This is a genomic window from Actinotalea endophytica (assembly GCF_025717005.1).
Lineage (GTDB): Bacteria > Actinomycetota > Actinomycetes > Actinomycetales > Cellulomonadaceae > Actinotalea.
In genome coordinates this window covers 363091-476450 of the sequence record NZ_JAOVZU010000001.1, presented here as the reverse complement: position 1 = coordinate 476450, position 113360 = coordinate 363091, and the positions used below count along the sequence as shown (strand labels likewise).

General features: G+C 73.5%; 110 protein-coding genes, 1 tRNA gene and 1 pseudogene (1 of these 112 running past the window's edge). 42 read left to right on the top strand and 70 right to left on the bottom strand.

Features of this window, described 5'->3' with window-relative positions; genetic code table 11:
- The 3 genes from OEB99_RS02305 to OEB99_RS02295 all read left to right on the top strand — a co-directional run.
- A protein-coding gene (locus OEB99_RS02305; RefSeq protein ID WP_263508053.1) for a hypothetical protein crosses the window boundary here: on the top strand, nt 1-337 show its end. Its footprint begins 1268 nt before the window's first position; the window shows 337 of its 1605 coding nt (coding positions 1269-1605); the start codon falls outside the window, past its left edge; its stop codon occupies nt 335-337.
- Nucleotides 338-764: 427 nt separating this feature from the next.
- Nucleotides 765-1154 carry a DUF2510 domain-containing protein gene (locus OEB99_RS02300; RefSeq protein ID WP_263508052.1) on the top strand — a complete coding sequence of 130 codons (390 nt, stop codon included), beginning with the start codon at nt 765-767 and terminating at the stop codon, nt 1152-1154.
- A gap of 84 nt (nt 1155-1238) precedes the next feature.
- Nucleotides 1239-2921, top strand: a complete 1683-nt coding sequence (locus OEB99_RS02295; RefSeq protein WP_263508051.1) for an ABC-F family ATP-binding cassette domain-containing protein — start codon at nt 1239-1241, stop codon at nt 2919-2921.
- 78 nt (nt 2922-2999) lie between these two features.
- On the opposite strand, the gene OEB99_RS02290 is transcribed toward OEB99_RS02295, so the two are convergent.
- From OEB99_RS02290 to OEB99_RS02280, 3 genes are all read right to left on the bottom strand, one after another.
- Nucleotides 3000-5180: a DEAD/DEAH box helicase gene (locus tag OEB99_RS02290; RefSeq protein ID WP_411910642.1), complete on the bottom strand. Its 2181-nt coding sequence runs from the start codon at nt 5178-5180 to the stop codon at nt 3000-3002.
- Nucleotides 5181-5382: 202 nt separating this feature from the next.
- Nucleotides 5383-6444 (bottom strand): NADH:flavin oxidoreductase/NADH oxidase, encoded by a 1062-nt coding sequence (locus tag OEB99_RS02285; RefSeq protein WP_263508050.1) that lies wholly within the window; start codon nt 6442-6444, stop codon nt 5383-5385.
- Entirely contained in the window at nt 6441-7109 is a 669-nt protein-coding gene (locus OEB99_RS02280; protein ID WP_263508049.1) for a TetR/AcrR family transcriptional regulator, read from the bottom strand. The genes OEB99_RS02285 and OEB99_RS02280 overlap by 4 nt, the downstream gene beginning before the upstream one ends.
- A gap of 100 nt (nt 7110-7209) precedes the next feature.
- Here OEB99_RS02280 and OEB99_RS02275 point away from each other — a divergent pair, with 100 nt between their 5' ends.
- The 3 genes from OEB99_RS02275 to OEB99_RS02265 all read left to right on the top strand — a co-directional run bounded on the left by OEB99_RS02275 (nt 7210) and on the right by OEB99_RS02265 (nt 11149).
- Nucleotides 7210-8160, top strand: a complete 951-nt coding sequence (locus tag OEB99_RS02275; RefSeq protein ID WP_263508048.1) for an ABC transporter ATP-binding protein — start codon at nt 7210-7212, stop codon at nt 8158-8160.
- Nucleotides 8157-9788 carry an ABC transporter permease gene (locus OEB99_RS02270; protein WP_263508047.1) on the top strand — a complete coding sequence of 544 codons (1632 nt, stop codon included), beginning with the start codon at nt 8157-8159 and terminating at the stop codon, nt 9786-9788. The genes OEB99_RS02275 and OEB99_RS02270 overlap by 4 nt, the downstream gene beginning before the upstream one ends.
- Before the next feature lie 152 nt (nt 9789-9940).
- On the top strand, nt 9941-11149 hold the full coding sequence (locus OEB99_RS02265; protein WP_263508046.1) for a cysteine desulfurase-like protein: 1209 nt from the start codon (nt 9941-9943) through the stop codon (nt 11147-11149).
- A 17-nt stretch (nt 11150-11166) separates the two neighbouring features.
- Here OEB99_RS02265 and OEB99_RS02260 read toward each other — a convergent pair whose 3' ends face one another.
- Both OEB99_RS02260 and OEB99_RS02255 read right to left on the bottom strand, forming a co-directional pair.
- Nucleotides 11167-11664 (bottom strand): hypothetical protein, encoded by a 498-nt coding sequence (locus OEB99_RS02260; protein WP_263508045.1) that lies wholly within the window; start codon nt 11662-11664, stop codon nt 11167-11169.
- On the bottom strand, nt 11661-12302 hold the full coding sequence (locus OEB99_RS02255; RefSeq protein ID WP_263508044.1) for a zinc ribbon domain-containing protein: 642 nt from the start codon (nt 12300-12302) through the stop codon (nt 11661-11663). The genes OEB99_RS02260 and OEB99_RS02255 overlap by 4 nt, the downstream gene beginning before the upstream one ends.
- Nucleotides 12303-12518: 216 nt before the next feature.
- Here OEB99_RS02255 and OEB99_RS02250 point away from each other — a divergent pair, with 216 nt between their 5' ends.
- Nucleotides 12519-13457, top strand: coding sequence for an alpha/beta fold hydrolase (locus OEB99_RS02250; protein WP_263508043.1), 939 nt, complete (start codon nt 12519-12521; stop codon nt 13455-13457).
- A 73-nt stretch (nt 13458-13530) separates the two neighbouring features.
- On the opposite strand, the gene OEB99_RS02245 is transcribed toward OEB99_RS02250, so the two are convergent.
- Nucleotides 13531-14355: an aldo/keto reductase gene (locus OEB99_RS02245; RefSeq protein ID WP_263508041.1), complete on the bottom strand. Its 825-nt coding sequence runs from the start codon at nt 14353-14355 to the stop codon at nt 13531-13533.
- A 97-nt stretch (nt 14356-14452) separates the two neighbouring features.
- Between OEB99_RS02245 and OEB99_RS02240 the strand changes: the two genes are divergently transcribed.
- Nucleotides 14453-14815 (top strand): DsrE family protein, encoded by a 363-nt coding sequence (locus OEB99_RS02240; RefSeq protein ID WP_263508039.1) that lies wholly within the window; start codon nt 14453-14455, stop codon nt 14813-14815.
- Nucleotides 14816-14961: 146 nt separating this feature from the next.
- Nucleotides 14962-15366 (top strand): spore germination protein GerW family protein, encoded by a 405-nt coding sequence (locus OEB99_RS02235; protein ID WP_263508038.1) that lies wholly within the window; start codon nt 14962-14964, stop codon nt 15364-15366.
- Between the two features lie 86 nt (nt 15367-15452).
- Here OEB99_RS02235 and OEB99_RS02230 read toward each other — a convergent pair whose 3' ends face one another.
- On the bottom strand, nt 15453-16568 hold the full coding sequence (locus OEB99_RS02230) for a hypothetical protein (protein ID WP_263508037.1): 1116 nt from the start codon (nt 16566-16568) through the stop codon (nt 15453-15455).
- 174 nt (nt 16569-16742) lie between these two features.
- On the opposite strand from OEB99_RS02230, the gene OEB99_RS02225 reads away from it, so the two are divergent.
- Entirely contained in the window at nt 16743-17804 is a 1062-nt protein-coding gene (locus OEB99_RS02225; RefSeq protein ID WP_263508036.1) for an aldo/keto reductase, read from the top strand.
- Nucleotides 17805-17879: 75 nt separating this feature from the next.
- Here the strand turns inward: OEB99_RS02225 and OEB99_RS02220 are convergent, their stop codons facing one another.
- Complete coding sequence (locus OEB99_RS02220; RefSeq protein WP_263508034.1) at nt 17880-18347, bottom strand: hypothetical protein; 468 nt, start codon at nt 18345-18347, stop codon at nt 17880-17882.
- Nucleotides 18348-18482: 135 nt separating this feature from the next.
- On the opposite strand from OEB99_RS02220, the gene OEB99_RS02215 reads away from it, so the two are divergent.
- Nucleotides 18483-18863: a YchJ family protein gene (locus tag OEB99_RS02215; RefSeq protein ID WP_263508033.1), complete on the top strand. Its 381-nt coding sequence runs from the start codon at nt 18483-18485 to the stop codon at nt 18861-18863.
- A 4-nt stretch (nt 18864-18867) separates the two neighbouring features.
- Here the strand turns inward: OEB99_RS02215 and OEB99_RS02210 are convergent, their stop codons facing one another.
- The 3 genes from OEB99_RS02210 to OEB99_RS02200 all read right to left on the bottom strand — a co-directional run bounded on the left by OEB99_RS02210 (nt 18868) and on the right by OEB99_RS02200 (nt 21943).
- Nucleotides 18868-20169: a DUF2254 domain-containing protein gene (locus OEB99_RS02210; RefSeq protein WP_263508032.1), complete on the bottom strand. Its 1302-nt coding sequence runs from the start codon at nt 20167-20169 to the stop codon at nt 18868-18870.
- Nucleotides 20170-20285: 116 nt separating this feature from the next.
- Nucleotides 20286-21011, bottom strand: coding sequence for a phosphatidylethanolamine N-methyltransferase family protein (locus OEB99_RS02205; RefSeq protein ID WP_263508030.1), 726 nt, complete (start codon nt 21009-21011; stop codon nt 20286-20288).
- Entirely contained in the window at nt 21008-21943 is a 936-nt protein-coding gene (locus tag OEB99_RS02200; RefSeq protein ID WP_263508029.1) for a sulfurtransferase, read from the bottom strand. Before OEB99_RS02200 ends, OEB99_RS02205 begins: the two co-directional genes overlap by 4 nt.
- 75 nt (nt 21944-22018) lie before the next feature.
- Here OEB99_RS02200 and OEB99_RS02195 point away from each other — a divergent pair, with 75 nt between their 5' ends.
- The 3 genes from OEB99_RS02195 (at nt 22019) to OEB99_RS02185 (ending at nt 24576) form a co-directional block, all read left to right on the top strand.
- A complete protein-coding gene (locus OEB99_RS02195) occupies nt 22019-22711 on the top strand; it encodes an NADPH-dependent F420 reductase (protein ID WP_263508028.1) in 693 nt (230 codons plus the stop codon).
- Nucleotides 22712-23332: 621 nt separating this feature from the next.
- Nucleotides 23333-23908 (top strand): dienelactone hydrolase family protein, encoded by a 576-nt coding sequence (locus tag OEB99_RS02190; protein ID WP_263508026.1) that lies wholly within the window; start codon nt 23333-23335, stop codon nt 23906-23908.
- Nucleotides 23909-23985: 77 nt separating this feature from the next.
- Nucleotides 23986-24576, top strand: coding sequence for a hypothetical protein (locus OEB99_RS02185; RefSeq protein WP_263508025.1), 591 nt, complete (start codon nt 23986-23988; stop codon nt 24574-24576).
- Nucleotides 24577-24679: 103 nt separating this feature from the next.
- Here the strand turns inward: OEB99_RS02185 and OEB99_RS02180 are convergent, their stop codons facing one another.
- A complete protein-coding gene (locus OEB99_RS02180; RefSeq protein ID WP_263508023.1) occupies nt 24680-25522 on the bottom strand; it encodes a DUF4386 domain-containing protein in 843 nt (280 codons plus the stop codon).
- A gap of 146 nt (nt 25523-25668) precedes the next feature.
- On the opposite strand from OEB99_RS02180, the gene OEB99_RS02175 reads away from it, so the two are divergent.
- Both OEB99_RS02175 and OEB99_RS02170 read left to right on the top strand, forming a co-directional pair.
- Complete coding sequence (locus OEB99_RS02175) at nt 25669-26349, top strand: TetR/AcrR family transcriptional regulator (RefSeq protein ID WP_263508022.1); 681 nt, start codon at nt 25669-25671, stop codon at nt 26347-26349.
- Nucleotides 26342-26692, top strand: coding sequence for a YdeI/OmpD-associated family protein (locus OEB99_RS02170; protein ID WP_263508021.1), 351 nt, complete (start codon nt 26342-26344; stop codon nt 26690-26692). The genes OEB99_RS02175 and OEB99_RS02170 overlap by 8 nt, the downstream gene beginning before the upstream one ends.
- Nucleotides 26693-26878: 186 nt before the next feature.
- On the opposite strand, the gene OEB99_RS02165 is transcribed toward OEB99_RS02170, so the two are convergent.
- From OEB99_RS02165 to OEB99_RS02130, 8 genes are all read right to left on the bottom strand, one after another.
- Nucleotides 26879-27817, bottom strand: coding sequence for a glycine betaine ABC transporter substrate-binding protein (locus OEB99_RS02165; RefSeq protein WP_263508020.1), 939 nt, complete (start codon nt 27815-27817; stop codon nt 26879-26881).
- A gap of 86 nt (nt 27818-27903) precedes the next feature.
- Nucleotides 27904-28749, bottom strand: coding sequence for an ABC transporter permease (locus OEB99_RS02160; protein WP_263508019.1), 846 nt, complete (start codon nt 28747-28749; stop codon nt 27904-27906).
- A complete protein-coding gene (locus OEB99_RS02155; RefSeq protein WP_263508018.1) occupies nt 28746-29954 on the bottom strand; it encodes an ABC transporter ATP-binding protein in 1209 nt (402 codons plus the stop codon). The genes OEB99_RS02160 and OEB99_RS02155 overlap by 4 nt, the downstream gene beginning before the upstream one ends.
- A 1-nt stretch (nt 29955) precedes the next feature.
- Nucleotides 29956-30603, bottom strand: coding sequence for an ABC transporter permease (locus tag OEB99_RS02150; RefSeq protein WP_263508017.1), 648 nt, complete (start codon nt 30601-30603; stop codon nt 29956-29958).
- The gene (locus tag OEB99_RS02145) at nt 30600-31463 is read right to left on the bottom strand and encodes an IclR family transcriptional regulator (protein WP_263508016.1); all 864 of its coding nucleotides are present in this window, start codon (nt 31461-31463) and stop codon (nt 30600-30602) included. The genes OEB99_RS02150 and OEB99_RS02145 overlap by 4 nt, the downstream gene beginning before the upstream one ends.
- Nucleotides 31464-31791: 328 nt before the next feature.
- On the bottom strand, nt 31792-32439 hold the full coding sequence (locus OEB99_RS02140) for a hypothetical protein (RefSeq protein ID WP_263508015.1): 648 nt from the start codon (nt 32437-32439) through the stop codon (nt 31792-31794).
- A gap of 125 nt (nt 32440-32564) precedes the next feature.
- The gene (locus OEB99_RS02135; protein ID WP_263508014.1) at nt 32565-33377 is read right to left on the bottom strand and encodes a hypothetical protein; all 813 of its coding nucleotides are present in this window, start codon (nt 33375-33377) and stop codon (nt 32565-32567) included.
- Nucleotides 33374-33913, bottom strand: coding sequence for an RNA polymerase sigma factor (locus OEB99_RS02130; protein WP_263508013.1), 540 nt, complete (start codon nt 33911-33913; stop codon nt 33374-33376). The genes OEB99_RS02135 and OEB99_RS02130 overlap by 4 nt, the downstream gene beginning before the upstream one ends.
- Nucleotides 33914-34019: 106 nt before the next feature.
- Between OEB99_RS02130 and OEB99_RS02125 the strand changes: the two genes are divergently transcribed.
- Complete coding sequence (locus tag OEB99_RS02125) at nt 34020-36224, top strand: putative bifunctional diguanylate cyclase/phosphodiesterase (protein ID WP_263508012.1); 2205 nt, start codon at nt 34020-34022, stop codon at nt 36222-36224.
- A gap of 57 nt (nt 36225-36281) precedes the next feature.
- Here the strand turns inward: OEB99_RS02125 and OEB99_RS02120 are convergent, their stop codons facing one another.
- The 3 genes from OEB99_RS02120 to OEB99_RS02110 all read right to left on the bottom strand — a co-directional run bounded on the left by OEB99_RS02120 (nt 36282) and on the right by OEB99_RS02110 (nt 40783).
- Entirely contained in the window at nt 36282-38108 is a 1827-nt protein-coding gene (locus OEB99_RS02120) for a bifunctional metallophosphatase/5'-nucleotidase (RefSeq protein WP_263508011.1), read from the bottom strand.
- 102 nt (nt 38109-38210) lie between these two features.
- A complete protein-coding gene (locus tag OEB99_RS02115; protein ID WP_263508010.1) occupies nt 38211-39416 on the bottom strand; it encodes a M20 metallopeptidase family protein in 1206 nt (401 codons plus the stop codon).
- Nucleotides 39413-40783, bottom strand: a complete 1371-nt coding sequence (locus OEB99_RS02110; RefSeq protein WP_263508009.1) for an MFS transporter — start codon at nt 40781-40783, stop codon at nt 39413-39415. Before OEB99_RS02110 ends, OEB99_RS02115 begins: the two co-directional genes overlap by 4 nt.
- A 152-nt stretch (nt 40784-40935) precedes the next feature.
- On the opposite strand from OEB99_RS02110, the gene OEB99_RS02105 reads away from it, so the two are divergent.
- Nucleotides 40936-43149, top strand: coding sequence for a putative bifunctional diguanylate cyclase/phosphodiesterase (locus OEB99_RS02105; protein ID WP_263508008.1), 2214 nt, complete (start codon nt 40936-40938; stop codon nt 43147-43149).
- Nucleotides 43150-43204: 55 nt separating this feature from the next.
- Here the strand turns inward: OEB99_RS02105 and OEB99_RS02100 are convergent, their stop codons facing one another.
- The 3 genes from OEB99_RS02100 to OEB99_RS02090 are packed head-to-tail and all read right to left on the bottom strand — an operon-like array spanning nt 43205 to nt 46345.
- Entirely contained in the window at nt 43205-43702 is a 498-nt protein-coding gene (locus OEB99_RS02100) for a methyltransferase family protein (protein ID WP_263508006.1), read from the bottom strand.
- 4 nt (nt 43703-43706) lie between these two features.
- Nucleotides 43707-45395 carry an ABC transporter permease gene (locus OEB99_RS02095; RefSeq protein WP_263508004.1) on the bottom strand — a complete coding sequence of 563 codons (1689 nt, stop codon included), beginning with the start codon at nt 45393-45395 and terminating at the stop codon, nt 43707-43709.
- The gene (locus OEB99_RS02090; protein ID WP_263508003.1) at nt 45392-46345 is read right to left on the bottom strand and encodes an ABC transporter ATP-binding protein; all 954 of its coding nucleotides are present in this window, start codon (nt 46343-46345) and stop codon (nt 45392-45394) included. The genes OEB99_RS02095 and OEB99_RS02090 overlap by 4 nt, the downstream gene beginning before the upstream one ends.
- Nucleotides 46346-46456: 111 nt before the next feature.
- Between OEB99_RS02090 and OEB99_RS02085 the strand changes: the two genes are divergently transcribed.
- A complete protein-coding gene (locus OEB99_RS02085) occupies nt 46457-47221 on the top strand; it encodes an SDR family NAD(P)-dependent oxidoreductase (protein ID WP_263508002.1) in 765 nt (254 codons plus the stop codon).
- 3 nt (nt 47222-47224) lie between these two features.
- Here OEB99_RS02085 and OEB99_RS02080 read toward each other — a convergent pair whose 3' ends face one another.
- The gene (locus OEB99_RS02080; RefSeq protein WP_263508001.1) at nt 47225-48301 is read right to left on the bottom strand and encodes a DsbA family protein; all 1077 of its coding nucleotides are present in this window, start codon (nt 48299-48301) and stop codon (nt 47225-47227) included.
- Nucleotides 48302-48391: 90 nt separating this feature from the next.
- Entirely contained in the window at nt 48392-49507 is a 1116-nt protein-coding gene (locus OEB99_RS02075) for a PrsW family intramembrane metalloprotease (protein ID WP_263508000.1), read from the bottom strand.
- A gap of 272 nt (nt 49508-49779) precedes the next feature.
- Between OEB99_RS02075 and trxA the strand changes: the two genes are divergently transcribed.
- Entirely contained in the window at nt 49780-50211 is a 432-nt protein-coding gene (trxA, locus tag OEB99_RS02070; protein WP_263507999.1) for a thioredoxin, read from the top strand.
- 88 nt (nt 50212-50299) lie between these two features.
- On the opposite strand, the gene OEB99_RS02065 is transcribed toward trxA, so the two are convergent.
- The 8 genes from OEB99_RS02065 to OEB99_RS02030 all read right to left on the bottom strand — a co-directional run bounded on the left by OEB99_RS02065 (nt 50300) and on the right by OEB99_RS02030 (nt 55655).
- A complete protein-coding gene (locus tag OEB99_RS02065) occupies nt 50300-50809 on the bottom strand; it encodes a GNAT family N-acetyltransferase (RefSeq protein WP_263507998.1) in 510 nt (169 codons plus the stop codon).
- 34 nt (nt 50810-50843) lie between these two features.
- Nucleotides 50844-51272 (bottom strand): potassium channel family protein, encoded by a 429-nt coding sequence (locus OEB99_RS02060; protein ID WP_263507996.1) that lies wholly within the window; start codon nt 51270-51272, stop codon nt 50844-50846.
- 177 nt (nt 51273-51449) lie between these two features.
- Entirely contained in the window at nt 51450-51677 is a 228-nt protein-coding gene (locus OEB99_RS02055) for a ferredoxin (RefSeq protein WP_263507995.1), read from the bottom strand.
- The gene (locus OEB99_RS02050) at nt 51674-52942 is read right to left on the bottom strand and encodes an NADH-ubiquinone oxidoreductase-F iron-sulfur binding region domain-containing protein (protein ID WP_263507994.1); all 1269 of its coding nucleotides are present in this window, start codon (nt 52940-52942) and stop codon (nt 51674-51676) included. The genes OEB99_RS02055 and OEB99_RS02050 overlap by 4 nt, the downstream gene beginning before the upstream one ends.
- Nucleotides 52939-53670: a ferric reductase-like transmembrane domain-containing protein gene (locus OEB99_RS02045; RefSeq protein ID WP_263507993.1), complete on the bottom strand. Its 732-nt coding sequence runs from the start codon at nt 53668-53670 to the stop codon at nt 52939-52941. Before OEB99_RS02045 ends, OEB99_RS02050 begins: the two co-directional genes overlap by 4 nt.
- Nucleotides 53667-54716: an FAD:protein FMN transferase gene (locus OEB99_RS02040; protein ID WP_263507991.1), complete on the bottom strand. Its 1050-nt coding sequence runs from the start codon at nt 54714-54716 to the stop codon at nt 53667-53669. The genes OEB99_RS02045 and OEB99_RS02040 overlap by 4 nt, the downstream gene beginning before the upstream one ends.
- Nucleotides 54713-55189, bottom strand: coding sequence for a hypothetical protein (locus OEB99_RS02035; RefSeq protein WP_263507990.1), 477 nt, complete (start codon nt 55187-55189; stop codon nt 54713-54715). Before OEB99_RS02035 ends, OEB99_RS02040 begins: the two co-directional genes overlap by 4 nt.
- Nucleotides 55182-55655 carry a hypothetical protein gene (locus OEB99_RS02030; protein ID WP_263507989.1) on the bottom strand — a complete coding sequence of 158 codons (474 nt, stop codon included), beginning with the start codon at nt 55653-55655 and terminating at the stop codon, nt 55182-55184. The genes OEB99_RS02035 and OEB99_RS02030 overlap by 8 nt, the downstream gene beginning before the upstream one ends.
- 453 nt (nt 55656-56108) lie before the next feature.
- On the opposite strand from OEB99_RS02030, the gene OEB99_RS02025 reads away from it, so the two are divergent.
- A complete protein-coding gene (locus OEB99_RS02025; protein ID WP_263507988.1) occupies nt 56109-57098 on the top strand; it encodes an endo alpha-1,4 polygalactosaminidase in 990 nt (329 codons plus the stop codon).
- Between the two features lie 64 nt (nt 57099-57162).
- Here the strand turns inward: OEB99_RS02025 and OEB99_RS02020 are convergent, their stop codons facing one another.
- Nucleotides 57163-58425, bottom strand: a complete 1263-nt coding sequence (locus tag OEB99_RS02020) for a sensor histidine kinase (RefSeq protein ID WP_263507986.1) — start codon at nt 58423-58425, stop codon at nt 57163-57165.
- Nucleotides 58422-59102: a response regulator transcription factor gene (locus OEB99_RS02015; protein WP_263507984.1), complete on the bottom strand. Its 681-nt coding sequence runs from the start codon at nt 59100-59102 to the stop codon at nt 58422-58424. The genes OEB99_RS02020 and OEB99_RS02015 overlap by 4 nt, the downstream gene beginning before the upstream one ends.
- Before the next feature lie 123 nt (nt 59103-59225).
- Between OEB99_RS02015 and OEB99_RS02010 the strand changes: the two genes are divergently transcribed.
- From OEB99_RS02010 to OEB99_RS01985, 7 genes are all read left to right on the top strand, one after another.
- Nucleotides 59226-59852 carry a hypothetical protein gene (locus tag OEB99_RS02010; protein WP_263507983.1) on the top strand — a complete coding sequence of 209 codons (627 nt, stop codon included), beginning with the start codon at nt 59226-59228 and terminating at the stop codon, nt 59850-59852.
- 85 nt (nt 59853-59937) lie between these two features.
- Entirely contained in the window at nt 59938-61155 is a 1218-nt protein-coding gene (locus OEB99_RS02005; RefSeq protein WP_263507982.1) for a M20 metallopeptidase family protein, read from the top strand.
- Between the two features lie 111 nt (nt 61156-61266).
- Nucleotides 61267-62343, top strand: a complete 1077-nt coding sequence (locus tag OEB99_RS02000; RefSeq protein ID WP_263507981.1) for an ADP-ribosylglycohydrolase family protein — start codon at nt 61267-61269, stop codon at nt 62341-62343.
- A gap of 214 nt (nt 62344-62557) precedes the next feature.
- Nucleotides 62558-62932 (top strand): thioredoxin family protein, encoded by a 375-nt coding sequence (locus tag OEB99_RS01995; RefSeq protein WP_263507980.1) that lies wholly within the window; start codon nt 62558-62560, stop codon nt 62930-62932.
- An 11-nt stretch (nt 62933-62943) separates the two neighbouring features.
- Nucleotides 62944-63060, top strand: coding sequence for a hypothetical protein (locus OEB99_RS19805; RefSeq protein WP_489667137.1), 117 nt, complete (start codon nt 62944-62946; stop codon nt 63058-63060).
- A gap of 181 nt (nt 63061-63241) precedes the next feature.
- A complete protein-coding gene (locus OEB99_RS01990; RefSeq protein ID WP_263507979.1) occupies nt 63242-63541 on the top strand; it encodes a type II toxin-antitoxin system VapB family antitoxin in 300 nt (99 codons plus the stop codon).
- Nucleotides 63541-64239: a LytR C-terminal domain-containing protein gene (locus OEB99_RS01985; RefSeq protein WP_263507978.1), complete on the top strand. Its 699-nt coding sequence runs from the start codon at nt 63541-63543 to the stop codon at nt 64237-64239. Before OEB99_RS01990 ends, OEB99_RS01985 begins: the two co-directional genes overlap by 1 nt.
- Nucleotides 64240-64262: 23 nt before the next feature.
- Here the strand turns inward: OEB99_RS01985 and OEB99_RS01980 are convergent, their stop codons facing one another.
- Nucleotides 64263-65597, bottom strand: a complete 1335-nt coding sequence (locus OEB99_RS01980) for a uracil-xanthine permease family protein (RefSeq protein ID WP_263507977.1) — start codon at nt 65595-65597, stop codon at nt 64263-64265.
- Between the two features lie 190 nt (nt 65598-65787).
- On the opposite strand from OEB99_RS01980, the gene OEB99_RS01975 reads away from it, so the two are divergent.
- Both OEB99_RS01975 and OEB99_RS01970 read left to right on the top strand, forming a co-directional pair.
- Nucleotides 65788-66210 (top strand): DUF4190 domain-containing protein, encoded by a 423-nt coding sequence (locus OEB99_RS01975; protein ID WP_263507976.1) that lies wholly within the window; start codon nt 65788-65790, stop codon nt 66208-66210.
- Between the two features lie 37 nt (nt 66211-66247).
- The gene (locus OEB99_RS01970; protein ID WP_263507975.1) at nt 66248-66736 is read left to right on the top strand and encodes a DUF4190 domain-containing protein; all 489 of its coding nucleotides are present in this window, start codon (nt 66248-66250) and stop codon (nt 66734-66736) included.
- Between the two features lie 67 nt (nt 66737-66803).
- Here the strand turns inward: OEB99_RS01970 and OEB99_RS01965 are convergent, their stop codons facing one another.
- The 7 genes from OEB99_RS01965 to mtnA form a co-directional block, all read right to left on the bottom strand.
- Nucleotides 66804-67742 (bottom strand): TIGR03560 family F420-dependent LLM class oxidoreductase, encoded by a 939-nt coding sequence (locus tag OEB99_RS01965; RefSeq protein ID WP_263507973.1) that lies wholly within the window; start codon nt 67740-67742, stop codon nt 66804-66806.
- Between the two features lie 88 nt (nt 67743-67830).
- Nucleotides 67831-68247, bottom strand: coding sequence for an RbsD/FucU family protein (locus OEB99_RS01960; RefSeq protein WP_263507971.1), 417 nt, complete (start codon nt 68245-68247; stop codon nt 67831-67833).
- Between the two features lie 3 nt (nt 68248-68250).
- A complete protein-coding gene (gene mtnK, locus OEB99_RS01955; RefSeq protein WP_263507970.1) occupies nt 68251-69474 on the bottom strand; it encodes an S-methyl-5-thioribose kinase in 1224 nt (407 codons plus the stop codon).
- Between the two features lie 54 nt (nt 69475-69528).
- The gene (locus OEB99_RS01950; RefSeq protein WP_263507969.1) at nt 69529-70557 is read right to left on the bottom strand and encodes an ABC transporter permease; all 1029 of its coding nucleotides are present in this window, start codon (nt 70555-70557) and stop codon (nt 69529-69531) included.
- Entirely contained in the window at nt 70558-72123 is a 1566-nt protein-coding gene (locus OEB99_RS01945) for a sugar ABC transporter ATP-binding protein (protein WP_263507968.1), read from the bottom strand. It lies immediately after the preceding gene.
- A 61-nt stretch (nt 72124-72184) separates the two neighbouring features.
- On the bottom strand, nt 72185-73297 hold the full coding sequence (locus tag OEB99_RS01940) for a substrate-binding domain-containing protein (RefSeq protein ID WP_263507966.1): 1113 nt from the start codon (nt 73295-73297) through the stop codon (nt 72185-72187).
- 46 nt (nt 73298-73343) lie between these two features.
- Nucleotides 73344-74381 (bottom strand): S-methyl-5-thioribose-1-phosphate isomerase, encoded by a 1038-nt coding sequence (gene mtnA / locus OEB99_RS01935; protein WP_263507964.1) that lies wholly within the window; start codon nt 74379-74381, stop codon nt 73344-73346.
- Between the two features lie 164 nt (nt 74382-74545).
- Between mtnA and OEB99_RS01930 the strand changes: the two genes are divergently transcribed.
- From OEB99_RS01930 to OEB99_RS01910, 5 genes are all read left to right on the top strand, one after another.
- Nucleotides 74546-75262, top strand: coding sequence for a GntR family transcriptional regulator (locus tag OEB99_RS01930; protein WP_263507962.1), 717 nt, complete (start codon nt 74546-74548; stop codon nt 75260-75262).
- 92 nt (nt 75263-75354) lie between these two features.
- Nucleotides 75355-77310, top strand: coding sequence for a bifunctional aldolase/short-chain dehydrogenase (locus OEB99_RS01925; protein ID WP_263507961.1), 1956 nt, complete (start codon nt 75355-75357; stop codon nt 77308-77310).
- 87 nt (nt 77311-77397) lie between these two features.
- The gene (locus OEB99_RS01920; RefSeq protein ID WP_263507960.1) at nt 77398-77775 is read left to right on the top strand and encodes a cupin domain-containing protein; all 378 of its coding nucleotides are present in this window, start codon (nt 77398-77400) and stop codon (nt 77773-77775) included.
- A gap of 91 nt (nt 77776-77866) precedes the next feature.
- Complete coding sequence (gene lsrF, locus OEB99_RS01915; RefSeq protein ID WP_263507959.1) at nt 77867-78751, top strand: 3-hydroxy-5-phosphonooxypentane-2,4-dione thiolase; 885 nt, start codon at nt 77867-77869, stop codon at nt 78749-78751.
- Nucleotides 78751-79404 carry a class II aldolase/adducin family protein gene (locus OEB99_RS01910; RefSeq protein ID WP_263507958.1) on the top strand — a complete coding sequence of 218 codons (654 nt, stop codon included), beginning with the start codon at nt 78751-78753 and terminating at the stop codon, nt 79402-79404. Before lsrF ends, OEB99_RS01910 begins: the two co-directional genes overlap by 1 nt.
- Nucleotides 79405-79663: 259 nt before the next feature.
- On the opposite strand, the gene pflA is transcribed toward OEB99_RS01910, so the two are convergent.
- Nucleotides 79664-80542 (bottom strand): pyruvate formate-lyase-activating protein, encoded by an 879-nt coding sequence (gene pflA, locus OEB99_RS01905; RefSeq protein ID WP_263507957.1) that lies wholly within the window; start codon nt 80540-80542, stop codon nt 79664-79666.
- A gap of 486 nt (nt 80543-81028) precedes the next feature.
- On the opposite strand from pflA, the gene OEB99_RS01900 reads away from it, so the two are divergent.
- On the top strand, nt 81029-81625 hold the full coding sequence (locus OEB99_RS01900) for a hypothetical protein (protein WP_263507955.1): 597 nt from the start codon (nt 81029-81031) through the stop codon (nt 81623-81625).
- Between the two features lie 565 nt (nt 81626-82190).
- Here OEB99_RS01900 and OEB99_RS01895 read toward each other — a convergent pair.
- The 10 genes from OEB99_RS01895 to OEB99_RS01850 all read right to left on the bottom strand — a co-directional run bounded on the left by OEB99_RS01895 (nt 82191) and on the right by OEB99_RS01850 (nt 94677).
- Nucleotides 82191-82868: an FHA domain-containing protein gene (locus tag OEB99_RS01895; RefSeq protein WP_263507954.1), complete on the bottom strand. Its 678-nt coding sequence runs from the start codon at nt 82866-82868 to the stop codon at nt 82191-82193.
- 293 nt (nt 82869-83161) lie between these two features.
- Complete coding sequence (locus OEB99_RS01890; protein WP_263507953.1) at nt 83162-84439, bottom strand: VWA domain-containing protein; 1278 nt, start codon at nt 84437-84439, stop codon at nt 83162-83164.
- The gene (locus tag OEB99_RS01885) at nt 84436-85602 is read right to left on the bottom strand and encodes a PP2C family protein-serine/threonine phosphatase (RefSeq protein ID WP_263507952.1); all 1167 of its coding nucleotides are present in this window, start codon (nt 85600-85602) and stop codon (nt 84436-84438) included. Before OEB99_RS01885 ends, OEB99_RS01890 begins: the two co-directional genes overlap by 4 nt.
- Nucleotides 85587-87779, bottom strand: coding sequence for a serine/threonine-protein kinase (locus OEB99_RS01880; protein ID WP_263507951.1), 2193 nt, complete (start codon nt 87777-87779; stop codon nt 85587-85589). The genes OEB99_RS01885 and OEB99_RS01880 overlap by 16 nt, the downstream gene beginning before the upstream one ends.
- Nucleotides 87779-88891, bottom strand: coding sequence for a hypothetical protein (locus OEB99_RS01875; RefSeq protein WP_263507950.1), 1113 nt, complete (start codon nt 88889-88891; stop codon nt 87779-87781). The genes OEB99_RS01880 and OEB99_RS01875 overlap by 1 nt, the downstream gene beginning before the upstream one ends.
- Nucleotides 88888-89862, bottom strand: coding sequence for a glutamate ABC transporter substrate-binding protein (locus OEB99_RS01870; RefSeq protein WP_263507949.1), 975 nt, complete (start codon nt 89860-89862; stop codon nt 88888-88890). Before OEB99_RS01870 ends, OEB99_RS01875 begins: the two co-directional genes overlap by 4 nt.
- Complete coding sequence (locus OEB99_RS01865; protein ID WP_263507948.1) at nt 89859-91046, bottom strand: hypothetical protein; 1188 nt, start codon at nt 91044-91046, stop codon at nt 89859-89861. Before OEB99_RS01865 ends, OEB99_RS01870 begins: the two co-directional genes overlap by 4 nt.
- Before the next feature lie 113 nt (nt 91047-91159).
- On the bottom strand, nt 91160-92713 hold the full coding sequence (locus OEB99_RS01860) for an AAA family ATPase (RefSeq protein ID WP_263507947.1): 1554 nt from the start codon (nt 92711-92713) through the stop codon (nt 91160-91162).
- Complete coding sequence (locus OEB99_RS01855; RefSeq protein WP_263507946.1) at nt 92710-93414, bottom strand: hypothetical protein; 705 nt, start codon at nt 93412-93414, stop codon at nt 92710-92712. The genes OEB99_RS01860 and OEB99_RS01855 overlap by 4 nt, the downstream gene beginning before the upstream one ends.
- A gap of 24 nt (nt 93415-93438) precedes the next feature.
- Nucleotides 93439-94677 (bottom strand): toxic anion resistance protein, encoded by a 1239-nt coding sequence (locus OEB99_RS01850; RefSeq protein ID WP_263507945.1) that lies wholly within the window; start codon nt 94675-94677, stop codon nt 93439-93441.
- A gap of 200 nt (nt 94678-94877) precedes the next feature.
- Here OEB99_RS01850 and OEB99_RS01845 point away from each other — a divergent pair, with 200 nt between their 5' ends.
- Together OEB99_RS01845 and OEB99_RS01840 are read left to right on the top strand one after the other, a co-directional pair.
- Nucleotides 94878-96413 (top strand): sodium-dependent transporter, encoded by a 1536-nt coding sequence (locus OEB99_RS01845; protein WP_263507944.1) that lies wholly within the window; start codon nt 94878-94880, stop codon nt 96411-96413.
- A complete protein-coding gene (locus OEB99_RS01840) occupies nt 96410-96538 on the top strand; it encodes a methionine/alanine import family NSS transporter small subunit (RefSeq protein ID WP_263507942.1) in 129 nt (42 codons plus the stop codon). Before OEB99_RS01845 ends, OEB99_RS01840 begins: the two co-directional genes overlap by 4 nt.
- Nucleotides 96539-96543: 5 nt before the next feature.
- On the opposite strand, the gene map is transcribed toward OEB99_RS01840, so the two are convergent.
- A complete protein-coding gene (gene map, locus OEB99_RS01835) occupies nt 96544-97323 on the bottom strand; it encodes a type I methionyl aminopeptidase (protein ID WP_263507941.1) in 780 nt (259 codons plus the stop codon).
- A 22-nt stretch (nt 97324-97345) separates the two neighbouring features.
- Nucleotides 97346-97945: a DUF1684 domain-containing protein gene (locus OEB99_RS01830; RefSeq protein WP_263507940.1), complete on the bottom strand. Its 600-nt coding sequence runs from the start codon at nt 97943-97945 to the stop codon at nt 97346-97348.
- A gap of 124 nt (nt 97946-98069) precedes the next feature.
- Here OEB99_RS01830 and OEB99_RS01825 point away from each other — a divergent pair, with 124 nt between their 5' ends.
- On the top strand, nt 98070-99092 hold the full coding sequence (locus OEB99_RS01825; protein WP_263507938.1) for an LLM class flavin-dependent oxidoreductase: 1023 nt from the start codon (nt 98070-98072) through the stop codon (nt 99090-99092).
- 64 nt (nt 99093-99156) lie between these two features.
- Here OEB99_RS01825 and OEB99_RS01820 read toward each other — a convergent pair.
- Nucleotides 99157-99247 (bottom strand) — tRNA-Ser (locus OEB99_RS01820).
- A 94-nt stretch (nt 99248-99341) separates the two neighbouring features.
- Between OEB99_RS01820 and OEB99_RS01815 the strand changes: the two genes are divergently transcribed.
- Nucleotides 99342-100229, top strand: a complete 888-nt coding sequence (locus OEB99_RS01815; RefSeq protein ID WP_411910649.1) for a Sir2 family NAD-dependent protein deacetylase — start codon at nt 99342-99344, stop codon at nt 100227-100229.
- 84 nt (nt 100230-100313) lie between these two features.
- On the opposite strand, the gene OEB99_RS01810 is transcribed toward OEB99_RS01815, so the two are convergent.
- Both OEB99_RS01810 and tadA read right to left on the bottom strand, forming a co-directional pair.
- Nucleotides 100314-100688 (bottom strand): carboxymuconolactone decarboxylase family protein, encoded by a 375-nt coding sequence (locus OEB99_RS01810; RefSeq protein ID WP_263507936.1) that lies wholly within the window; start codon nt 100686-100688, stop codon nt 100314-100316.
- 166 nt (nt 100689-100854) lie between these two features.
- The gene (gene tadA / locus OEB99_RS01805) at nt 100855-101289 is read right to left on the bottom strand and encodes a tRNA adenosine(34) deaminase TadA (RefSeq protein ID WP_263508277.1); all 435 of its coding nucleotides are present in this window, start codon (nt 101287-101289) and stop codon (nt 100855-100857) included.
- A gap of 66 nt (nt 101290-101355) precedes the next feature.
- Here tadA and upp point away from each other — a divergent pair, with 66 nt between their 5' ends.
- Nucleotides 101356-101991: a uracil phosphoribosyltransferase gene (gene upp / locus OEB99_RS01800; protein ID WP_263507934.1), complete on the top strand. Its 636-nt coding sequence runs from the start codon at nt 101356-101358 to the stop codon at nt 101989-101991.
- Between the two features lie 723 nt (nt 101992-102714).
- On the opposite strand, the gene OEB99_RS01795 is transcribed toward upp, so the two are convergent.
- The 8 genes from OEB99_RS01795 to OEB99_RS01760 form a co-directional block, all read right to left on the bottom strand.
- Entirely contained in the window at nt 102715-103584 is an 870-nt protein-coding gene (locus OEB99_RS01795; RefSeq protein ID WP_263507932.1) for a prenyltransferase, read from the bottom strand.
- Between the two features lie 17 nt (nt 103585-103601).
- Complete coding sequence (locus OEB99_RS01790; RefSeq protein WP_263507931.1) at nt 103602-103910, bottom strand: lycopene cyclase domain-containing protein; 309 nt, start codon at nt 103908-103910, stop codon at nt 103602-103604.
- A complete protein-coding gene (locus OEB99_RS01785) occupies nt 103910-104287 on the bottom strand; it encodes a lycopene cyclase domain-containing protein (protein ID WP_263507930.1) in 378 nt (125 codons plus the stop codon). The genes OEB99_RS01790 and OEB99_RS01785 overlap by 1 nt, the downstream gene beginning before the upstream one ends.
- Entirely contained in the window at nt 104284-106095 is a 1812-nt protein-coding gene (gene crtI / locus OEB99_RS01780; RefSeq protein WP_263507929.1) for a phytoene desaturase family protein, read from the bottom strand. The genes OEB99_RS01785 and crtI overlap by 4 nt, the downstream gene beginning before the upstream one ends.
- Nucleotides 106092-107030 (bottom strand): phytoene/squalene synthase family protein, encoded by a 939-nt coding sequence (locus OEB99_RS01775; protein WP_263507927.1) that lies wholly within the window; start codon nt 107028-107030, stop codon nt 106092-106094. The genes crtI and OEB99_RS01775 overlap by 4 nt, the downstream gene beginning before the upstream one ends.
- Nucleotides 107015-108121 (bottom strand): polyprenyl synthetase family protein, encoded by a 1107-nt coding sequence (locus OEB99_RS01770; protein ID WP_263507925.1) that lies wholly within the window; start codon nt 108119-108121, stop codon nt 107015-107017. Before OEB99_RS01770 ends, OEB99_RS01775 begins: the two co-directional genes overlap by 16 nt.
- Nucleotides 108118-108660, bottom strand: a complete 543-nt coding sequence (gene idi, locus OEB99_RS01765) for an isopentenyl-diphosphate Delta-isomerase (protein ID WP_263508276.1) — start codon at nt 108658-108660, stop codon at nt 108118-108120. The genes OEB99_RS01770 and idi overlap by 4 nt, the downstream gene beginning before the upstream one ends.
- Nucleotides 108661-108747: 87 nt before the next feature.
- Nucleotides 108748-112695 carry a sigma-70 family RNA polymerase sigma factor gene (locus OEB99_RS01760; RefSeq protein ID WP_263507924.1) on the bottom strand — a complete coding sequence of 1316 codons (3948 nt, stop codon included), beginning with the start codon at nt 112693-112695 and terminating at the stop codon, nt 108748-108750.
- Between the two features lie 394 nt (nt 112696-113089).
- On the opposite strand from OEB99_RS01760, the pseudogene OEB99_RS01755 reads away from it, so the two are divergent.
- A pseudogene (locus OEB99_RS01755) lies at nt 113090-113360 on the top strand (hypothetical protein); the annotation flags it as partial.

Below are 113360 nucleotides of genomic sequence, written 5' to 3'. Positions count from 1 at the left end.
AGGGTCCGCCGTCATCCACTGCGGCGAGGTCCACGCGTACTCAGGGAAGCACAGCCCGTTCGCAATCCGGCGCAGCTACCCCGACGGCACGCCGCGCTGGACGCTAGACCTACCCGGCACCGCGACGGGCGCCGTCGAGGTGGACGGCGTCATGGCCGTCACCACGGTCAACGGATGGCTCGTGCTCGCCGACGCCGCGACAGGTGCACTCCACGAGTCCACCGAGCTCCACATCGACACGTACCCCGTCGTGCCGCTGTCGGTAGGCACACTCGGAGACAGCCGGCTCGCCATCGGGCTCCTCGACGGGCGGATTCTGCGAGTCGAGCTGGGCTGACGTCCGACTTCCCCCGGTAGCAGTTTCGGTAGCAGTCTGTCTCCAGACCGACCCTGCCGCGTCCTGCCGCCTCCGTCCGCGCACGCCGCTGACCTGCGCGAACACATCCGCCCGTACCCGCCCGACACCCCTCCAGGCCACTTGGAAAGCGTGTTGGGTTAACAGCCCTCGGGGGTTCGAATCCCCCATCCTCCGCTCTTGGATGTGACGAAGGGCCCGTGACCTGCGGCGACGTGGGTGGCGGGCCCTTCGGCGTTGGTGGGTCGGGGCGTCTCGCAGCCTCGGCGGGGCGCCTCACGCTCTGCACCCCCGGACGGGTCGAGCCAGAGTGGCGCCACGACGCGCCGGCGCCACGGGCACACGCCTGAACTGTGGAAGGCTGCCCGCGGCAGGAGCTTGATCGGCATCGGACGAATTCGAGGTTGCCTTGGCTGAGACCCAGGCGGGGTGGTACGACGACGGATCCGGCACGATCCGGTGGTTCGACGGGCAGAACTGGACGGAGCACGTCCAGCCGCCACCCACGACGCCGGGTGGTCTGGGTGGCATGATCGCGAGGATCGAGGCCGACGCGACGTCCGGAGGCCGGCCCCGGCCGGCTCCGCAGGGTGCGGCCTACGTCGTGCTTCAGGTAGTCCTCAAGGAGAAGTTCTGGGGAACAGGCTCGGGGAACCTGACCGAGCTGGAGTCCGTGATCAACAGGCAGGCTTCACTTGGGTACCGGCTGCACACGATCAGCACGGCGGCGTCAGGAAGCTCGGGCCTCGGCGGCGGAGACCGGATCCAGGCGACGATGGTCTTCGAACGACTCTCGTAGCGCGGCCCTAGTCGCGCCGGGCCACCAGGCAACCGCGACTATCCCCTTGGGCCCCGCCCACCCGCCGCGCCAGACTCTCCCCTCATGGGTCACGTCGAGCTCGCCGGCATCCGCTACGAGCTCCCCGACGGCCGAGTCCTGCTGGACGACGTCGCGTTCCGGGTCGGCGACGGCGCCAAGGTGGCCCTGGTCGGCGCCAACGGCGCAGGCAAGACCACCCTCCTCCGCATCGTGACCGGCGAGGTCGCCGCGCACGCCGGGGCCGTGACGCGCTCGGGCGGCCTCGGCGTGATGCGCCAGCTCGTGGGCCACGGCGGCGACGACCAGACGGTCGCGGACCTCCTGCTCTCCCTGGCCCCGGACCGGGTCCGCGCGGCGCAGGCCGCCGTCGACGACCTCGAGCTCGCGCTCATGGAGACCGACGACGAGGCGACCCAGCTGCGCTACGCCACGGCGCTCGCCGAGTACGCCGAGGCCGGCGGGTACGACCTCGAGGTGGTCTGGGACGTGTGCACCACGGCCGCGATGGGGGTCCCGTTCGACCGCGCGAAGTACCGCTCGCTCGGCACCCTGAGCGGCGGCGAGCAGAAGCGGCTGGCCCTGGAGTACCTGCTGCGCGGCCCCGACGAGGTGCTGCTCCTCGACGAGCCGGACAACTACCTCGACGTACCCGGCAAGGCCTGGCTCGAGGAACGGATCCGCGAGTCCGCCAAGACGATCCTGTTCGTCTCGCACGACCGCGAGCTGCTCGCCAACACCGCGACCCGGATCGTGACCGTCGAGCTGGGCGCGGCAGGGAACCTGGTGTGGACGCACCCCGCAGGGTTCGCGAGCTACCACGAGGCCCGCGAGGACCGCTTCGCGCGGTTCGAGGAGCAGCGTCGGCGCTGGGACGAGGAGCACACGAAGCTCCGCAACCTCGTCGCGATGTACAAGCAGAGGGCCGCCTACAACGACGGCATGGCGAGCCGCTACCAGGCCGCGCAGACCCGGCTCCGCAAGTTCGAGGAGGCCGGGCCGCCGACCGAGCAGCCTCGTGAGCAGCGGGTGCGGATGCGCCTGGGCGGCGGCCGCACCGGCAAGCGCGCCGTGGTGTGCGAGGACCTCGGGCTCACCGGGCTCATGCGGCCGTTCGACCTGGAGGTCTGGTACGGCGAGCGGGTCGCGGTGCTCGGCTCGAACGGGTCGGGCAAGTCGCACTTCCTGCGGCTGCTCGCCGGCGGCGGCACCGACCCGGAGCGCGAGCACCTCCCGGTCGGCGACGTACCGCCCACGCCGGTGCCGCACTCAGGCCGTGCGCGGCTCGGCGCCCGCGTGCGTCCCGGCTGGTTCGTGCAGACCCACGACCACCCCGAGCTCGTCGGCCGCACGCTGCTGGAGATCCTGCACCGCGGCGATGACCACCGGACCGGGCTCCCGCGCGAGCAGGCCGCGCGCGTGCTCGACCGCTACGAGCTCGCGCGGTCCGGCGAGCAGCGGTTCGAGACGCTCTCCGGCGGCCAGCAGGCGCGGTTCCAGATCCTGCTGCTGGAGCTGTCCGGCGCGACCCTCCTGCTGCTCGACGAGCCGACCGACAACCTCGACCTGCAGAGCGCTGAGGCGCTCGAGACCGGGCTGGCCGCGTTCGAGGGCACCGTCCTCGCGGTCACGCACGACCGGTGGTTCGCGCGCGGGTTCGACCGCTTCCTGGTCTTCGGCGCGGACGGCGAGGTCACCGAGTCCGACGAACCCGTGTGGCACGAGGGCCGGGTGCGGCGAGTTCGCTGACGAGCCGCCGTCCGCCGGCCACGGTCACCCGCAGGCCTCGGCCCTCCGACGGGTCCGACGCCGCCACCGATCGCCGGCTCAGCCCACGCCCTCCGCGGCGAGCGCGTCCGTGAGCAGCCCGACCAGCGCCTCGAGCTGCACGTCCGTGGACGACTCCCCTTCCTCCTCCGGCAGCCCGTCGAGCGCACGCCCGGCGAGCCCGGCCTTGCTGTCGATCAGCGTGGCGATCCGGGAGTCGATGGTCTGCGCGGCGATGATCCGCCACGCGGTCACGGGCTCGGTCTGGCCGATCCGGTGGATCCGGTCGATCGCCTGGGTCTGCTCGGCGTCGGTCCAGGACAGCTCGGCGAGCACCATGTTCGACGCGACCTGCAGGTTCAGCCCGACGCCGGCGGCCATCAGCGAGCAGACCGCGATCTGCACGTCCGGGTCGTCGGTGAACGCCGCGATGTTCTTCTCACGCGCCTTGCGGGTCTGCTCGCCGCGGATCGAGGCGTAGCGCAGGCCGCGCTGCTCGAAGGCGCGCTCCGCCTCGTCCATGACGTCGATGTGCTTGGCGAAGAAGACCACCTTGCCGACGCTGTGGGCGAGCTGGGCGGCGTAGTCGGCGGCCAGCCCGGCCTTGGCCTGGCCGATCCGGCGGACCATCGTGAAGACGTTCTCGCCACCGGCCTTCGAGCTGGAGTCCTTGAGCTCACCGGCCGCGACCTTGCGCGCGAGGTCGAGGTCGATCCCGACCGGCACCTCGTCGGGCGGCCGCGACGCGAGGGCTGCCCGGTAGCGCCGGACCAGCCGGGCGGCCAGCTCGGCCTCGGCGGCGCGGATCGAACGCCCGGCCGCGCCGTCGAGCTCCACCGGGAGGTCCGCGACCCGCCGGGCGGGGATGTCGGCGACCACGTCGACCTTGCGGCGCCGCACGATGCCCTGGTCGATCACGCTGGCCCGGGCGGCCCGGTAGAACCCGGGGTCGGCCGGGGTGAGCCCGGTCTCCTCGAGCGCCTTCATCAGCCGCCCGAGGGGCATGGTGTCGTCGATCCAGCCGAGGAACTGCCAGATGGCGCGGAAGTCCTCGATGTCGTTGATCAGCGGGGTCCCGGTCAGCGCCATGAGCAGCGGCCGACCGGTGCGCTCGCGGATCTGCTCGGACAGCGCCAGGACGTGCTGCGAGCGCTGGGAGGTCTTGTTCTTGATGAAGTGGGCCTCGTCGACCACCATCCCGCGGAACCCCAGCCCGCCGAGCCAGCCGACGTGCCGGTCCAGGAGCTCGTAGTTGACGATCACGATGTCCGCGAACGCGTCGACCTGGTCGCCGTCGCCGTGCACCACCGTGGGCCTGCGCCCCGGCGTCCACAGGCCGGCTTCGTGCGCCCAGCTCCCCTTGACCACGTTGGGCACCACGACCAGGAGCGGGTAGGCGTCGGCCGCCTGCGCGGCGAGCAGCGCCTGGGCGGTCTTGCCGAGCCCGGGCTCGTCGGCGAGCAGGAAGGTGCGATGGCCGCGGGCCGCGGCCTCGACGACCCGGGCCTGGTGCGGCATCAGCGCGGCGCCGCGGAGGGTGGTCACCGTGGCGGGCTCGGGCAGCGCCATGCAGGCCGGGGTCCCGTCGGTGCCGTACTCGAAGGACCGGAACAGCGGCTCGAGCAGCTCCCAGCCGGCCAGCCGCCGGGCACGCGTCGCGACCCGCTCGGCCGCGGCCTCGAAGTCCGGCGCCAGGAACGGGTTCGCCAGCTGGCGCTGGATCACCGAGCGTGGCACGACCTGCTTCTCCGCTCCCGGGGCGGGCGTGGGCGGCGGGGCGGGCGCCGGCTCCTCGGGCACCTCGAGCCCGGCGGCGCGCAGCACGGTGGCCTTGAAGGCGAGCGCGGCGTCGGAGACCCGGGCGTCCTCCGCGAGCAGCTCGAGCAACGAGGTGTCCCGGGCCGCGGTCTTGGCCAGCATCGTCGCCACCCCGTCGAGGCGCTTGAGCTGCTTGGTGCGGTGCGACTCGGACTGGGTGTCGGCCATCACCCGCGCGCGTTCCTCGCGCACCAGCAGCGCGACGACCTGGAACTTCGTGCGCACCGCGGGGCGCGTCGGCGGTCGGCGCACGGCGCTGTCGACCTCGTGGGCGATGTCGGCGAGCACCGGGATGAGCCCCTGCTCGTCCGGGTGCGGGGTGCGCCGGCGCTGGGTACCGCTGTCGGGACGCGGAGCGCGCCGACGCTGGGAACCGCCGTCAGTGCGCGCGGCACCCGACCGACGTTGGCCTGGCCGTGCCACTTCTCCTCCTTCAGGTCGTGCGCGCCGCGACTGCGGCACCTCGCGTCTGCGCGCACTCACGCCGATGGTGGCATGCCACCGGGCCACTCGGTGAACCGCAGCGGGTCTGCCTGCCCGGTCCCTCGGCCATCGACACCCGAGCGGCCCACCGGCATCTTCGCAGAACAAGCCCGACCGGGACCGGCGCGTGCTCGATCCTGCTTCAGACCCGTGCCCGAAGATACTGGTCCGGCCAGTACACGTCCGCACCGAGCTCCGCGGCCGCGCGCTGGGCGAAGCTCGGGTCGCGCAGCAGCTCACGGCCGAGGAACACCGCGTCGGCACGCCCGGACGCGACGATCTGCTCGGCCTGCAGCGGGTCGGTGATCAGCCCGACCGCAGCGACCGGCAGCCCGGACGCCTCCTTGATCCGGGTCGCGAACGGCACCTGGTAGCCGGGGCTCGGGCTGAGCTGCTGGTCGGGCGAGTTCCCGCCGCTGGACACGTCGACCAGGTCCACGCCGCGGTCGGCGAGCGACTGCGCCACCCGCTCCGTCTCGTCGAGGTCGAGGCCGCCGTCCACCCAGTCGGTGGCGCTGATCCGGACGAGGACCGGCTTGCCCTGCGGCCACACCGACCGCACGGCGTCGACCACGTCGAGCAGCAGGCGACTGCGGCCGGCCAGGTCCCCGCCCCAGGCGTCGGTGCGGTGGTTCGTCAGCGGCGACAGGAACTGGTGCAGCAGGTAGCCGTGCGCGGCGTGCACCTCGGCCACGTCGAAGCCGGCGTCGAGCGAACGCCGCGCGGCGTCTGCCCACACCTGCGGCATCGCGGCGAGCTCGTCCGCGGTGAGCTCGCGGGGCGCCGGCCAGTCCGCGTACCCGACCGCCGACGCGCCGACGGTCGGCCAGCCGCCCTCCTCGACGGGCACGTAGCCCCGGCCGAGCCACGGCGCGCGGGTCGACGCCTTGCGCCCCGCGTGGGCCAGCTGGATGGCGGGCACCGCGCCCTGGGAGCGGATGAAGTCGGTGATCCGCCGGTAGTCGGCGGCCTGCGCGTCGTTCCAGATCCCGGCGTCCTGCGGCGAGATCCGGCCCTCGGGAGCGACCGCCGTCGCCTCACTCATCACCAGCCCGGCACCGCCCCGCGCGAACGATCCCAGGTGGACCAGGTGCCAGTCGGTCGGACGGCCGTCGACCGACGAGTACTGGCACATCGGCGAGACCCACACCCGGTTCCGGATCGTCGTGCCACGCAGGGTCAAGGGCGAGAAGAGGGTGCTCACCTGGACGGCAACCGAGTCGGACGGCTCGATGTTCCGCCCGGTGCCGGGGTCGGCGTGACCGGTGCGCCGACCTGCAGCCCGCGCTCGAGCAGGTCGAGGCACCGGTCCAGCACGTCGCGCAGCGGTCCGGCGAAGCCGGTGCCGTGCCAGTGGTGCAGCCCACCGAGCAGTGCGCCGACCACGACGTGCGAGAGCACCTGGACCTCGAGGTCGTCGGTGGGGCGCTCCAGGCGCGCCGCGAACACCTCGCCGAGGGTCTCGGACGCGGCGTAGACCTGACCGGCGAGGGCCACCTCGAGCGCGGGGTTGGACATCACCAGGCGCATCTGGCGGCGGGTCCGCTGCTCGTCGTCGCCGACGAGGCGACCCATCACGGTGCGCAGCAGCTGGCGGGTGAACTCCAGCGGTGTGCCGGCGTCGACGGTCGCGAGGCGGGCGTCGGAGGCGTCGAACTCGAACTCCCCCAGCAGGACGATCTGCTCCTTGGTCCCGAAGTAGCGGTACACGCTGCTGGGCGAGATGTCGGAGGCCTCGGCGATCTGCTCGACGGTCACCGCCTCGTAGCCGCGCTCGTCGAAGAGGTCCAGGGCCACGGCCTGGATCCGCGCCATGGCGGCGGTCCGCTTGCGGTGCCGCAGGCCGTCGTCCTGCCCCGGGTCGGTCATGCCCCCAAGGGTACGACCCTGACCCCCACTACCAATTGACAGTCACTCTCAGTGAGAGTTACATTCAATTGACAGTCACTATCAGCGCAGGAGGTCCGTCATGGACGACGTCATCCGGATCCGCAGCCTGGTCAAGTCCTTCGGGCGCACCCGTGCGCTGGACGGCGTCGACCTGACCGTCACGCGAGGGGAGGTGCACGGCTTCCTCGGCCCGAACGGGGCCGGCAAGTCGACCACCATCCGGGTGCTGCTGGGCCTGCTGCGCAAGGACGCCGGCGAGGTCTCGCTGCTCGGACGCGACCCGTGGCGCGACGCCGTGCCGCTGCACCGCCGGCTCGCCTACGTCCCCGGCGACGTGCACCTGTGGCCCAACCTCACCGGCGGCGAGGCCATCGACCTGCTCGGCGAGCTGCGCGGCCGGGCCGACCGGCACCGCCGCGACGAGCTGGTCGAGCGCTTCCAGCTCGACCCCACCAAGAAGTGCAGCACCTACTCCAAGGGCAACCGGCAGAAGGTCGCGATGGTCGCCGGGCTCGCAGCCGACGTCGAGCTCTTCCTGCTCGACGAGCCGACCAGCGGACTGGACCCGCTGATGGAGACCGTGTTCCAGGACGTCGTGCGGCAGATGCGCGACGACGGCGCGACGGTGCTGCTCTCCAGTCACATCCTCGCCGAGGCCGAAGCCCTCTGCGACCGGATCTCGATCATCCGCGAGGGCCGCGTGGTGGAGACCGGGACGCTCGCCGAGCTCCGGCACCTGACCCGCACCTCGGTCCACGTCACCACGCAGCACCCGGTGACCGACCTCGCCACCCTGCCCGGCGTGAGCGCCGTCATCGCCGACGACGACCGCTCGGCCCAGCTCGAGGTGGAGTCCGCGCAGCTCGGCACCGTGATCGAGCACCTCGGCCCCCGCGGAGTCGTCTCGCTCACCTGCTCGCCCCCCACGCTCGAGGAGCTGTTCCTCCGGCACTACGGGACCGAGCTCAACGGCAGGCACCGGCGCGACGAGCTCGTCACGGCCGGCACCGCGGGATCGGAGGAGTCATGACCACCCTCACCGGGACGACCAGGCTGATCCGCCTCGGCCTGCGCCGGGACCGGATCCTGCTCCCCACCTGGATCGTCGCGATCGCCGGGCTGGCCGGCGCCACGGTCGCCAGCTACACGGCCATGATGAGCGACGCCGCGCAGCGCCTCGCGACCGCGACCTACGCGGCCGGGAACCCGATCGCGCGGCTCATGGACGGCCCCGCCTCCGGGACCGACCTCGGCGCCATGTCGATGGTCGAGTCGTACCAGGTCCTCGCGATCCTGACCGCCCTGATGAGCGCCCAGGCCGTCGTCCGGCACACCCGCCAGGACGAGGAGACCGGGCGCGCCGAGCTGCTCGGCTCGGCCGTGGTGGGCCGGCACGCACGGCTGTCCGCCGCGCTGGCCATCGCGCTCGGCGCGAACGTCGTGCTGGGCCTCGCCGTCGCCGGGGCGCTCGTCGCGAGCGACCTGGGCCTGACCGGTGCGCTGGCGTCCGGGCTCGCGGTCGCCGGCGTCGGATGGGTCTTCGCGGGCATCGCCGCGATCGCCGCGCAGGTCTTCGCGACCGCGCGTGGCGCCAACGCCGCCGTCGGCGCAGCACTCGGTGCCGCGTTCCTGCTGCGCGGCGTCGGCGACGTCCTCGGGCACGTCGCGGACAGCGGGGTCCAGGTGATCAGCGCCTGGCCGTCCTGGCTGTCACCGATCGGCTGGGGGCAGCAGGTGCGCCCGTTCCAGGAGGACAACTGGTGGATCGCCGGGCTCTTCGTCGGCCTGACGGTCGCGCTCGCATCCGTCGCGTTCGCCCTCGCCGGCCATCGGGACGTCGGCGCCGGCATGGTGCCCGCCCGGACCGGACCCGCGTACGCGGCGCCGGCCTTGGGGTCGAACCTCGGGCTGGCGTGGCGGCTCCAGCGGGGCACCCTGCTCACCTGGCTCGGCGGCCTGGTCGCGCTCACCGCGGTGTTCGCGTCGGTCGCCGACAGCGCCGAGGACCTCGTCGCCGAGAACGACCAGCTCACCGAGATCCTCGCGCGACTCGCCCCGCAGGGCACCGTCGTCGACCTCTACTTCACGCTCACCATGGCCATCATCGGCATCGCCGCAGCCGGGTACACCGTCCAGGTGCTGCTCCGGATGCGCGCCGAGGAGACGACCGGACGGCTCGAACCGGTGCTCGCCACGGCGGTGCACCGCCGGGCCTGGATGGGTCGCCACGTGACGATCGCCTTCGTGGGCACGGCCGCGATCCTCGCGCTCTCCGGTCTCGCCGGCGGCGTCGTCTACGGCGCGATGACCGGACGCTGGGCAGACGGCATCAACGGGCTGGTCGCGGCCGGGCTGGCGAACGCCGCGGCGGCGCTCGCGCTCGGCGGCTTCGTGGTCGCGGCGTTCGGGCTGGTCCCGCGGTGGGCGGGTGCGCTCGCCTGGAGCGCCCTGACCGCCAGCCTCGTGGTGGGCCAGCTCGGCGCGCTGCTCGAGCTGCCACAGACCGTGCTCAACCTGTCGCCGTTCACGCACGTCCCGGCGATCCCGGCCGAGGCGTTCTCCGCCACGCCGGTGCTGATCCTGCTGGGCGTTGCGGCCGCGCTCACCGCCGTCGGGATGCTGGCCTTCCGGCACCGCGACGCGGGGGCTGTCGCCTGACCGGCCGCCGGCCTCGGCACGCAGAGCCATCCGTCGGGCACGAGCCGGATCGTCCCCGCGCGTCGGCGCAGACACCGGCGCGCGGGGACCGGAAGGATGGGCCCGGCGACCCACCTCGGGGACGCACCCCCGCTCGAGTGAGGACGACTCGCATGCCCCTGGACAGCCTCGACGTCGCGGCGCTGCGCGCGACCTTCTCGTCACTCCAGCACGGGATCGCGCACTTCGACGCTCCCGGTGGCACGCAGACCCCGGACGCCGTGGCCGACGCGATCCGTGACGCGCTGGTCCACCCGCTCGCGAACCGGGGCCGGGGCAACCTCGCCGAGCGGAACGCGGACGACATCGTGCACGCCTGCCGCGCCGCCCTCGGCGACCTGCTCGGCGTCGACCCCGGCACCGTGGTCGTCGGGCGCAGCGCGACGTCGCTGACCTTCGAGATGTCTCGGGCGATCTCTAGCACCTGGCGCGAGGGCGACGAGGTCGTGATCACCCGCCTCGAGCACGACGCGAACGCCAACCCGTGGCTGATCGCGGCCGAGCGGCGTGGGGCCACGGTGCGATGGGCCGACTTCGACCCGGCCACCGGCGAGCTCGACGTCGACACCGTCGCCGCGCAGCTGTCCGACCGCACCGTGCTGGTGGCCGTGACCGCGGCGTCGAACCTCATCGGCACGATGCCCGACCTCCCGGCGATCGCCGAACGGGTGCACGAGGTCGGGGCCCTGCTGTACGTCGACGGCGTGCACTACACGGCGCACGAGCTCGTCGACGTGCCGGCGCTCGGTGCGGACTTCTACACCTGCTCCCCGTACAAGTTCCTCGGGCCGCACTGCGGCGTGGTCACCGGCCGGCGCGACCTCCTCGAGGGCCTCCGCCCGGACAAGCTGCGGCCCGCGACCGACGTCGTCCCGGAGCGGTTCGAGCTCGGCACGCTGCCCTACGAGCTCATGGCGGGCGTCACGGCGGCAGTGGACACCCTGGCCGGGATGGTCCCCGGCGAGGGCACCCGGCGCGAGCGCCTGGCCCGCTCGATGGCCGCCGCGCACGCGCACGAGGACGCACTGCGCGGCCGGATCGAGGCGGGCATCGCCCAGCTGCCCGGCGTGACGGTCCGTTCGCGGGCGGCCCGCCGGACGCCGACCCTGCTGCTCACCTTCGCCGGGCACGACGCGGCGGACGTCACCACCCGGCTCGCCGCAGCGGGCGTCAACGCGCCGTCCGGGAACTTCTACGCCTACGAGGTCTCCCGGCACCTCGGCCTCGGCCTCGCCGGCGGGCTTCGCATCGGCCTCGCGCCGTACAACGACGACGAGGACGTCGACCGGCTGCTGGCCGCGCTGGGGGCGGCGCTGAGCTGACGCCGGCGGGCCGACCGTCAGTTCGGCTCGAGGCAGAGGATCGCGTCGCCGAGATCGAGGTAGGTGTCGGACGTGTACGGGCACTCATCCGGGCTCGCCGTCCGGCCGACGGCGACGTAGTCGGCCTCGGCCGAGCTGCACGGCACCTCGTGCAGCCACTCCGAGCTCCCGCCCCAGCACGAACCTGCTCCGGGCTGGTTCGACGACGAGGCGAGACCCGCCCACGCGGCGAGGCCGATGCCGACGACGACCACGACCGCGCCGACGACGATGAGCCGGTTCCGCAGGCGCACGCTGCGCGCCTCGGCCTGGGTCGGGCGAAGGGTCGTCGACGGCAACGCTGCGTGCTCCCGCCCGGCAGATGCGTCCGGCAGCCAGAACGCCCAGCCCTCGGGCGCGCTCGGCCACGCCGGGTCGACGAGATGGCCCCGTCGCGGGTCGAACCCGGCCGGCGCCGCCCAGCCCGGGGGCGGGTTGAACAGGACCGACGCCCCCTCGGGCGGAGCGGGGATCACAGATCACCACCGGCCGCGGGCGCACCGCTCTGCACGTGCTGCCGGATCCCTGCGAGGTGCGCGGGGCTCACGGCAAGAGCTGCCGCGACGTGCTCGATGGCGAGCCCCGCCGACGGGCCCGCATGCGGCAGCCGGGCAACGAGCACGATCATCCGCCGCAGGAACTCCTCGCGGCCCTCGATCGTCATCTCGGCAGCGATCGGCCGGAGGTACGCGGCGACGGCGCCGGGGTCGGCGAAGAACGAGACGTCCGCCGACAGAGCCTCTCCGTCGTACCCGTCCCGCACACCCGGGGCCGAGGCGAGGGCCAGCAGGCCCTCACCGACCGTCGTGTCGTCTACCGGTGGCGACAGCGACACCAGGTGCGCGACCACGGCGCGATTGGCGAGGCCCTGGTGGTGCGCGAAGACCTCGAGCGTCGTGACGTCGAGCACTCGCTCGGTGAAGGCCGTCCGGCACCGGGAGCACTCGACGCAGGTGCCCAGGTCCTTCAGCGGGATGATCGGGATGAAGAAGATGGTGAACCAGCGCCGCAGGGCCAGGTGCTTGTAGTCGGTGTCACCACCGCACTGCGGGCAGAAGAACCTGCCGCTCCCGAGCACCTTCCGAATCGCGCGCCAGCCCCAGATGATGATCACGTCGCCCCCTTCACGCCTCCGCTGCGCCGCATCCTGGCAGAGGCCGGCGTGGCGGATGCGCGATCCCGGCGACCATCACCCCATCTGGCTAGTCCTGCTCGGTGAGCGCCGTGCCGCCGGCCCGCACGGGCCGACTCGGCGGAGCGCCCGTCCCGTTCGTCCCTTGTTCGCCTCCACCCGGCGGGGCAGGCTCGACACGAGGGCGAGGTGCGCAGGATGCGGCTCACACGGACGGTTCTCACCTCGATGGCAGCGGTGGCGCTCGCCGCGATCATCCTGAGGGCGGCGACCCGGCGCCCGGTGCCGGCGGCACAGACCGGGACGTTCGCGAACGGCATGAGGTACGCCGTGTGGGACGGCGGCGACAAGACGCTGCTGGCCATCATGGGCGGCCCGGGCAGCGCGCTCCCCTCGCCGCGCGAGCTCGCCATGATGGCCGGGTCGTTGCGGCCGTACCTGGACGACGGCTTCACCGTGTGGACAGCGACGCGACGGCGCGGGATGCCCACCGGCTACTCGGTCGCGGACATGGCGGCCGACTACGCCGAGGTCATCGAGACCGAGCTGGGCGGGAAGGTCGACGTCGTGGTCGGCGAGGAGCTCGGCGGGCTGATCGCCCTCCAGCTGGCCGCGGACCGTCCCGAGCTCCTCGACCGCCTCGCCGTCGTCCGCACCGCCTGGCAGATCACCGAGTGGGGCAAGGACGCCGACGGCCGGTTCGGTGAGGCGCTCAGCGCCGGCCGGTTCTCCGACGCCGGCGCCGCGGTGCTCGAGGAGATCGTCCCGGGCCCCTCCTGGGCCACGCTGCGCCGATCACTCGGCCCGCTGATCGGCCGTTGGCTCGCCACCCGCGACTACGACCTCGCGGACGTGCTGGTCGAGACTCGCGCGGAGCAGGCCTACGACGGCCGCGCCGCGCTGCCTCGGATCGACGTGCCGGTGCTCATCGTCGTCGGTGGGAAGGACCGGGTCTTCGCGCCGGCGCTGGCCGCCGAGACGGCGGAGCTGATCCCGCGGTCCAGGCTCGTCGAGTACCCGACGGCCAACGGCCTGCGGACCGCGTCGAGCCCGCAGGTTCCCCGCGACGTGCTCGCATTCGTCCACGGGCCTGCGCCGACCGCCAGCGCGCGCGAGGCGACCTTCGGCTCCCGGTAAGCAGCGTCACCTCGACCTGCCTACCGGAGGGCGCCCGCCCGGCCCGCCGGACGCTCCGGCGTCGCGTTGCGGGCTACATCTCCTCGTGGGTGTTCGGGTCGCCGCCGAAGAGCCGGCCGTCCGGGCGCCCGAGGCCCGTGATCGCCTCGACCTCGGCGTCGCTGAGCGTGAACCCGTCGAGGTCGAGGTTCTCGCGCTGCCGGCCAGGGTCGCCGGACTTCGGGATCGGCACCGAGCCGATCTGCTGGTGCCACCGCAGGATCACCTGCGCGGGCGTGACCTCGTGCGCGGCTGCGGCCGCGACCACCGGGGCCGTCTGCTTGACCGGGGCGCCCTTGCCGAGCGGGCTCCACGCCTCGGTGACGATGCCGTGCTCGGCGTGGAACGCCCGCAGCTCGACCTGCGGGAAGAACGGGTGCAGCTCCACCTGGTTCACCGCGGGCATCACGCCGGTGGCGTCGGCCACACGGTCGAGGAACTCGGGCGTGAAGTTGGAGACCCCGACCGAGCGAACCCGGCCCTCCTCCTTGAGCCGGACCATGGCGCGGAACGTCTCGACGTACTTGCCGACACTCGGGTTGGGCCAGTGGATGAGGTACAGGTCGACCGTGTCGAGGCCCAGCGCGGCGGTGGAACGGTCGAAGGACGCGAGCGTCTCGTCGTAGCCGTGGTCGCGGCCGGGAAGCTTCGTCGTGACGACGATCTGGTCGCGGGGCACGTCGGTGCGCGCGACCGCGCGGCCGACGGCGTCCTCGTTGCCGTAGTTCACCGCGGTGTCGATGAGCCGGTAGCCGAGGTCGAGGGCGCTGAGGACCGCGGCAGTCCCCTGGTCACCACGCAACGGGTAGGTGCCGAAGCCGATGCTGGGGATGGTCGTTCCGTCGTTCAGTGAGGGCATGCCGCGACGGTACGCCTGAGTCGCGCGACGACGCGTCCTTGATGCCGCCACCCCGCGTTCGCCGTACCGTCATGACCTCCGGACGAAGGAGACCGCCGTGGCGCACCTGCTCTTCCCCTGCTCGCACGCCGCCGACGACCCCGAGCGCGCGACCATCCCGCTCAACGCGGCCTGCGTGGCGGCCGCGGCCGGGCACGAGGTGACCGTCGTCTGCACGGTCGACGCCGTGCACCTCGGCACGCTCGGCGGCGCCGACGGGATCGCCGCACCCGGGATGACCCCGGTCGCCGACCTCGTCACGACGCTCGTCGCCGCTGGCGGCGAGCTCTGGCTCTGCTCGGCGTGCACGGGGCCGCGCGGGATCACCGAGGCGGACCTGCGCGCAGGCGCCACGATCGTCGGGGCAGCCACGATCGTCGAGGCCGTCGCCGCCGGGGCGCAGAGCATCACGCTGGCCTGAGGAGTGCCGGGTTCCTGGCCGACGTCCCCCTGGGATCTCGCGGCCAACGGGGCCGGTGTCGCGATCGCACTCGCCGTCGACGCCCTCACGAGCAGAGCGCCAGACTGGAAGGATCGATCCGGCGAGACGCACTCACGAGGAGACACATGAACGTGGACGAGCTGGTGAAGGGCGCGCGGGACGCGCTGACCGTGGGGCGAGTGTTCGGCGAGCCGATCGAGCGCGGCGAGGTCACCGTGATCCCCGTGGCCAAGGCCATGGGCGGGTCCGGTGGTGCCACCGGCGAGGGCTCGAAGGGCGACGGCGGCGGTGCCGGCGGCTTCGGCCTCAAGGTCAAGCCGGCCGGGGTCTACGTGATCGAGAACGGGCACGTGCGTTGGATCCCCGCGGTGGAGCCGGCCCGGCTGCTGCTCGCTGCAGGCCTGACCGCGGCAGCGGTCCTCGCCGCGACCGGGCGGCTGGCCAGGGCCCGCGACGCCCGCACCGCACAGATCGTCCGCGCGGCCCGGCTGGCCAAGAAGATCGCCGCCGCGAAGGCACGCCGCCGCTGACGGCCGGGAGCGACGGCGCGGGCTGTGACCGGTGCGGGCCGCACGCTCCGGCACGGGCTGCGACGGCCACGGCCCGGCCCGCCGCCCTACCCGGCGCCGGCGGGGATCCTCGGAGGCCTCGGCACCCCGGTCCCGCCCTTCGACGAACCGAGCTGCCGGACGTCCACCGCGGCCGCCTGCGCCGCGAGCGCGTCAAGGCGATGCAGCACCGCGTGCACGCGAGCCGTCGCGAAGGGTGAGGGTCGCCCCTTCTGACCGAACGAGAAGGCCTCGAACCCACGGAAGCACGACTGAGGAGTGACGCGACCCTCCGTGTCGAGGTTGTACGCGGCCACACAGGCCATCAGCTCGGCCAGCGACCGACGGTCGCCCTCGTCGCCCTCGTCGCCCCACAGCTCCGGGTAGCGGCCGAGCACGTCGAGGACACCCAGCGCCGAGTACCAGGTCGCAGGCCACTTGACGACCTTGAACTGGTATCCGTGGCCGAACATGTAGGGCTTCGCGCCGGCCCGTTCGCGCCACACGCCGAGCACCACGCGCGCGGCCTCCAGCACCTGTGCGGGGCGTCGTTCGCGCGGGAGCCACGACCAGGCGCGCAGGGCCTCGAGGGTGACCTGGGGACACACGTCACCTCGCCTGCCCGGACCGCGGAACCCGGTCACCGGGTCAGGTCGGCACGGCCACGCGACCCCCTGCGCGGTGTCCGCCAGATCCTCGAGCGTGAGCTCGAGCGCGCGCTCGACCCGCGGGTCCGCGCCCCGGCCGTAGCGCATGAGCACCTCGGTGATCGCGTGGGTGTCGCACAGCAGCGAACCCCAGGTCACCTCGGTCGCACCGCGCCCGACCACGCCCGCCGCGAACCGTCCGTCCGGAAGCCGGCACTCGAGCATCGCGTCCAGGGTGCCGTCGACGCGCGGGTCGTCCCCCGGGCCGACCCCCAGGTCTGCGAGGAGCGTGAGCAGGTTCGGGGTGTACGCCGGGCTGTTGTGCCCGGACGCCGAGACACCGGCGGACCAGTCGCCGAGCCGCTGCAGGAGCGCCTCGGTCCCCGGGTCGGCCAGCATCTGGCGACGGTCCGCGGTCGCACCGGCCGGGTCGTCCAGCACGGCGCTGCGCACGACCCACCTCGCGGCGGGCTCGTCGGAGTCCAGCACCCACGCGAGCGCCGCGGCCCGGTGCGGGCTCAGGTCGCCACCCGTCATGGCTCCAGCGTGCCCGCGCGTCGTGCGGCCCACCAGGGTCCGCTTGCCCAGCCGCCGGACGGGCCCCGACGCGGAGGACCTGCCGAACGGACCGTGGAAAACCACCTGAACGGGCGACAGCCGTCCCGGTGACGTCCCAGAATCGGGCGTCCCGGCGCCACTACCCTCCCGAACATGCAGCAACGGCAGCTCGGACGCTCAGGCCTGCGGGTGTCCACCATGGCACTGGGCACCGCGACGTTCGGCGGGGTCGGCGGCTTCGCCCGGGTGGGCAGCGTCGAGACCGACGAGGCGCGCTCGATGGTCGACGCGTTCCTCGAGGCGGGCGGGAACCTGATCGACACCGCGGACGCCTACTCCGACGGCCGGTGCGAGGAGATCGTCGGCGAGGTGCTCGAGGGTCGTCGTGACGACGTCCTGATCGCCACCAAGGCGCGCTTCGCGATGGGCGCCGGCCCCAATGACGCCGGGCTGTCCCGCCACCACCTGATCCGCGCGGTCGAGGCCAGCCTCACCCGGCTGCGGACCGACCACATCGACCTGTACCAGCTGCACGAGTGGGACGGCGTGACGCCGGTCGAGGAGTTCGCGTCCGCCCTCGACGACCTGGTGCGGGCCGGGAAGATCCGCTACGTCGGGGTCTCGAACTTCGCCGGCTGGCAGCTGATGAAGTCGCTGGCCGCGCAGGACGCCCACGGGTGGACGCGGTTCGTCAGCCAGCAGATCAACTACACCCTCCAGTCCCGGGACGCCGAGGCCGAGCTGGTGCCCCTGTCGGTGGACCAGGGCCTCGGGATCCTGATCTGGGGTCCGCTCGCCGGTGGCCTGCTGAGCGGCAAGTACCGCCGCGACTCGTGGCCCAAGGAGGGCCGCCACCTCACCGACTGGGGCGAGCCGCCGGTGCGCGACGCCTACCGGCTGTACGCCACGGTCGACGCCCTGACCGAGATCGGCGAGGCCCACGAGGTCTCGGCGGCGCAGGTCGCCCTGGCCTGGCTGCTCGCCCAGCCTGCGGTCACGTCGGTGATCCTCGGGGCGCGCCGGCTGGACCAGCTCACGGACAACCTCGCCGCGGCGTCGCTCACGCTGACCACGAGCGACCTGGCGCGGCTCGAGCAGGTCAGCCGGCCGTCGCTGCCGTACCCGCAGTGGCATCAGGTCAAGCACGCCGCGGACCGGCTCGGCCCCGCCGACCTGGCGGGCCTGCGACCGTACCTGGGGCCGTCGCAGGGCTGAGGTCGCGAGGTACTCGGCCGGGTCGAGGACTCAGCCGGGTCGGAGGCCCCGGGGCGCACCGATCGTGCCGCGGCGTCACGCGGCGTGGACGGTCGTGCGGTGACGCCCGGCGAAGAGGCCGGCCAGGACGATCGCGGTCCCTGCTGCGAGCAGGACGATCGGTCCGAACAGCTGCGGGCCTCGCTCGTGGTCGGCGATCCAGGCCTCCACCTCGGCCCGGTCACCCTCGACCACGACCACGCGGGCCTCGGTCTCGGCGTAGAGCTGCGCGTCCTCCTGTGCGCCGCGGAACAGCTCCTCCGGGTCGGTGCCCTCGACGCTGCGCAGGACCACCCAGGTGTCGCCGTCGGCCGGCTCGACCCACACGTCGCCCAGCGCTCCGGTCACGCTCATCGCGCCATCCGTCTGGCCGACCACGAAGTCGCCGTAGGGCGGCGCGACGATCTGATGGCCCCAGCTCTGCTCCAGGGACACCCACACAGCTCCGACCAGCGCCAGGCCGAGCCCGGCCAGGACCATTGCCAACCTCAGCAGACGGGGCATCGTCGCCACCTCCAGCCGTACCTCAAGTCTCCCGCCGCCCCGCGGGCGACGGCAGAGCAGGACGTCCCCGGTCGCGCGCGCCGGGCCGTCGAGTGCGAGCGGACCCGCGTCGGCCGGACGCCCGATACTGGACCGGTGAAACCGACGCGCTGCCCGTGCGGCACCGGCCTGCCGTATGCCGAGTGCTGCGGGCCGCTGCACTCGGGCGGGCGGGCGGCGAGCGCCGAGGCGCTGATGCGGTCCCGGTTCAGTGCGTTCGCGCTGGGCGACGTGGCCTACCTGGAGCGCACCTGGCACCCGTCGACCCGTCCGGCGGACCTGAGCCTGGACCCCGAGCTGGGGTGGTACCGGCTCGACGTGCTGCGCACCGAGCGGGGCGGTCTGCTGGACGACGCGGGCGTCGTGGAGTTCCGGGCGTACCACCGCTCGCCGGCGGGACGGGGCTCGATGCACGAGGTCAGCCGGTTCGTCCGGGAGAGCGGTGCGTGGTTCTACGTCGACGGCACCACGTCCTGACGCGTCAGCCGCGCGGGCGGTACGCCTCAATCGCTTCGAGGATGAGCCCGGCGGCGGCCTGCACCGGGGCGACGTCGCCCTCGTCGGCGGTGGCCTGCTCCGCGCTCACCACCACGAGCCGTACCTGTGCCTCGATGTCGTCGAGCCGCTGGGCGTCGTCCCGCGCTGCGTAGGCGCAGGTCTCGAGGAGCCGCAGGAGCGCGGCCATCACGGTGGGCTCGCGCCCGCCGGCTCGGCGCACCAGCCCGCACATCGTGGCCAGGTACTCGCCGAACCGGCGGCTCGGCACGACGACCACCACGCCGCCGGATCGTCCGACCTGGGGCCCGAGCGGGCGGACGGCGAGCGTCGCGAAGATCACCGCGAGGTGGTCCACGGCCTGCACCGCCGTGTAGGGGTCGTTCACCGCGGGTGACAGCGCCTTCGAGGCGACGTCGACGAGCTGGCGGATGCCGATCGCGACGTCCTGCTGGCGGGTGCGCTCGAAGCCGATGCCGACGGCCTGGTCGAGGGCGCGCTCGATCGCATGGGCGTCGGGCGGCGGGTCGTCCTCGTACGGGGTCCAGACCAGGGCCAGTGGCGTGCCCGCGACGACGTGCTCGCCGACCCGTCGGGTCAGCGTGATGCTCACGCGGTGCTCGACGGCCACCGGGAGGAGCAGCTCGGGGTGGGCGGTGTCGACGTAGCCGGACAGCCGGGCCGGGACCGGGACCGCCCACGGTGCGGGTGCGGGTACGTCGTCGGCGATCTCGTCCGGCAGCCGGCGCGCGACTCGCAAGGCGTCGCCCTGGACGCGCTGCATGATCGCGTCGACCTGGATCGAGTGCGACAGGTGGTCGGCGAAGTACACGACGGCTGCCATGCTCACGAAGAGCAGCGCGATCGCCCCGCTGACCGCGAGCCGCGGGAACGTCTCGGTGTCGGCGCCGACGCCGACGGTGAACAGGCCGGCGGCGGAGTAGGCGAACGTCGCCATGAAGACGCTCAGCACCACCTGGTTGGGCCGGTCGCGCAGGAAGTTGCGCAGCAGGCGCGGGGAGAACTGGGTCGAGGTCAGCTGGAGTGCGACCACGGACAGGCCGAGGACCAGGGCGATGACGGTGACGACCGTCCCGGTGATCGCGACGAGCAGCTCCCGCGCCTGGACGCTGGAGCCGCGGAACGCGAACGCCTCGAGCCACGAGCCGGGCGCCGGCTCGATCGACGCGACGGTGAACCCGACGAGCAGCGCGACGTTGCCGGCGAGGAACGGCAGCACCCACAGGGCGGCCCCGAGGTACTCGCGCACCGATTCCCGACGTCGCACGGCGCCCTCCTCCGGGCCCCTGCCCCACCGCAGCGTGGGGCTCGCCACCAGGATGGCACCGTCGGCGCGAGCGAGCGCCGGGTCGGCGAGGCGGGTCGGCGACGCGGGCCGGCCGATCAGCGAGGCGGCGAGCTGCTCAGCGGTCGGCCACCGTAGATCACCTGCATGTCGGGTCGCTCGGTCGCGACGTAGTGCACCCAGATCAGCGCGTGCTGCACGGCGGCGGCGACCAGCGCGGCGCGCGAGCCGGCGGCGACGGCGATCGCCCAGAGCAGCAGGAACGCGAGGGTGTACATCGCGTTCGGGACGTGGGCGAACGCACCGCGACGCACGAACGGCTCGTCGAACCCGGGAACGAAGTGGTCGACCCCGAGCGCCCGCCGCGCACCGAAGAACAGCACCACCGACGCGAGGGTCCACACGGCCGGGGCTGCCAGCAGCGCGGCGGCCACCCAGCTCACGGGCCCGGGCGTCCAGAGGGTTCCGCGGTCGGCCACCGCGAGCCCGACCATGGTGACGGGGCGCAACGCGAACAGCACGAAGAAGCCGAGTCCGAACACCCGCAGCGCCCGGTCGCCGAACCGGCGGGTCCAGGTGCGGTGGAGCAGCTCGCTGCGCCAGGCGGCCCACACGTAGAGCTGGTGCACCACCGGCACCGCGAACGCGGCGGCGAGCCAGGTCGCGCCGGAGAGCCCGAGCCACGAGCCGGTCGGGTCGGCCACCCACCAGCCGAGGACGACGAGCACCGCGGAGGCGCCCAGCTGGAGGCTGAGGCCGTCGGAGTACCGCAACGGGCGCACGTGCGGGTCCGGACGCTCGGGGCGGTTCGGGCCGGCCGTCACGTCTCGGGTCCGGTCGCGACGGGCCGCGAGGCGTCCCGCACCCAGTGCGACCACGATCCCGGGTAGAGGGCCAGGTCGAGGCCGGCCTCGTGGCCGGCGAGGACGAGCTGCGCGGCGGTCACGCCGGACCCGCAGTACGCGGTGATCGGGCCGGCGTTCGGGCTGTCGTCGATCCCGGCGCTGCTGAGCATCACGTCCCGCAGCTCGCCGGCGGGCAGGTACCGGCCGTCGGGGGCCTGCAGGTCGGTGGTCGGGCAGCTGTGTGCGCCGGGGATGTGGCCGGCGACCGGGTCGACCGGCTCGACCTCCCCGCGGAACCGCTCGGCCGCCCGGGCGTCCAGCAACGAGCCGACCGTTCCGGCGAGGACCGCGTCGACGTCGACGGTGGGCATCGAGCCGAACCGGACGACGACGTCGGATGGCGCCGGTTCGGCCGGCACGTCGCCTTCGCTCGCCGTCGTGCCGGCTCCGGCCGAACCCGCCGGAGCAGTTCCGGCTGCGGGCGAACCCGACGCACCGGCAGCGGGCTCGCCCGACTCGACGGGACCGCCGGCCGCGAGCCACGCGACGTGCCCGCCGTCGAGCACCCGCACGTCGGCGTGCCCGGCCCAGCGCAGGCACCACCAGGCGCGCGCGGCCGCCCCGCCCGCTCCGCCGTCGAGGACCACGACGCCGCGGCCCGGCACGATCCCGACGCGACGCATGAGGCCGGTGAGCTGCTCGGCGGTGGGCAACGGGTGCCGTCCGTCGTCGCCCGGCGGCGAGGCCAGCTCGGCGTCGAGGTCGACGAACACGGCGCCGGGGATGCGCGAGGCGAGGTAGCCGTCCCGGTCGGCCCCCGCGAGCGTCCAGCGGACGTCCAGCACGAGCGGCGGGCGGTCGGTCGCGAGCGCGGAGCGCAGCTCGTCGACCTGGACGAGGGCGGAGGTCATGGCGCCACTCTAGGAGCCGCGGCAGGCGGAACGTCCGGCCGGGAATGTCTCAGCCGGCGGGCTGTTGGCACGGTCATGACGACCTGGGGATTCATCGGTAGCGGCAACATCGGTTCGACCGTCGCGAAGCTCGCCGTGGCGGCGGGGCACGACGTGATCATGAGCAACTCGCGGGGCCCGGAGACGCTCGGCGAGCTCGTCGCCGAGCTCGGCCCGAGGGCGCGCGCCGCGGATGCCCGCACGGCGGCGGCCGAGGGTGACGTCGTGGTGGTCACGATCCCGCTCGGGTCGTACCGGGAGGTCCCGGTCGCCGAGCTCGAGGGCAAGGTCGTGATGGACACGATGAACTACTACCCGCAGCGCGACGGCGTGATCCCCGAGCTCGAGGACGAGTCGACGACCACCTCCGAGCTGCTCCAGGCTCATCTGCCGGGCTCGCGGGTGGTGAAGGTGTTCAACAACATCGCGTTCGTGCACCTCGCGACGCTCGGCCGGCCCGCGGGTCCGGACCGCAGCGCGCTCGCGATCGCGGGCGACGACGAGGCGGCCAAGGCCGATGTCACGGCGCTCCTCGACGAGCTCGGCTATGACGCCTACGACCTCGGCCCGCTGTCTGAGGGCTGGCGCACGCAGCGCGACACCGCCGCCTACGGCTCGATCTACGCCGCCGACCCCGCCGCGTGGTTCCAGTCACCGCCGAAGCAGGCGGGCACCGACGACGTCGCCGCAGCAGTCGCGCTCGCCCAGCGCTACCGCGACATGCGCTGACGGACCCGCGCGGCACGGCCCGACACCCGACCCACCCGGTGCCGACGTCCGCAGTCCCGCACCAGCCCGTGGCGACCGGCTCGATGGCGTCTCACCGACCCGCACCAGTCGAAATGCGACCGACCCGGTTGTCCACCTCGCCGACCCGCATCAGCCGACACCCGACCCACCCGGTGTCCACCCCGCCGACCCGCATCAGCCGACACCCGACCCACCCGGTGTCCACCCCGCCGACCCGCATCAGCCGACACCCGACCCACCCCGGTGTCCACCCCGCCGACCCGCATCAGCCGACACCCGACCCACCCGGTGTGCATCGCACAGACCCGCATCAGCCGACACCTGACCTACCCGGTGTCCACTCCGCTGTCCCGCATCGAAGGACGCGGAACTCGGCGCAACACACCCACACCCCGGCGTATCGGACGACACGAATGTCGGAGGGTGCGGGCATGCTGGTGCGTGCGGATGTGCGGCGGCTGCCGGCGGCGAGACCCGTCCGCCACGCCGGTCCGCGGGTCCGATCCGCGACGCCGGTCCGGCGGTCCGGCGGTCCGGCGGTCCGGCGAATCATCTGCGCACGCGCCATTCGGCGGAACCTGTTCGAGAGAGGTTGGCACTATGGCTGAGGTCGTCCTGTTCCACCACGTCATGGGCCTCACCGACGGGGTCCGCGCCCTCGCCGAGCGATGGCGCGACGCCGGGCACGAGGTGCACGCACCCGACCTGTTCGAGGGGCGGGTCTTCCCGACGATCGAGGACGGGTTCGCGTACGTGCAGTCGGTCGGGTTCGGCACCGTGATCGGTCGCGCGGCCGACGCCGTCGAGACGCTCCCCTCCGGCCTGGTCTACGCCGGCATCTCGATGGGCGTGCTCGGCGCGCAGAACCTCGCGCAGAACCGGGCCGGTGCTCGCGGTGCCGTACTTCTCGAGGCCTGCGTCCCTCCCTCGGAGTTCGGCTCCGCCTGGCCCGCCGACGTCCCCGTGCAGGTGCACGGCATGGACCACGACCCGTTCTTCGCCGAGGAGGGCGACATCGACGCGGCGCGGGAGCTCGTGGCGAGCGCGAGCGACGGCGCACTGTTCACCTACCCGGGCGACGTGCACCTCTTCGTCGACAGCTCGACGGGCGGCTACGACGCCGCGCAGACAGACCGGGTGGTCGAGCGCGTCCTGGCCTTCCTCGACCGCGTCTGACCGACCTCGACCGCGTCTGACGGACCCGGGGCGCACCGGCGACACGGCACCCGAGCCAGACGTGGCAGGGTGGCGGGGTGACCGACCCCGTCCCCCACGACCTGCGGCTCCGGCTGCCCGACGCCTGGCACGCCGTGGACCTCACCGACCCCGAAGTCCGGCGTGCGTCGCTCGCCGCGCTCGTCACGGCGCAGACCGGGACGGCCGAGGATCTCGAGCCGGTCCGCGACGCGCTGGTCGACCAGCTCGACGTCGCGGCGATGCAGGCGGCCGGGTCCGGTGCCGTGCTGATGGCGTTCTCCACGATGCGTGCCGGCGACACCCCGATCCCGGCGTCCCTCACCGTGTACCGGGTGCCCGGCCTGCGCCTGGACGACGACGGCGTCGCCACCCTGCGCGCCGCGGTCGGGGAGGACGAGAGCTGGTCGGACGGTTCGACCGACCGGGGGCGGGTGGTCAGGCGCGTCCGGGTGATCCAGGACGAGCGGGCCGGCAGCGCCGGGCAGCTCCTCGCCGACTACTGGATCTCCGGCGCCGGACCCAGCGGCCCCCCGCCGGCCGACGACCAGCCCGAGACGTTCAGCCTGGTGTTCGCGACACCCATGGTCCAGCTCGCCGACGCGATGCTCAGCCTCTTCGACCGGGTCGTCGCCTCCGTCGAGGTCTGAGCGCGGCCCGGATCGGTCGCCCGCTCCAGAGCCGCCCCGCCCACGCAGAGCGGCGGGCCCGCCCCCGAGGACGGACCCGCCGCAGACGCCGTGAAGCGTCCCGTCAGCCGGCAAGCCGCTTCGTGCGCAGCAGCCAGAGCGCCATCCAGCCCTCGCCGACCATCGACGGGACCGCCACCACGGCGAGCATCAGCGACGCGATCGCCGGATACCCGGGAAGCACCGAGTGCAGCACGGTGTCCAGCAGGTACGCCGCGCCGGCCGCCAGCAGCAGCCAGGCCATCACCCGCGACGCCAGACCCGAGCGAAGCACCAGCACGCCCAGCAGCAGCAGGTGCACGCCGAACACCGCGAGGCCGATCAACCACGTGTCGTTGAACGACTCCATCGCCAGGGCCACCCGCGCCTCGAGCCCCTCGGCAGTGAAGGCCTCGGCATACCCGGAGTCACCGAGCAGCCGCATCGCGTCCAGGTAGAACACCAGCCCGACCCCGAGGAACACCGTGTAGGTCAGCCGAGACCACGCAGCGAGCAACGAGAGGTCGCGGTTCACGCCGCGGAACACCACGTTCAGGGCCCACGCCACCACCACATCGGCCACGAAGACCACGAGGAACGCCAGGAACCCGACCCGCACCATGCCGAGCGACCCGGCCAGGTTCGCGGTCGTCGCAGCCGCGTCGCCCGCGACCACGAACCGGTCGATCACGCCGAAGTTGGCGATGATCGCCAAGGCGTAGATCACCAGGTAGCCGATGCCGGCGACCCGCGCCGCGCGGGTCGGCGAGACGCTCGGGCCGTCCGCCACGCTCGGGCCGGACTCGATGGGCGCGGCGAGCGAGGCACGAGGTGCGGACGCGGCGGTCGACGCTTCCACCGCCCCGGCACCGGTCGAGACGTCAAGGCCGTTCGAGGACCCTCCACGGGTCCGGGTCGTGCTGGTCATGGCTGCTCCTCAAGGACGGTGGTTCGTACTTAGTACGACTCGATGTCGACGAACGTAACCGTACTTAGTACGATTCGTCAACAGGTCGGCGGGAACCCGACCGCCGGCACCGTGCAGCGACTCGCCCGGAGCCGGGAGGATGGGTCGTGCACGCGACCAGGAAGGTGCACTCGATGGCGGAGCCGATGACCAAGGACCGCGTGCTGCGCGGCGCCCTCGCACTCGCCGACGAGATCGGCTTCGAGGCCTTCACGATGCGACGCCTCGCGACGGCCCTGGGGACGAAGCCGATGACGATCTACCACCACGTGCCGTCCAAGGAGGAGATCCTCGACGGCATCGTCGAGCTGGTCTTCGCCGAGATCGCCCTGCCCCCCACCCGCGACGACTGGCGTGCCGCGGTGCGGGCCAGGTACGTCTCCGCGCGCGAGGTGCTCGCGCGACACCCGTGGGCGCCGCCGTACATGGAGTCCCGGCCGGTGCCCGGCCCGGCGCAGCTGCGCCACCACGACGCGGTGCTCGGCGCCCTGCGCTCCGGGCTCTCGCTCGAGGTGACCGCGCACGCCTACGCGATCCTCGACGCGTACCTCTACGGCTTCGCGATGCAGGAGGCCAACCTCCCCCACCACGGCGAGGAACCGATCGCCGAGATGGCCGGCGAGATGGCGGCAGCCTTCCCCGCGGACCGGTACCCGCACTTCGTCGAGCTCGCCGGGCACGTCGCCACGACACCCGGGTACCGGTTCGGCGACACCTTCGACCTGGGACTGGACCTGCTGCTCGACGCGGTCGAGCGGCTCGAGCGCGAGGAGCGCGCCGATGCCTGACCAACCGCCGCTCCCCGAGGGGCAACCGCCGACCGCGCAGCCGGCGCCAGACGCGCGCCGGCCGAACGCCCTCGACGAACCGTCCGAGGCGGCGACCACCCTCGACGACGCCGAAGGCCTCGACATCGAGCAGTTCGCCGACGCCGCAGCGCTCGAGTCCTGGCTCGCGACGCACCACGCCACCAGCCACGGGATCTGGGTGCGGCTGTACCGACCGCGCTCCGGGCGCCGATCCGTCGACTACGACGACGTCGTGCGGCTCAGCCGGGCCGTCGGGTGGCGCACCGGGACTCGGGTGTCGGCGGACACCGAGTCCTACCTCCAGCGGATCCGGCCCCGCTGAGCCGCCGGCCTCGCTGAGCCGCCAGGCCCGCCGCCGGCCGCCCCGCGCCTGCGAGCGCCGGCCACCGCGGGACGCGACCGACCCCGCAGCCGATCCGCACCGTCCGGCAACGCCACGGGCCCCGGCGGAGTCTCCTCCACCGGGGCCCGTCAGGCCTCAGGCGTCGTCGAGCGGCGCCGATCCGGATCAGCCGATCAGGCCCTCCGAGGTCAGCCAGTCGCGCGCGACGTCGGCCGGGTCGTTGCCGTCCACGTCCACCGACGCGTTGAGCTGCGTCATGGTGTCGTTGTCCAGAGCGGCCGAGATCGGGGCGAACACGTCGGCGATCGCCGGGTACTCGTCCATGGCCTCCTTGCGGACGTTCGGAGCCGGGTTGTAGATCGGGAAGAAGCTCTGGTCGTCCTCGAGCACGGTCAGGTCGTACTGCACGATCCGGCCGTCGGTGGTGAACACCTCACCGAACTCGCAGTCGCCCTCACCGGTCGCCTGGTAGATGGCGCCGGTGGCGAGCTCGGAGATCTGGTCCGACGAGAACGTCGTGCCGTACTTCTCCTCCATGCCCGGCAGGCCGTCGTTGCGGACGCTGAACTCCGACTCGACGCACAGGCCCGGCATGTCGCCGTTGTTGTTGACCTCGGCGAGGTCGCTCAGCGTCGAGATGTTGCCGTACTGGGCGATCGTGTCCTTGTTGGCCGCGAGCGCGTAGGTGTTGTTGAACGGCGCGTAGTCGAGCCAGACGATGTTGTTCTCGGCGAGGTCCTGGTCCTTGACCGCCTGCCACTGCTCCTGGGAGTCCTGGATCGGGTCGGTGTTGCCCAGGTGGGTGATCCAGCCGGTGCCGGTGTACTCCCAGTAGGTGTCGATCTCGCCGGACAGCAGGGCCTGGCGGGTGGCCTCGGTGCCCTGGATGTTGCAGCGGTTCGTCACGTCGGCACCGGCGTCCGCCAGCACGGCGTCGCTGATCTCGCAGAGGATCAGCTGCTCGGTGAAGTCCTTGCCGCCCACGGAGAGCTTCGCGCCGGCGAGCGGGCCCTCCCCGCCACCGGAGGAGCCTCCGGACGAACAAGCGGTGAGCAGGAGAGCGGTGCCGGCGAGCAGGGCCCCGGCGGTGAGGGTGCGATTCACGATGTCCTCTTCGGTGTCGGATGCGTGGGTCAGGGTCGAGGTGATCCGGTCAGGAACACAGCGGGGACGGGGGGTCCCCCACGGGGCTACAGGCCCCGAGGTCGGAAGACGCGCTCGGCGACGGCGGACAGCCAGTCGACGGTGAGCGCGAGGGCGGCGACCAGCAGGGCGCCGACCAGGGTGACGGAGTCGCGGTTGAGCTTCTGCCCCGTGTCGATGAGGTAGCCCAGGCCGCCGGCGTTGATGAACGCGCCGAACACCGCGGTGCCCACGGCGAGCACCAGCGAGACCCGGATGCCCGCGATGATCACCGGCACGGCCAGTGGCAGCTCGACGCGGAACAGGGTCTGGGCGTTCGACTGGCCGAGCCCCCGACTCGCCTCGATCAGGCTGCGGTCCACCCGGCCCAGGCCCACCAGCACGTTGCGCAGCACCGGGAGCACCGCGGCGATCACGATCGCCGTCACCGCGGTCGGGACGCCGAAGCCCATGAAGGCCGGCAGCAGGAACATCACGCCGAGCGGCGGCAGGGCCTGTGCGAACGACAGGAAGGTCAGCAGACCTGGCCGGTACCGCGCGAACAACGGCCGGGAGAAGATCACGCCGAGCGGCACCGCGATGATCACGATGAAGAACACCGACCACCCGGACAGCACCAGGTGCTGCTGGAGCCGCAGGAGCACCTCCTCGGGCGCCAGCGCACGCGCCTCGATCGAGTCGAGCTCGCCGCCCATCAGCACGAGCGCCCCGACGGCGGCGGCCACCGCCACGACGGGTGAGACGACCAGCTCCAGGATGCTGCGCACGCGGTGCCGACGGGCCGCCCGGGCGTCCTCGGCCGCCGCCTCGGCCCGGCGCTGCGCCTCCGCCTCCTCGGCGAGCCGGCGGAGCTCGTCCTGCTCCGCGGTCTGGGCCCCGGAGGGAGCGGTCACGAGCCGTCACCCCCGACCGTCCCGGCCTGCTCGTCGCGCTCGGCCCCGGCGGCGCCCGCGTCACTCACCGCATCCTGGATCGCCTGGTCGGTGTGCTCGGTGACCAGGTCCTCCCAGCGCAGACCGCCGGAAAGACGACCCTCGTCGTCCACCACGGCGACCACCGGCACGTGGTCGGTGAGCATCTGGTCGACCGCCGCGTGCAGGCTCGCGTCGCTGCCGATGGTCACCATCGAGACCTTCTCGTCCTCGTGACCGGGGACGTGGTGCCAGCGACGCGGCCGGCCCGAGCCGTCGACCTCGGCGACCAGGTCGCCCTGGGAGACGCGCCCCTTGCCCGCCTTGGCGACGTCCCGCAGCGGCATGTCGTCGAGCGTCACCAGGGCCAGACGCCGCACCGCGGCGCCGCCGCCCACGAACTCCTCGACGAAGTCGTCGGCCGGCTCGGAGAGCACCTTCGCCGGCACGTCGAACTGGTGGAGCTTGCCGCCGTGACCGAAGACCGCGATCCGGTCGCCCAGCTTGACGGCCTCGGTGAGGTCGTGGGTGACGAAGCAGATCGTCTTCTTCACCTGGTCCTGCAGCGCCAGGAACTCGTCCTGCAGCCGGTCGCGGGTGACCGGGTCGATCGCGCCGAACGGCTCGTCCATCAGCATCACGTCGGGGTCGGCCGCGAGGCCGCGGGCGACGCCGATGCGCTGCTGCTGCCCGCCGGACAGCTCCTTGGGGTACCGGTCCCGGAAGTCCTTGGGCTCCAGGCCGACGAGGGCGAGCAGCTCGTCCACCCGAGCGGTGATCCGGTCCTTCTTCCAGCCGAGCAGCCGCGGCACGGTGCCGACGTTCGCCGCGATGGTCTGGTGCGGGAACAGGCCGATCTGCTGGATGACGTATCCGATGGTGCGGCGCAGCTCGTCGACGTCCACGTCGGTGACGTCCTTGCCGTCGATGACGATGCGCCCGCTGGTCGGCTCGATCAGCCGGTTCATCATCTTCAGCGAGGTCGTCTTGCCGCAGCCGGACGGACCGATCAGCATGACGATCTCGCCCTCGGGCACCGCGAGGTTGAGGTTCCCCACGGCGGGGTCGTGCTGGCCGGGGAAGCGCTTCGTGACGTCGATCAGCTCGATCATCGTCCGCGAACCGTTGGCGCCCCCGTTGGCGGCAACGGCGGGCGCACCGGCGGGGGTAGCGGTGATGTCAGCCATGTCAGCGGATTCCCTTCGAGACGGTGAGACGCTCGACGACCGCATAGACCGCCTCGAGCAGCAGGGCGACCAGCACTGTGCCGACGATCCCCACGATGATCTGGGCCAGGGCGTTGGCGCCCCCGAGCCGGTTGACGCCGGAGAACAGGTACTCGCCGAAGCCGCCACCCTGCGTGTAGGCGGCCGCGACCGCGATCGCGCAGATCACGGTGGTCGTGGTGCGGATCCCGGCCAGCACCACGGGCCAGGCCAGCGGCAGCTTCACGACCGCGATCCGGCGCAGCGGGTCCATCCCCATGCCGCGCGCGGACTCGAGCACGCCCTTGTCGACCGTGCTGAGCCCGGTCACCGCGGTGACGAAGATCGGGTAGATCGCGTAGATGGTCAGACCGATGTACGCGCCGGTCGGCCCGAGCCCGACGAGCGGGATCAGCAGGACGAACAACGCCAGCGACGGGATCGTGAGCGCGAGCGCCGAGGTCGTGGTCACGATCTCCCGCACGATCGCGTGCCGCTCCACGGCCAGCGCGACGATGATGCTGAGCAGCGTCGCCGCGATGATCGGGATCAGCACGAGCTCGAGGTGCTCGCCGAAGCTGATCAGGATGTCGTCCCAGCGACTGGCGACGTAGCTGGGTAGGTCACTCATCGGCTCACCTCCATCGGTGCGTCGTCACGTCGACCGGCGCCGAGCGCCGTCGAGATCTCCGTGGCGCTGTCCAGCAGCGCCTTGGCCGCCTCGCCGAGCCGGGCCCGCAAGCGGTCCACCGGGCCCGACACCACGAGCGACGCGATGATCCGGCCCTGCGCGCCGCGCACCGGCACCGCGATGCCGATCAGGTCCCGGTCGACCTCCTCGACGGCCAGGACGTAGCCCCGTGCCCGGTCCGCCGCGAGCCGGCCGAGCACGTCCAGGGAGTCGTGCGGAGCGTTCGGACCACGACCGCCGACCCCGACCGCCTCGACGACGCGACGGACGGCCACGTCGTCGTGGTCGAGCAGCAGGGCGCGACCCGCCGCGCTCGAGGCGAGCGGGTAGGTGAGCCCGACCCATCCGGTGACCTGCAGCGGCGAGTCGGGCGCGGCCGTGGCAACCGTCATGCAGCGGTTGGCGGTGCGGGTGAACAGCTCCGACCGCTCGCCGAACCGGTCCGCGAGCTCGGCGACCACGCGCTCGCCGAGCTCGACCAGGCGCGCGTCGTGCGCGGCGACGCCGATCGCGAACAGCCGGGCACCGATCCGGTAGCCGGACCCCTCGTCCCGGCTGAGCAGACCCGCGTCCGCCAGCGTGCGCAGCAGGCGGGACACGACGGACTTCTCCAGCCCGGTGCCGCGGGCGATCTCCACCACGCCGGGCGCCGCTCCGAGCGACCGCCCGGCGACGAACTCGAGGACCGCCGCCACGCGCTGCACCGAGCGGCCGTCGCCCGCGCCGTGGCCGTGGAGCTCGGACTCGGCCGGGAGGCCCGCGTCCGGGCCGCGATCCGCCGCAGCGTGATCGTCAGACATTGCTGGGGTCTCCTTCAGGTCTTCCCTGCTGGCGCCGAGGTCATGCCTCGGTCAAGAACGCCTAGAGCGTAGCGGCTCGCGCAACACGAGTTGCACCTAGGCCAACAGGGAACTGTAGGAGCCGGGGCAGTGAGATCGCACCCCAGGGCCGCACTCAGCCGGGAAACGTGACCAGACCGCAACCTCGGCCACCCGCGCGGCGTACCCCGCACAACGCAACGCGGCGCCCTTCCCTGGGGAGGAAGGGCGCCGCGTGCCTCGTCAGTCCGGGCACCCCCGTGCCCGGACCCTCACCGGATCTGACCCGCCAGCGATCCGGTGAGCTGGCTCAGCCGTTCTTGCCGTGCTGCTCGCCGGACTTGCCCGGCGCCTCGGTCGGCGCGCCGACCCGGTCCTGGTCCTGCGTCTGGTCCTGGTCGCCGTCGCAGTCGTTGTCGCACGTGCCGTCCTGGGCCTGGTCCCGGTCCTGGTCCTGGTCCTGCGTCTGGTCCTGGTCCTGATCCTGCGTCTGGTCCTGGTCCTGGTCCGCGTCGGCGTCCGCCGTGCCGGCCCGCTCCGCGGCGCGGAGCTGGTTGCGCTCGTGCGCGGCGGCCGCGATCTGCTGACCGTTCACGCCACCCTCACGCGCCTGCAGCGAGACCCACTCGCCGAACGTGTCGTAGTCCTGCCAGCTGCCGATGTCGGTCGGGTCGTCGCTGGGAGCGTCGGCCGAGTCGTCGGTCGCGTCGTCCGTCGCGTCATCCGAGTCGTCGGTGCCGTCGTCGGTCAGGTCCTCGGCGGGGTCCTCGACGGTCGGGTCCTCGGGGACGTCCGCGACGACGGCCTCCTCGTTCGCGGTGACCTCGTGGATCACCGCGGGGACACCGGCCGCCGCGCCCACCGCGCCGGTGGCGACGGCGATCCCGACGGCCGCCTTCGCGGCCACGTTGAGCCCGGCGAACTTGGCCAGGACTGCGGTCAGTGCCGTGGTGCTCATGCTGTGTCGACCTCCGTCGGTCCGTGGTCGGCGATCACGCCGCTTCCACCGGGGTCATCGCCCGCGCCCCGCGCCGGGATACGGCCTGCCCGGAACTTTCTCCCGGACGGTCCCCGAGGGTCTCGTCAGCCGCCCGAGCGAGCACCCGAACCGGACGTGCCGGTGCCGGTGGTCGTGTCGTCGGTGCCGGTGCTCGAGCCGTGGTCGTCCGAGCTCTGGCCCGGCCCGTCGCCGCCGTCGCCGGAGCTGCTGCCGTTGCCGTTGCCCTGCTCGTCGCCGAGGCCCGGGTTCGTGCCGCCGAGGCCGGGGGCGTCCTCCGACGCACCTGGACCGTTCTCGTCGTGACCCGGAGCGTCCTCGGACGCACCTGGGCCGTCCTCGTCGAGGCCGGGAGCTTGCTGAGCCGGGTCGTCGGTGCGACCCGGAGCCTGGTCCGCGACACCGTGGCCGGGCGGGACGCCGACGGTCGCGTCGTCGTCGGTCGGGTCACCGCTCGGGTCGCCGACCACGGAGGCAGCCGGGTCGGTCGCGGTCGCCTCGTCGGCCGGCTCGCGAACCCCGACCGCCACGAGCACGTCGCCCACGGCGTCGCCGATGCGCTGCGTGATCGCGTGCGGGAGCTCGGTCACCGGCACGCCGTCGCGCACCGCGGCGGCAGCCGCAGTCCCGCCCACCAGCATCGCCGCGGCCACCGCGCTGCCGACGGCCACCTGCGCCACGCGGTGCCGGCGGCGCGGCGGCGCCCCCACCACGCGCAGCCCGGCGCCGTGCTCGAGGAGGTCGGCCAGCGCCGCGCTCGGCTCGGGTGCGACGGCGCTCGCGCGCAGCTCGGCGGCCCACTGCGCGAGGGCAGCGTCCTCCGGCGCCACCGCCTGTCCGGCGATGACGGCCTCGTCCCGAGCGTCGATCACACTCTGGTCATCGTCGTGGGGGCTCACGGGGATACGCCCTCCTTCGCCAGGATCCTGCGCAAGGCGGCCAGGCCGCGGTGCTGGAGCGCCTTGACCGCGCCCGGCGGACGCCCGACGACCACCGCGACCTCGTCGATGGGGAGGTCGGCGACGATCCGCAGCACGAGCACCTCGCGCTGCTCCGGGGTGAGCTGGTCGAGCAGCGCCAGCGCACGTTCCTGCCCGACCCGGTCCAGGGCCTCGACCTCCGCGCTCGCGGCGGTCCGCGCGTCGTCCTCCGGCTCGTAGGGCACCGGTTCCGGGCGGCGCCCGGCACGTCGCCAGGTGTCGACCACCCGGCGGTGCGCGATCGTGAACACCCACGAGCGGAACCCGACGACGTCACCCTCGAACCCCGGCAGGCCCTGGAAAACCGCGATGAAGACCTCGCTCGTGAGGTCCTCGTGCTCGGCGACCCCCTTGGCGCGCAGGTACGCCGACACCGGCCCGGCGAGCTCGGCGTAGATCACACCGAACGCCTCGCCCGAGCCGGCACGCGCGCGCTCCAGCACCTCGGCGTCCATCGCACCAAGGATGCCCGAGAAAGTTGTCGCAGCGGATCCCTCACATCCGGCTGTCGGCGGCCGATCGGACGACGGGGCCAATCCACCCCACGTGGAGGGCAGCGCGGTGCAACGGGCTTGGGCCTGGTACCTGGCCGGCGCGATCACGCTCGTGCTGACCGACGTGCTCATGCCTGCCGGCACCCCGCGCGACGTGCTGCACGTCGTCGTCGCGCTGTCCGGCCCGGCCGCGATGGTGGTCGGCATCCGCGTGAACCGCCCGAAGGCCGCACTCGCGTGGTGGCTGCTCGCGGCCGGGGTGGCGAGCTGGGTGCTGGGCGACGCCGGGCACGCGTGGCTCCCGGGTGCGCTCGGCGCGGCCGCACACCCGGTGTCCGACCTGCTCTACCTGGCCACCTACCCGCTGGTCATGGTCGCCCTGCTGCGCTTCGCGCGGGCCCGCACCACCCGGCCCGACGCGATCGGCCTGGTCGACACCGCGATCCTGATGACCGGCCTCGGGATGGTGACGTGGATCGCGATCCTCCGGCCGGCCTGGCTCGCGGCCGAGCGCCACGACGTCACGACCGTGATCGACCTCGCCTGGCCGGTCGCCAACATCCTCCTGTTCGGCGCACTCGTCCATCTCGCCCAGTCACCCGGGGTCGGGCGGCGCGTCACGATCGGCGTCGCGGTCGTCGTCGGCTTCGGCATCGGCTGGGACATCCTGGACGCGGCCCTCACCGGTCCGGCTCCTGCGGCCCACCCGGTCGCGCTCGACCCGCGGTGGCTGGTCGGCTACCCGATCGCCGGTGTGCTCGCCCTGCACCCCCACATGCGACGCTTCTCCGAGCCCACCGACCCGCGCCGGAGGACCACCCACGTCGGTGCGTTGCTCTACCTCTTCGCCGCGCTGACCGTCGGCCCGGCGATCATGCTCGCGCAGGTCGTGCTCGGTCGGCCGGTCGCGGTGGTGCCCGTCGCGGTCTCCAGCTACGCGCTGATCGGCCTGCTCACCGTGCGGCTGTACGTGATGATCCGGCGGATCGACGGCCAGGCGACCACGGACGAGCTGACCGGCCTGCCGAACCGTCGCGCGCTGCACGCCGCGGCCGAGGCCCTGCTCACCCCCAACGGCGACCCGCACGCGCTGCTCCTGCTCGACCTCGACCGGTTCAAGGAGGTCAACGACACCCTCGGCCACCACGCAGGCGACGCCCTGCTCATCGAGGTCACGACGCGGCTACGTGCCCGGCTCCGCTCGGACGACGTGCTCGCCCGGTTGGGCGGCGACGAGTTCGCGGTCCTGCTCGACCGTGCGGGCGTGCGCGAGGCCCAGCACGTCGCGCGAGACCTGGTCACCGCCCTCGAGGCGCCGATCGAGCTCGACGACCTCGCCGTGCGCACGGCCGTGAGCATCGGCATCGCGCTGTACCCGGTGCACGGGGACGACCTCTCGACGCTGCTGCGCCGGGCCGACCTGGCGATGTACCGGGCCAAGACCCGCGGGCCGATCGCGCTCGCCGGTGACGAGGCGGGCGGGCAGGAGTCGCTGGTCACCGACCTGCGCCTGGCCCTCGCCGAGCACCAGCTGGTGCTGCACTACCAGCCGAAGGTCGACCTCGGGTCCGGGCACGCGACCGGGGTCGAGGCCCTCGTCCGGTGGAACCACCCGGCTCGCGGCCTGCTGTACCCGGACGCGTTCCTCCCGGTGGTCGAGTCGGCCGGGCTGATGCACGCCATGACCCGCGTCGTGCTCACCCAGGCCCTGGACCAGGCGGCCAGGTGGCGGGCGGCCGGCCGCGACCTCACGGTCGCCGTGAACCTCTCGCCGTCCACCCTCGTCGACGCCGACCTGCCGACCGAGGTGTCCACGCTCCTCGGCGCGCGCGACCTACCGGCGTCGGCGCTCCAGCTCGAGATCACCGAGGAGTTCCTGATGGCCGACCGGGCGCGGGCGCGTTCGGTCCTCGCCACGCTGCGCGAGAGCGGCGTCCGGATCGCCGTCGACGACTTCGGCACCGGCTACTCGTCCCTGGCCTACCTGCGGGACCTGCCGATCGACGAGCTCAAGCTGGACCGGTCGTTCGTCCGGCCGATGGCCGACGACGAGCGCGCCGCGGCGCTGGTCTCCTCGACCGTCGCGCTCGCGCACTCCCTCCGGCTGCGGATGGTCGCCGAAGGGGTCGAGGACTCCCGCGCGCTCGCCGACCTCACCGAGATGGGTTGCGACGAGGCACAGGGCTTCTACCTGTCCCGCCCCGTGCCCTCCGACGCCCTCGAGCGCTGGCTCGACGACCGCGACCCGCGGAGCCGCGCGGCCGTCACGTGACCCGCCGAGCCGGGCGGGGCGGGCGTGCACCGGTCCGGCGCACGCCCGCCCGTCGGCTCACGGCGTGATCGTCAGCGGCGACCCTGCGTAGGTGAGCTGCCAGTCCGGGTTCGTCGACGAGAACAGCGTGGGGTCGATCGTGCCCTGCGCGGTCACCCAGTCGATCAGCAGCTGCCGGATCTCCACCAGGCGGTTGTCCACGATCGGCGCCGTGGTCACCCCCGGGAAGCCGCCGCCGCCGGACTGCCGGTAGTTGTTGATCGCCACGACGAACTCGTCGCCGTCGGCCACCGGCGTGCCGCCGTACGCCAGGTCCGTGATCCGCGACCCGACCGGCTGGGACAGGTCGATGTCGTAGGTCAGCGGCGCGTCGAGACCGAACATGACGTCGTAGTTGTAGTCCGGCGTGCCGCTCGGCGCGGTCGCGGTGACGGCGTTGGTGACGTCGTCGGCCGCGTACGTACCCGGCCCGGGGACTGCCTGGAAGTACTGCGCGGACTTCTCCAGGTACGCCTTGACCTCGGCACCGGTGAACCGGATGCCCAGCAGCGTGTTGTCGTAGATGTACAGCCCGGCGATGTCCCGGACCGAGACGTCACCGGCCGGGATCGACGCCGCCCGGTTGAACGGCGCCGCGATCGAGAGCACCGGCAGGTCCGCGTCGGAGCCCGTGAGGTTCGCCTTGACCGACGACGCCTGGACGTAGTTGATGAAGTCCAGGGCTGCGGCGTCCTCGTACCGGGCGGTCGCTGCGGACAGCTCCTCCGTCGAGGTCCCGATCACCGAGTTCACGTAGTCCACGACGGCCTGGTGGTCGTCGGCGAGCAGGCTCACGATGGCCGGGTCCTCCGGGACGGTGTTCGCGTTGAGCACCTGCGAGCTGACGTCGTCGACCGTCCAGTGGCCGCGGTGCAGCGTGAGGTCGATGTCGAACACGCTGAGCCGCTCGCCCCACTTCAGCGGCTCGGACAGCACGACCTCCTTGCCGGTCTGCTGGTTCACCACGATCCGCTCGGGGATCTCCTGGTGGGCGTGCCCGACGAGGATCGCGTCGATCCCGGGCACCTGCTCGGCGACCAGCGTCGCGGCGTTCTCGGGGAACGGCAGGGCGTCGCCGTACGACGACGAGGTGTCCGCCCCGGAGTGCGCGGCCACGATCACGACGTCCGCACCGGCCCGCCGCATCTTCGGCACCCAGACCTTCGCCTGCTCGACCAGGCCCGGGAAGCTCAGCACGCCGTCGACGTTCGCCTTGTCCCAGATGGCGATGCCCGGGTTGGTGAGCCCGAGGATGCCGACCTTGATCGGCACCCCGTTCGACGTGCGGACCCGCTCGATGACGTACGGCTGGAACGCCGGCCGTCCGGTGCGGTCGCTGACCGCGTTCGCGCCGAGCAGCGGGAAGTCGAGCTGGCCCTCGAACGTGCGCAGCACGTCCAGGCCGTAGTTGAACTCGTGGTTGCCGAGCGCGGCGGCGTCGTACCCGATCGCGTTCATCGCGGCCGCCATCGGGTGCTCGGTGCCGTTCGTGATCGGGTCGATCTTGGCGTAGTAGTAGTCGAGCGGGGTGCCCTGGATGGTGTCGCCCGCGTCGATGAGGAGGGTGTTCGCGTCGCCCTTGTCGGCCCGGACCTGGTTGACGAGGGTCGAGATCTTCGCCAGGCCCACGTCGTTGTGAGCGCTGTCGTCGTACTCCGCGTTCTTGAAGTAGTCCCAGTTCACGGCGTTGCCGTGCAGGTCCGTGGTCCCCATCACGGTGAGCTCGAAGGACTGGTCGTGGGTGTGGCCGCGGCCGCCGGCGGTGGCCGGTGCGGCGGCGGTGAGGACGAGTGCGCCGGCCGCGAGGAGGCCGAGCACCCTGGTGCGTCGAGCAGTGATCGTCATGGATCCCCCTTGACTCTGGTCGCCCGTTGTTCGGGCCGAGCCAGCATTCACCCGTCCGGGTGAACGCGACAAGGGGTGCCGGGTGAACGCGACGCGCCGGTCTCAGCCCTCGGCGAGCCGGTCCATCGCCAGCCCGGCGAGCAGCGCGGCGGCCTGCGGCAGCACGCGCTCGTCGAACGTGGCCTGCGGTGCGTGGTTGTACGCGGCCGTCGCCGGGTCCCGGTCCGCGGGCGTCGCACCGAGCCCGAGATACGCGCCGGGGACCTCGGCGAGCACGTAGGAGAAGTCCTCCGATCCGGGGATCGGCCGGGGCGCCTCCCAGAACCCCTGCGCACCGACCAGCGCGGTCGACACGCGCGCGACGCGCCCCACCTCGCCCGGGGTGTTCACGGTCACCGGGTAGCCCGGCCGGTACGACACCTCGGCGGTCAGCCCGTGCGCCTCGGCGATCTTCTCGACCACCCGGGTGAGCCGTCCCGCGACCACCGCGTGGGTCTCCTCGGAGAACGTCCGGACGGTCGCGGCGAGCTCGGCGGTCTCCGGGATGACGTTGTCCGTGGTGCCGGCCGAGATCCGGCCGACCGAGACGACCACCGGGTCCAGCGCGTCGAACTGGCGCGTCACGGCGGCCTGCACGGCGAGCACGATCTCCGCGGCCCCGGTCACCGGGTCGGCGGCCAGGTGCGGCATCGAGCCGTGCCCGCCCCGCCCGCGCACCGTGACGGTCATCGTGTCGGCGGCCGCGAGCATGGTGCCGGGCCGGCTGGCGACCAGGCCCGCGGGCAGCAGCGCCGACGTCACGTGCAGCGCGTAGGCGGCGACCACCCGCTCGCCCGCCGCGTCCAGCACGCCCTCGTCGATCATCAGGCGCGCACCGGCATCGCCCTCCTCGCCGGGCTGGAACATCAGGACCACGGAACCGGCGAGCTCGTCGCGATGGGCGTGCAGCAGCCTGGCGGCTCCGACCAGCCCGGCGGTGTGCAGGTCGTGCCCGCACGCGTGCATCGCACCCTCGTGCGCGCTGCGCACCGGCTCGGCCGAGTCCTCGGTGACCGGGAGCGCGTCCATGTCGGCCCGCAGCAGCACCACGGGCCCGGGCCTCGCGCCCCGCAGCACCGCGACCACCGAGCTCAGCGCCGACCCCGTGCTGACCTCGAGGTCCAGGCCGTCCAGCGCCTCGAGCACCGCGGCCTGGGTGAGCGGCAGGTGCAGGCCGACCTCGGGCACGGTGTGCAGTCGGCGGCGCAGCTGCACCAGGTCGGGGGCGAGGCCGGCGGCCTCGGCGAGCAGGGCGGGCGTGACGGTCATGCTGCGCCTCCCGTGGCGTCGATCGCTCCGGTCCGGGCGGTGGCATCGCCGTCGGTGCCGGCATGGGTCCCGGCCAGGGTGTCGGCCGGGTACAGCAACGAGTAGCGCACCAGCCACGAGCCGACCGCGGAGACGGTCAGGCCGATCGCCGCGTACACCGGGACGAGGGACAGGTGGTCGGCGTCGATCAGCCACTCGGCGACGAACAGGAACGTCCCGCCGAAGAGCGCGATCGCGAGCGCCGCCGGGATGCCGAGCGCCACGGCCCGGATCGGCACCGGGAACAACCGGGCACCGGCCACCGGGGTCACGCCGAGCTGCAGCCCGACGAAGGTCGTGAACGTCGCCGCCGCCACGACGTACGGCACGTGGCCCGCGAGGAACCCGAGCATGAGCGGCAGGACGAGCAGCGCGGCACCGGTGAACCCGACCCGGATCAGGGCGAGCGGGCCGAACCGGTCGGACAGGAAGCCGGACACGATCATCGAGATGACCAGGGCCAGCAGCGCCACGGTGTGCTGCGCGGTCGCAGCCTCCTCGGTGATCCGCCCGGAGTGCGCGGCGAAGCTCGGCAGGTAGATCGAGCCGAAGTACACGCCCATGGTCGAGCCGATGGTGAGCCCGAAGGCGAGCAGCATCCGCGGGAGGTGGGCGACCACCTGCGGCCACGCCGGCAGGTACCCGGCCTCGCGCGCCGAGGTGAACACGCCCGACTCGGGCACGCCGCGCCGGATCCAGAACGCGAGCGCGCCGCACAGCCCGGCGAACGCGAACGCGAGCCGCCACCCTCCGGACTCGACGCCCGCCGTGCCGAGCGCCCCGAGCAGCACCGCGAGCACCACCGTGCCGGCCAGGGTGCCGAACGCGTCGCCCGAGTACGCGAACGCGCCGTAGCGGTGCCGGCGTTCGGCCGGCGCGACCTCGACGACGTAGGTCGCCGCGGTGGCGACCTCACCGCCCATCGCGATGCCCTGGAGGAGCCGCGCGAGCAGCACGACCCCGGCTGCGGCGAGACCGGCCGCGGTGTACGTCGGGGCGATCGCGATGATCAGCGAGCCGAGCGCGATGAGCGCGACGCTCGCGGTGAGCCCGGCCCGCCGCCCGCGCACGTCGGTGATCCGACCCATCAGGAAGCTGCCGAACGGCCGCGCGACGAACCCCGCCGCGAACACCGCGTAGGCGCCGAGCCGGGAGGCCGTCTGGTCGTCGCCGGGGAAGATCTGCTCGGCGAAGTACGGCGCGGCCAGCCCGTAGATCGACCAGTCGAGCGACTCGACGAAGATCCCCGCAGTGCTGGCCACCACGACCCGGGCGCGCGGGGGCGAGACGGCCGGGGCCGCGGGGGCGGCGGTGGTCTCCTCGGTCATCGGGGTCCTCCTCGTGCCGAACGGTCCGTCCGGAGGCTAGCGCCGCGCCCCGCCGGCCGCAGGGCGGTGCGCCGTGCGTCCGGCCCTCGAACCGTGGCACGAGTCACGTCCTCGATCATTTACCGGCCCCGTCCGGCGGTCGATGAGCAGCCGTGATCGTTCGCTGGTCGTGGGCCGGGTTCCTCGCGATCGGCGTTGCGCTGACCGCGGTCGCCGTCGCGCTCCCCGGGACGGTCGTCGCCGACGTCGCGTGGCTGACCGGCGGCCTGCTCAGCGTGGGCGCGCTCGTGGCCGGCCCGCTGCTGCACCGGCCGGTCTCGCCGTGGGTCTGGCACTCGCTCGCGGGCGGCCTGCTGTGCTGGGTGCTGAGCGGCGGCGCGCGGGCGCTGCTGCCGGCCGACGCGGCGGCCGCCACCTGGGCGTCGGGCGTGCTCGACCTCACCGCGATCGCGCTGCTCTGCGCCGGTCTGCTCGGCTTCTCCCAGCGGCACACGCCCGACCACGTGCTGCCGACGCTCGACGCCGCGATCGTCACGCTCGCCGCGTCGATGATGATGTGGATCTTCGTCGCGCTGCCGGCGTGGCGGGCCGAGGCCGGCGCGGACCGCTGGTTCGACGCGCTCCGGCCGTTCGGCTTCGCGCTGCTGTTCGGGGTGTTCTACCGGCTCAGCTACACCGCGGGGCGTGGACGCGTCGCAGCCCGAGGCGTGACGATCCTGATCGGGAGCATCATCACCCTGCAGAGCGTCGCGCACGCGACCGGCCTCGCCGCGCTCGACAACCGGCCGACGACGACCGGGGCGCACTGGATCGTGTCCTTGGTGCTGGCCGGCACGATCGCACTGCACCCGGACATGCGCGGACTCACCGAGCCGACCCCGCCCCGCCGGGAGCGGCCGCACTGGATCCAGGTCGTCGCCCTCACCGGGGCGCTCGTGCTGGGCCCGGGCACGATCGCGAGCCAGGCACTCCTCGGGCAGACCTTCCCGCTGCCGGTCGCGGTGGCGATGTACATGGGCCTCGTCGCGCTGGTGTCGGCCCGGATGATCGTGATGCTGCACCGCGTCACCGGGCAGGCGACCACCGACGAGCTCACCGGGCTGCCGAACCGTCGTGCCCTGCAGCGCCTCGCTCCGCTCCGGTTGGCAGACGGCGAGCGGCACGCGCTCCTGCTGCTCGACCTGGACCGCTTCAAGGAGGTCAACGACTCGCTCGGCCACCACGCGGGCGACACCTTGCTGGCCGAGGTGGCAGGTCGGCTGCGCGACCGGCTGCGCAGCGGCGACCTGCTCGCACGCCTGGGCGGGGACGAGTTCGCGGCGCTGCTCGAGGACGCGGGACGGGAGGAGGCGGCCCGGGTCGCGGCCGCCCTCGTCGCGGCGCTCGAGGATCCGTTCGTGCTGGACGAGATGACCGTGCACTCCGCGGTGAGCATCGGCGTGGCCCTCTACCCCGACGACGGGGCGGACCTGTCGACCCTGCTGCGCAAGGCCGACATCGCGATGTACCGGGCGAAGGGTGCCGGCGACCGGGTCGCGCACGCCGGGGAGAACCGTGGCGTCGACCGCCTCCGGCTGTCCGAGGAGTTCCGCGCGGCGCTCGAGGACGACCAGCTCGTGCTGCACTACCAGCCGAAGATCGACCTGGTCACCGGCCAGGTCTCCGGTGTCGAGGCCCTGGTGCGCTGGCAGCACCCCGAGCACGGCCTGCTCTACCCGGACGCGTTCCTGCCGCGGGTCGAGGAGGCCGGCCTGATGCGGGCGATGACGCGCGTCGTGCTCGGGATCGCGCTGGACCAGGCGGTGGACTGGCGGGCCGAGGGCCGCACGCTGTCGGTCGCGGTGAACCTGTCGGCCAGCAGCCTCACGGACTCCGAGCTGCCCGGCGAGATCGCGGCGATGCTGGCCGAGCGCGCACTGCCCCCGCACGCACTCGGCCTGGAGATCACCGAGGAGTTCCTGATGACCGACCGGGCACGGGCCCGGACGGTACTCACCGCACTGCGCGACCACGGGGTGCGGATCTCGGTGGACGACTTCGGGACCGGCTACTCGTCGCTGTCCTACCTGCGCGACCTGCCGATCGACGAGCTGAAGCTCGACCGGTCCTTCGTGTTCCCGATGTCCGACGACCCTCGCGCCGCGGCGTTGGTCGGCTCGACCGTGACGCTCGCGCACAGCCTCGGGCTGCACATGGTCGCGGAGGGCGTGGAGGACGGCCGCGCCTACGACGAGCTGTTCCGGCTCGGCTGCGACACCGCCCAGGGGTACTGGATGTCCCGACCGCTGCCCGCGGTCGAGCTCGCGCAGTGGCTGGACCGGGCCGAGGTTCCCGCCGAGGCGGCTGCCGAGCCGGTCGAGGACTGAGCGACGGGCCGGCGGACCACTCCCGGCACCGCCAGAGGCTCGGGGCGTCCGCTCGTCAGCGCCGCGGGCGCAGGCCCGGCACGAACCGGGGGGTACGCGCGGCGTAGGCGGGGTAACCGGCGAAGCGCCTGGCGAGGCGCTCCTCCTCCCAGCGCGCCTTGACGGTGATGAGCACGACGAGCGCCACGAACGCCAGTGCCGGCCACCACGCTCCGCGGGCCACCGCGTAGGCGCCGACCGTGAGCAGCAGGCCGGTGTAGATCGGGTGCCGGACGATCCGGTAGAGCCCCCCGGTGCGCAGCGCCGCGTGCCGGTTCGGCAGCGGCACCGCCGTGAGGCCTCGTCCGAGCGCGGTCCCGCCGAGCAGCATGATCGCGACACCGGTGACCATCCCGGCGACGGACAGCCCGCGCAGCCACGCGGGCACGGGCCAGGCGCCGGAGCCCGGCAGCAGCACGACCAGCCCGATGAGCACGAACTGCACCGCGACGAACAGCCGCGCGGTGCGCACCTCCCCGCGGTTGACGCCGTCGGGCTCGGAGGTCGTGCTCACCCGGTCATGATGCCGCAGGCGCGCGACGCCCGCGCGGGGCGGCGGACCGGCCGCCGATCGCGCCGCGCGGCTCCCAGGAGAAGCGCAGCCGGACCACCACGAGGCCGGCCACGAGCCAGGCGAGCAGCGCAAGGAGGTTCGCGACGTTCACGTCGCCGGTGTCACTGGTCGCCCCCACGACGGCCCGGACGAAGGGGCGCAGCGGGAAGAACCCGGCGATCGCGTCGAGCACGGGCGGGAACGTCACCCCGATCACGAAGATGTCGGAGATGAAGGCCAGCGGGAGCAGGGTCCCGAGCGTGAGGCCGACCCCGGCCTGCGCGGTCCGCGCGAACGACGTCACAGCGACGCCCAGCACCGCGAGGCACGCGGACCCCAGAGCGAGCACCCCGAGGGACGTGAGCCACGCGGGCGGCACACCCACACCGAACGCGACCCCGGCCACCACGAACACCGCGACGAAGGTGAGCAGCGCGACCACCACGGCCCCGGCCACCCGACCGGCGAGCAGCGCCCAGGACGGCAGCGGCGTGCCGTGCAGGCGTTTGAGCACGCCGCGCTCACGGCCCTCGACCAGGTCGGTGGGCACGTTGACGTACGCCGTCACGGCGGCGCCGTAGGCGGCCATGGTCGCGGCGAACAGGCTGCCGAGGGTCCGCCCGTCGTCCATGGTCGCCGACCCGCCGCCGTTCGCGGCCGGGATCACGAGGGCGAGCAGCACCGGGAAGATCACCGCGAAGAAGACCGAGGACGCGTCACGGCGCAACATCGTGGTGGTGTGCCCGAGCTCACCGAGCAGGAGGGCGAGCGCGGACGGCCGCCCGGTCCGGGCCACCAGGTCGCGCGGGTGGCGACGCCCGGTGGCGGAGACCCGCACGGTGTCGGTGTCCCGCCGCAGCGCCCAGGTCGCGACCGCGGCACCGGCCAGCCCCCAGGCGGCGAGCGCGAGCAGGTGGTCGAGCTGGAACCCCGAACCCGAGCCGTACGGGTCCAGCGCGTCCGCGAACAGCACAGCCATGTGCTTGAGCGGGAAGAACCAGCCCAGCTTGTCCATCCACTCCGGCAGGGTCGTCCCGATCATGAACACGTCGGAGATGAAGGACAGCGGGATGACCAGCCCGTTCGCGACCGCGACGGTCGTCTGCGGCGAGCCGAGCAGGGCCGCGAGGGCCAGGCCGAGGGCGGCGAAGCACAGCGAGCCGAGCACCAGGGTCACGAGCACCGCGGGGATCGTCCGCCAGAACAGCTGCACGCCGTACCCGGCGGCCCCGACCCCGAGCACCAGCGTCGTCGCGATCAGGCCGAGCACCATCGCGGCACCGATCCGTCCACCGATCGCGACCCAGCCGGGCAGCGGCGTGGCGGCCTGCCGCTTGAGCGCACCGGACGCGCGCGCCTCGGCGAACCCGACCGCCAGGAACGAGAACGTCGCCATCACGACGCCGAACGAGGCGAGCCCTGGGGCGAGGAACTGTGCGAGGCGGACCCCGTTGCGCGCGTCGAGCGTCTCGTTGCCGACCATCGAGGCCAGCAGCACGAAGAACAGCAGCGGGAAGCCGACGCTGAGGATGAGCGTGATCGGCGACCGCCGCAGCGCGGTGAGCTCGTGCGCGACCTGGCGGCCGAGCAACGACGCACCCCCCGGCCGGTGCCCGGTGGTCGGGGTCCGCGCCGGCACCGCGGCCGTCGTCACGGCTCGTCCTCGGCGACGTCGGCTCCGGCGAGGTCCGCGTCACCGGGCTGGTCGGCCTCGTCGACGAGGTCCAGGTAGACCTGTTCGAGGCTCGGCCTGGTCAGCGTGAGGTCGGCCAGCTCGATCCCGCGCTGCACGGCCCACCCGGACACCGCGTGCACGTCCGCCGTGGGATCGGCGGTCCGGACCTCGACCACGGCGCCGGTCAGCTCGACGTGCTCACCCAGGGTCGGCAGGTCGGCGACCGGCACGTCCTCCGGCAGCCGGAACGAGATGACCGCACCGAGCCCGGCCGTCGCGGCGAGCTGGGCGGCGGTGCCCTCGGCCACCACCCGACCGTGGTCGACGACCACCAGCCGGTCCGCGAGGTGCTCGGCCTCGTCCAGGTAGTGCGTGGTGAGCAGGATCGTCGCCCCGGTGTCCCGCAGCCGGTCCACGAGCTCCCATGCGCGGCGCCGGGCCGACGGGTCGAAGCCCGTGGTCGGCTCGTCCAGGAAGAGCATCTCCGGCGACCCGACGATGCCGAGCGCCAGGTCGAGGCGGCGCCGCTGCCCGCCGGACAGGGTGCGCACGCGCGCGTCGGCCTTCTCCTCGAGGCCGACCATCGCGAGCACCTCCTCGACGGCTCTCGGCCTCGGGTACCAGCCCGCGTGCAGGCGCACCAGCTCGCGCGGCGTGAACTGCTCCTCGAAGCCGGCCTCCTGGAGCACCACGCCGATCCGCTCCCGCAGCGCGCGACCACCGGTGCGTGGGTCCATGCCGAGCACCCGCACGGTCCCGGCGTCCGGGCGCCGGTAGCCCTCGAGGATCTCCACGGTCGTGGTCTTGCCGGCGCCGTTGGGGCCGAGCAGCGCGAGGACCTCGCCCTCGGCGATCTCCAGGTCGATCCGGTCGACGGCGACGACGTCCCCGTAGGTCTTGCGTAGCCCGTCGACGACAACTGCACTCATCTCGACCTCCGTCGGGCGAGGACCTGGGGGCGTCGGTGCCCGTCGATGCCTACCGTGGCACAGGCCCCGGTTCGAGGGACACCGGTTCCGGGCCGCTTCTAGGCTGACGGCATGGAGCCGGTGCAGCTGTCCGTGGCAGACCAGGTCGTCCTCGTCACCGGCGCCTCACGTGGGATCGGTCACGACCTGGCGCTGGCGTTCGCGGCAGCGGGTGCGACCGTGGTCGCCGCGGCGCGCCGGGTCGAGGACGTCGCGGACCTCGTCGACGAGATCGCGGCGGGCGGCGGCCAGGCGATCGCGGTGGACCTCGACGTCACCGACCGGGAGTCGATCGACGCCGCGGTGGGTGCGGCGCTGTCCGAGCTGGGCCGGATCGACGTGCTGGTCAACAACGCCGGGCTCGGCTTCAACCACGATGCGCTCGAGGTGACCGAGGCCGACTGGGACCAGATCATGGACGTCAACCTCAAGGGCCTCTTCTTCGTCACGCAGGCGGTGGCGCGGGGCATGGTCGAGCGGGGCTACGGGCGGATCGTGAACCTCGGCTCGCAGGCCGGTCTGGTGGGGATCCGCCGGCACGCGGTCTACTCGGCGAGCAAGGGCGGGGTCGACCTGCTCACCAAGGTGCTTGCACTCGAGTGGGCGCCGCACGGCGTGACGGTCAACGTGGTCGCTCCGACCTACGCCTACACACCTGGCACCGCCGAGCGTCTGGACGACCCGGAGGTCGCCGCCGACGTGCTGGCGCGCATCCCGACCGGCCGGTTCGCCTCGACAGCGGACATCGCGGCGGCCGTGCTCTACCTCGCGTCACCGTCCGCGGGCATGGTCACCGGGACCGTGCTGCCGGTGGACGGCGGCTGGACCGCGCAGTAGCGCTCAGCCGCCCGAGGTGGCGGTGTCGGTCGGGCCGTCGGTCGCGGTGGTGCCGTCGGTGGTCGTGCCGTCCGTCGCGGTGCCGTCCGTCGCGGTGCCGGTGTCCGTGGTCGTCCCGTCCGTCGCCGTGCCGGTGTCCGTGGCCCCGTCGGTCGCGGTCCCGTCCGTCGTCGTGCTGCTGTCGGTGGTCGAGGACTGCGAGGCCGCGTCGATGACCTGCCATGCCGCGGCGAGGGCGTCGCCGTAGGCGCTCGTGTCGTCCGGGGCGCCGTCGTATGCGGTGCCGGCGAGCAGCAGCGTCGTGCCGGAGACACTGCCGACGTCGTACGGCACGGACGCCTCGGCGCGCGCGGTCGCGTCGGTGACCCAACCGGTGAACCTGCCGTGCTGGATGCAGCCGGCCACACCCGCGTCGTCGATGCCGGCCGAGGCGAAGGCACTCACCAGCGTCTCGGTGGTCCACTCGGTGCCACCCGTGAGCAGCGCGTCGTTCGCGGCGAGCGCCTGGTCCGGTGCGAGCTCGGCCACGCACCCGATCGCGGCCGCTGCGGCCACGGCGGACGCCGACCCGTCCGGCGCGATCGGGTGGATCTCGATCGTGGCCGTGCCACCGAGGACGTTCTGGGAGAGCGAGCCCTCGCTGCTGATCGTGCTCCACAGCGTCCCCGCATCCGGGTCCGTGTAGTCGACGTACAGCGTGGTGTCGAGCACGCCGTACTCGCGGTTCTGGATCGAGGCCACCGGCTCGGCGCCCTGCGCGAGCGCGGCAGTGGGGATCGTGTAGGGGGAGGTCCCGTCGCCGCCCACCAGGACACCGTCGGAGAGCATGTTCTCCGGGCCCCGGTTGCGCCCGGCGACCCACGCGCGTCCACCCATCACGGCCACGACGACGACGCCTGCGGCAGCCACCCCGGCGATCGCCCTGCGGGCGACCTTGACCCTGCGTGCGTGCCGCTCGGCCGCGAGCCGCTGCTCGCGTGCGACCTCACGGGCGACGACCTTCCGCTGCTTCTTCGGCAGGCCCCGCAGCTCGGACTTGCTGCGCGCCCGCAGCTCCGCCTTGGTCGTCGTCCTGGCCACGCGTGCCCCTCCTCGATCGCGCCCTGGCCCCGCGACGATCCGCGGGGCCAGGAGTGAGGATGCTCGATGCGCCTGGGAGGACGCTGTGAGCTAGCGGGGGGTGTCCGCGAGGGTGCCGGCGCGCTCGCCGCCATCGTGCTGCAGGTCGTCGACCGGCCAGGCGGGCGGGGCCGGCTGCCCGTGCTGCGGGACCGCTTGCCGGGTGCCCACCTCCGGGATCCCGTACTGCGGCACGCCGTACTGCTGGGCGCCGTACTGCTGCGTGCCGAACTGCTGGATCACGGCCGGCTGCGGCGTCCCGTACTGCTGGATCGCCGGCTGCGGCATGCCCGGCTCGGTCGACGGCGGCTCGGGCTCGGCCGCGGAACGGCGCCACGGGAGGCGCATCGGTCCGGGGACCCGGTGTGCCAGGTGCAGCAGCACCAGCAGCCCGACCAGCCCGGTCGCGGCGACCACGATGCCCATCGCGATCGACGTCACCGAGTCCCAGGCCGCGTGCAGCGCGACGGCGACCGCGAAGGTGGCGACGAATGCGGCGACCGCGCGACCGCGGTGCTGAGCTGTGCGGATCCGCCAGAGCATCGCCACGGTCATGCCGGTCCAGGCGATGTGCCCGGCGGGTGCCGTGACCGCGCGGACCAGCAACGTCGTGTCGACCGCAGTGATGCTGTGTGCCGCGAGGAGCACCTGGAAGCCGTAGCCCATGGTCTCGAGCGTCGCGAATCCCATGCCGGTGGCGATACCGATCAGGATGCCCTCGCGTGGATCGCGTCGACGCGCGAACAGGAAGATCGCGAAGGGCACCAGGAGCTTCGCGGTCTCCTCGATCAGCCCGACCGCGAGCATCGGGATCACGGCCAGGCCGGCCAGCGTGTCGTACTCGACCACGCCGGCGGCGAGGATGCCGATCAGCCCGCCGACGACGGCGGTGAACACGAGCAGGCCCGTGTTCGGGATCACCTCGCGCCGACCGCCGGTGGCGGCGAACACCAGAACCGTGACCGGCACGGTGATCGAGCCGATCAGGAGCAGCGAGGGGAAGTACGACACGTTCTGGGTGTCGATCATCACCCGCAGCACCACGACGTACGCGACGATGCCCGCCGCGAGCACGCCGAGCCAGGACAGCCGTTGCCACAGCGGCCGTCGGGGGTAGGCGACCGGTGCGACCGTGGCGACCGGTGCTGGGAGTGTCATGACTGCCATGGGTGGCCTCCGTCCGGCGAGGGGCCACACGACCTGGGCCTGGTGGCCCCGCTTCGTCTTCCACGTTAGGCACTCCGGCTGGACGTCGGCCGAACGGTTCCTGGACGTCCGGTATGAGCCGGTTCGCGCGCGTTCGGGCGCCCGTCGATCGGCGCCTCCGCCGACGTCGCGATCCCCGGGTTCGAGTGGGACCGCGACACGGTCGAGCAGTTCGGATCCCGCCCGGCCGGCACCTGAGCGAGGCGCCCCGCGCGGGTGCCATCATCGACGACATGGCAGGTCAGGTCAGCGCGTGCCCGGCGTGCGGCACCAAGAACCGGGTCCCGGTCGCGGCGAAGGGCACGCCCCGCTGCGCGTCCTGCAAGGCGGCGCTCCCGTGGGTCGTGCCGGCCTCCGACGAGAACCTCGACGCCGCCCTCGACACCCGACAGCTCGTGCTGCTGGACCTGTGGGCGACGTGGTGCGCACCGTGCCGCGCGGTGGCGCCGGTCCTCGTCCGGCTCGCGACCCGCTACGCCGGCCAGGTCAAGGTGGTGAAGGTCGACGTGGACCACAGCCCACGCACCGCGGCCCGGTTCGACGCCAGGAGCATCCCGACGCTGGTGCTGCTGCGCGAGGGGAAGGTGGTGCGCCGCGTGGTCGGCGCACAGCCCGAGCCCGTGCTCGCCCGCGAGGTCGACCGGGCGCTGGCCGGCTCGCGCTGACGCCGCGCCGACGCCGCGCTGACGCACGGTCGGCGCCGACCGGCGCGCACCGAGCAGCGCGGACCCGCGACCGGGCGCAGGCGAGCGCTCAGTCCGGGTCGACCGCGGCTCGACGCTCGATCATCACCACGTCGCGCCACTGCCCGGCGAGCGGCCCGAAACCCATCCGCCCGATCCGCTCGCGCGTGCCGACAACCCGGAAACCCAGCGCAGCATGCAGCGCGAGGCTGGCCGTGTTCTCCGGGAAGACCCCCGACTGCACGGTCCAGATCCCGGCGCACTCGGTCGAGTCCAGCAGGGCTCCGAGCGCGATGCGGCCCACCCCGCAGCCGCGTGCGTCGGCGTGCACGTAGACCGAGTGCTCGACGACACCCGCGTAGACCGGGCGGGCCGAGACGGGCGTCGCTGCGGCCCAGCCGAGCACCCGGCCCTCGTCGAGCACCACCCAGCGGTGGCCGGGGAGCCGCGAGGAGTCGAACGCGACCCAGGTGGGCGGCTCGGACTCGAACGTGGCGTTCCCGGTCGCGATGCCCGCGGCGTAGATCTCGCGGACCTGCGGCCAGTGTGCCGCGGTCATCGCGGCGACCTCGAGGCTCATCTCGGCATCCCGTGCACCGGACGAGCCTGGCACATCAGGAGGGTGGGTCCGTACGGCGTGGCGGGTCGGCGGCCTCGATCCGGGCCTCGAGCGCGGAGAGCCGCTCCTGGACGTCGGCGAGCGCGGCGAGCACGGCGCGGTCCACCTCGCGTTCGGCAGCCTCGCGAGGCTGCTCGTCCTGACGCACGAACAGCGAGGCGAGCGCCGCGCTGACCATCGCGAGCAGCATGAAGCCGAGCACCATGAGGACCACGGAGAGGATGGCACCGGCCGCCGAGTGCGGCGGCGAGCCGAGGAACCCGACCGTGGTCACCAGGCTGACCGACCACCACAGGCCGCGCCAGAACGACTCGACGGTGTCGGTCTCGGCCGCGGCGATCGCGCCTCCGGACACGACGACGACCACGGTTGTGGTGAGGACCGCGGGCCACACCCAGGCCCGGTGGACCTGTGGGACACGCATCGGCCACCTCCCCGGTCAGCCTGCCGCGCGGACCTGGACCGTGGCTGGACGCCCCCTGGACGATCCCTGACCGCCGGTGCCGCACCTCGGTCCCGCTCAGGTGTCGAGACAGGGGACTTCCGCCGAGGTAGGGATCTCCTCGCCCCTGTCTCGGCACAGAACCCCTGTCTCGAGCACTCAGCGCAGGGTGTCGGCCTCCTCGAGCCACATGGCGCGGCGGGGGCAGGCCCGCACGGCGCGCTGCGCGGCCTTGACGCCGCGCGCGTCGAGCTCGGCCTCGATCACCGGGTAGCCCCACCGGTCCAGCTCGACCACCCGGCCCGCGACCTGCGCGCACAGGCCGACGCCCTCGCAGGCCACCGGGTCGACCCTCAGCCGCATCGTGACGGCGGGTGCGCGGCTCACGAGTCGACCCCCGGCCACGCGATGTCGCCGGCGCCGCACGGCCGGCCCGCGGCGTGCGCGGCGACGTCGTCCGCGAACGTCGAGACCGCCGAGGCCACCAGGCGGGTCGCACCGTCCGGGTGGTGGCAGGCGCCGCGACCCTCCACGATCGCGGCGTCGGCCAGGAGCCTCGCCACACCGTCGCCGGACCGGCCCGCGGCGAGCGCGGTCATGCCCTCGGCGAGGGACGGGAGGCCGAACACGCACGGCCCGCACTGCCGGGCGCTCATCGACGCGAGGTACCCGAGCAACCCGGCCGTCTGGTGCACGCCGCAGGCCCAGGCGCCGAGCGGCGCGATCACCCCGGCTCCCAGGGTCAGACCCTCGGCGGCCAGCGCCGACTCGTCGACGGCCAGGTGCGCGACCCGCGCCCACCGGGCCCACATGCCGCCGTAGCCGCCGAGCAGCACCGCCTGCGGCGCCTCGGTCCACCCGAGGTCGACCAGCACGTCGGCGAAGGTCGTGCGGGCGTCCACCTCGACCACGGCACGCCCCTCGCCGAGCACCGTGAGCACCCGGGTCCCGGTGGGTGCCTGACCACGGGCGAGCAGCGCGACCCGGGCGAGCGTCTCGACGTTGTGCACCAGGGTGCGCGGCGCCCCGGGCTGCGGGTGGCGGCGAACGGTGGGCAGGGCCGGGCCGCCGTGCACCGCTCGCGCGATCGCACTCGCCTCGCCGGCCAGGTAGTGCACCGGCCCGTCCAGGATCTCGACCGCCGGGTGGCCGAGCACCCAGGGGCGCTCGCGGAGTGCGGCGAGCAGGGCCTGGCGCGCGCCGTGGTCGTCACCGTGCAGCCAGACCACGGCCCGCTCGGCGCCGAGCGCCTCGGCGGCGATCATCAGCCCGTCCAGCACGAGGTGCGGGCGCTGGCGCAGCAGCGTGCCGTCCTTCGCCGCGACCGGCTCGCTCTCGGCGCCGTTGGCCACGACGGTGAGCGGCCCGCGACCGGTCAGGGCGCGCCGCCACTTGGCCGTGACCGGCACGTGGGCGCCGCCCTGGCCGGTGAGGTGCGCCTCGTCGAGCGCGGTCATCAGCGCAGGCGAGCCGGTCGGCCGCGGGCCGAGCCGGTCGAGGTGCGTGCGGAGGTCCTCGGCCGGTGCGGGCTCGAGCGGGTCGGCGGGTCCGCCGGGCGCCAGCTGCACGGGGCCGAGCAGGAGGCACGGGTCGCCGACGGCCGGGCGGCCGGCGGGCAGCGGCGGCGTGCCGAACACGAGGGTGTCGCTCACCGACGGGCCTCCTGACGGCCGTGCCCGATCGGGACGACCCCGGCCCGGCGCGAGTCGTCGAGCTCGCGGGTGAGCTCGGCCACGCGGTCGGCGGGCGTCCGGGCGGCATAGCGGGTCACGGCGAGCGCGACGACCGCGGTCCCGGTCGCGATGTAGAACCACTGCAGCGCCGCGACGTCGGACCCGGCGAGCACGCTGTGCGCCCAGACCAGCACGAGCAGCGATGCTGCGACCTTGTGGATCGGCCACCAGATCCGGGCGGCGAAGCGTCCGGCGAGCGCTGCGGTGAGCCCGGTCAGCAGACCGGCCCAGAGCGCGATCACGCCGAGGGTCACGGCGACCGGCCGGTAGCCCGAAGCCATCGGCAGCAGCGCCCCACGCCAGCCCACCCCGGCCCACGGGTCCATCACCAGGACCACCACGTGCAGCGCGGTGAACGCGAGCGTGAAGGTCGCGAGCGACACGTGCACCGTGAGCCGGGTGCGCGGCGAGGGCCGGTGCCAGTGGCGCGACCACGGGTGAGCCTGGAGCAGTCCGGTCACGACCAGCGCGACCAGCAGCACGTAGGAGGCCAGTCCGCCCGCGCGGCCGAGCACCCAGGTCACCGCGTCGCCGCCCATCGCGTCGAGCACGAGCCACGCCGCGAGCGCGAGGCTCGCCGCGGTCGCCAGCGTGAGCAGCACCGTCGCGGCGCCGAGCGCCACGGGCGGTCGTTCGTGCGTCCTCATCGAGCCCTCCAGATGACGGCGGGGTCCATCGCGGCCGAGGTGTGCACCGACCCGTCGTCGGTCACCCAGGCCGCGGCCAGGCCACGCACCTCCGCCTGCGCGGCCACCTCGACCGCGCCGGTCAGGAACAGGGACTTGCTCCACACCTCGGCCCACGCCGGGTCCGCGTGCAGCACGGTCACGGACGCCAGGCCGGCGCCACCGGGCAGCCCGCGGCGCGGGTCGACCAGGTGGTGCACCGCGTGACCCTCGGCGCGCCACCGGCGGCGGCGGACCGACGAGGTCGCGACGGCGAGGTCGGTCACCGACAGGACGAGGACGGGGTCCTCGGGGGCGGGCGGGGTGGACGCGGGCCGGCCGGCTCCGGGGCGGTCCGTCGCGGCTCCATCGCCGCCGGCGAGCGGGTCCTCGACGCCGACCTTCCAGCCGTCGCCGTCCGGCCCGGCCCCGCCGAGCCACTCGTCCCCGCCGGCGTCGACCAGCACCGAGGTACCGGCGTCACTCAGCTCGGCAGCGGCCCAGCGCACCGCGAGCCCCTTGCCGATACCGCCGAGGTCGATCGGTGTCCCACCGAGCTGGAGCAACGCCTGGTCCGCGCCGTCGGCGATCACGAACGGCTCCCACGGTTCGGTGGGAACCGGGCGGGCGACGGCTCCAGCGCCGTCCGGCACACCCGGCAGCGCGGCCGGGTCGGTCGAGCCGACAACGTCGGCGAACGTGCGGTCGTAACCCCAGGTGAGCAGGGCCGCCAGCACCCGGGGGTCGAACAGGCCACCGGTCTCGCGGTAGGCCCGCTGCGCCTCGTTCACGGCGTCGGCGAGCTCGCGCGGCACCTGGTGCCAGGTGTCCGGGGTGGCGTTCGCGCGGGACAGCGCCGAGGTCTGCTCGAACCGGGTCAGGTGCCGGGCGACGGCTTCGATCCGAGCACGCGCTGCCGCGATCGCCCGGTCCGCGTCGGGCCGCGGGTCGACGACCCGTAGCTCGACGTCGCTGGCCATCGAGCGGAACGTGACGCTCCGCTCGCGAGCCGCCGCCCGGACGCTCATCCCGAACCCTTGGTCGTCGTCTGGACCGGCGGCGCCGGGGCGGGCGCGGGAGCGGGAGCAGGAGCCGCGGCGGGAGCCGGTGCCGCGGCAGCGCTGCTGCGCGACGAGCCCGACGAGCTGCTGGAGCGTCGGGCGGCCGCGTTGGCGGCGGCCTGCGCCTCGGCAGCGGCCTTGGCCTCGGCGGCGGCCTTCGCGTCCGCCTCCGCCTTCGCGGCGGCCTGGGCGGCCCGCTCGTCGAGCACCGCCTGGAGCTCGGCGATCCGCTGCTTGGCCTGCTCGACCTGGGCGAGCATCTCGGTGACCTGCGGGTCCGTGGTCGCGGTCGGCGTGGGCACCGGCTCCTCGCTCGGCGTCGGGGTGGCGGCCATCGGGTCGTGGGCACCGGCCCAGGCGACACCCGTGCCGAACACCCCGGCGCTGATCGGCACCACGGCGAGGGCCGCCAGACGGCGTCGACGCTGCTGGTCAGTCATCGGTGCCCTCGTACTCGCCGCTGTCCTCGCTCTCGTGCTCGTCCTCGTGCTCGTCCTCGTGCTCGCCCTCGTACTCGCCGTCGTCCTCGTGGTACGACTCGGTGGCGCTCGGGGCCGGCGCAGGGGCGGCCGGTGCGGGAGCGGGGGCCGGGGCGGCGTAGGTGGTGCGGGCCGGGGCGGGAGCCACGTAGTCATCAGTGGGCTCGGGCGTGGGCTCGGAGGTCGGCTCCTCGGTCGGCTCACCCGCAGCCACGGCGGCCTCGAGGTCGTCGACCTGACCGAGCAGGTCGTCCAGCGCCGAGGACAGCTCGTCGACCTGCGGGTCGTGCGTCTCGGTGACGCTCGGCTCCGGGGTCGGGCTCGAAGCGACCTGCGGCGTGACGGCGTTCGCGACGGCGACGACACCTGCCGTCACCAGGGCGACACCCGCGCCGGTGGCCATGACGGTGCGTGAGGTCCAGCTCATGACGGTCCCTTCCTCGACGACGCCCGGATGGCGCCTGCGGAGGTACGGTCCCTCGGCGCGGGTGAGGGGCGCGGCAAACGGCCGCTAAGGCTCGGTTAAGGGCTGGAGTGCGTTTGCGCTGGTCTGTCCGGGTTTCTGGCGGTCTTTCGGTGCCGGCGGCGGGTACCCACGTTGCGATGGACGCAAGCGTCGGGGTAGCCGAACCGGATCAAGGACTCGCGCTCGACCAGCTCGCACCTCGTCTGCCCGTAGGTCGGTGCGACGCCGGGCACCGTCGCGGCCGAGGACCCAGGGTTCGCCACCGGCTCCGCGGACTCCGAGCCCGGGCGCGAACGTCATGAGACCTGCGGCGAGTGAACCCACATCACTCACCCACCACCCCGCAGGCGGCCCGCAGCCGTAGCCTTCGAACCCGGTACGCACCAGCATCGATCGCAACGACCTCAGGCAGCCATGACGAACCCCGAACAACCCGGCACCACCGCGGTCCGCGCAGCAGTCCGGAGCTGGATCGCACCCTGCGCAGCCCTGGTCCTGACCGCGTGCACGGCGGGCGCCTCGACGAGCGCGTCCTCGTCGCCCGGCGGCACACCTGCCACCGACACCGCAACCACCACGGCGACCACCGGCCAGGCCGACCCGACCCGGACCGCCGCGACCCCGAACACCCCGACCGGGACCGCCCCCATCCCCACCCTGCCGCCGACCTCGGGTGTCTTCGACTACCAGCTGGGCGGGACGTCCGACACCGTGCGACTCGACGGCGCGACCCTGACGATCGACGTCGTGGTGCGCGACGCCACGGCCGAGCCGCTGCCGGGTGCGTACTCCGTCTGCTACGTCAACGGCTTCCAGTCCCAGCCGGACCAGGCGGACGTCTGGCTCGACCAGCCCGCCCTCCTCCTCCGCGACGCGGGCGGCACGCCGGTCGTCGACCCGGACTGGCCCGACGAGCTGGTCCTCGACCCCTCGACGCCCGCGCAGCGCGACGGCATCCTCGCCATCGTGGGGCCGCAGATCGAGTCCTGCGCGGACCGCGGCTTCGACGCCGTCGAGATCGACAACCTCGACACCTGGACGAGGTTCGACCAGATCCCCGAGGACGGCGCGCTCGCCCTGGCCGCCGACTACGTCTCGCTCGCGCACGACCTCGGCCTGGCGATCGCCCAGAAGAACGCGGCTGAGGTCGCCGACGTCGGGCACGACGACCTCGGCTTCGACTTCGCGATCGCCGAGGAGTGCTTCGCCTGGGACGAGTGCGACGCCTACCTGGACGCCTACGACGGTCGTGTGCTCGAGATCGAGTACCCGGACGCGCTCGACGACGCCGGCACCGACTTCGGCTCGGTCTGCGCGAGCTCCCACCGCGCGAGCCTGACGATCCTGCGCGATCGCGACCTGGTGAGCAGCACGTCCGCCGGCTACCGCTACGACTCCTGCTGACCTGTCCGGACGCGACCGCAGCCGGACCCCGGCCGCGCTCCCGCTACGCCCCCGCAGGCACCCGTCACACCGCCGGCAGCACGAGCGCGATCCGCAGCCCCGGGCCGGCGTCGGAGAGCTCCAGCCGCCCCCCGGCGCGCTCGGCCGCTCGCCGCGCCACGTCCAGCCCCAGCCCGGTACCCCCGCCACCGCTCGCGCCACGCGCGACGACCCGGACGTCCGGCAGCCCCGGACCCCGGTCGTGCACCGTGACGACGACTTCGGTCGCCTCCCGGCTCACCGCGAGGCCGAACGGCGTGCCGTGCGGCGTGTGCCGGAAGACGTTGTCCACCAGCACGTCGAGCGCCGCCCCGAGACTCGCCTCGTCGAGCGCGACCGGCGCGTCCAGGTCGGTCACGTCGAGGTCCAGCGCCCGACCCTGCGCCGTGGCGAGCACGGCCCAGAACCGCGCCCGGTCGGCCACCACACGCACGGCGTCGCACCGGGCCGGCGCGCGGCGGTCGTGCTCGCGCGCCTGGTGGATCACCGAGTCGACGGCGACCACCAGGTCCTCCACGTGCCCGGCCATCCGCTCCCGGTCGACGGGGTCGTCCAGCGCGTCCACGTCCAGGCTCAGCGCCGTGATCGGGGTGCGCAGCCGGTGCGACAGGTCCGCCACCAGCTCCCGCTCGTCCGCGAGCAGCCCGGCGACCTGGTCGCCCAGCTCGTTGAGCACCGCGCCGACCGAGGCGACCTCGGGCGGCCCGGACGGCGTGACCCGCGCCTCGAGGTCGCCCGCACCGAGCCGTTCGGCCACCCCGGCCAGGTCACGCACCGAGCGGGACAGCCGCGAGGCGATCCGGTGCCCGGCGAGGGCCGTCCCGGCCAGCAGCACCGCGCCGACCCCAGCGAGCAGCAGCCACGCCCGGGCGACACCCTCGGTCAGCTCGGACTCGGGCACGAACGTCCGGATCACGGTGGTGCCTGCCGAGCCGCCGACCGGCACCAGCACCTCGGCGCCGCCGGCCACGCGCGCGGTCAGTGCGGTGCCGAGTGCCGCGAGCTCGACGCTGTCGGTGCGCTCCGACGGCGCGCCCAGCACCCGGCCGTCGGGCAGGAACGCGGTGGTCGCCCGCTCCCCGGTGTTGACCGCGGCGAGGGTCGCGCGCAGCCGTGCCTCGTCGCCCGGGTCGCCCGCGAACACGGCGACCTGCTGCGCGTCGGACCGCCCCACCCCGAGCGCCCGCTCGAACGCGAGCGACCGGGCGAGCAACCCCAGTGGCACGAGGAACGCGACGAGGACCACCGAGGTCATCGCCAGCCCGTAGCGCACCAGGAGCCGTCTCACGGCGGCGGCACCAGCTTCACCCCGACACCGCGGACGCGGTGCAGGTAGACCGGGTTCTCGGCGGTCTCGCCGAGCTTGCGCCGCAACCAGTGCAGGTGGACGTCGACGGTCTTGTCCGCGCCGCCGTAGGGCTGGTTCCAGACCTTGGCGAGCAGCTCGCGCTTGCTCACCACCTCACCGGGTCGCTCGGCCAGGTGCGCCAGGAGGTCGAACTCCTTGGGGCTGAGCTCGAGCGGGTCGCCGCGCAGCGTGGCGGCGCGGGACCGGGGGTCGACGACCAGGTCCCCGACCACGAGGGGGGCAGCGGTCCGGTCCGGCGCGACCCGGCGCAGCACCGCCCGGATCCGCGCCTCGAGCTGGTCGGCCGCGAACGGCTTGACGAGGTAGTCGTCCGCCCCGGCGTCGAGCACCGCGACGATCCCCTTGTCGTCGTCGCGGGCGCTGATCACGATCACCGGCACGTCCGAGACCGCGCGGACCATCGCGAGCAGCGCGGTGCCGTCGAGGTCGGGCAGGCCGAGATCCATCAGCACGACGTCCGGCGGGTTGTCGACCAGGCTCTGCAGACCGTCCAGCGCGGTGGGCGCAGTCATCGTGGAGTGGTCGCGCGACGTCAGGGCCCGCACCAGCGCGGTCCGGATCGTCGCGTCGTCCTCGATGATGAGCACGTCGGCCACACCTCGGACGCTAGGGCATCGGGGGCCCGACGGGGGGTCGAGCACCCCGAGCGATCCCGACCGGGCTCGACCTTGTCGCCCTCTTAACCCTGCCTTGTCGTGCCGGTGCGGGACGATGGGTGCGTGGCCGGCGACCGACGTTCTCGCGGCACCGTCGTGGTGCTCGCGTGGCTCGGTGCTGCCGTGCTGACCGGCGCGGTGGCCTGGAACGCCGTGGCGGTGCTCTCCGACGACAGCCCACGCACCGGCGTGATGAGCGAGGAGGAGGTGGCCGCCGCGCTGACCAGCGCGCGGGCGGCGGCCACGACCGCACCGACGAGCAGCGCGACGAGCACCCCGACCGAGGAACCCACGTCCGAGTCCCCCACCGAGGAACCCACGGCGACCGAGGAGCCCAGCACCGACCCGACGTCGTCCGCCCCGAGCCACACCGCGACCGCGACCACACCCCCCACGTCCGCGCCCTCGACGTCCACACCGACCACCCCGCCGCCCGCGGCCGTCGCCGCGACCTGGCACGTGACCGGCGGGACCGTCTCGGTCGAGTGCCGGGCGAGCAGCATCACGCTGCTGTACGCGACGCCGGACAACGGCTGGACGGTCGAGATCGGCTCGCGCGGCCCGGAGAAGGTCGAGGTCGAGCTGCACCGCTCCGAGCAGGAGACCAAGCTCGTCGCCACCTGCTCCGGCGGCACCCCGACCAAGTCGGTCACCACCGAGGGCGACGGCGAGTCCACCGAGGACGACTGAGCACGTTCGGGCCCCGCGCGACCGGTAGCCTCGACGGGTCACCCCGCCCATCCCCGCGGGGTCCATCCGCCGCTGGAGACCACCGATGACCCACGCCTCCGACCCGCTGGTCGGCCTGCTCGACGACGCCCGCGCCCTGGCCCCCGAGCTCGACGAGCTCCGCCGAGCACTGCACACCATCCCTGAGGTCGGCCTCGACCTGCCCGAGACGCAGGCGGCGCTGCTCGAGGCGCTCGACGGCCTCGACCTCGAGGTGCAGACCGGGTCCGGGCTCTCGTCGGTCACCGCGGTGCTGCGCGGCGCGAAGCCCGGCCCGACGGTGCTGCTGCGCGCGGACATGGACGCGCTCCCGGTCACCGAGGACTCGACGGACGTGGTGCGCAGCGGCCACGAGGGCGTCATGCACGCGTGCGGCCACGACTTCCACATGGCGGGTCTGGTCGGGGCGGCCCGGCTGCTGCACGCCCGGCGGGCGGAGATCGCCGGGTCGGTGCTGCTGATGTTCCAGCCCGGCGAGGAGGGGCGGCACGGTGCCCGCCTGATGCTCGACGAGGGCCTCCTGGACGCGGCCGGCGAGCGGCCCGTCGGCGCCTACGGCCTGCACGTGTTCTCGGCGCAGACCCCGACCCGGGTCGTCACCGGCAAGCCCGGCACGGTCTTCGCGGCGGTGGACACGCTGCACGTGACGATCCACGGCCGCGGCGGGCACGGCTCGGCGCCGCACACCGCGCTCGACCCGGTGCCGGTCGCTGCCGAGATCGTCCTCGCGCTGCAGTCCGCGGTGACCCGGCAGTTCTCGATCTTCGACCCGGTGGTGGTCACGGTCGGCAAGATCTGGGCCGGCACGAAGGACAACATCATCCCGGCCACCGCCCACCTCGACGCCACGGTGCGCACCTTCTCGCCCGCCACCCACGACGTGATCGAGGCCCGGCTGCGTCGGGTGGTCGACCACGTGGCCGCGGCCCACGGGCTGACCGCGGAGATCGAGTGGGAGCCGGGCTACCCGGTCACCGTCAACGACCCGGCCGAGAACGAGCGCGCGGAGCGGGTCGCCCGCACGCTGCTCGGCGACGAGGGCTGGGCGACCATGACCGACCCGGTCGCCGGCGCGGAGGACTTCTCCTACGTGCTCGAAGAGGTGCCGGGCGCGTACCTGATCCTCGGCGCGACGCCCGAGGGCGCGGACCCGGCGACCGCGGCGTACAACCACTCGCCGCAGGCGACGTTCGACGAGAGCGTGCTGCCGGTGGGGGCCGCGTTCCTGGCCGGGCTCGCACTCGACCGGCTCGCCCAGGGCTGACCCGCCCGCCCGGCCGAATCGCCGGCGCGACCCGCCGCCGGCCCGGGATCACCCGCGGGTCATGCCGTGACCCCTTGGGTCCCACCCCGTCGATATGCCACGATCTGCATCGTGGATATCCGGGCTCGAGTGCGCGGGCTGACCGTCGGCTACTGCCTCGGTGACGCCCTCGCGCGGGTCCCGGACCCGGGCCGCGACCCGCTGCTCGCCGGCACGCCGAGCCTGATCTTCCTGCACGGCGTCGAGGCGATGATCCGGTCCTCGGTCCGCGAGGACCTCACCGGGCGCGGAGCGCTGCCCGCCTGCTCCTGGCACGCCACGGCCCGGTGGGCGTGGTCGACCCGGCAGGGCCACCTCCCGCAGGTGCGGCAGTGGCGGGACACCGCGTCGCCGCAGCCGTGGCCGGACGGCTGGCTCGCCGAGCTGAGCTCGCTGGCGATCGGTCGCGGCTCGGCACCCGCGGTCGAGGCCGCGCTCGAGCTCGAGGACCTCGACCCGCGTCCCGGCTGGTCCCCCGGCGACTCCGCGGGCGACCTCGTCCTGTCCCGCACGCTCCCCGTCGCGCTGCTCGCGGCCGACCAGGAGTGGAGCCCCGAGCTCGACGCCCGCGTCGCGACGTCCGCACGCGACGTCGCGGCCTACAGCCACGGCCTGCCCGCCCAGGTGATCGCCGTCGCCGTGACCCGGACCCTCGCGGAGACGGTGGCGCGCGGTGAGATCGCGCCCCTCGCCGACCCTGCACCCCTGCTGGACCTGTACGCCGACGTCCCCGACCAGCACGACGTGCGCAGCGCGTGCGCCGCCCTGGCCGAGCTCGCCGATCCGACCGCGACCCGGCTCCCGGCCACCGAGCTGGCCCGCGCCGGCGTTCCGTCGGGTCCGCGCACGGCGCTGCGTGCGCTCGCCGAGGCGCTGCGCTGCACCACCACGCACCCGGCGAGGGCCGAGGTCGACAAGGCCCTGCGCGAGGCCCTCGAGACCGGCCAGCCCGGCGCCGCCGCTCTCGCCGGCGCCATGCTCGGTGCCGCGCACGGCGTGCACGCCCTGCCGGTCGACGCCGTGGCGCGCCTGGACCTCGCACACGTGGCCGACCAGCTCGCGGGAGACCTCGCGCTCCAGGTCACCGCGCACCCGGCGCTCGTCGAGCGCGACGCCGACACCTGGCTGCACCGCTACCCCGCCTGGTGACGCACGCGCGGAGGAGCGGGCGGGCGCCCGCCCGTCGGCGGCCGCGTGCCGGCCCTGTCGGATCCGCGCGCAGCAGCAGGGGCCTTCGACCCAGGCGCCCGGCCGCGTCCGCGGGCGACGATGAACGCAGACCGCCCGTCCGGGACGGCCGAGTGGCGTTCCGTATACCCCCCGGGGTATATTGTGACCGCACGAGCCTTTCGAGGAGCGTCGGATGTCCACCGTGGACCTGACCGCCGAGTCGTTCGAGCAGACCGTCCGGGACAACCCGATCGTGCTGGTCGACTTCTGGGCGGTGTGGTGCGCCCCGTGCCACATGTTCGACCCGGTCTACGCCACGGCAGCCGCGCGCCACGACGACATCGTGTTCGGCAAGGTCGACACCGATGCCCAGCAGCAGCTGGCCATGGACCTGGGGGTCCGCTCGATCCCCACGCTCCTGGCCTTCCGCGACGGGCGCCAGGTGCGATCGGTGTCGGACGTGATGCCGCCCCGGGTTCTCGACAAGTTCATCACCGACATCCGCGCGATCGACATGGCCCACTTCGGCCGCGAGCCGATCGACGACATCCCAGAACTCGACATGTGAGGAGTCACCCTATGTGCAGCCCCGCCCGTTGCTCCGCCTGCGGCAAGGTCACCTGGTCCGGCTGCGGCCGGCACGTGGACGCCGTCATGGCGAGCGTGCCGAGCTCGCAGCAGTGCACCTGCCGCTGAGCGGCACCAGACCTCAGCGGCCACACCGCTGATCGCCGGCCCCGTGCGCCGCCACCCCTTCCCGGTGGCTCACGGGGTCGGCTTCTACGTTCCTCCGGGCGCCCGGGTCCCGGGCCGCGCTCTCGTCCGGGCCGGACCAGCGTCGCCGGCCCCGCCCGGCCACCCGGCTAGAATCGGGCCCGTGATCTTCAAGGCCGTGGGCGACGGGCGCCCGTACCCCGACCACGGTCTGACGACGCCCAAGCAGTGGGCCGAGGTCGCTCCGCGCCAGGTGCGGCTCGAGGACCTCGTGACCACCAAGCGCACGCTCGACCTGGACATGCTGCTGTCGGAGGACTCCACGTTCTACGGCGACCTGTTCGCGCACGTCGTGCAGTGGAAGGGAACGATGTACCTCGAGGACGGCCTGCACCGCGCGGTCCGCGCCGCACTCCAGCAGCGGCCCGTGCTGCACGCCCGAGTCCTGGTGCTGGACGACTGATGGCGACCGACAAGAACCGCGCCCGCCAGCTGCGCCGGCGCCACCAGCACGAACGCCAGGCCGTGGTCTTCGGCGGTCTGGTCGCGGGTCTCGCGGTGGTCGCGCTCGCCGCCGCCGCCGTGTTCACCAACGCGATCGACGTCCCGTTCCTCGCCAAGCCGTTCGCCACGCCCACCACCGCGGCCCCGACCGGCACCGTGCTGCCGGACCCGCCGTGCCCGGAGGAGGGCGCCCTCCCGCTGGACTACGCCGCGGTGAACATCACGGTGCTCAACGGCTCCGACCGCGCCGGCCTGGCCGGCATCACCGGGGACGACCTGGCCGCCCGGGGCTTCACGGTCGTCTCGACCGGCAACTACGACACGATCGACGTAGCGGCCGAGCTGCGCTTCGGTGCGAGCGGCATCAGCGCCGCGTACACGCTCGCCGCCCAGATGGCCACGCCCGCGCTCGTCCTGGACACCCGGGAGGACGCCAGCGTCGACCTCGTGCTCGGGGCGGACTTCGCCGGCCTGATCGACGCGACCGAGGTGGACCTCGACCCGACGGTCGCCCTGGTCGGCGTGGCCGGCTGCGTGCCCGCCGACCAGCTCACCCCGGTGCCCGGCCCGACGCCCACCGCGACGGAGGAGCCGACCGACGACGCCACGGACGGGGCGACCGACGCCCCCGCCGAGGGCGACCAGACCGACGGCTGATCGGCCCTCGACGGGGTCAGCGGTCAGACGTCGCTGAGCTCGGCACCGCCGGGGACGGAGGCAGGGCTGGCGGGCTCGTCGTGCGTGCCGCGCCACTTCGCGACACCCCGCATCACGTGGTAGATGCCGATCGCGGCGGCCGTGCCGAGCGCGATGCCCTCGAACCGCATGTCGCCGACCACCCAGGTGAAGTTCGCGATGCCGACGATCAGCGCGACCGCCGCAGTCGTGAGGTTCACCGGGTCGGAGAAGTTGACCTTGTTCTGCACCCAGATCCGTGCACCGAGCACGCCGATCATGCCGTAGAGCACGGTGCCCGCCCCGCCGAGCACACCGGCCGGGATGGTCGCGACCACGGCGCCGAACTTCGGCGACAGGCTGAGCACCAGCGCGGTCCCGGCGGCCACCCAGTAGGCAGCGGTCGAGTACACCCGGGTCGCCGCCATCACGCCGATGTTCTCCGCGTACGTCGTGGTGCCCGAGCCGCCACCGAGGCCGGCGAGCGTGGTGGCGATGCCGTCCGCCATGAGCGCCCGCCCGATCTTCGGGTCGAGGTCCTGGCCGGTCATCGCGGCGACCGACTTCACGTGCCCCACGTTCTCCGCGATCAGCACGAACACGACGGGCGCGAACAGGCCGATGACGTTCGCCGAGAACTGCGGCGCGTGGAAGGTCGGCAGGCCGATCCAGCCGGCCTCGGAGACCGCGGTGAAGTCGACCTCACCGAACGCCCAGGCCGAGACGTACCCGACCAGCACACCGAGCAGGATCGCGAGGCGGCCGAGGATGCCCTTGAAGAGCACCGTGATGAGGATGATCGCCGCGAGGGTGATGAGCGCTGTCGTGGGCGACGCCTGGACGTTGTTCCACGCCGCGGGCGCGAGGTTGAAGCCGATGAGCGCGACGATCGCACCGGTGACCACCGGAGGCATCACGATCTCGATCCAGCGGTACCCCGCGATCTGCACCACGATGCCGACCACCGCGAGCAGCACACCGGTGAGCAGGATGCCGCCGAGCGCGATCGGCAGCGTCTCGGGCGTGACCTGACCGGTCTCCGTGCCGGCCACCGCGGCGATCGGCGCGAGGAACGCGAACGACGAGCCGAGGTAGCTCGGCAGCCGGTTGCCGGTCAGCAGCAGGAACAGCGCGGTGCCGATCGCGGAGAAGAACAGCGTCGTCGCCGGTGGCATCCCGGTGATCAACGGCACCAGGAACGTCGCGCCGAACATCGCCACGACGTGCTGCATGCCGATCCCGATGGTGCGCGGCCAGCTCAGCCGCTCCTCGGGGGACACCACGGCGCCAGGAGCGACCGCGCGCCCCGTACCGTGCACCTGCCAGCCGAAACCGCTCATCCTCTGCTCCCTCGTGCGGCGCCTGGCCCCGCGGCGGGCGCGCGCGACCGGTCCGAGGGTAGCGATCTCCACGTTTCGGGCGTGCGTCTTTCTCAGGTGGGACACGGCAGCAGAAAGCTCAATCCCTGTGCCGCGTCAACCCCCTGTGGAATGCTGGGTTGCCACGACCGAGAACCCCCGGAGGAGCACCGTGAGCCAGCCCACCCCGTCCCCGTACGAGGGACAGCAGCCGTCCGAGGGCCAGCAGCCGTACCAGGGTCAGCCCTCGTACCCGGGCCAGCAGCCCTACCAGCAGCCCTACCAGCAGGGCTACCCGCAGCAGTACGCCCAGCAGGGCTACGGCTACACCCAGCGCGGCACGAACTCGCTCGCGATCGTCTCGCTCATCGCGAGCATCTCGAACTTCGTCATCCTGCCGCTGATCGGCGCCATCGTCGGCGTGATCACCGGGTCGATGGCGAGGAAGCAGATCGCCCAGACCGGCGAGGAGGGCGAGGGCATGGCCAAGGCCGGCGTCATCATCGGCTGGATCGGCATCGCGTTCGCCGTGGTCGGCATCATCTTCGTCATCTTCGTCGTGATGGCTGCGAGCACCAGCTCGTCCTTCAACTGAGCGACGCCAGCAGGACACCCGAACCAGAAGGAACATCGTGAGCCAGCCCACGCCGGACCCGAACGAAGGACAGCAGCCCTACGGCGGCGAGCAACCGCAGTACGGACAGCAGCCGTACCCGGGCGCGCAGCCCTACCAGCAGCCGTACCAGGGGCAGCCGTCGTACCAGGGCCAGCAGCCCTACCAGGGGCAGCCGTCGTACCCCGCTCAGCAGCCCTACCAGCAGCCGTACCAGCAGGGATACGCGTACGCGCCCAGCACGCCGACCAACACCATGGCGATCGTCGCGCTCGTCGCCGGCATCGCCGGCCTGTCGGTCGTGCCGTTCATCGGTTCGATCGTCGCGGTGATCGTCGGCCCGATGGCGCGCAAGCAGATCGCCCTGAGCGGCGAGCAGGGTGACGGGCTGGCGAAGGCCGGCCTGATCCTCGGCTGGGTCGGCATCGCGATCACCGTGGTGGTGATGGTCTTCGCGATCATCGTGCCGCTGATCTTCGTGGCGGCGAGCACCTCGTCGATCAGCTGACCGACCGTCCTCACGAACGGGGCGTCCACCGGGCCGGGTGGGCGCCCCGTTCGTGCTGGCGGACCCGTCAGAGCCGGGGGGCGACCTCCCGTGCCACCAGGTCGAGGTGCTCCAGGTCGGCCAGGTCGAGGACCTGGAGGTAGACGCGGGTCGCGCCGGCCTCGGCGACCTGGGCGAGCCGGTCGACGGCCTCGGTGACCGTCCCCGCGATGCCGTGCTCGCGCAGCTCGCCGGGCTCCCGCCCGATCGCTGCTGCGCGGCGCCGGAACTCGGCCTCGTCGGCACCGACCGCGAGCACGAGCGCCGCGGAGAGCGTCAGGTCGCCCGGGTCGCGGCCGACCGTCTCGCAGGCCGACCGGACCCGAGCGAACGCCCCGGGCAGAGCGTCGAAGGCCGCGAAGGCCGCGTTGTACTCGGCGGCGTAGCGGGCCGCGAGGGCCGGCGTCCGGCGCGGGCCGTTCCCGCCGACGATGATCGGTACCCCGACCCCGCCACCGACCGCACCGCACTGCACGGGCTTGGGCAGTCCCGGCGAGTCGAGGAGCGTGTAGTGCTCCCCGCGGTGCGTGTAGGTCTCACCGGTCGGGGTGCCCCAGAGCCCGGTCAGGATGTCCAGCTGCTCGGTGAGCAGGTCGAACCGCTTGGCCGGGAACGGGATCCCGTACGCGGTGTGCTCGGCCTCGAACCAGCCGGAGCCCATCCCCAGCTCGACCCGTCCGCCGGACATCTGGTCGACCTGCGCGACCTGGATCGCGAACGGCCCCGGCAGGCGGAAGGTCGCCGGGGTCACGAGCGTGCCGAGGCGGATCCGCTGGGTCTCGCGGGCGAGCCCCGCGAGGGTGGTCCACGCATCCGTGGGGCCCGGCAGGCCGTCGGTGCCCATCGCCAGGTAGTGGTCGGAGCGGAAGAACGCGTCGAACCCGAGGTCCTCGGCGGCCCTGGCCACCGCGAGCTGTTCCTCGTACGACGCGCCCTGCTGGGGCTCGGTGAAGATGCGCAGATCCATGCCGCCAGCCTGCCGCGCCCGCCGGGGCGACGCGAGCCCGGGTCGATGTGGTGCGCGCCTGCTCGCCGGAACCGGGCGCGCCGTCACGTCAGACGACGCCCTTGGCCACCATGACGCAGGCGTACGGGCGCTCCTCGGTGGTCCGGACGACGCAGAAGCACGATCGGGCCGCGGGGTAGAAGGCCAGGCGGTCGACCCCGAGCGCCCCGACCGCGCGGCCCTCTGCGAGGTCCACGACCGCCCGGACGTCCGCGAGGGCCGGCCCGTCGGCGCCGTCGTCGGTCAGCATGTGCCGCAGCGGGTGCTCCTGGAACCGGTCGACCGGCATGAGGCCGAGCACCGCCTCGAGGGCCCGCGGCAGATCCACGGCGAGCTCGACGACCGGGACACCGGCCGCGTGGGCCGGGTAGTTCCGGTCGACGACCGCGATCACGTCGCCGTGCCCCATCCGGGCCAGCAGCGCCAGGAGGTCGGGACCCAGCACCGGGTCGATGCCCTTGAGCACGACTCAGCCCCGGTGCCGCAGGAGCTCGTCCCCGCAGCGCCCGGCGAAGACCGCCGCCGAGACGTCGCCGTCGCGGCGGACGACGGCCCGGGCCGCGGCGAGCACACCGCGGGCCGCGCCGACCCGCAGCTCCTCCGGGAGGGTCTGCACGTCCGTCACCTTGGCCGCGCCGACGATCCGGCGGGACATCTTGGCCGCCGCGAACAGCCACGACTCGGCCTGCCAGTCCGCGATCCGCGACTCCAGGAACGAGTCCCTCCACACGCGCGCGTCGCGACGTTCGGGCCACCGCTTGCGGAACTCGCTCTCGAAGCCCTGCCAGGTCTGGTCGACCAGGCTCAGCGCCCAGCTGCCCCGCTCGTCGTCACCCATCGCGAAGGCTCGGGCGGCGGCGAGGACGTAGTTCGCCCAGGTCGCGCCCATGTCGAAGGCCACCGGGCCGTAGAACGCGAACTCGGAGTCGAAGACCTTGACGCTGTCGGCCCGGGTCGAGCCCTCGGGCGAGCGGACCATGACCGAACCGGTGTGCAGGTCGCCGTGGATCAGCGCCTCGCCGTGCGTCATGAACGCGTACTTGGCCCAGCCCATCGCGTCGACGAAGGTGTCGTCGGCGGCGAGCGCGGCGGCGTCCGGCTCGTTCTCCGGCAGGACGGCGTTGCGCCCCGCGTCGACCGACGGCTCGGTGAACACCAGGTCCTCGGTGATCTCGCAGAGCTCGGGGTTGATGGCCGCCGCCTGCGCGTCGGCCAGCTCCTGACGGCCCATCCCGAAGACCGAGGTGCCGAACGCCACCGCCCCGATGTACGTCCCGACGGCCTCGGCCGCGCCGTCGTGGGTGGCGCCCTCGTTGAGCGCGTGCCGCCAGACCCGGTGGTCGCTCAGGTCCTCCATGCCGATGATGTGGCGCTGCTCGTCGTGGTGCAGCACCTCGACGACCAGGTCGGGCACCAGGGCGTGGTGGCTGAGCAGCGACTGGATCTCGTGCTTCTCGCGCTCGGGGGTCATCGGCCACCCCTCGCCGACCATGCGCACGTACGGCAGCGCCTGCTTGACGACCACACCGCGACCGTCGACGTCCTTGGCCAGGAACACGAGGTTGAGGTTGCCGTCGCCGATCTCGCCGACGGACGCGAGGTGCTCGGCGTCGATCCGAGCCGCGAGCTCGGGCACGGACGCCAGGTACTCCGGCACCTCGTCGACGGTCAGGAACTGGTAGTCGGCCTCCATCGTGAGACTCCTCCTCGAGGCTCTGGCAGGTACCCGCCCACGGCGGGCGATGGCTCAGGTTGCGGGGGTGTAGCGGACCTTGCGGCGCGACAGGGTGAACGAGAAGAGCAGCGCGACGATCAGCACGAGGCCCTTCGCGGTGTCCTGGTGGTAGTACTGGAAGCCCTTCATCGTCAGCCCGGTGAGCACGATGCCGACCAGCAGCGCGCCGAGCAAGGTGCCCCACGCGTTCGGCTTGCCGAGGCCGAGCACCGAGGTGCCGACCAGTGCGACCGCGACGGCCTCGAGCAGGCTCGACGAGCCGGCGTTGACGTCTCCCTGTCCGATCCGGGACACCAGGATCAGGCCACCCACCGAGGCGAACACGCCGGAGATCACGTAGGCCAGGCCGTGGTAGACCCCGACCCGGACGCCCGCGAGCCGGGCCGCCTCGGGGTTCGCCCCGATCGCGTACATCAGGCGGCCCCACGTCGTGCGGCTCAGCACGAACCACGAGAGCACCACGAGCGCGAGCATGATGACCACCGGGAGCGGCACAGGTCCGACGAACCCGCGGTCGATCTTCAGGAAGCCCTCGGTGAAGTGGCCGGGCGCGACCGAGCCGTCCCGCAGCACCATGCCCGACGACACGGACTGGCCGGACACCGGGATGAGCTTGGCGCCCTGGATCACGAACATCACACCGAGGGTCGCGAGCAGGTCGGGGATCTTGCAGATCACGATCAGGAAGGCGTTCAGCAGACCGACGGCGAGGCCGCCGATCAGCACGACCACCACGGCGGTGACGCCGGTGAGGTTGTAGAAGACCATCGTCATCGCGGCCAGCTGCACGGCGAGGCCGGCGGTCGACCCGATCGACAGGTCGAGGCCACCGACCACCATCGTGAACGTCACGCCGAGGCCGAGGATCGCGGTCACCGACGTGAACTTCAGCATCGAGAACAGCGACGACGACGTCGCGAACGCCGGCTCGGTGAGGGCGAAGTACGTGAAGAGGATCACGGTGACGGCGATGAAGCCGTACTTCACGACACCGTCCTGCACACGGTTCATCGCCGTGGGACCGCTGAGCTGCTCAGGCACCTACGCCACCTCCGACATGCTGGTCACGATCGCGTCGTTGTCGACCGTGCTCGTGTAGGCGTCGAGCCGCAGGTGGCCCTCCACCATCACGAGGATCCGGTCGGCGATCTCCCTGATCTCCTCCACGTCGCTGGAGAAGACGACGACACAGGCGCCGGCGGCGGCCTGCTCGCGCGCGCGGCGGGAGATGTCCCCGCGCGCCCCGATGTCGACACCCCGGAAGGGTTCGTCGAGCAGCAGCACCCGTGGCCCGGCGTGCATCCACCGGCCCACCACGACCTTCTGCTGGTTCCCGCCGGACAGGGCGTCGACCGGCTGGTCGGGATCGGTCGCGACGACGCCGAAGTCCTCGAGGACGGTCCGCCCCACGGAGCGTTCCTTGCCGCGCTGCAGGAAGCTCCACCGGCTCACCGACCGCAGGAACGGCAGGGTGGCCGTCCAGGTCAGCGACCAGCCGGGCAGCATCGCCTCGGCGGATCGGTCCTCGGGCACGAGGTACACGCCGGCCCGCACGGCTTCGGAGGTGTGCCGGGGCGCGTAGGGCTCGCCGTCGAGCGTCATGGTGCCCGCTCGGAGCCGGTCGGCGCCGAAGATCCCGCGGGCCATCTCGGACTTGCCCGCGCCGATCAGGCCCACGACCCCGGTGACCTCGCCGTAGCGCAGCTCGAGGTCCACGGGATCGGAGCGGCGGAGCAGCCGCACACCGTGCAGCGTGATCGCGGTGGTGCTGCCGCGCTGCTCGACCAGGTCGTGCTGCGTGGCCAGACCCTCGCCGAGCATCGAGCGGACGACGGCCTCCATGTCGAACGGACGTTCCTGGCTGGCGCGGATCCGGCCGTCGCGCAGCACCACGAGGTCGTCGGCGAGCTCGGCCACCTCGCTGAGCCGGTGGGTCACGTAGAGCACCGCGACGCCGTCACCGCAGAGGCGACGGACCAGCGCGAAGAGCCGGTCGACCTCGCTCGCCGAGAGGGTCGAGGTGGGCTCGTCGAGGACGAGCACCTTGGGTCGCTGCACGAGCGCTCGGGCGAGCAGCAGCAGCTGGCTGTCGGCGATGCCGAGCTCGAAGACGTCCTTGGTCAGCACCGCGTCGGGCCAGTCCAGGTCGAGCGTGGCGGCGATCTGGCGGGCGCGGGGCATGAGGCGTCGCAGCGAGGACACCTTCGGGACCTCGCCCCGGACGACCTCCTCGAACACCAGGTTCTCGGCGACGGTCAGGCCCGGGACGATGTTCTCGTCGATGCGCTGGTGCACGGTCTGGATCCCGTGCCGGGCCGCGTGCGACGGGGACTCCATCGCGACGGCCTCGCCGTCCACCCGCACCTCGCCGCCGTGGTCCGGGTACACACCGGAGAGGACCTTGATCAGGGTCGACTTGCCGGCACCGTTCGCACCGAGCAGCGCCGTGACCCGGCCCGGCCGCAGGGTGAGCGTCACGCCCTTGAGCACCTCGTTCGAGCCGAACGACTTGGTGATCGCGTCGAGCTCGAGCACGGGTGCCGGGGGCTCGTGCTCCTGGGCGGCCGGGGGGCGTGGGGCGTCGCCGGTCGTGGTCGGGTCCACCATTGGTCCCTTCTCGTGGCGGACCGTGGCGGGCGGCCGGGGAGCCGCCCGCCACGGTTCTTCCTCAGAACGTGACTGCCGGGATCCAGTCGGCGCCGGAGACATCGGAGATGTTCAGCGCCGGCTCAGCGGCCCGCAGGTCGTCCATGTTCTTGATGTTGTTCTCCCGCAGGAAGTCCTGGGTCACGAGGATCGGCGGGAAGTCCACCGTCGCACCGTTCGGCAGCTCGCCCGCCATGTGGAGGAACAGCGTCCGGGTGACGGCCGCACCGATCGCGTTCGGGTCGGTCGCGCCGGTGGCCACCCACTGGCTGCCCTCGGCCGCCATCAGCTCGATGTCCGCCGCGGAGATGTCCGCCCCGTAGACCTTGATGCCGTCGGCGATGTCCGGGTTCTGCTCGAGGGCCGACAGCGTGCCCTTGGTGAACTCGTCGTACGGCGCGTAGATCGCGACGACGTCCGGGTTCGACTTCAGGGCGCTGGAGACCATGGGCGCGGTGTCGGTCGCCGTGGAGTTGGTGAACGAGCCGGTGTAGAACATCTGCTCCCAGCCGTTCGCGTCGAGCGCCGCACGCCACACGACGTCGCGACGGTCGAGCGGGGCGATGCCGGCGACGTTGACGTAGCCGACCTTCTGGTCGGAGCCGATGTCCTTGAGCATCTGGTCGAGCACGAGGCCGGCCATGTCGGCGTCGGACTGCTGGGTCTGCACGGCGTCAGGCGCGCAGGTCTGGATCTCCACGTCGTAGATCACGACGGGGATGCCCTTCTCGATCGCGGCGTTCACACCCGGGCACAGGGTGTCCGGGTAGCCGTGGCGCACGACGATGCCGTCCACGCCCGAGGCGATCGCCTGGTCGAGCTGGCTCGCCTGGGTCGCGTTGTCGCCCTGGGCGTCGTACACGTCGAGCTCCACACCCAGCGCCTCGGCCTGCTGACGCGTGCCGTTGAGGTACTGCTGGAAGTAGTCGCCCTGCCCGCTCTGCTGGACGATCGCGATGCGCACGTCGCCGTCGAACGGCGCCGGTGCGTCGCCGGTGACCTCGGTCGTCGAGCCGGCGTCCGACGTGCTCGACTCCGCGGACGTCGGGTCGGTCGTGGTGCCCTGGCTGCAGGCGGCCAGCGCGAGCAACGACGCCCCGGTGATCGCGGCCATCAGGACCTTGCTGTTCCTCATGGTGCTCCTCTCCTCGCGCGGCGACGGTGCCGCGTGTGTCGGTCGGTCAGCCCGCGATCCGCGCGAGCAGCTCGGGATGGGGGGTGGTGGCCGGTTCGACGACGCCGCGCTCGGTGACGACCGCGCTGATCAGGTCGTTGGGCGTGACGTCGAAGGCCGGGTTGTAGCCGATCGCCCCGATCGGGGCCGTGCGGCGGCCGCCGAAGGCCGTGACCTCGGCTGGGTCGCGTTCCTCGATCACGATCTCGCCGCCGGTCGCGGTGCCGAGGTCGACGGTCGAGGACGGCGCTGCGACGACGAACGGGATCCCCGCTCGCTGGCACGCGAGCGCCAGGGCGACCGACCCCACCTTGTTGGCGGTGTCGCCGTTGGCGGTGATCCGGTCGGCGCCGATGATCGCGACGTCGACGAGTCCACGCAGGATCGTGCTGGACGCCGCACCGTCGACCTGGACGACATGGTCGATGCCGTCCTGGGTGAGCTCCCAGCTGGTCAGCCGGGCGCCCTGGAGCAGCGGTCGGGTCTCGTCGGCGTAGACGAGCTCGAGCGCACCACGGCGGTGCAGCTCGTGGATGATCCCGTAGGCCGTCCCCCACGCGGTGGTCGCCAGCGCACCGGTGTTGCAGTGCGTGACGACGCGGACCCGGTCCTTTCCGGTCCGCGCGAGGATCCAGTCCGCGCCGATCCGGGACAGCTCGCGGTTGGCCGCGCCGTCCTCGTCGATCACGGCCCGGGCCTCGTCCAGCACGGCCGCGACACCGAGCGGCATCGCCGGGCGGACCCGGTCCACGCCCCACGCGAGGTTCACCGCGGTGGGACGCGCGTCACGGATCCGCTCGACCTGGGCGGCGAGGGTCGCGTCGTCCCAGCCCTCCGCCTCGCCCTGAAGCATCGCCACGGCCACGCCGAGCGCGCCGACCGCGCCGAGGGCGGGGGCACCGCGTACCGCGAGCGTCACGATCGCGTCGACGAGGGCGTCCACGGTGGTGATGTCGAGCAGCACCTCGGCCTCGGGCAGGCGGGTCTGGTCGATCAGGCGGATCATCGGCCGCGGCTCGTCGAGCCACTCCACTGCGAGGACCACGGGACCTCCTTCGAACTACGTTGTCCGACAACTGACGGCACGTTAGGACGATGCGCGGTAGGTTGTCAATCAACCGTGACCGAACTGTCACCTCCGGACGCGTCGCCTGTAGCCTGTGCCCGTTGCGGACGACGGCCCGCCCGGACGGCCCTGAGGAGGACTCCATGGCGCGCACCGGCACGCTCGTGACGCGGGTCGCCGAGGACCTGCGCAGCCGGCTCGCGGCCGGCGACCTGCCCCCCGGCTCGCGCCTTCCCACCGAGACCGAGCTCAGCGCCGAGTTCAAGGTCTCCCGGCCCACCGTGCGCGCTGCGCTGCGCGAGCTCGAGGCCCTCGGTCTGGTCCGGACGCAGCACGGCGTCGGCACCTTCGTGACGGAGCCGCCGGCGATCCGCGCGGGTCTGGAGCGGATGGACTCGATCACCGAGTCGATCCGGGCCACGGGCCGCGAGCCCGGCATGGTCTACGCGAGCCGCGTGGTGCGGCCGGTGCTGCCCGAAGAGGCCGCTCAGATGGGTGTTCCGGGCGACACCCAGGCGCTCGAGATCCGCCGGACGATCCTCGCCGACGGCGAGGTCGTGGCGTACTCCTACGACCTGATGCCGATGGCCGTGCTCCCCGAGGGGTTCGACCCGCAGACCCTCGACGGGTCGATCTTCGGCTTCTTCCGCAGCGAGCTGGGCATCTCCCCCGACCACGGCGTCGCGGAGATCCACGCGGTGACCTCCAACCACGTCGGCTGGGGCGCCGAGGCCGCCACGCACAACCTCTTCGTGCTGCTCGTGCAGAAGCACTACGACCGGGCCGACCGGCTGCTGCTCTACTCGCGCACCTACTTCATCGAGGGTCGCTACTCGTTCACCATCGTTCGGCGCGGCTGAGCGAGACCCTAGGCCCTTCGGGACTCTTGACGTAAGTCGATCTGCTGCTAGGTTGTCTGACAACTGCTCACACGTTGTCAGGAAGGTGCAGCATGCGCCGCCGTGGTGATGACGCCACCTCCCAGCTCCTCGACGAGCTGGTCACCGCCTCCAGGACCCTGGGTTCCGACCCGCGGCTCGTCCTGCACGGCGGCGGGAACACCTCTGTGAAGACCACCACGACGGACGTCACCGGGGAGCCCCGGACGCTGCTGTGGATCAAGGGCTCCGGGCACGACCTGGCCACGATCGGCCCGGACGGCTTCGCGCCGCTCCGGCTCGACCGGCTGCGCGCCCTGCTGCCCCCGACCGAGCTCACCGACCTCGAGCTGGCCAACGAGCTCCGCTGCGCGTGCGTGGACGCCGCGGCGCCGGACCCGTCCGTCGAGGTCCTCGTGCACGCCCTGGTCCCGCACCCCTGCGTGCTGCACTCGCACGCCGACGCGATCCTCGCGCTGACGCACAGCCCGGACGGCGCGGCGCTCGTGGAGCAGCTCTACGGCACGCGTGTCGTGGTCGTGCCCTACGCGCAGCCCGGCCAGGCGCTCGCCGCCGCGTGCCTCGACGCGTGGCGTTCGCAGGCGCACCAGGACACCGAGGGCATCGTGGTGCTCGACCACGGCATCTTCGCGCTCGGGCAGAGCCCGGACGAGGCGCTCCAGCGGCACGCGGCTCTGATCGCGGTCGCCGAGGACCACCTGGCCGCCGCCCCCGCCCTGGCACCGGTGGACGCCGCACCTGCGGCCCCCGTCGACCCCGTCGAGGTCGCACGGCTCCGCGCACGGCTCTGCGAGGCGGCCGGGATGCCGCTGATCGTGAGGCGCAGCGACGACGAGCAGGTGCGGGCGTTCCTCGGCTCGCCCGAGCTGGTCGCGGCGTCCGCCCACGGCGTGCTCACACCGGATCACGTGCTGTGGACCAAGCGCGTCCCGCTGGTCGGCGACGACGTCGAGGCCTACGCCGAGTCCTACCGCGAGTACGTCGAGCGCAACGCGGCCCGCCGTGGCGTCACGGTCACGCCTCTGGACCCGGCGCCCCGCGTGGTGCTCGACCCGGCGCTCGGCCTGGTGACCGCAGGGCGAACCGCGACCGAGGCGCGGGCGGCCGAGGCGATCTACCGGCACACGATGGACACCATCGCCGCGTCCACCCGGCTCGGTGGCTACCGCGAGCTGGCCGACGACCACGTCTTCGACCTCGAGTACTGGTCGCTGCAACAGGCCAAGCTGCACCGTTCCCGCCCGTCGGGAGCCCTGTCCGGGACGGTGGCCGTGGTCACCGGGGCGGCCTCGGGCATCGGCCGTGCGGCGGCGGCGGCCCTGCTCGGTGCGGGCGCGTGCGTGGTCGGCTGGGACGTCTCGCCCGACGTCTCGACCACGTTCGACGCACCGTCGTGGCTCGGGCTCACCGTGGACGTCACCGACGGCGACGCCGTGCGCGCGGCGATCGCGGCGGGCGTGGACACGTTCGGCGGCCTGGACATCCTCGTGGTCGCGGCGGGCATCTTCCCGGGTGCGGCGCACCTGAGCGAGCTCGCGCCGAGCGCCTGGCGCCGGACGATGTCGGTGAACGTGGACTCGGTGGCCCTGCTCTACGGCGCCGCCCACCCGTTCCTCGCGCTCGCCCCACGAGGCGGGCGGGTCGTCGTGATCGCGTCCAAGAACGTGCCGGCTCCCGGCCCCGGCGCCGCCGCGTACTCGGCGTCGAAGGCTGCCCTGACCCAGCTCTCCCGGGTCGCGGCGCTCGAGTGGGCCGGCGACGGGATCCGGGTCAACATGCTCCACCCGGATGCCGTGTTCGACACCGGCCTGTGGACGCCCGAGCTGCTCGCCGCACGTGCCGAGCACTACGGCATGTCCGTCGACGACTACAAGCGCCGCAACATGCTGCACGCCGAGGTGACCAGCGCAGACGTCGGGCGCCTCGTGGTGGCGATGGCGGACGACACGTTCCGCTGCACGACCGGCGCTCAGGTCCCGATCGACGGCGGGAACGAGCGCGTGATCTGACCGCTCCTGCCCGGCCCGACGACCCGGCAGGACCCGACCGCACCTGACCGCACCCCACCGCACCCGACCGCACCCGACGGAGGAATCGTGCACGAAGCCTCGATGGCCGCCCCCGACTACCGCAACGGCGACTGGGGGCCCGCCTACCTGATCCAGACCCCGAGCAGCGACATGGGCGTGCTGCGCCTCGGCCCCGGGGACGCGATGCCCAACCACCTGCACCGGCACTGCGACGAGTCCTTCGTGGTGATCGAGGGCCGCGCGAGCCTGTGGGTGGACGCGACCACCCGCCACGACATGACCACCGACACGGTCTTCCGGTGCGTGCCCGGCGAGATGCACTACCTGGTCAACGACTCCGACGCGCCGTTCCGGTGCCTGTTCATCAAGTCCCCCGCGAGCCCCGGGGACACCGTGACCGTGCCCTGGACCCCCGGCGAGCCCGCCCCGGTCGCGCCCGCCTGAACCCTCGGCGCCGGGAGCCGCCCGGCCCTGTCCCACCCCGCCGGCGAGACCGGTGACGATCGGCGGCCCGCCGCCAGAGAAAGGACTCGAGATGGCTGATCTCGACAGCACCGTCGCGGCCAAGGACTTCGGCCTCGGCACCCCGCAGACCGTCCCGGCCTCGCCCGTCAAGGGCAGCGACCAGCTCGACTTCGGCATGCGGCACCGCCTCGGCCGGATCTTCTCCCCCGCCGGCCGCACCGTGATGCTCGCGTTCGACCACGGGTACTTCCAGGGCCCGACGCGCGGCCTCGAGCGGGTCGACCTCAACATCGTGCCGCTCGCACCGTGGGCGGACGCGCTGATGGCCACCCGCGGCATCATCCGCACCGTCGTGCCCGCGGCGAGCCCGAACGCGCTCGTGCTGCGGGCGTCCGGCGGGCCGTCGATCCTCAAGGAGCTCTCGAACGAGCAGATCGCGATGGACATGGCCGACGCGGTGCGGATCGACGCCGCAGCGGTCGCCGTGCAGGTGTTCATCGGCGGCGAGAACGAGACCCAGTCGGTGCACAACATGACCCGTCTGGTCGACCAGGGCCTCGCGACCGGCATCCCGGTGGTCGGCGTGACCGCGGTCGGCCGCGAGCTGACGCGTGACGCCCGCTACCTGGGCCTGGCGACCCGGATCATCGCCGAGCTCGGCGCGCAGATCGTGAAGACCTACTACTGCGAGACGGACTTCGCGGACGTCACCGCCGGGTGCCCCGTTCCGGTGATCATGGCCGGCGGCAAGAAGCTCCCGGTGGCCGACGCGCTGACGATGGCCTGGCGGGCCGTGGACCAGGGCGCCTCGGGCGTCGACATGGGCCGCAACATCTTCCAGCGCCAGGACCCGACCGCGATGATCCAGGCCGTGCGCGCGGTCGTGCACGACGGCGCCTCGCCCGCCGACGCGACCGAGATGTACGCGGACCTGTCCGGCGGGAAGCAGGACTGATGGGGGCGACGACCGGGAGCACCGAGGTCCAGCTCCGCGAGCAGGTCGTCCGGCTCGGCCGGGCGATGTGGGAGCGCGGCCTCGTGTCGGCCAACGACGGCAACGTCTCCGTCCGCCTCCCGGACGGCAACGTGCTGTGCACACCGACGGGGGTCTCCAAGGGCTTCATGACTCCCGAGATGCTCCCGGTCGTCGCGCTCGACGGGACGCCGCTCCGCGGCGAGCTGCGCCCCTCGTCCGAGGTGCTCATGCACCTGAGGGCCTACCTGGAGGACCCGGCGGTCGGGGCCGTGGTGCATGCACACCCGCTGCACGCGACCGCGTTCGCGATCAAGGGCGAGCCACTGACCGGCCTGATGATGCCGGAGAGCGTGGTCGCGATGCCCGAGGTACCGCTCGCGCCCTACGCGACACCGTCGACGTCGCAGGTGCCCGACTCGATCGCGCCGTTCGTGCGGTCCCACACGGGTTGCCTGCTCGAGCACCACGGCGCGTTGACCTGGGGCCCCGATCTGATGACGGCGTACCTGGCGATGGAGCGTCTCGAGTACACCGCGCGGATCACGGTGCTGGCGCGCCAGATCGACGGTGAGCGCCAGCTCAGCCCGGAGCGGGTCGCCGAGGTGCGCCGGCGCTTCGGCATCCCCGCCTGACCTGGCGCGCACCCCACCTGAACGTCGACGAACCCCCTGCGGTCGGATCCGCCGGGGGTTCGTCGTGGGTCGGTGGTGAGCCGGCCCACGCTGAGCAGGCACGTCGCGAACGGGCCGATGGCGAACCGGCCAGTGGTGAACCGGTGGTGGTGGACCGGCCGGTGGCGGACCGGTGGTGGTGGACCGGCCAGTGGTGGACCGGTGGTGGTGGACCGGCCAGTGGTGGACCGGTGGTGGTGGACCGGCCGGTGGCGGACCGTCAGTAGGTGGTCAGGCCGTGCGCGCGGAACTGGTCGCGCACCCGCTCGACCTGCTCGACCGTGGGCGGCTCGACGTCGTCGAGCTCGTAGTCCAGGCCGAGCGAGGACCACTTGTCGCGGCCCATCTGGTGGAACGGAAGGACCTCGACGCGGGTCACGGTGGACAGGCTCGCCGCGTACTCGGCGACCGCCTCGACGTTCTGCTCGTCGTCGGTCAGGCCGGGCACCAGGACGAACCGGATCCAGATCTCGGTGCCGGACTCGGCGATCCTTCGGCCGAACTGCAGGGTCGGCTCGAGCTCGCGGCCGGTGACCCGCTTGTAGGTCTCCGGGATGCCCGACTTGACGTCCAGCAGCACGAGGTCGATGTCCTCGAGCATCTCGTCGCTGCAGTGCCGGCCGAGGAAGCCGGAGGTGTCGATCGCGGTGTGCAGGCCGAGCTCCTTGGCGCCGCGCAGCAGTCGCGCGGTGAAGGCCGGCTGCATGAGCGGCTCGCCGCCGGAGACCGTGAGGCCACCGTTCATCGCCTTGAGCACCGGTGCACGGCGACGCAGCCGGTCGAGCAGCTCGGTCACGGGGACCGGGGTGCCGCGGCGCATCTCCATCGTGTCCGGGTTGTGGCAGTACAGGCAACGCAGCGGGCAGCCGGAGAGGAAGGCCGTCATCCGGGTCCCGGGACCGTCCACCGCGGTGACGAGCTCCCAGGAGTGCACCGAGCCGAGCTCGCCGGCGCGGACCTGCGCGAAGCGCTCGGCCCGGTCGAGCTCCTCGGCCTGGGCCAGGCCGGCGGTGCCGTTGGTCGCACGCGTCGACGACCCCGCCACCAGGGGCGAGGTGAGGGTGACGATCGGGGCGCCCTCACAAGTCGTCGTAGTCATGGGATCATTCTGCGCGACGGAGTCGTCCCCTGTCATGGGACCTTTGGGCAATTGATGGGACGACTTCACGCGTGGGCAGGCCGCTGGTGCGTCCACTCGGCGTGATCGGACGGTCGCAAGCCCAGCGCACGGCCACCGCCGCTGCCGTGCGCCGAGTTCGGGGTTTTGCGCCGAGTTCGGGTCTTGTGCACCCCGATCTCGAGCCGATACCCCGATCTCGGTGCTCATGGGCCGGGTCCGTCCGCACATGCCGCTGGTGGCATGGCTTCCCGGGGCACTGGTGCGGTGTCCCTCCCTTGGGCAGCAGGCCGTCGGTCGCGGGGAGTGGGAACTAGTCTCTCGGTGACTCCGGGGTCTCGCCCGAGTGCGGTCTGGTGCGCGGGGGTGGTTGCTTTGTCGTCGCTGGTGGGGCCGCGACCGGCGCGAGCGGACGTCGTTCTGCGGATCCCTGCGCCGAGGGCCCTCGCGCCTGCGGTGGCCGCTGCGGTGGGCGGTATCGCCTGGTTGGCGGTCGCCGTACCAGATCTGCCCTCCGGTAGTGGGTTCGCCTGGCTCATGTGCGTTGGTGCCGGGTTCCTGCTCGCCTTGTCGGCGTTGATGGTCCGCGGGGCGCTGGTTCCCGCGGTGCTCACCGCGACGGCGGTGGCCACCCCGCGGCCGGTTCGCGGATGGACGGTTGTTCCCTTGGCTCGGGTCTCGGGCGTCGGCCTGCGCTTCCACTCCGGCGGCAACGCCCGGAACTCCCGCTGGGTGCTGTGGGTCTGGACCGACTCCGGCGAGCCGGTCGCCATCAAGGCGGCGCCGCCGAGTCGCTCCGCACCGCCCGGGCAAGGCAAGGTCCTCCACAGCTGGACGAACTATGTGCCACCTCTCGACTGGGACTACCTCGCGGGTGGTCCCAGCGGCACAGCCGCCATCGCTGTCAACGAAGCGGTCCTCGCCGCCCAGGGCCCCGACGGTCTCCTCGCACGCGAGCGGCGCGAAAGCGACTCCAGCACCGCCGGCGATCTGCAGACCGCGTACTGGTCACCGAACGGCCAGATCGGCCCGCTCGTGAACGTACGCGGCCTCGGTAGGACCTGAGGAGGGCGAGGTCGCGTGGTGGGGGTTGGCGGCGCATTGCGGACCGGCGCCATGATGAGGTGTGGCTGTCAGACGCGTTGACGGGGCGCCCTTGTCGCACCTTGGCGAGGAGCTGCGGCAGGGCCGGCCGGAGTTCACCGACGATGGGCGCTTCTGGGACGGTGCTCGGCTGTACGCGCAGCGCGACCAGCGCGTGCGAAGTGGCGCGTCGAACGTCCTTCGAGCGGCCTCCGTTCTTGTTGAAGCCCGCATGGACTGTTGCCCGGGCGAAGTCCTCTGCGGGACCAAGCGCATCGTCGGCGAGCATGACCGCAGGATCATCCGCGAGGCGGGTTTCGTGCGATTCCGTGAGCCGAGGGGCACCTGGAGGTGTGGGAGTCCGACGACGGATTCACTCTCGCGATGCTCGTCGGCCACGTGACCCGACCTGTTGAGCACGGGCCAAAATAGTTCGCACCGCCATGCCCCGGATGGCATGGCCGCACGGCGTCGCCCGCGCAGACGATCCACCCCCGAGGGTCGTCCGGCGTGGACTTGCGTCCGGCTACGCACAGGACGGACGCACTCAGGAGGCCGCGAGCTCCTCCTCGGTCGCCCTGCGCACGACGATGCGCGTCCAGGCACCGATGTAGACCCGGTCGTCCTCGGTGAGCTCGCGCCGCTCACCCGGCACCAGCGGGACCGTCGGCAGCGGGCCGCTGGCCGCCCCCACATAGGTGCCGTTGGAGGACTGGAGGTCCTCGATCCACCACCGCGAGCCGTCGGTGGTCAGCTGCGCCTGGCGACGGCTCACCCCGACGTCGCTCCCGCAGTCGATCTCCGGGTGGATGTTGCGGCTCCGCGAGAACCGGCCGACCAGCAGGCTGCGGACGGTGAGCGGCACGACCGCGGGCAGTCCCGGCGACGGGCAGGGGTCGTCGGCCTCCTGCTCGGCGTACCACGCCGGGTCGACCCAGATCTCCGCGACCCAGGCCGGCTGGACCGGCGGGGCGAGGGGTGCGGGCGACGCATCGGGCGACGCGGTGCCGGCGTCCGCAGCGGGAGCGGTGGCACCGCGCGGCAGGGCGCCGGTGGTGAAGTCGTAGCCGCACGCCTCGCAGAACAGCGCACCCGGTCGGTTGACGGTGTGGCAGTGCGGGCATTCGGGGCTCGACCCCGCCGGCCCGGGTGGGGCGTCCGGCGCGGCGGCGGTGGAGGACGCGGCGGGCACCGGGGGCGCTGCGGTCGGCGGCGCGGGGGGCACGGCGCTCGACGGGCCCGGGAACCCGGCAGAGCCGGGGCCCGCCCCGGAGCCAGAGCCCGACCCGGCGCCCGTCCCCGAGCCCGATCCGGCGCCCGTCCCCGAGCCCGATCCGGCGCCCGTCCCCGAGCCCGATCCAGAGCTCGCACCCACGCCGGAGCCAGAGCCCGCACCCACACCCGCACCCACACCCGCACCCACACCCGCACCCACACCCGCACCCGCGTCGATCGGCGCGCCGCACGTGTCGCAGTAGTCCGTCGCGGTGCTGGTGTGCCCCTGCGGGCAGACCACGCTCACGAGCGCACCCGCGTGGTCTTGGTCGACGTGGTGTCCAACGCCATCTCGTCGAGCTTGTCGACGTCGCGGCGGAGCCTGACCTTGCCGGTCGCCGCCTCGTCGATCTCGACGACCTTGCGGAGCTTGGCGGTGACCTCGGCGTTGCCGGTCTCGGCGGCGAGCTGCGCGGCACGACCGAGCTTGGCCGTCGCCGTGCGGTCGTCGCCCGACGCCTTGGCGGCCAGGCCGTCCTGGATCGCCTCGGCGAGCTCGGTCTGTCCGGTGTAGTGCGCGACCTCGGGGCTGATCTGCGCCGTCAGCGACGAGTCGTCCGACCACATCGCCTTGACCAGCCCCTGGGCGACGACCTGGTCCCGCACCGCGAGCTGCACGCGCGCCGCGAGCTGCTCCTGGCCCACCGCGCGCGCGGCGGGCAGCCGCACGGCGACGTGGTAGTCGCGTTGCTCGTCGCCCCAGCTCCCGGTCGGGTACGCCCCGGTCAGCGGGTTCAGCTCACGGCGCCTCGGCGTCAGGTCCTCCACGCTCGGGGCGACCTGGCGGACGAACAGCACCTGCGCCCCCTGCGGGGCCCACACCCGCAGGTCGGCCGAGGCGACGCCGCGCGCCATCGCCTGGCGCATCAGCATCGCGAACTCCTCGGCCATCTGCTCGGGCTGCGGGATCAGGTCCACGCTGCCCATCAGCGTCGACGCGATCCGGCGGAGCTCGCCGACCTCCCAGTTCGCGCCGACGCCGCGGCAGTCCACCTGGAGGTGGCCGGCGGCGCGGGCCATCCGGGCGTCGAGCTCGTACGGCTGCTCGTGCTGGTTCTTCCCGTCGGTGAGCAGGATCGCGTGCGCCTGGTTCACGCTCGGGACCGCCTGCACGAGGGTCGCCGCGAGCTCGAGCCACGTGCCCATCGCCGTGCCGCCGTCCGGGGCGAGCGAACCGAGCGCGGCCCGTGCCTGCTCGCGTGTGCGCGGGTCCATCCACGCCATCGCAGTCCCGTCGAACGGGAAGACCAGCCGGGCCGTGTGGGTGCCGGCCACCAGGGCGAACCAGGTGCCGTCGATGATCTGGTCGAGCGCGGCGGCCGCCGCCGCCTGGGCCGCGCGGACGCCGGGCCAGCCCATCGACGCCGAGGTGTCGACGATGACGATCTCGCCGGCGTCCCCCTCGCTCGTGGCACCCGCCTGGCCCGCACCCGCGCAGGCGATCGTGACGATCGCGTGGACGTCCGTGCTCCCGCCCGCGAGGTACTCGTTCTGGTAGACCGCAGCCGAGAACTCGGTCATCGCTCCGCCCCTTCTGCCGGCCCACCGGCCGGCCGCGTGCCGTCGGCACCGAGCCGCGCCAGCACCACCGTGATGTTGTCATGCCCGCCCTGCTCGTTGGCCCAGTCGACCAGCGCCGACGCGAGGTCGAGCGGATCCTCGCCGACCGCGGCGGCCGCCGAGCGAAGCTGCTCGCGCAGCGCGGCAGCCTCCGAGCAGTAGTTCCACAGCCCGTCCGAGCACAGGACCAGCCAGCCGGCCCGGTCGACCTCGAGCGTGGTCAGCCGAGGTTTCTCGTCGGGCGAGTCGACACCCAGCCACCGCGTGATCGCGTGCGCCTGAGGCCCCGCCTCGGCCTCGGCCCGGGGCCGGCCCGCGGCGATCTGCTGGCCGGCGACCGAGTCGTCGAGGGTGAGCAGCACAGGCTCGTCGTCGTCCGGCAGCCAGTACGCGCGGCTGTCGCCGACCACGCCGACCACCACGACCGGCAGCTGGACCGCGGCCGCGACGAACGTGCACGACGGAGGGCTGTCCACGCCGTCCGAGGTGGCGGCGGCCACGGCCGAGGCGGCCGCTGCTGCAGCCGCACCGATCCTCGCCCCGAGCGCCGCCGCCAGCGCCGAACCGGTCGCCAGACCCGCGGACCCGGCGAGGACACCGGCGGCCGCGCGGGCTGCCTCGAGGCTCGCCACGTCCGAGTCGGCCGCGCTGGACACCCCGTCGCACACCACGAGCGCAGCCCGATCGGCCGGCTCCGCGACCACGGCCGCCGCGTCCTCGTTGCGGTCGTGACGGATCCCGCGGTCACTGACGGCCGCCACCCACGCGGCTGGCCGGGACGCGAGGTGGTCCCGCGGCCGGGGGGCCTTCGCTCCGCACTGCGTGCAGTAGCCGTCGGGGTCGATCTCACCGCCACACTCGTGGCAGGTCCGCGGCGCGACCGCCCGCCGGCCCCAGGCCAAGGGTGCGGTCGCTTCGCTCTCCGCATCGGTCTCGGCGCCGGTCTCGACGCCGGTGGCCGCATCGGTACCGGCACCGGTGGCGACCGCCAGGTCGTCGGCCGACTGGCCCCCCGGTGCGGCGGGCGCCACTCGGGGAAGGTCCGCCCCGCACTCCTCGCAGAACCGGTCGTCGGCGGCCACGCGCGTGCCGCACTGCGGGCAGACGGTCACAGCATCGTCCACCGTCGGACCCCGTTCGCCGCATCCACCAGGGCCACCCGCTCCGACGGTTCGTCGGTCACCTGGGCGAGCGCGCGGTAGGTCTCCTCGAGCCCGTCGCGCAGCACCGGCTCGACCGCCCGCCACCGGCCGATCATGATCGCCGGCTGCGGGCCGGTCCGCCGGACCTCGCCCAGCGCGCGGGACAGCACCGCGGCGGCGACCTGCAGGCGTTCCTTCGGGTCGATCCCCGCGACCTCGATGCTGGCCATCGCCTCGGCGAGAGCCGGGAGGCCGCCGTTCGTGGCGAGCAGCGCCTCGGCACGGTGGAACCGCGCCTCGGGGTACGCCCGACTGGTCGCCGGCACGAGCTCGAGCGCAGCCACCGCATCCCCGACCGAGGCCCGGGTGGCCCGGATCCGGGCCAGCGCGAAGGCCGCCGGGGGCACGTACGCCGCATCGGTGCGCGCGCACGTGGAGTACAGCGCGTCGGCGATGTCCAGCTCACCGGTGTGCTCGCACGCGAGGGCGAGGGCGAGCTTCGGCGCCAGCTCCCCCGGGACCTGGCCGTACACGGCGTTGAACGCCGCCTGCGCGGCCGGACCGTCGTTCGCGACGAGCGCCGCGAGGCCCTGCAGCCACACGGCTCGCCACTCCCACGGGTCGGCCGCGAGCAGCTCGTCGGCCAGCGGGGCGACCGCGGGAGCCTGTCCGGCGAGCAGCGCGGCACGTCCCTGGGCCAGCACGACCTCGGGCGACCGCTCGGGCGCCTGGGCCAGGGCCGCGAGCCGCGCCTGCGGGTCCTCCACCCCGAGGGTCGCGAGCCAGCCGGACTGCGGGTCGCCGGGGTCGACGAGCAGCCGCGGGATGTCGCGCCAGGTGAGCTCCGAGGCCGCCACGTCGGGCGCCGCGAAGTTCAGCGACGGCGCCGCCAGGGTGGCGGCCGCGTCGCCACGGTCGGTCGCGACGACCTCGCGCAGCACCCCGTGCAGCTGCACGCGCAGCTCGGCGACGGTCGCGAACCGGTCGGCAGGGTCGGGCGCGCACGCCTTCGCGACGAGGCGGTAGAACGCGTCGTAGCGCTGGAACAGCGGGGTCTCGCCGACCGGCGGGAGCGAGGCGACGTAGGTGGACTGGTAGCCGCGGAACTCCATCGCGAGCACCAGCAGGGTGCGCCCGATCGTGTAGACGTCCGAGGCGACGCTGACGCCGTCGGTGGGCACCTCGGGCGCCTGGTAGCCGACCGTGCCGTAGATCGCCGAGTCGGCGTCGTCGAACCGACGCACCCCGCCCAGGTCGATCAGCTTGACGTCGTCACCGACCTGGATCAGGTTGTCCGGCTTGAAGTCGCAGAAGACCAGCCCCAGGTCGTGCAGGTACTCGAAGGCCGGGAGGATCTCCAGGACGAAGGCGATCGCCTGGTCCAGCGGGAACGGGTCGTAGCGCCCGGCCGCGGCCATCCGATCCTTGAGGATCTGCTTGAGCGAGATGCCGCCGACGTACTCCATGACGGTGTAGCCGGCCCCGTCGTGCACCGCGAAGTTGTAGATCTCCACGATCCTCGGGTGCTCGACCTGGGCGAGGAACTGCCGTTCGGCGATCGCCGCGGCCTGGGCGTCCGCGTCACCGGTGTTCAGCAGGCCCTTGAGCACGACCCAGCGGTCGGACACGTTGCGGTCGCGAGCGAGGTAGATCCAGCCGAGGCCGCCGTGCGCGAGCGCGCCGGCCACCTCGTACTGCCCGCCGACGAGGTCGCCCGGGGCAAGTGTCGGGTCGAACGAGTACTTGGTGCGGCACTGCGGGCAGAACCCCTCGGTGCGCCCCGGCCGTCCGTCGATCGAGCGTCCGACGGGCGCACCGCACGACGGGCAGAACCGCTTCTCCTCGGCGACCTGGGGGTCGGTGAGGATGGCGTGGACCGGGTCGATCGGCGGCTGCGGTGCGACCGTGGTCAGGCCGGCGCCGAGCCGTGCGGCCCGCAGCCGTCGGGACGCGGTGCCGACCCGACGGGTCACCCCGGTCCGGCCGCGGGCCGAGCCGATCGCGGTCGACGCCAGGCGGCTCGAGGTCCGCGTCGACGTCGACACGTCACCCGGCACGACGGGTGCGGTCACCGGTGCAGCGTCCGGCGGCGACCCGCAGATGTCGCAGTAGCCGTCGACGATCGCGCCGGTGCAGCCCGGCTGGGTGCAGGCGGCCATCAGAGTCCTCCTCGGGTGGCGTCGGGCGGCGGGGCCAGCAAGGTCCGGTAGGCCGCGACGGCGGCCCGGGAACGGTCCAGGTCTGCCGGCCGCTGGTCGACCACGTCGGCGGCGAGCGCGGCCAGGCCGACCACCTCGGGCCGCGCGTCGAGGCCGGTCGCGGCGGCCTTGGCCCGGTAGCCGTCCAGCAGGGCGCGCAGCTCGCTCAGCTCGGCGACCGGTTCGCGGTAGGCGCGCTCGACCACGTCCATGGCCCGCGCGACGTCGCCGAGCCGGTCGAGGTAGGCCTCGACGGCGGCCGGGTCGCCCGGGACCGGGCCGAGGGCCTCGACCCGCGGCACCGCGAGCACCGGCGCGGGCCGGACCGACGCGACGCACTCGTCGACCACGGCGGCCACGGCCTCGCCGCGAGCCGCCAACCGGCTCCGCAGCTCCTCGGCACGTGCCCGGTCCCGTTCCGCGTCCCGACGCGTGGCGGCCGCGACGATCAGGTCACGCTCGGCGATCGCGACATCGGTCTCCAGCGGCCCGACCATGCCGCCGACGTCCGCACCCCGCCGCGCGCGGTCGACCAGGTCCGTCGCGCGGCGGTCCAACGCGTCGAGCCGACCGACCGCGTCGGCCCGGCCCGCGGGCGGGACGTCGGCCACCAGGTCGCGGATCCGCTCGAGGGCCGCGCGCACGGATCGCAGCCGCGTGCCGAGCCCATGGTCGACGGGGTCCAGCGAGAGCCGCCGACGCAGCTGGGCGACGACCGCGTCGGACAGCCGGCAGGCCTCGGGCAGCGACACGGCCAGGGCGCCGCCGTCCCCGAGCCTGCCCCACACCATCGCGGAGAGGCGCTGCAGCTCGGTCGGCCCCACCCGTCCGGAGTCCCAGACGTCCTCGAGCTCGTCGGCGCGGGTCGCGACCGCCTGCCACAGCGTCATGGCCAAGGTCATGTCGCCGGTCAGCGCGGCCCGGTCCGGGGAGGCCAGAGCAGCGTCGTCGAGCTCGTCGAGCTCGTGGCGCCTGCCGTCGCGCCAGGAGCCGAGATCCCGCAGGAACGCGAGCATCGCGCCGGGCTCGACGGGTTCACCCGGGCGGCCGGGCGCGGCCGGAGCGCTGATCATCGCCCGTAGACCGACGGCGGCGGGGCGTCGATCGGTCCGAGGGCCGGCGCGAGCCACCTGTCGTAGGAGGCCATCCAGGTGCCGTCGGCCTTGGCCTGGTCGAGGACCGCGTTGACGAAGCTCACCAGGTCGACCTGGTCGGGCGCCATCGCGAGACCGTAGGGCTCGTCGCTGAACGCGTCGCCGATCACCTTGGCGTACGGGTCCTGCGCGGCCAGGCCGGCGAGCACGGTGTCGTCGCCGGTGATGGCGTCGACCTCGCCCTGCTGGAACTTCACCAGGCAGTCGGTGTGCGTCGTGCCCGCCACGGGGATCACGTCGGGGTACTCGTCGAGCCGGGCGAGGCTGGTCGAGCTCGCGGGCGCGCAGACCCGGGCCCCGTCCAGGTCGGCCATCGACGTCGCCGTGGAGTCCAGCGTGACGAGCACCTTCTGACCGGACCGGTAGTACTCGGCGGAGAAGGCGACCTGCTCCCACCGGTCGCACGTGATCGTCATGTTCCGCGCCACCAGGTCGACCTCGTGGTCGACCAGCACCGGGATGCGCTGGGCCGCGGTGATCACCCGCAGCTCGATCGCGTCCGGGTCGCCGAGGATCGCCGCCGCGACGAGCCTCGCCATGTCGATGTCGAAGCCCTGGATCTGACCGCTGATCGGGTCGCGTGCACCGAGCAGCAGCGAGTCCGCCGAGACCCCGACGATGAGCCGCCCGCGCTCACGGATCGCCGCCATGGTCGAACCGGCCGGCAGGTCGGTCGGCCCGGGCAGCGGGTCCAACGGGTCGTACGAGGCCAGGACGTCCTCGCAGGCGACCGGCTCGGAGGCGCTCGAGGACGAGCCCGAAGAGGCCGTGGCCGACTCGCTGGGCGACGGCGAGGGGACCACGGTCTCGTCGTACGCGTCGGTGCAACCGGCCAGGGCCGTGGCGAGGACCAGGGCGATCGGCAGCACGCGCACCGCGAGGCGGCTCATCGGTACTCCTCGATCCGGGTGCCGAGCCCGCGCCACGAGAGCGCCGCGACCAGGAGCCCCACCAGGGCGCCCGCGAGCGCCAGGACGATCGTGCTGCCGCGCGGCCGGTCGAGCGCTGCGGTCACGTCGGCGCCCGCCTGGTCGAGCGCTGCGGTGGACGTCTCGTCGAACGCCGCGAACGCGGCGTTCGCGCTACCGGGTTCGCGGCTGGTGGCCAGGGCCACGGCCTGGTCCCAGTCACCCCCGTCGTCGGCGGCCCGGATGTCCGCGTGCAGCGCGACGTACGCCGACCAGTCGTCCCGCGGGTCCGTCCCGCCGTAGGTCCAGTCCGTGGCGGCCTGCTCGTCCAACCGCTCGGTCGCCGTGCCGGACGCGGTCTGCCAGGCCTCCTCGAAGGCGGCGCCCGACCCGCGGGCGATCAGGGTGAGGCTCTCGTTCGACTTCGCGTCGAACGCGGCGATGCGCGCCTCGGACAGCGCGCGGGCTGCCGCGTAGGGGCCGAGCTCGGCGGACCGCACAGCGCTCGAGAGCCCGGCCATCGCGGTGATCGCGACCACGAGGTACACCGCGAGCAGCGTCGTGGCGGCCACCATCGGCAGGTTGAGGTAGCGGTGCGTACGCCGCGCCAGCCACACCATCGCCGCGACCAGGGCGAGCAGACCCAGCGCACCGGCCATCGAGACCCACAGCGCGTTCCGCGCGTTGCCGAGCTCGACGTCCACCCGGGTCTCGTTGGCGTCGATCAGCGCCGCGAGCGCGGGCAGCGAGTCGGCCCGGAGCCCGGCGCTGGCGTTCTTGAGGTACTGGGCTCCGACCGGCAGCGCCTGGCGGTTGTTCGCGCGGGCCAGCTCGACCGTGCCGGTGTAGCTCTGGATCTGCGTGGCCAGGTCGGCCAGCACCGTGGCGTCGGCGGGCTGCGCCTCGGCGGCGAAGGTGACCTGGCGCGCGGCCGTGGAGATCGCCTCGTCGTAGTCGGTCCGCAGCTCGGCGGGTTCGAGCCCGCCGACCAGGAACGCGTTGGTGACGTCGGCGTCGGCGCGCACCAGGCTCGTCTGGACGTCCTGGAGCCGGACCAGCTGGGCGGCGTTGGCGTCGGCCCGGGCCAGCGCCCGGTCGGCGCCGACGAACGTCTGCACCGACGCGGCCGCGACCAGCAGCCCGATGACGGCGAGACCGATGGCCATCAGCCGCATCGTGGCCGGGGTGCTGCGCCGGCGCGGGGCAGGGTCCGGTGGGGGCGGCGGTGCGCTGCTGCTGCGCGGCACGACGACCGGCGCGGGAGGTGGCGGCGGCGTGGTCACAGCACCCCATCCTGCCCTGTCGGCTCCGCCGGGGCGGTGACCTCCGGTTCGTCGGCCGGGTCGTCGGAGGGGTCCTCGACACGGTCGGCGGCGGGGTCCTCGACCCGGTCGGCGGCACGGTCCTCGACATCGTCATCTGCGTCGTCGGCGAGGTCGTCCGGCTCGAGCAGCCGGAGCTGCTCCAGCGTCGGGGCGGCGACGTCCCGCAACCGCCACGCGTGCCGCCCGATCGCCGCCTCCAGCACGTTGCGCGCGAACCGCGCGTTGCCGAACGCCTCGTCGCGCGGCGTCCCCGCCAGCTCCTCGCGGAAGCCCGCCAGCGCGGCGTCCGTCGGCTCGAAGTCGGCCTGCTCCGCCAGTCGGCCGAAGATCTGCACGAGCTCGTCGTCGTCGTAGTCGTCGAACTCGATCGTGGTGCGGAACCGGCTGGCCAGACCCGGGTTGGAGTCGATCAGCTCGGCCATCGGTCCCGGGTACCCGGCGACGATCACCACGAGGTCGTCGCGGTGGTCCTCCATCGCCTTGACCAGGGTGTCGATCGCCTCGTCGCCGTACTGGTCCCCGACCAGCGAGTACGCCTCGTCGATGAACAGGACGCCGTCGATCGCGGTCCCGACGACCTCCGCGGTCTTCATCGCGGTCTGGCCGAGGTACCCGGCGACGAGGTCGGACCGGTCGACCTCGACCAGGTGCCCCTTCTCGAGCGCCCCGAGCGCCGCGTAGATGCCGCTGACCAGGCGGGCGACGGTGGTCTTGCCGGTCCCCGGGTTCCCGGTGAAGACGAGGTGACGGCTGATCGTCGTGGTCCGGAGCCCCTGCTCAGCGCGCAGCTGCGCGACCCGCAGCACGGCCGCCTGCCGGTGCACCTCGCGCTTGACGGTGCCCAGGCCGATCAGGCCGTCCAGCTCGGCGAGCAGCTCCTCGACGCTCGGCCGGGTCTCGGGCGCGGGCTCGGACTCCGGTGCGGGTCCGGACTCCGGTACGGGCACGGCTCCCCGATCGGACACGGCTCCCCGAGCACGCTCGGCGTCGGATCCCGCGACTCGCACGGGCTCCGGCCCGGCCGGCGGGGCTGCGGGCGACGCAGGATCCGCACCTGCCACGTCCGGCCACGCCGAGCCGCCGTCCGGACCGCCCGCGTGCCGTCCGGCGGGCCGCCCGCGACCGACCGCCGCGAGCTGTGCCGCCGCGGCGACCGAGGCGTTGCCGACCACCCGGAGCGTCGGCTCGCCCAGCTCGCACGCGGCCGAGGCGATCTCGGCGAGCGCGGTGGCATAGGCGTCGGCGTGCGCGGACCGGGTCGCGACCAGCTCGCCGAGCAGTCGGGTGGGCGCCGACCGCCAGCGTCGGCCACGCGAGGCCGCGTCGAAGAACGCGTCGGCGACCGACGACTCGACACCGGTCGCGGCGGCCCAGTCGGCCGCTGCCCCGGGCGCCGACTCCGCGAGTGCAGCAGACAGCCGCGCGCCTTCGTCGCGGGCGTCGTCGGCACGCAGCCCGGCCCGCACCGCGACGTCGGCGAGCGCGTCCAGCGCCTCGGTGAGCGTCATACCGGCTCCGGGGGCTGCAGCCGCTGGTCGGGCTCGGCGGCCGGTGCAGGCGATCCCGCAGGGTCCGCACCGGGTGCGGGCGCCGGCCCACCGGGGGCGGTCACGTCCGGGCCTGCCGTGGCACCGGGAGCGCCCAGGGCTGCCGGCGCGACCGGCCCCGCGCCGGGCGCCGGACCCGCGCCGGGCGCCACCGCGTCGAGCGACAGCCGGCCGCCCGCGGTCCCGAACCGCTCGGCGAGGAACCGCCCGTGCGCGACGAGCGCTGCGGCGTCACGCCGGTTCACGGCGTCGAGCACCCCGCCCATCGTGCGGGCCAGGAGGTCCAGCTGGTCGACGAGCACCATGAGCGAGGTGCGCCCGCCGTCGACCGGGCGGCTGTTGGCCCAGTCCCGCGGCAGCCGCAGGTAGGCCCCGACCGCGTCCGGCAGGTAGTCCGTCGCGGTCGCCATCACCAGGTAGGCGTGCTCGCTGCCGCTGCCCATCCGGTCCAGGCGGGCGATCGCGTCCCGCACCACGGCGGTCACCCGGCGCACCCGCGACTCGACCGGCGACGGGACGGCCGCATCGGCGGCCATCTCCTCGACCCGGTCGAGCTCGGCGACGAGCTCCGCCGCGGTCGGCACCGGCGGCAGGACCAGCCGGTCGGAGTCGTCGTCGCGGCGCCCGAGCAGCCGCCCGAGCAGCTCACCGACGGACGCCACGCACGCCTCCCTCGGTCGGCCGGGTCATCCCGCGGACGGCCCGAGGTCCAGCGACCCCGTCGCGACCCGTTCGTCCTGCCGGCGCACGCGGTCGAGGTACTGCTGGGACTTGCCCACCTCGGTCTCCAGCACGCCGATCGTCGCGGCCATCGAGTCCAGCGCCTCGGCCTTGAACGAGTCGATCGCGTCCATCGTGTCGTAGATGTTCGCGAACGCGGCCTGCAGCTGCGGCAGGCCGATGGTGGCCGACGCGGCCTGCTGCTGGATCGCCACGGAGTTGTCCTTGAGCATCTCCGAGGTGCGCTCGATCAGCCCCGAGGTGGTGGTGTTCAGCGCGGTGACCTGGTCGAGCACGAGCTTCTGGTTGCCGAGCGCCTGCGCCACGATCACCGCCGTGCGCAGGGCCGAGACCGTCGTGGTGGACGCGCGGTCGACGCCCTTGACCAGCTCGAGGTTGTTCTTGATCACCACGTCGATGGCCAGGTAGCTCTGGATCGAGACGGCGAGCTGGGTGAGCAGGTCCTGGTGCTTCTGGCGGACGTAGAAGAGGACGTCGTCGCGCAGCGCCTGGGCGTGCTCGGTCTCGGTCACCGAGAGCTCGGAGACCCGGGCCGCGAGCTGGGCGTCCAGCCGCTCGGCGATGTAGACGTACTGGTTGAGGCGGGTCATCGCCTCCCACAGCTCGGTCTTCTCCAGGTTGAGGGCCGCGTTGTCCTTGCGCAGCTCGTCCTGCCCGTCGCGCAGGGCGTGCAGGATCGCGTCCAGGTGCGACTGCGCGCTCTGGTACTTGCGGAAGTAGTCGGTGATCTTGTCGCCGAACGGCAGGATCCCGAGGAACTTGCGCGAGCCCTGCGCGCCGGCCGGGTCGAGGTCCTCGACCGTGCGGCGCAGCTCGACGAGCGTCTGACCCACCTGCGAGCCCGAGGCCAGGCCGCCCTCGCGGATCGCCCGGACCGGGGTCTTGAGCAGCCGGTTCGACGTCTCGGCAGCGCGGCGGATGTCGTCGTCGCCCATCGACCGCACGTCGGCCGCCTTGGAGCCGAACTCCGGCGAGCGGGGGTCGGCGGCCAGCAGCGAGCCGAGGTACGCCTCGACCTTGGCGTCCAGGCCCGGCAGGGCGGCGGGATCGACCGCAGGGGCCATCTTGGGCGCCGCCGTCTCCGCGACCTTCTGGACGGGTGGCGGTGCGCTCAGCGCGAGCACCGGCTCGTCGTCCGGCACGGGTGGGCGCAGCGGTGCAGGTTCGGCAGCGGCGTCGGTCATGGCGGTCCGTCCTCCTCGACCCTCTCGTCCCGGCGACAGGGGACACCTCGGGACAGCCGTCAACATACGCGAACGGCCCCGCGCGCGGGCGGGACCGGCCCCCGAAGTCCCACGTCGCAACACGGTGGTGCCGCGACAGCTGTCCGTCCGGGAGACTTGGCCGCTCCGAACGGGCGAACGACGAGGCACGAGGACGGACAGTGACACGACCCCGCGAGCAGTGGTCCAGCCAGGTGGGCTTCATCCTGGCCGCGGTCGGGTCCGCCGTGGGCCTCGGCAACATCTGGCGCTTCCCCGGCGTCGCCTACGACAACGGCGGCGGTGCGTTCCTCATCCCCTACCTGGTCGCGCTGCTCACGGCCGGGATCCCGATCCTGCTGCTCGACTACTCGATCGGCCACCGGTTCCGTGGGTCGGCCCCGACGTCGTTCCGCCGGATGTCCCGGCGCGCCGAGACGCTCGGCTGGTTCCAGGTCGGTGTGTCCTGGGTGATCATCCTCTACTACACGGTCGTGATCGCCTGGTCCGCGAGCTACACGGTGTTCGCCGCCACCCAGGCCTGGGGTGAGGACCCCGCCGGGTTCTTCGCCGTCGACTACCTGCAGGCCGGTGACCCATCGACACCGTCCGCCACCGTCGTGCCGTCCGTGCTCATCCCGTTGGTGCTCGTGTGGGTCGTCGCGGTCGTGATCCTGTCGCTCGGCGTGCAGCGCGGGGTCGAGCGGGCGAACGTCGTGTTCATCCCGCTGCTCGTCGTGATGTTCCTGGTGATCGTGATCCGAGCGGTCACGCTGCCAGGCGCTACTGACGGCCTGAACGCGTTCTTCACACCCGACTGGGTGGCCCTGCGCGACCCCCAGGTGTGGATCGCGGCGTACGGGCAGATCTTCTTCTCGCTGTCGATCGCGTTCGGCATCATGATCACGTACTCGTCGTACCTGCGCCGGCGCGCCCTGCTCACCTCGACGGGCCTGGTGGTCGGCTTCGCGAACTCCTCGTTCGAGCTGCTCGCCGGGATCGGGGTGTTCAGCGCGCTGGGCTTCATCGCCGGGCAGCAGGGCGTCGCGGTCGGCGACCTCACCACGATCCAGGGGCTCGGGCTGGCGTTCATCGCGTTCCCGCAGATCCTGTCGCTGATGCCGGGTGGGCCGGTGTTCGGTGTGCTGTTCTTCGCGTCGCTGACGCTCGCCGGCCTGACCTCGCTGCTGTCGATCCTGCAGGTGGTCTCGGCGGCGTTCCAGGAGAAGCTCGGCTGGAGCCCGCGGCAGGCCGCCGCGCGGATCGGCACCGTCGCCGCGGTGATCTCGATCGTGCTGTTCTCCACGACCACCGGTCTGTACGTCCTGGACACGGTGGACAAGTTCATCAACGACCTCGGCGTGGTCGGCTCCGCGGTCCTGAGCACGCTGCTCGTCGGGTTCGCGCTGCGGCGCCTGCGCGAGCTGCAGGCCCACCTGAACAACCGGCCCGGGCTCTCGATGGGCACGTGGTGGCGGTTCCTGGTCGGCATCGTCGTGCCGCTGGTGCTCGGCTACATCCTGGTGCGCGGCGCCGTGTCGCTCGCGGTCACGCCGTACGAGGACTACCCGGCGTGGATCCTCGGGCTGTTCGGCTGGGGGTCGCTCGGCTTCGTGCTCGTGGTGGCGATCGGGATGACGCTGGTCCCGTGGCGCAGCGCGGTCGACGACTTCGTCCCGGACGCGTTGCCCGGGCTCGGCGGAAGGGGGCGGCGATGACCGCCACGGCCGTGACGTTCCTGGTGCTCAGCGCCTCGGTGATCTGGGGCGGTCTGATCACCGCGATCCTGGTGCTCCGGCGGGACACCCGGCGCGCCGGGCCGGACCCCGACGACGAGGACTGAGCCGATCAGACCGGATCGCGGTCGCGGGCCGTCAGGACGAGCGGTCCGCTCTCGGTGATCGCGATCGTGTGCTCCATGTGGGCACCGCGCGAGCCGTCCGCGCTGCGCAGGGTCCAGCCGTCCGGGTCCGTGAAGATCCGGTCGGTCGTCTGCAGGAACCACGGCTCGATCGCGATGACGAGGCCGGGCCTGAGGGGGTAGCCGCGCCCCGGGCGGCCGTCGTTCGGGACGTGCGGGTCGCCGTGCATGGTGCGGCCGACGCCGTGCCCGCCGAACTCCGTGTTGACCCGCAGTCCCGCCTCGCGCGCCACCGCACCGATCGCATGGGAGATGTCGCCGATCTTGTTGCCCGGCCGGGCGACGGCGATGGCGGCCTCCAGGGCACGCTGCGTCGTCGCGATCAGGGCGAGGTCCCGCGGGCGCGCCGTACCGACGACGCGCGAGTACGCCGAGTCCGCCACCCAGCCGTCGACGCTCGCGGCGAAGTCGACGCTGAGGAGGTCGCCGTCCCGGAGGGCGTAGTCACGCGGCAGCCCGTGCAGCACGGCGTCGTTGACCGAGGTGCACAGCACCTTGCCGAAGGGCGAGGCACCGAACGACGGGTGGTAGTCGACGTAGCAGGACTCGGCACCCCGCTCGCGGATCATCCGGTGCGCGAGGGCGTCGAGCTCGAGCAGGTTCACACCGACGTCCGCGGCCTCGGCCACGGCGGTGACGACCTCGGCGACGAAGCGTCCCGCCGGTCGCATCGCCTCGAGTTCGGAGGGGGTACGAAGCTCGATCACGGTCGCAGCGTAGAGCGGTCCGTCACGTGGTTCCCGCCGGGCCCAGCTCCCCGACCGGGACGGCCGCCTCGAGCCGGTTCCCGGGGCCGGGGAGCGGACAGGCCCACGCCGGGTCGTACGCGCACGAGGGCGGATAGGCGAAGTTGAGGTCGACCACCAGGTCCTGGGGACCCCCGCCGAGGTCGGCGCCCTTGGCCGTGTCGAGCACGTAGCGCCCTCCGCCGTAGGTCGCCTCGCCGGCCGTCGCGTCCCGCAGCGGGAGGAAGAGTCCGCCGGCGTAGCCGGTCACCCACCACACGTCGAGACCGCCGAGGCCCGGCAGCTCGACCCGCCCCAGCCGCTCGAGCCCCACGACACCGTCGGTCCCGGTCATCACGTCACGGCGCTGCGCGTCGGCCGGACCGACCGGGACGACGAACCGGAACGCCGGGTCGTACGGCGCGACAAGGAGCCGGAAGCTCGAGCGGTCGCGGGGCAGGACCGGGGACTGCGGATGGCGGGTGAGCAGGTCCCTGCGCGCGTCGACCCACAGAGCGTGCGCGGTCGCGGGGTCGGGCGACTCGCGGATCTCGCGATACAGGTCCCGGACGCGGCGACGCCAATCGAGGAGGTCGAGGGACATGGCCCCAGGCTCGGCGCAGGCCAGCTCGACCGCAAGGCGTGAGCAGGCGGCGCCCGGCCGGCCCGACAGGGGGCCCGACCACCGCGTCGGGAATGACCCGGTGCCCACCGGTGGTTCTGTGAGGGTGAAGAAGATCGGTTTCCTGTCGTTCGGTCACTGGACGCCCTCGCCGTCCTCCGCCACCCGGTCCGCCTCGGACGCGCTGCTCCAGTCGATCGAGCTCGCCGAGGCCGCCGAGGAGCTCGGCGCGGACGGCGCGTACTTCCGGGTGCACCACTTCGCCCGGCAGCTGGCGTCGCCCTTCCCGCTGCTGGCCGCGGTCGGGGCCCGGACCAGCCGGATCGAGATCGGCACCGCCGTGATCGACATGCGCTACGAGAACCCGCTGTACATGGCCGAGGACGCAGGCGCGGCCGACCTCATCGCCGGTGGCCGGCTCCAGCTCGGGATCAGCCGGGGATCGCCCGAGCAGGTGATCGACGGCTACCGCTACTTCGGTCACGCGCCGGCCGAGGGTGAGACCGACGCCGACATGGCGCGGGTCACCACCGAGCAGCTGCTCGAGGTGCTGCGCGGTCAGGGCTTCGCCCAGCCGAACCCGCGCCCGATGTTCCCCAACCCGCCCGGCCTGCTGCGGGTCGAGCCGCACTCCGCGGGCCTGCGCGAACGGATCTGGTGGGGGTCGGCCACCAACGCCACCGCCCAGTGGGCCGCGCGGCTCGGCATGAACCTGCAGAGCTCGACCCTGAAGTTCGACGAGAGCGGCAAGCCGTTCCACATCCAGCAGGCCGAGCAGATCGAGGCGTTCCGCGAGGCGTGGCGCGAGGCCGGGCACGAGCACGAGCCGCGGGTCTCGGTGAGCCGCAGCATCTTCGCGCTGGTGGACCAGCGCGACCGCGCCTACTTCGGCCGCGGCGGGGACGACGAGGACCAGATCGGCATGATCGACGCGCAGACCCGGGCGATCTTCGGCCGGTCCTACGCCGCCGAGCCCGACGTGCTGATCGAGCAGCTGCGCGAGGACGAGGCGATCGCCGCCGCGGACACCCTGCTGCTCACCGTGCCCAACCAGCTCGGCGTCGACTACAACGCCCACGTGCTCCAGGCGCTCCTCGAGCACGTCGCCCCCGGACTCGGCTGGCGCTGAGTCGGGGTCGGGGCCTGAGCCGGCAGCACAAGACCCCCGGTGCTCTGGGCTCCGGGGGTCTGGCTGGCGGTAGCGGTGGGATTCGAACCCACGGTGGGCTCATCACCCACACACGCTTTCGAGGCGTGCTCCTTTGGCCGCTCGGACACGCTACCTCGCGGGCGAGGATACCCGGTCCGACGCCGCCTCCGACAATCGCGACCAGCGCGCGACGCCGCAGGGCCGCCGACCTACTCTGACCTGGTGCACCTGCCCGACCCCGCCGTCCCTGCGCTGCCGCTCGCGCAAGGGGTGGCGGCCGCCACGGAGGCGCTGACCGGCAGGCGGGTCGCCGCGCTGACCGGCGCGGGGATCTCGACCGACTCCGGCCTGCCGGACTACCGCGGCCCGGACTCCCCGCCGCGCACGCCGATGACGTACCAGCAGTTCGTGTCCGACCCGGCGTTCCGGCGGACCTACTGGGCGCGGAACCACGTCGGCTGGCGTCACGTGCACCGCACGCACCCGAACGACGGGCACCGCGCCCTGGTCGGGCTGGAGCGGCGCGGTGTGCTGACCGGTGTCGTCACGCAGAACGTCGACCGCCTGCACCACCTGGCCGGCAGCCGCACGGTCGTGGACCTGCACGGCACCTATGCCGACGTGGTCTGCCTGTCCTGCAGCGCCCGCACCACGCGGGACGCGCTGGCGCACCGGCTCGAGACGCTCAACCCCGGGTTCGCCGAACGGGCGGCCGTGGACGACGTCGAGATCGCGCCGGACGCCGACGCCGTGATCGCCTCGACCGAGGGCTTCGTGGTGGCCGACTGCGAGCGCTGCGGCGGCCTGCTCAAGCCCGACATCACCTACTTCGGCGAGTCGGTGCCGGCCGACCGGCTCGCGGCGGCGTTCGCGGTGGTCGACGCCGCGGACGCGCTGCTCGTGGCGGGCAGCTCGCTGACCGTGCTGAGCGGCTTGCGGTTCGCGCGGCACGCTGCGAAGACCGGCAAGCCGGTGGTGATCGTCAACCGTGGCCGGACCCGTGGTGACGACCTCGCCGCCGTGCGGGTGGACGCGGGCACGTCGCAGGTGCTGCCGGCGCTCGACGCCGCCCTGCCGGACCTCGCCGGCGCGGCGCCGGCCGAGCGCACGGCCTGAGCCGCCGCAGCGGACCGGGTCAAGGCCGTCGCCCGCGACGAGTCCCGGGAGCGGTCCGGGGACCGATCCGGCGAACAGGACCCGTCAGGCCTCGGTCTGCACGCCGTGCTCGGCGTCGTAGAACTCGCAGAACGCGTCGTACGCGCGCGGCGCGTAGATGCTCGCGGGGCCGCCACCCATCAGGAACGTCACCGCGAGCATGTCGGCGCACTCCTCCTTGCTCGCGCCGGCCCGCACCGCGGCCCGCGCGTGCGAGGCGATGCAGCCGTCGCACTCGACCGCGACGGCGATCGCGACCGCGATGAGCTCCTTCATCTTCGTGTCGAGCGCCACGCCGGGGGCGAAGGCCGCGTGGTGGAGCTCGCGGAAGCCGTCGTAGACGTCCGGGATCGCGCGGCGGAGGTTGCGGGTGAGCGGGTTCAGGTCGTCCAGGACGGCCTTGCCGTGTCCGTGAGTCATATCAGGAAAATACCCAGGGGGGTATCTCGTATTCCCGGACGTACGACCTCGCGCACCCGGCTCGCCGCCGCGCACCCGCGAGTTCGCTGGGTGGCGCCCAGTTCGCTGGTCAGGGTCAGCGAACTCGGGCGCGATCAGCGAACTCGGCGACCGGGCGCGCGCCCGATCACAGGCGGTGGTCGGTGAAGAAGTCGCGGAGCGAGGCCGCGCACTCCTCCGCCAGCACGCCGCCGGTCACCTCGACGCGGTGGTTGAGCCGGGGGTCGCGCACCAGGTCGTGCACCGAGCCGCAGGCGCCGGCCTTGGGGTCCCACGCGCCCAGCACCAGGCGCGGCACCCGCGCGAGCACGATCGCCCCGGCGCACATCGCGCACGGCTCGAGCGTCACGACCAGGGTGCAGCCGTCGAGCCGCCAGCTCCCGGTGCGCTCGGCCGCCTCGCGCAGCGCGAGGACCTCGGCATGCGCGGTCGGGTCACCGGTCGCCTCGCGCGCGTTGTGGCCGCGCCCGACGACCACGCCGTCCGCATCGACCACGAGCGCGCCGACCGGCACGTCACCGGTCGCGAGCGCGGCGCGACCCTCGACCAGCGCAGCGCGCATCGCCTCGACGTCGGCGGGCCGCGGGTGCACGTCTCCCACTCTGGCAGAGGGCGGTAGGTTGCAGCCATGCGCCTGCACGTCGCCGATCACCCGCTCGTCGCCCACAAGCTGACCGTCCTGCGCGACGTGAAGACCAGCTCCGCCACGTTCCGTCAGCTCGTCGACGAGCTGGTCACGCTGCTCGCCTACGAGGCGACCCGCGAGGTGCGCGTCGAGCCGCGCGACATCGTGACCCCGGTCGCGCCGACCACGGGCACCCACCTGGCCGAGCCCCGGCCGATGGTCGTCCCGATCCTGCGCGCCGGCCTCGGGATGCTCGAGGGCATGGCACGGCTGCTGCCGACCGCCGAGGTCGGGTTCCTCGGCCTGCAGCGCGACGAGGAGACGCTCCAGGCGATCACCTACGCCAACCGGCTGCCGGACGACCTGTCCGGCCGGCAGTGCTACGTGCTGGACCCGATGCTGGCGACCGGCGGGACGCTCATCGCGAGCATCGACTACCTCTTCGAGCGCGGCGCCACCGACGTGACGTGCATCTGCCTGCTCGCGGCGCCCGAGGGCATCGCGACCGTCGAGCGTCACGTCGGCGACCGGGCCGACGTCTCGATCGTCGTGGCGGCCGTCGACGAGCGGCTCAACGAGAAGGGCTACATCGTGCCCGGCCTCGGCGACGCGGGCGACCGCCTGTACGGCGTCGTCTGACCGGTCACACACCTCGCCCATCCCGCTCAGTCACCCTGTCACGACCCGTGTGACACGGCGATCACCCGTCTGGCGGACGCCGCCAACTGAGTGATCTGCGCCGCACTCCGAAGCCCTGACCTGGGCATACACTCAAGATCGTCCAGCATGTGAGACGTGCGGCGACCTGCCCTTGGTGTCCTCGGTCATCACGGCGCACACTGTTCTCGTGACTTCCGTCAGAGGTCGTGTGACAAGCGGGCCGCCTCTCCCGCCCACCGGCTGACGACGGCTTTCATGGACGGCGACGGAGCGTGAGGGCTGGGGGGCCACGCACCTTCTGTCGCCGGCCAGGGTGTCGATCCGCGTGATCGGCACTCAGGACGTCCTGGTCCGCTCGGGGGATGCCGACTCAGGACGCTGCGCTGCCGGGTCGCGTGCACTCCTCCGCGACCCGGCAGCGCATTTTCCGTGACCGGACACGGTGACGGCTGAGACGGCCCGCGGGCGCAGGGCGTCTGGGCGCAGGGGGCCCAGACTCGGATTGCGTCCGCGGGCCACCCCTCGCTCGCGCCGTGCTCAGCGGGCCTGCCCAGTGCTCGAGCCGCGTTCCCCGGCCTGCCCAGCGCTCGAGCCGCCCTCCCCGGGCCTGCCCAGCGCTCGAGCCGCCCTCCCCGGGCCTGCCCAGCGCTCGAGCCGCCCTCCCCGTGCTCACGGCCGCGCTCGAGCCGTGCTCCCCCGTGGTCAGCTCCAGGCGGCCCAGATCAGCAGCATCGTGACCAGGAACCCGACGACGTAGTTGGCGACCAGGAACTGACGCCAGCCACGGTTCGCCTCCATGGCCCGCGCGTCCGGAACGGCCCTGAACGGCCACGCGAGCGCCACGTACGGGGTCACGAGCACGGCCGCGAGCGGCCCCGGCCACGCGGTCGGCAGCAGCAGCACGGCGGCGAGCAGCCACAGCCCGATCGACAGCCGCACGGTCCGCGCCGCACCGAGCACGGTCGCCACGGAGCCGATGCCCGCCTCGCGGTCCGCGACCACGTCCTGCACGGCACCGAAGGCCTGGCTCGCCATCCCCCACGCGAAGAACGCGGCGAGCACCAGCCACGCGGTGCGGCCGATCGGCTCTCCGGCGAGCACCAGCCCGTACAGCGCAGGCGAGACGAAGTGCGTGCTGGACGTCATCGAGTCCAGCACGGGTCGCTCCTTGAACCGCAGCCCGGGCGCGGAGTAGGCCACCACGGCGAAGAGCGAGAACGCGAGCGTGAGGCCGGCCACGGCCGAGCCGTGCGCGAGCAACCACACCACGAACGGGACCGGCAGCAGCGTCGCCGACCACAGCGTCGCGCGGTGCAGCCGGGCGTCGAGCAGGGCACCCTCCACACCGCCCTTGCGCGGGTTGCGCAGGTCGGACTCGTGGTCGAAGACGTCGTTGATGCCGTACATCAGCAGGTTGTACGGCACCAGGAAGAACAGCACGCCGACCACCCAGCGCGCGTCCACACCACCGTGGGCCAGCAGGTACGCCGCGCCGAACGGGTAGGCGGTGTTGACCCAGGAGAGCGGCCGCGAGGCCAGCACGAGCTGGCGCAGCACCTCCGCTCCGCTCAACGGTCGACCTCCGGCGCTCAACGGTCGACCTCCGGACGCGCGCCGAGCAGGCGCCAGACCGCAGGCAGCAGCAGCGCAGCACCGACCGCGTAGGCAAGGTCCTCGACCGGCGCGACCCCGAGCCGCACCCCGAGCGTCAGGTCGTCGTCGTAGCCGACTAGCCCCACCCCGACGATCACGTTGTCGAACGCCACGGTGAGCACCAGGAGCACCCCGACGACACCGCCCACGACCCGCCAGGACGGTCCCCCGGTGCGCCGCTGTGCCACCACCAGGACGACGAGCGCCGCCACGAGGAACGGCACCGCGAGGAGCGCGTACGTCATCATCGCCCGCCCCGCGCGGAAACGGCCCCGCCGCTCGCCGCCGACCTCGCCGCGTACCGGGCAGCGATGCGCTCGGCCACCGCGGCGAGGACGAGGCTCAGGTGGCTCAGCAGCAGCAGGAACCCGACCTCCTCGACCGGCAGGTCCGGCGCGAGCAGCAACCCGGACTGGTAGGCCCCGTCGCCCACGAAGAAGATCCCCAGACGGATCCCCGCGAGGTCCCAGAGCAGGAAGAACGCGACGCCCACCGCGAGCGCGCCCAGGCCACGCCGCGCCGCGTGCGGAGCCCGCCGGAACAGCACGAGCCGCCAGCGACGGTCGACGACGAGCATCCCGGCGAGCGACAGCACGAGCGCCGCCGGGTACGCCAGGGTCATGCCCGATCCGCCTGCTGAGCCACCGTCGGGCCGTCCGCCGGCTCCGTCCGCCGGGGCACCTGCGTGCCGCCGGCCCGCCTGTCGGCAACCCGGTCCGCCGCCGGGACCGGCGCGACATCCGCCTCCCGGTCCGCAGCGACATCCGCCGTCCGGTCCGCGATGTCGCCCGGCTCCGCCAGCGGTCCCGCGGACGTGTCCCCGCGGAACCGCTTGACCAGCAGCTCCGCGCTGATCAGGCACATCGGGACGCCGATCCCGGGGATCACCGATCCGCCCGCGTAGAGCAGCCCGGCCACCCGCCGGGAGACGTTCCCGGCCCGGAACATCGCCGACTGACCGAGGGTGTGCGCCGGGCCGAGCGCGGTCCCGCGCCACGCCCGGAGGTCCTGCGCCCAGTCCGCCGGGCCGACCGTCCGGCGCACCACGATCCGGTCGGCGAGGTCCGGGACGCCCGCCCAGCCGCCGATCTGCGCGATCGCCGCGTCCGCGACCCGCTCGACCCAGGGATCGCCCGCGCCGCCCAGCCCACCGTGCCCGAGCCGCACGTCCGCCGGGACGGGGACCAGGATGACGAGGTTCTCGTGACCCTCCGGTGCCACGCCCGGGTCGGTGGACGAGGTCCGCGACACGTAGACCGACGTCGGGTCAGGCATCGCACCGACCGGAGCGCCCGGCCTGCGGTCGAAGATCAGGTCGAACGTGGTGTCCCAGTCCTCGGCGAGGAACAGCGAGTGGTGCGGCAGCTCGGGCAGCCGGCCGCGCACACCGAGGTAGACCATGACGGTGCTCGGACCGGGCACCTGCCGGCGCCACCACCGGTCCGAGTAGGACCTCAGCGCTGCGGGCAGCAGCCGGCGCTCGGTCTCCTCGAGGTCGGTCGCCGCGATCACGACGTCCGCCGGCAGATGCTCCTCACCGGCCCGGCCCCCGGCTCCGGCAGCACCCGATCCCACCACGGTGACACCGGTGACCTGGGCCTTGCGACGCCGCCAGAGCCCGGCCACGGTCGGCTGACGCTCGAGGCCCGCAGGCAGCCCGCCGACCACCGGGCCGGTGGTGATCGCGGTCGCCGCGCAGCCGGTTCGGATCCGCACCCCGGCCTGCTCGGCGACCCGGCGCACCGCGTCCACCACGGCCCCGAACCCGCCCTGCGGGTAGAGCACCCCGTCGGCCAGGTCCAGGTGGCTCATCAGGTGGTACATGCTCGGCGTGAGCCTCGGGGACGCGCCGAGGAACACCGCCGGGTAGCCGAGCACCTGGCGCAGCCGGGTGTCCTGGACCGTGGCCCGAACCTTCGACTCGAGCGACCGGGTGAGCAGCCCGGCGAGCTCGGGGGCCCGGCGCAGCACCGCGGGGGTGAGCAGCGGCCGGAGCGACGCGTAGCTCGTGTAGAGGAAGTGCTGCAGCGCCATGTGGTACGCGTCCGAACCCGACTCGAGGTAGGCCCGCAGGCGCGCCCCTGACCCGGGCTCGACGCGTTCGAACAGCGCGACCGAGTCGGCGAGGTCGGACCGCACGTCGAGCGGGTCGTGCCGCTCGAAGAAGACCCGGTACGCCGGGTCGAGCGGGACGAGGTCGAGCTGCTCGGTGGCCGAGGTCCCCATCAGCCGGAGGAAGTGCTCGAACACCTCCGGCATGAGGTACCACGACGGGCCGATGTCGAACCGGAAGCCGTCGGCACCCCAGGTCGAGGCCCGTCCACCGACCTCGTCGCGGGCCTCCACGAGCGTGACCTCGTGCCCCTCCCGCGCGAGCAGGGCCGCACCGGCCAGTCCGGACACGCCGCCGCCGACCACGACGACCCTCATCGGCGGCTCCGTCCGCCGTGCGACCCGGCCAGGGACGCGCGCAGCACGGCCGTCGCGGCGATCCGCGCCTTGACCGAGCTCGGGACCCGCACGCGTGTCGCTCCCAGCTCCTCGGCCGGGGTCGCCCGGATCCGCGCGGCCAGCTCGGCGAACAACCCGTAGGCAACCCCGACCGCGCGGCGCGGGCCCGACGGGAGGTCGACGAGCGCGGTGCGGGCCACGCGCAGGTCGGCGTCGATCTCGGCGAGCGCGGTCGCCTTGGCCTCCTCGGTGACGTGCCGCGGGTCGAGACCCACGAGGTACTGGCGGCCGAGCACCGCGCCGTCCTCGGCGAGGTCCCGCAGGAAGTTGATCTTCTGGAACGCGGCGCCCAGGGCCCGCGCACCGGGCGTGAGCTCGGCGAACCGGCGGTCACGGTCCGCCTCGTCGTGCAGGAAGACCCGCAGGCACATCAGCCCCACGACCTCGGCCGAGCCGTACACGTAGTCGGCGAGCGACGCCTCGTCGTGCACGGTGACGTCGAGGTCGGTGCGCATCGACGCGAAGAACGGTCGGGTCAGGTCCGTGGTGATCCCGACCTCGCGCGCCGTGATGGCGAACGCGTGGACGAGGACGTCGGTGGAGTACCCGCTCGCCATCGCCGACTCGGTGCGCTGCTCGAGGTCGTCCAGCAACCCGCGGGACCGCTCGACGTCGGCACCGGCCTCGGCCGAGGCACCGTCGACGACCTCGTCGGCGAGGCGGACCAGCGCGTAGACGTTCCGCACGTGCCCGCGCTGCCCGGGCGGGAGCAGGCGGGTCGCCAGACCGAAGCTCGTCGAGTAGCGGCGCACCACCACGTCCGCGGCGCGGCGCGCGGTGTCGTCGTAGAGCCCCAGGCGGTCCGCGCCCTGACCTCCACCCACCGCCGCCACGCGGGTCACACCGCCAGCCACCGGGTCACACCTCCGCGAGCCGCGTCGATGTGCCCGACCACGGTGCACAGCGCCTCGGCGATCTGCATGCCGACGCCCGCCACCAGCTCGGCCAGCGGGGCGGGCAGGTCGGCGTTACGGCGCCGGACCTCGGCCAGGTCCCGCTCGACGGCACGCTGCACGAGCACCGGCGCCGAGCACCGGGCGAGGGCGCGCCGCATCCTGGCCGCGGTGAGGTCGTCGAGGTCGGACCGGCCCAGGTCCCGGACGAGGTCCGCCCAGGCGGGCGTCGACCGGGCGTGCAGGATGAGCGGGGTCTGCTTGCCCTCACGCAGGTCGGAGACGTTCGACTTGCCGATCTCCGACTCCGGGGCGAACACCCCGAGCAGGTCGTCGACCAGCTGGAACGCGCGGCCGAGGAGTCGGCCCAGGTCGTCCAGCTCGGCCAACAGCTGCGGACCCGCGCCGGCCAGGAGGGCGCCGGCGCGCAGGGGCGCTCTGAACGAGTACATCGCGGTCTTCGACTCGGCGATCCGGACCGCCTGCTCGATCGTCGGGGCGTCGAGCCCGAGCCCGGCCGAGGTGTCCTCGAGCTCCCCGCCGGCCGACACCAGCAGCGTCTCGTCGAGCAGGTCGGACAGCGCGAGCCGTACGGCCGCCGGCGCCTCGGTTCCGGCCACCAGCCGGTGTGCCTGCGCCAGGGCGAGGTCGCCCGCGAGCACCCCGGCCGCCAGCGACCAGCGCTCCGCCGACCCGGCGTCCAGACCGTCGGCGACCGCGTCCCGGCGCATGGTCTCGGCGAGGTTCGGTTCGCCGCGACGGGTGGTGTCGCCGTCGATCAGGTCGTCGTGCACCAGGAACGCGGTGTGCAGCAGCTCGAAGGCCGCGGCGACCGCGACGGCTGCGTCGGGGCGCGTGCCGCCGAGCCCTGCGTGCGCGCCGAGCACCAGGGCCGATCGGAAGCGCTTGCCGCCGCGCAGCGACCGGCCGATCTCGTGCCACATGAGCTCGTACCGTTCGCCGTGCACCGCCGCGCGCCGGCCGGCGTCCGCGATCAGGTGGTCGAGCAGCGCGTCGACCTGCTGCTGCGCGCCCGCCGGTGCGAGGCTCATCGCTCGCTCCAGTAGGTCCGCAGCCCGGGACCGGCCTGCACGAGCCACGGGCTCAGCGCCCAGGGCGCGACCTCGATCGCGCGCAGCAGGTCCTCGATCGGGACCCACACGTGGTCCATCACCTCGTCCGGGTTGGGCCGCACGGTCGCACCCGGCGCGGGCCTCGCGACGACGACCGGGCAGACCTCGTTCTCCACGACCCCCGAGGCGTCGGTCGCGCGGTACCGGAAGTCGGGCAGCACGGGGCTGATCTCGGCCAGCTCGAGACCCAGCTCGTCACGCGCGCGGCGCCGCACGGCGTCCGCGGTGTCCTCCCCCGGCCCCGGGTGGCCGCACACGCTGTTCGTCCAGACCCCGGGCCAGGTCTTCTTGGTCAGCGCACGCCGCGTCACCAGCACGTTGCCCGCCTCGTCGACCACGTGGCACGAGAAGGCCAGGTGCAGCGGTGTGCAGGCGGTGTGCACCTCGGACTTGGCCGCGGTACCGCTCGGGACGCCGGACGCGTCGAGCAGCACCACGAGCTCGGCACCCTGATCCATCATCAGACCTCCGCAAACGCTCAGCATGCTGAGGTTAAGCGACGGTCGGCGGGCGCGCGCGTCGAGCGGGGCACGACCGCCCGAGGGTCAGTGCGTCGAGGCGAGGGTGATCGCGCCGAGGAAGTACTGGTCACCCGCCGTGGTCGCGGTGAGGGTGTGCGTGCCCGCGGCCAACCGGGTCGCCACGAACGGCTTGGCGTCGACGCCCAGCGAGTTCGCCCAGGCGAAACCCCACGCGGTCGAGGTGAAGGCATCCGTCGTGAGGCCCGGGCTGCCGTCCAGGCGCAGTGGCGTCAGCGCGAGCGAGCCGTCCAGGACCAGCGAGTCGTTCCCGCCCGCACCGCGGTCGCCCTCCCAGGCCACGACACCCACGCGGGCGGTGCTCTCGGTGCCGGTGGTGAACGTGAACGTCTGCGACGAACCGGCCGCGATCCACCTGCCGCCGTCGTACACCGTCACGTCACCGTGGGAGTGCTGGTCGGCGTAGACGACGACCAGCGCCCAGCCGCCGTAGTACGTCGGGACCGGGTCCGTCCGGCCGGACGCCACCGCGACACCGCGGACCGCGACCGAGCCCTGCCTGGTCACCAGCGAGGTCACGTCGGCGAACGACTGGTAGTAGCTGCGGGAGCTGTCGTCGGTGGCCTCGGAGATCACCTCGCCGTGCACGGCCGTGTAGCCCTGCGTGCCGGGCGCGCGCAGCTCCACGTCGGTCAGCGAGCCGCTCCAGGTGTCGCCCGCATAGCGGTTGCCCGACCAGTACAGACCCGCGAACACGATGTCCCCCGACACGGCGAGCGACGCCGTGGAGTTGTCCAGCGGGATCATCGAGAAGCTGTTGTTGATCGCCGAGCCGCCGAGGTCGGTGCGCGCCGACCCGCACGTGCTCGAGGCGGACGTGTCGCAGGTCAGCACGGGCGCCCCGATCTGGGTCACGCCGTAGCCGTCGGTCCAGGTGCCCCGCGTCGTCAGGCCGGCGGACGAGACCTGCGGCGTCACGCCGTCCGAGATCGTGGCAGCGGCCCAGTTGGCGGCGGAGACCGTGACGGTCGCCCGACCGCTCGTCACGGCGCTCGCCCGGGCCGGCAGCTGCAGCACTCGCGTCTCGCCGGGAGCAAGGCCGGGCACCGTGCAGGTCACGTGCTGCGCATCGGTGAGGGTGCAGGTCCACCCGCCGAGGTCCACCGAAGCCGGGTCGACGAAGTCCACCGCGCGCGGCAGCTCGAGGGTCGCCGTGAGCCCCGCGGCAGCGCCACGGCCCTGGTTCGTCACTGCGAACGACAGGGTGCCCTGCGCGCCGAGGCTCAGGTCGGCGGTGAGCGGTGTGGTGAAGGCGAGCTGCGGCAGCTTGACGTCGAGGGTCGAGTGCGCGGTGACCGACCCGCCGCCCACCGCGATGGTCAGGTCGCCGGTCGTGTCACCGGCCGCCCGGACGCCGAGCTCGAGGTGCTCGGAGCTGCGCGGCGCGAGAGAGCCGAGCGTGCAGTCCGCGCCGTCGGAGACCGCGGCACAGACCCAGCCGGCCGCAGCCGTCAGGTTCGTCACCGAGACCCCGGCAGGCAGCCGGACGTGGGCCACGACGTCGCCCAGCGTGGTGCCGCCGTCGTTGCGGACGGTCGCGGCGAGGGCGTGCTCGAGCCCGGCGTCCACGCTGGTCGGCGAGGCGAGCTCGACTGCCGCCTGGCCCGGGGCGGAGGTGATCCGGACCGGCGCCGTCGCGGTGGACAACGTCGTGCGCACCGTCAGGTCGGTGCTGACGTCGACGTCGACCACCGGCTGCGCGGCGCCGACGAGAGCCGGCACGGTCACCCTCAGGTCGAGCGGGACCGTGGTGCGCGGCCCGATGGACCCCGCGGTGCAGGACAGCACGTCACCGGCCCGGTTGCAGGTCCACACCACGCGCAGGCTGGGCAGCGCCTCGACGGTGACGCCGTCGGGCAGGTCGGCCGGCAGGTCCACCTCGACGCCCGCGTCGCGCGCGGTCGTGCCGCCCAGGTTGGAGACCCGGACCTCGAGGTCGCCGGTCGCATCGGTGTCGATCGCGCCCTGCACGGCGGCCGGAGCAGCGTCGGCGAGGGTGAGCCGCGCGGGGCTCGCGGACAGACGTGCGGCGAGGTGGGTCGTGGCACGCGTGCCGCCGTCCACCCACGAGCTCACCTGGATGCCCAGCGAGCGCGTCGCGTCCGCGAGGGTGTCGTCGCTGACCAGGACGCTGAGGTGCAGCGTGCTGCTCGCACCGGGCGCGAGCGAGGGAAGGCGGCACTGCGCCGTGGTGTCGGAGGTCCGCGCGCAGGTCCAGTCGACGCGGGCGGTCGGCACCGCCGCACCGCCCCCGGCACTGGGTGCTGCCGGCGTCGCGGTGACGGACCAGTCGGTGCCGGGGTCGAAGGTCAGCTCGGTGGCGACGTCGGTCGCGGTGGTGCTGCTCGGGTTCCGCACGACGACGTCCAGCGGGCTCGGCACCCCGGCCACCAGGGACGGCGCCGCGATCGGGTCGATGCTCAGGGCGGGCACCGCGGGCTCGCTCGACGGCTCGGTGCTGGGCTCCGAGGTCGGCTCGGTGGTCGGCCCGGTGGCCGGCTCGGTGGTCGAGCCGTCGCCGGTGCCCGCGTCGGGAGCGGGCGCCGCGGAGGGCTCGGGCGTCGGGTCCGCCGACGGCTCGGTGCTGGGCACCGTCGTCGGCTCGGTGGTCGGCTCGGTGGTCGGCTCGCCACTGGGCGCACCGGGCGCGTTCGGCGTCCCTTCGGCCACGACCACGCCGTCCTGGGGCGAGAAGACACCCATCAGCCCCGCGATACCTGCGGCGGCACCGATCACCACCAGCGCTGCGACGGTCGCGAGGACCGCGGGAGCTCCGGCGATGGCAGCCATCAGCCCCGCAAAACCTGTCGCGGCGCCGGCACCCGCGGCGCCGGCACCCCCGGCCGCACCGCCCGCGGCGGCCATGGCGGGCGCAGCACCGGGAGCGGTCGCGGCCCCGCCGACGTAGGCGGCACCGGCCGCGCCGGCAGCGCCGGCACCTGCACCGGCGAGCACCCCGGACCCGACGGCCTCGGCACCTGCGGCGGCTCCGGCGCCGGCACCCACGCTCGCGCCGCCACCCGCGGCACCACCGGCACCACCAGCACCACCCGCGCCCGCACCGGCACCGCCGGCCTGCGCAGCGGTACCGGTGGCCGTCCCGGCGGCGGCACCGGCGACGGCGACGCCCTTCGCGGCGGCCGCGGCACCACCGAAGCCGATGCCCTTGAGGATCCCGATCGCGCCGAAGCCGAGCACCAGCGGCCCGATGATCGCGCGCATGCCGTGGTTGACGTCACCGAGCTCCAGCACCAGCGCCCGGCAGGCGCCGCACTCCTCGAGGTGGGAGTCGACCAGCATGGTCTCGCGCTTGGCCAGACCACCGCGCACGTAGGCGCCGAGCTTGGAGTTGACGAGCGTGCACGCCTCGGACTGCGGGGCGGCGAGGTGCTGCTGCAGGTAGGCCTGTCGCAGGCCCTCCCGAGCGCGGTACGCGAGCGCGGCGACACCGTTCGCGGTGAGACCGAGGATCGGGGCGATCTCGGCCGCCGAGAGGCCTTCGACCTCCGTGTACCAGAGCACCGCCTGCCACCGCTCGGGGAGCGAGGAGTAGGCCTGGGAGACGACGCCTCGTTCGAAGCCCTCCATCGCGGGCTCTTCGGAGGACTCCACGGCGACGCCGACGGACTCGAAGGCGGTCAGGTCGCCGGTGGGCTCGTTGCGCCGCACGCTGTCGTTCCGGTCCATCGCGACCCGGCGCAGCACCGTGAAGAGATAGGCGCGGAAGGCGACGTCCGGTCCGCCGCCGCCCTGGATCGCGGTGAACACCCGGCTGAAGGCGTCCTGCACCGCGTCGTCCGCGTCCGCGGACGAGTTGGAGTACTGGCGGGCGACGGTCCGCGCTGCGGCGGCGTGACGTTCGTAGAGCACGCCGAAGGCAGCCGTCTCGCCGCTGCGCACAGCTGTGATCAGCTCCGCGTCGCTGGAGAGGTCCCAGACGCTCCCGACGCTCATGTCACCCCCTCGCCCGTCTCGTCGGTCGTTCCGCGTCACGCCCCCAGGCGGGCCCCGCACCAACCCGGACAGATCCGCGCGCACCGGGGACACCCGACCCAAGGTTCTCATGCGGGACGCCTCGCCCGTAGCGGTCAGACCGGGTGAACCCGCCCACGGAGCACCCGTTCGGGTGACGTCGGGAGGTCGACCTCTGCGAGCACGGCGTGTCGCACGCGCGCGACGGGCGCGCGAGGTCTGCTGCGCGCCTGGTGACGACGGTGTGGACCACCTCGCCGGGCAGCAGCGACCTCGGGACGATCATGCCGGGCTCCTCCTTCCCCCAAACGGGTGATTGAGGTATCGGCACGCCGAACCCACGTCATGAGGGGTTCCTCGGCACGTCTCATCATCCGTGACCACCGAGACGTTCGAGCCAACGGCTGCCGAGCTGCGCGAGCAGTGGCGCGCGGCGACCGCCGACTCCGTGTGGCTCCGTCCGGGCGACTGGTACCACCCCGCCGTCGACGCGCTCACCGAGGCGCTCGTGGCCGGCGCCGACCCGACGGCCGCTGCCGCCCGGCTCGGCTCCGTGCGCGGCTCCACCGGTGTGGGCATCGCCGAGTCGCTCGACGACCTCGGCGTGGTCTACGGCCTGCTGGACGTCGAGCCCGGGCCCTGTGCGA

Coding starts and splice junctions, on each gene's coding strand:
- OEB99_RS02145 (WP_263508016.1), bottom strand. CDS start 31,463: ATGTCTGACGATCACGCTGCGGCGGATCGCGGCCCGGACGCGGGCCTC.
- OEB99_RS02250 (WP_263508043.1), top strand. CDS start 12,519: ATGCGGCTCACACGGACGGTTCTCACCTCGATGGCAGCGGTGGCGCTC.
- OEB99_RS01810 (WP_263507936.1), bottom strand. CDS start 100,688: ATGACTCACGGACACGGCAAGGCCGTCCTGGACGACCTGAACCCGCTC.
- OEB99_RS02195 (WP_263508028.1), top strand. CDS start 22,019: ATGACGACCTGGGGATTCATCGGTAGCGGCAACATCGGTTCGACCGTC.
- OEB99_RS01840 (WP_263507942.1), top strand. CDS start 96,410: ATGACCGCCACGGCCGTGACGTTCCTGGTGCTCAGCGCCTCGGTGATC.
- OEB99_RS02225 (WP_263508036.1), top strand. CDS start 16,743: ATGCAGCAACGGCAGCTCGGACGCTCAGGCCTGCGGGTGTCCACCATG.
- pflA (WP_263507957.1), bottom strand. CDS start 80,542: ATGACTACGACGACTTGTGAGGGCGCCCCGATCGTCACCCTCACCTCG.
- trxA (WP_263507999.1), top strand. CDS start 49,780: ATGGCAGGTCAGGTCAGCGCGTGCCCGGCGTGCGGCACCAAGAACCGG.
- OEB99_RS02040 (WP_263507991.1), bottom strand. CDS start 54,716: ATGAGCGTCCGGGCGGCGGCTCGCGAGCGGAGCGTCACGTTCCGCTCG.
- lsrF (WP_263507959.1), top strand. CDS start 77,867: ATGGCTGATCTCGACAGCACCGTCGCGGCCAAGGACTTCGGCCTCGGC.
- OEB99_RS01785 (WP_263507930.1), bottom strand. CDS start 104,287: ATGACCCTGGCGTACCCGGCGGCGCTCGTGCTGTCGCTCGCCGGGATG.
- OEB99_RS02170 (WP_263508021.1), top strand. CDS start 26,342: ATGCCTGACCAACCGCCGCTCCCCGAGGGGCAACCGCCGACCGCGCAG.
- OEB99_RS01985 (WP_263507978.1), top strand. CDS start 63,541: ATGGCGACCGACAAGAACCGCGCCCGCCAGCTGCGCCGGCGCCACCAG.
- OEB99_RS01890 (WP_263507953.1), bottom strand. CDS start 84,439: ATGACCGAGTTCTCGGCTGCGGTCTACCAGAACGAGTACCTCGCGGGC.
- OEB99_RS02035 (WP_263507990.1), bottom strand. CDS start 55,189: ATGACTGACCAGCAGCGTCGACGCCGTCTGGCGGCCCTCGCCGTGGTG.
- crtI (WP_263507929.1), bottom strand. CDS start 106,095: ATGAGGGTCGTCGTGGTCGGCGGCGGCGTGTCCGGACTGGCCGGTGCG.
- OEB99_RS01940 (WP_263507966.1), bottom strand. CDS start 73,297: ATGAGGAACAGCAAGGTCCTGATGGCCGCGATCACCGGGGCGTCGTTG.
- OEB99_RS01860 (WP_263507947.1), bottom strand. CDS start 92,713: ATGACGCTCACCGAGGCGCTGGACGCGCTCGCCGACGTCGCGGTGCGG.
- OEB99_RS02200 (WP_263508029.1), bottom strand. CDS start 21,943: ATGACCTCCGCCCTCGTCCAGGTCGACGAGCTGCGCTCCGCGCTCGCG.
- OEB99_RS02065 (WP_263507998.1), bottom strand. CDS start 50,809: ATGAGCCTCGAGGTCGCCGCGATGACCGCGGCACACTGGCCGCAGGTC.
- OEB99_RS19805 (WP_489667137.1), top strand. CDS start 62,944: ATGTGCAGCCCCGCCCGTTGCTCCGCCTGCGGCAAGGTCACCTGGTCC.
- OEB99_RS02005 (WP_263507982.1), top strand. CDS start 59,938: ATGACCCACGCCTCCGACCCGCTGGTCGGCCTGCTCGACGACGCCCGC.
- OEB99_RS02275 (WP_263508048.1), top strand. CDS start 7,210: ATGGACGACGTCATCCGGATCCGCAGCCTGGTCAAGTCCTTCGGGCGC.
- OEB99_RS01910 (WP_263507958.1), top strand. CDS start 78,751: ATGGGGGCGACGACCGGGAGCACCGAGGTCCAGCTCCGCGAGCAGGTC.
- OEB99_RS02115 (WP_263508010.1), bottom strand. CDS start 39,416: ATGACCGTCACGCCCGCCCTGCTCGCCGAGGCCGCCGGCCTCGCCCCC.
- OEB99_RS02030 (WP_263507989.1), bottom strand. CDS start 55,655: ATGAGCTGGACCTCACGCACCGTCATGGCCACCGGCGCGGGTGTCGCC.
- OEB99_RS02130 (WP_263508013.1), bottom strand. CDS start 33,913: ATGGACGCCGAGGTGCTGGAGCGCGCGCGTGCCGGCTCGGGCGAGGCG.
- OEB99_RS01945 (WP_263507968.1), bottom strand. CDS start 72,123: ATGGTGGACCCGACCACGACCGGCGACGCCCCACGCCCCCCGGCCGCC.
- OEB99_RS01865 (WP_263507948.1), bottom strand. CDS start 91,046: ATGGCCATCGGTCTCGCCGTCATCGGGCTGCTGGTCGCGGCCGCGTCG.
- OEB99_RS01870 (WP_263507949.1), bottom strand. CDS start 89,862: ATGAGCCGCCTCGCGGTGCGCGTGCTGCCGATCGCCCTGGTCCTCGCC.
- OEB99_RS02045 (WP_263507993.1), bottom strand. CDS start 53,670: ATGAGGACGCACGAACGACCGCCCGTGGCGCTCGGCGCCGCGACGGTG.
- OEB99_RS01770 (WP_263507925.1), bottom strand. CDS start 108,121: ATGAGCCTCGCACCGGCGGGCGCGCAGCAGCAGGTCGACGCGCTGCTC.
- OEB99_RS02235 (WP_263508038.1), top strand. CDS start 14,962: ATGAACGTGGACGAGCTGGTGAAGGGCGCGCGGGACGCGCTGACCGTG.
- OEB99_RS02090 (WP_263508003.1), bottom strand. CDS start 46,345: ATGAGTGCAGTTGTCGTCGACGGGCTACGCAAGACCTACGGGGACGTC.
- OEB99_RS02060 (WP_263507996.1), bottom strand. CDS start 51,272: ATGCGTGTCCCACAGGTCCACCGGGCCTGGGTGTGGCCCGCGGTCCTC.
- OEB99_RS02245 (WP_263508041.1), bottom strand. CDS start 14,355: ATGCCCTCACTGAACGACGGAACGACCATCCCCAGCATCGGCTTCGGC.
- OEB99_RS01980 (WP_263507977.1), bottom strand. CDS start 65,597: ATGAGCGGTTTCGGCTGGCAGGTGCACGGTACGGGGCGCGCGGTCGCT.
- OEB99_RS02220 (WP_263508034.1), bottom strand. CDS start 18,347: ATGCCCCGTCTGCTGAGGTTGGCAATGGTCCTGGCCGGGCTCGGCCTG.
- OEB99_RS01995 (WP_263507980.1), top strand. CDS start 62,558: ATGTCCACCGTGGACCTGACCGCCGAGTCGTTCGAGCAGACCGTCCGG.
- OEB99_RS02265 (WP_263508046.1), top strand. CDS start 9,941: ATGCCCCTGGACAGCCTCGACGTCGCGGCGCTGCGCGCGACCTTCTCG.
- OEB99_RS02190 (WP_263508026.1), top strand. CDS start 23,333: ATGGCTGAGGTCGTCCTGTTCCACCACGTCATGGGCCTCACCGACGGG.
- OEB99_RS02230 (WP_263508037.1), bottom strand. CDS start 16,568: ATGACGGGTGGCGACCTGAGCCCGCACCGGGCCGCGGCGCTCGCGTGG.
- tadA (WP_263508277.1), bottom strand. CDS start 101,289: ATGCGCGCTGCGCTGGTCGAGGGTCGCGCCGCGCTCGCGACCGGTGAC.
- OEB99_RS02280 (WP_263508049.1), bottom strand. CDS start 7,109: ATGACCGACCCGGGGCAGGACGACGGCCTGCGGCACCGCAAGCGGACC.
- idi (WP_263508276.1), bottom strand. CDS start 108,660: ATGGATCAGGGTGCCGAGCTCGTGGTGCTGCTCGACGCGTCCGGCGTC.
- upp (WP_263507934.1), top strand. CDS start 101,356: ATGCGCCTGCACGTCGCCGATCACCCGCTCGTCGCCCACAAGCTGACC.
- OEB99_RS01930 (WP_263507962.1), top strand. CDS start 74,546: ATGGCGCGCACCGGCACGCTCGTGACGCGGGTCGCCGAGGACCTGCGC.
- OEB99_RS01880 (WP_263507951.1), bottom strand. CDS start 87,779: ATGGCCGCCTGCACCCAGCCGGGCTGCACCGGCGCGATCGTCGACGGC.
- OEB99_RS02140 (WP_263508015.1), bottom strand. CDS start 32,439: ATGAGCACCACGGCACTGACCGCAGTCCTGGCCAAGTTCGCCGGGCTC.
- OEB99_RS02150 (WP_263508017.1), bottom strand. CDS start 30,603: ATGAGTGACCTACCCAGCTACGTCGCCAGTCGCTGGGACGACATCCTG.
- OEB99_RS01790 (WP_263507931.1), bottom strand. CDS start 103,910: ATGACGTACGCGCTCCTCGCGGTGCCGTTCCTCGTGGCGGCGCTCGTC.
- OEB99_RS01875 (WP_263507950.1), bottom strand. CDS start 88,891: ATGATCAGCGCTCCGGCCGCGCCCGGCCGCCCGGGTGAACCCGTCGAG.
- OEB99_RS02180 (WP_263508023.1), bottom strand. CDS start 25,522: ATGACCAGCACGACCCGGACCCGTGGAGGGTCCTCGAACGGCCTTGAC.
- mtnK (WP_263507970.1), bottom strand. CDS start 69,474: ATGGAGGCCGACTACCAGTTCCTGACCGTCGACGAGGTGCCGGAGTAC.
- OEB99_RS02295 (WP_263508051.1), top strand. CDS start 1,239: ATGGGTCACGTCGAGCTCGCCGGCATCCGCTACGAGCTCCCCGACGGC.
- OEB99_RS01830 (WP_263507940.1), bottom strand. CDS start 97,945: ATGTCCCTCGACCTCCTCGATTGGCGTCGCCGCGTCCGGGACCTGTAT.
- OEB99_RS02120 (WP_263508011.1), bottom strand. CDS start 38,108: ATGACGATCACTGCTCGACGCACCAGGGTGCTCGGCCTCCTCGCGGCC.
- OEB99_RS01850 (WP_263507945.1), bottom strand. CDS start 94,677: ATGACCGACGCCGCTGCCGAACCTGCACCGCTGCGCCCACCCGTGCCG.
- OEB99_RS01925 (WP_263507961.1), top strand. CDS start 75,355: ATGCGCCGCCGTGGTGATGACGCCACCTCCCAGCTCCTCGACGAGCTG.
- OEB99_RS02075 (WP_263508000.1), bottom strand. CDS start 49,507: ATGGCAGTCATGACACTCCCAGCACCGGTCGCCACGGTCGCACCGGTC.
- OEB99_RS02270 (WP_263508047.1), top strand. CDS start 8,157: ATGACCACCCTCACCGGGACGACCAGGCTGATCCGCCTCGGCCTGCGC.
- OEB99_RS02025 (WP_263507988.1), top strand. CDS start 56,109: ATGACGAACCCCGAACAACCCGGCACCACCGCGGTCCGCGCAGCAGTC.
- OEB99_RS01760 (WP_263507924.1), bottom strand. CDS start 112,695: ATGAGCGTCGGGAGCGTCTGGGACCTCTCCAGCGACGCGGAGCTGATC.
- OEB99_RS02085 (WP_263508002.1), top strand. CDS start 46,457: ATGGAGCCGGTGCAGCTGTCCGTGGCAGACCAGGTCGTCCTCGTCACC.
- OEB99_RS01965 (WP_263507973.1), bottom strand. CDS start 67,742: ATGGATCTGCGCATCTTCACCGAGCCCCAGCAGGGCGCGTCGTACGAG.
- OEB99_RS02110 (WP_263508009.1), bottom strand. CDS start 40,783: ATGACCGAGGAGACCACCGCCGCCCCCGCGGCCCCGGCCGTCTCGCCC.
- OEB99_RS02155 (WP_263508018.1), bottom strand. CDS start 29,954: ATGGCTGACATCACCGCTACCCCCGCCGGTGCGCCCGCCGTTGCCGCC.